92 protein-coding genes and 7 pseudogenes (2 of these 99 only partly in view) are annotated in these 115,343 nt (G+C 38.8%); 44 read left to right on the top strand and 55 right to left on the bottom strand.

Features of this window, described 5'->3' with window-relative positions; all coding sequences use genetic code 11:
- From AOR04_RS20080 to AOR04_RS20045, 8 genes are all read right to left on the bottom strand, one after another.
- On the bottom strand, positions 1 to 326 hold the beginning of the coding sequence (locus AOR04_RS20080) for an FAD-binding oxidoreductase (RefSeq protein ID WP_096794472.1). Its footprint begins 1,387 nt before the window's first position; 326 of the gene's 1,713 nt are visible here — the first part of the coding sequence; the start codon lies at positions 324 to 326; the stop codon falls past the left edge of the window.
- A complete protein-coding gene (locus AOR04_RS20075) occupies positions 323 to 2,080 on the bottom strand; it encodes a thiamine pyrophosphate-binding protein (protein ID WP_096794471.1) in 1,758 nt (585 codons plus the stop codon). Before AOR04_RS20075 ends, AOR04_RS20080 begins: the two co-directional genes overlap by 4 nt.
- Positions 2,067 to 3,860, bottom strand: coding sequence for a flavin monoamine oxidase family protein (locus AOR04_RS20070; RefSeq protein ID WP_096794470.1), 1,794 nt, complete (start codon positions 3,858 to 3,860; stop codon positions 2,067 to 2,069). Before AOR04_RS20070 ends, AOR04_RS20075 begins: the two co-directional genes overlap by 14 nt.
- Before the next feature lie 241 nt (positions 3,861 to 4,101).
- Positions 4,102 to 4,524 (bottom strand): thiol-disulfide oxidoreductase DCC family protein, encoded by a 423-nt coding sequence (locus AOR04_RS20065; protein ID WP_096794469.1) that lies wholly within the window; start codon positions 4,522 to 4,524, stop codon positions 4,102 to 4,104.
- Between the two features lie 27 nt (positions 4,525 to 4,551).
- A complete protein-coding gene (locus AOR04_RS20060; protein WP_096794468.1) occupies positions 4,552 to 5,079 on the bottom strand; it encodes a response regulator transcription factor in 528 nt (175 codons plus the stop codon).
- The gene (locus tag AOR04_RS20055) at positions 5,076 to 6,317 is read right to left on the bottom strand and encodes a sensor histidine kinase (RefSeq protein WP_198403042.1); all 1,242 of its coding nucleotides are present in this window, start codon (positions 6,315 to 6,317) and stop codon (positions 5,076 to 5,078) included. The genes AOR04_RS20060 and AOR04_RS20055 overlap by 4 nt, the downstream gene beginning before the upstream one ends.
- Before the next feature lie 61 nt (positions 6,318 to 6,378).
- Positions 6,379 to 6,783, bottom strand: a complete 405-nt coding sequence (locus tag AOR04_RS20050; RefSeq protein ID WP_024595765.1) for a nuclear transport factor 2 family protein — start codon at positions 6,781 to 6,783, stop codon at positions 6,379 to 6,381.
- A gap of 8 nt (positions 6,784 to 6,791) precedes the next feature.
- Positions 6,792 to 8,099, bottom strand: coding sequence for a metal-dependent hydrolase family protein (locus tag AOR04_RS20045; protein WP_096794466.1), 1,308 nt, complete (start codon positions 8,097 to 8,099; stop codon positions 6,792 to 6,794).
- Positions 8,100 to 8,252: 153 nt separating this feature from the next.
- Between AOR04_RS20045 and AOR04_RS20040 the strand changes: the two genes are divergently transcribed.
- Positions 8,253 to 9,332: a ketoacyl-ACP synthase III gene (locus AOR04_RS20040; protein WP_096794465.1), complete on the top strand. Its 1,080-nt coding sequence runs from the start codon at positions 8,253 to 8,255 to the stop codon at positions 9,330 to 9,332.
- Positions 9,333 to 9,402: 70 nt separating this feature from the next.
- A complete protein-coding gene (gene gloA2, locus AOR04_RS20035; RefSeq protein WP_096794464.1) occupies positions 9,403 to 9,789 on the top strand; it encodes an SMU1112c/YaeR family gloxylase I-like metalloprotein in 387 nt (128 codons plus the stop codon).
- 38 nt (positions 9,790 to 9,827) lie between these two features.
- Here gloA2 and AOR04_RS20030 read toward each other — a convergent pair whose 3' ends face one another.
- Positions 9,828 to 11,192: a leucyl aminopeptidase family protein gene (locus tag AOR04_RS20030; protein ID WP_096794463.1), complete on the bottom strand. Its 1,365-nt coding sequence runs from the start codon at positions 11,190 to 11,192 to the stop codon at positions 9,828 to 9,830.
- Between the two features lie 88 nt (positions 11,193 to 11,280).
- Entirely contained in the window at positions 11,281 to 11,703 is a 423-nt protein-coding gene (locus tag AOR04_RS20025; protein WP_033023082.1) for a hypothetical protein, read from the bottom strand.
- A gap of 105 nt (positions 11,704 to 11,808) precedes the next feature.
- On the opposite strand from AOR04_RS20025, the gene AOR04_RS20020 reads away from it, so the two are divergent.
- From AOR04_RS20020 to AOR04_RS20010, 3 genes are all read left to right on the top strand, one after another.
- The gene (locus AOR04_RS20020; RefSeq protein WP_096794462.1) at positions 11,809 to 11,967 is read left to right on the top strand and encodes an oxidoreductase-like domain-containing protein; all 159 of its coding nucleotides are present in this window, start codon (positions 11,809 to 11,811) and stop codon (positions 11,965 to 11,967) included.
- Positions 11,968 to 12,303: 336 nt separating this feature from the next.
- Positions 12,304 to 14,961 carry a TonB-dependent receptor plug domain-containing protein gene (locus AOR04_RS20015; RefSeq protein ID WP_008133838.1) on the top strand — a complete coding sequence of 886 codons (2,658 nt, stop codon included), beginning with the start codon at positions 12,304 to 12,306 and terminating at the stop codon, positions 14,959 to 14,961.
- A gap of 86 nt (positions 14,962 to 15,047) precedes the next feature.
- Positions 15,048 to 16,481 (top strand): tetratricopeptide repeat-containing sulfotransferase family protein, encoded by a 1,434-nt coding sequence (locus AOR04_RS20010; RefSeq protein ID WP_096794461.1) that lies wholly within the window; start codon positions 15,048 to 15,050, stop codon positions 16,479 to 16,481.
- Here AOR04_RS20010 and AOR04_RS20005 read toward each other — a convergent pair.
- Positions 16,478 to 17,386, bottom strand: a complete 909-nt coding sequence (locus tag AOR04_RS20005) for an alpha/beta fold hydrolase (RefSeq protein ID WP_096794460.1) — start codon at positions 17,384 to 17,386, stop codon at positions 16,478 to 16,480. The two genes, AOR04_RS20010 and AOR04_RS20005, sit on opposite strands and share 4 nt — an antisense overlap.
- 128 nt (positions 17,387 to 17,514) lie before the next feature.
- Here AOR04_RS20005 and rlmF point away from each other — a divergent pair, with 128 nt between their 5' ends.
- Positions 17,515 to 18,447 (top strand): 23S rRNA (adenine(1618)-N(6))-methyltransferase RlmF, encoded by a 933-nt coding sequence (gene rlmF, locus AOR04_RS20000; RefSeq protein WP_096794459.1) that lies wholly within the window; start codon positions 17,515 to 17,517, stop codon positions 18,445 to 18,447.
- 22 nt (positions 18,448 to 18,469) lie between these two features.
- Positions 18,470 to 19,474 (top strand): low-specificity L-threonine aldolase, encoded by a 1,005-nt coding sequence (ltaE, locus tag AOR04_RS19995; RefSeq protein WP_096794458.1) that lies wholly within the window; start codon positions 18,470 to 18,472, stop codon positions 19,472 to 19,474.
- On the opposite strand, the gene AOR04_RS19990 is transcribed toward ltaE, so the two are convergent.
- The 7 genes from AOR04_RS19990 to AOR04_RS19960 form a co-directional block, all read right to left on the bottom strand.
- The gene (locus tag AOR04_RS19990; RefSeq protein ID WP_008133830.1) at positions 19,448 to 20,041 is read right to left on the bottom strand and encodes a thymidine kinase; all 594 of its coding nucleotides are present in this window, start codon (positions 20,039 to 20,041) and stop codon (positions 19,448 to 19,450) included. The two genes, ltaE and AOR04_RS19990, sit on opposite strands and share 27 nt — an antisense overlap.
- A gap of 59 nt (positions 20,042 to 20,100) precedes the next feature.
- Entirely contained in the window at positions 20,101 to 20,571 is a 471-nt protein-coding gene (locus AOR04_RS19985) for a methylated-DNA--[protein]-cysteine S-methyltransferase (protein ID WP_096794457.1), read from the bottom strand.
- A complete protein-coding gene (locus AOR04_RS19980; RefSeq protein WP_096794456.1) occupies positions 20,571 to 21,923 on the bottom strand; it encodes a DNA-3-methyladenine glycosylase 2 family protein in 1,353 nt (450 codons plus the stop codon). The genes AOR04_RS19985 and AOR04_RS19980 overlap by 1 nt, the downstream gene beginning before the upstream one ends.
- Before the next feature lie 74 nt (positions 21,924 to 21,997).
- Positions 21,998 to 22,609 carry a superoxide dismutase gene (locus AOR04_RS19975; protein ID WP_096794455.1) on the bottom strand — a complete coding sequence of 204 codons (612 nt, stop codon included), beginning with the start codon at positions 22,607 to 22,609 and terminating at the stop codon, positions 21,998 to 22,000.
- 22 nt (positions 22,610 to 22,631) lie between these two features.
- On the bottom strand, positions 22,632 to 23,138 hold the full coding sequence (locus AOR04_RS19970; RefSeq protein ID WP_007375592.1) for a hypothetical protein: 507 nt from the start codon (positions 23,136 to 23,138) through the stop codon (positions 22,632 to 22,634).
- Positions 23,139 to 23,214: 76 nt separating this feature from the next.
- Complete coding sequence (locus AOR04_RS19965) at positions 23,215 to 23,697, bottom strand: GNAT family N-acetyltransferase (protein WP_096794454.1); 483 nt, start codon at positions 23,695 to 23,697, stop codon at positions 23,215 to 23,217.
- 12 nt (positions 23,698 to 23,709) lie between these two features.
- Positions 23,710 to 28,473 carry a PAS domain-containing protein gene (locus AOR04_RS19960; protein ID WP_096794453.1) on the bottom strand — a complete coding sequence of 1,588 codons (4,764 nt, stop codon included), beginning with the start codon at positions 28,471 to 28,473 and terminating at the stop codon, positions 23,710 to 23,712.
- Positions 28,474 to 28,717: 244 nt separating this feature from the next.
- Between AOR04_RS19960 and AOR04_RS19955 the strand changes: the two genes are divergently transcribed.
- The 5 genes from AOR04_RS19955 (at position 28,718) to bfr (AOR04_RS19935) (ending at position 34,201) form a co-directional block, all read left to right on the top strand.
- Positions 28,718 to 29,596 (top strand): cation diffusion facilitator family transporter, encoded by an 879-nt coding sequence (locus AOR04_RS19955; RefSeq protein WP_096794452.1) that lies wholly within the window; start codon positions 28,718 to 28,720, stop codon positions 29,594 to 29,596.
- Between the two features lie 101 nt (positions 29,597 to 29,697).
- The gene (locus AOR04_RS19950; protein WP_096794451.1) at positions 29,698 to 30,768 is read left to right on the top strand and encodes a PepSY-associated TM helix domain-containing protein; all 1,071 of its coding nucleotides are present in this window, start codon (positions 29,698 to 29,700) and stop codon (positions 30,766 to 30,768) included.
- 74 nt (positions 30,769 to 30,842) lie between these two features.
- Positions 30,843 to 32,978, top strand: coding sequence for a TonB-dependent receptor (locus tag AOR04_RS19945; RefSeq protein WP_096794450.1), 2,136 nt, complete (start codon positions 30,843 to 30,845; stop codon positions 32,976 to 32,978).
- Positions 32,979 to 33,253: 275 nt separating this feature from the next.
- Positions 33,254 to 33,724, top strand: coding sequence for a bacterioferritin (gene bfr / locus AOR04_RS19940; RefSeq protein ID WP_007375598.1), 471 nt, complete (start codon positions 33,254 to 33,256; stop codon positions 33,722 to 33,724).
- Between the two features lie 12 nt (positions 33,725 to 33,736).
- Positions 33,737 to 34,201 (top strand): bacterioferritin, encoded by a 465-nt coding sequence (gene bfr / locus AOR04_RS19935; protein WP_096794449.1) that lies wholly within the window; start codon positions 33,737 to 33,739, stop codon positions 34,199 to 34,201.
- Between the two features lie 67 nt (positions 34,202 to 34,268).
- On the opposite strand, the gene AOR04_RS19930 is transcribed toward bfr (AOR04_RS19935), so the two are convergent.
- The 3 genes and pseudogenes from AOR04_RS19930 to AOR04_RS21965 all read right to left on the bottom strand — a co-directional run.
- Complete coding sequence (locus tag AOR04_RS19930) at positions 34,269 to 34,463, bottom strand: (2Fe-2S)-binding protein (protein WP_002960627.1); 195 nt, start codon at positions 34,461 to 34,463, stop codon at positions 34,269 to 34,271.
- A gap of 362 nt (positions 34,464 to 34,825) precedes the next feature.
- On the bottom strand, positions 34,826 to 35,197 hold the full coding sequence (locus AOR04_RS19925; RefSeq protein WP_096794448.1) for a hypothetical protein: 372 nt from the start codon (positions 35,195 to 35,197) through the stop codon (positions 34,826 to 34,828).
- 367 nt (positions 35,198 to 35,564) lie between these two features.
- Positions 35,565 to 35,687: pseudogene (locus AOR04_RS21965) on the bottom strand (transposase); the annotation flags it as partial.
- Between the two features lie 284 nt (positions 35,688 to 35,971).
- On the opposite strand from AOR04_RS21965, the gene AOR04_RS19915 reads away from it, so the two are divergent.
- Entirely contained in the window at positions 35,972 to 37,006 is a 1,035-nt protein-coding gene (locus AOR04_RS19915) for an IS110 family transposase (protein ID WP_096794447.1), read from the top strand.
- 483 nt (positions 37,007 to 37,489) lie between these two features.
- Here the strand turns inward: AOR04_RS19915 and AOR04_RS19910 are convergent, their stop codons facing one another.
- Both AOR04_RS19910 and AOR04_RS19905 read right to left on the bottom strand, forming a co-directional pair.
- Positions 37,490 to 38,155 (bottom strand): hypothetical protein, encoded by a 666-nt coding sequence (locus AOR04_RS19910; protein WP_096794446.1) that lies wholly within the window; start codon positions 38,153 to 38,155, stop codon positions 37,490 to 37,492.
- 129 nt (positions 38,156 to 38,284) lie between these two features.
- Entirely contained in the window at positions 38,285 to 38,941 is a 657-nt protein-coding gene (locus tag AOR04_RS19905; protein WP_096794445.1) for an AbiU2 domain-containing protein, read from the bottom strand.
- 606 nt (positions 38,942 to 39,547) lie between these two features.
- On the opposite strand from AOR04_RS19905, the gene AOR04_RS19900 reads away from it, so the two are divergent.
- Positions 39,548 to 39,886 (top strand): hypothetical protein, encoded by a 339-nt coding sequence (locus tag AOR04_RS19900; RefSeq protein ID WP_008134410.1) that lies wholly within the window; start codon positions 39,548 to 39,550, stop codon positions 39,884 to 39,886.
- Between the two features lie 395 nt (positions 39,887 to 40,281).
- Here the strand turns inward: AOR04_RS19900 and AOR04_RS19895 are convergent, their stop codons facing one another.
- Both AOR04_RS19895 and AOR04_RS19890 read right to left on the bottom strand, forming a co-directional pair.
- A complete protein-coding gene (locus AOR04_RS19895; RefSeq protein ID WP_096792504.1) occupies positions 40,282 to 41,247 on the bottom strand; it encodes an IS30 family transposase in 966 nt (321 codons plus the stop codon).
- A gap of 367 nt (positions 41,248 to 41,614) precedes the next feature.
- The gene (locus AOR04_RS19890; RefSeq protein ID WP_096794444.1) at positions 41,615 to 42,526 is read right to left on the bottom strand and encodes a LysR family transcriptional regulator; all 912 of its coding nucleotides are present in this window, start codon (positions 42,524 to 42,526) and stop codon (positions 41,615 to 41,617) included.
- Between the two features lie 190 nt (positions 42,527 to 42,716).
- On the opposite strand from AOR04_RS19890, the gene AOR04_RS19885 reads away from it, so the two are divergent.
- The 3 genes from AOR04_RS19885 to AOR04_RS19875 all read left to right on the top strand — a co-directional run bounded on the left by AOR04_RS19885 (position 42,717) and on the right by AOR04_RS19875 (position 45,569).
- Complete coding sequence (locus tag AOR04_RS19885) at positions 42,717 to 43,394, top strand: glutathione S-transferase family protein (protein ID WP_096794443.1); 678 nt, start codon at positions 42,717 to 42,719, stop codon at positions 43,392 to 43,394.
- Positions 43,395 to 43,480: 86 nt separating this feature from the next.
- On the top strand, positions 43,481 to 44,608 hold the full coding sequence (locus AOR04_RS19880) for a zinc-binding dehydrogenase (RefSeq protein WP_007375606.1): 1,128 nt from the start codon (positions 43,481 to 43,483) through the stop codon (positions 44,606 to 44,608).
- A 403-nt stretch (positions 44,609 to 45,011) separates the two neighbouring features.
- A complete protein-coding gene (locus AOR04_RS19875; RefSeq protein WP_096794442.1) occupies positions 45,012 to 45,569 on the top strand; it encodes a TMEM165/GDT1 family protein in 558 nt (185 codons plus the stop codon).
- A gap of 121 nt (positions 45,570 to 45,690) precedes the next feature.
- On the opposite strand, the gene AOR04_RS19870 is transcribed toward AOR04_RS19875, so the two are convergent.
- The 4 genes from AOR04_RS19870 to AOR04_RS19855 all read right to left on the bottom strand — a co-directional run bounded on the left by AOR04_RS19870 (position 45,691) and on the right by AOR04_RS19855 (position 50,600).
- On the bottom strand, positions 45,691 to 47,844 hold the full coding sequence (locus tag AOR04_RS19870) for a TonB-dependent siderophore receptor (RefSeq protein ID WP_096794441.1): 2,154 nt from the start codon (positions 47,842 to 47,844) through the stop codon (positions 45,691 to 45,693).
- Between the two features lie 87 nt (positions 47,845 to 47,931).
- Positions 47,932 to 48,459, bottom strand: a complete 528-nt coding sequence (locus tag AOR04_RS19865) for a DUF6436 domain-containing protein (RefSeq protein ID WP_007375609.1) — start codon at positions 48,457 to 48,459, stop codon at positions 47,932 to 47,934.
- Positions 48,443 to 49,909 carry a methyl-accepting chemotaxis protein gene (locus AOR04_RS19860; protein WP_007375610.1) on the bottom strand — a complete coding sequence of 489 codons (1,467 nt, stop codon included), beginning with the start codon at positions 49,907 to 49,909 and terminating at the stop codon, positions 48,443 to 48,445. Before AOR04_RS19860 ends, AOR04_RS19865 begins: the two co-directional genes overlap by 17 nt.
- A 136-nt stretch (positions 49,910 to 50,045) precedes the next feature.
- Complete coding sequence (locus tag AOR04_RS19855) at positions 50,046 to 50,600, bottom strand: isochorismatase family protein (RefSeq protein ID WP_096794440.1); 555 nt, start codon at positions 50,598 to 50,600, stop codon at positions 50,046 to 50,048.
- Between the two features lie 152 nt (positions 50,601 to 50,752).
- Between AOR04_RS19855 and AOR04_RS19850 the strand changes: the two genes are divergently transcribed.
- The gene (locus tag AOR04_RS19850; protein ID WP_096794439.1) at positions 50,753 to 55,264 is read left to right on the top strand and encodes an EAL domain-containing protein; all 4,512 of its coding nucleotides are present in this window, start codon (positions 50,753 to 50,755) and stop codon (positions 55,262 to 55,264) included.
- 48 nt (positions 55,265 to 55,312) lie between these two features.
- On the opposite strand, the gene AOR04_RS19845 is transcribed toward AOR04_RS19850, so the two are convergent.
- Positions 55,313 to 56,209: a cation diffusion facilitator family transporter gene (locus AOR04_RS19845; protein WP_096794438.1), complete on the bottom strand. Its 897-nt coding sequence runs from the start codon at positions 56,207 to 56,209 to the stop codon at positions 55,313 to 55,315.
- Between the two features lie 447 nt (positions 56,210 to 56,656).
- Between AOR04_RS19845 and AOR04_RS19840 the strand changes: the two genes are divergently transcribed.
- Positions 56,657 to 57,610 carry a slipin family protein gene (locus AOR04_RS19840; RefSeq protein ID WP_007375614.1) on the top strand — a complete coding sequence of 318 codons (954 nt, stop codon included), beginning with the start codon at positions 56,657 to 56,659 and terminating at the stop codon, positions 57,608 to 57,610.
- Between the two features lie 21 nt (positions 57,611 to 57,631).
- The gene (locus AOR04_RS19835) at positions 57,632 to 58,087 is read left to right on the top strand and encodes an NfeD family protein (RefSeq protein ID WP_008134418.1); all 456 of its coding nucleotides are present in this window, start codon (positions 57,632 to 57,634) and stop codon (positions 58,085 to 58,087) included.
- Between the two features lie 34 nt (positions 58,088 to 58,121).
- Here the strand turns inward: AOR04_RS19835 and AOR04_RS19830 are convergent, their stop codons facing one another.
- On the bottom strand, positions 58,122 to 58,994 hold the full coding sequence (locus AOR04_RS19830) for an SMP-30/gluconolactonase/LRE family protein (protein WP_096794437.1): 873 nt from the start codon (positions 58,992 to 58,994) through the stop codon (positions 58,122 to 58,124).
- A gap of 154 nt (positions 58,995 to 59,148) precedes the next feature.
- Here AOR04_RS19830 and AOR04_RS19825 point away from each other — a divergent pair, with 154 nt between their 5' ends.
- Positions 59,149 to 59,985, top strand: coding sequence for a patatin-like phospholipase family protein (locus AOR04_RS19825; RefSeq protein WP_096794436.1), 837 nt, complete (start codon positions 59,149 to 59,151; stop codon positions 59,983 to 59,985).
- Positions 59,986 to 59,994: 9 nt separating this feature from the next.
- On the opposite strand, the gene AOR04_RS19820 is transcribed toward AOR04_RS19825, so the two are convergent.
- From AOR04_RS19820 to AOR04_RS19810, 3 genes are read right to left on the bottom strand one after another with little or no spacing between them, the layout of a single operon-like run.
- Positions 59,995 to 60,240, bottom strand: coding sequence for a hypothetical protein (locus AOR04_RS19820; protein WP_008134420.1), 246 nt, complete (start codon positions 60,238 to 60,240; stop codon positions 59,995 to 59,997).
- Complete coding sequence (locus AOR04_RS19815; protein ID WP_198403031.1) at positions 60,237 to 61,832, bottom strand: PepSY-associated TM helix domain-containing protein; 1,596 nt, start codon at positions 61,830 to 61,832, stop codon at positions 60,237 to 60,239. The genes AOR04_RS19820 and AOR04_RS19815 overlap by 4 nt, the downstream gene beginning before the upstream one ends.
- Positions 61,829 to 62,116 (bottom strand): hypothetical protein, encoded by a 288-nt coding sequence (locus AOR04_RS19810; protein ID WP_007375620.1) that lies wholly within the window; start codon positions 62,114 to 62,116, stop codon positions 61,829 to 61,831. Before AOR04_RS19810 ends, AOR04_RS19815 begins: the two co-directional genes overlap by 4 nt.
- 642 nt (positions 62,117 to 62,758) lie before the next feature.
- On the opposite strand from AOR04_RS19810, the gene AOR04_RS19800 reads away from it, so the two are divergent.
- The 3 genes from AOR04_RS19800 to AOR04_RS19790 all read left to right on the top strand — a co-directional run bounded on the left by AOR04_RS19800 (position 62,759) and on the right by AOR04_RS19790 (position 65,457).
- Entirely contained in the window at positions 62,759 to 62,980 is a 222-nt protein-coding gene (locus AOR04_RS19800; protein ID WP_007375621.1) for a hypothetical protein, read from the top strand.
- A 180-nt stretch (positions 62,981 to 63,160) separates the two neighbouring features.
- The gene (locus AOR04_RS19795) at positions 63,161 to 65,185 is read left to right on the top strand and encodes a hybrid sensor histidine kinase/response regulator (protein ID WP_096794434.1); all 2,025 of its coding nucleotides are present in this window, start codon (positions 63,161 to 63,163) and stop codon (positions 65,183 to 65,185) included.
- Positions 65,186 to 65,217: 32 nt separating this feature from the next.
- Positions 65,218 to 65,457 (top strand): hypothetical protein, encoded by a 240-nt coding sequence (locus tag AOR04_RS19790; RefSeq protein WP_096794433.1) that lies wholly within the window; start codon positions 65,218 to 65,220, stop codon positions 65,455 to 65,457.
- Positions 65,458 to 65,566: 109 nt separating this feature from the next.
- Here AOR04_RS19790 and ahpF read toward each other — a convergent pair whose 3' ends face one another.
- Both ahpF and ahpC read right to left on the bottom strand, forming a co-directional pair.
- Positions 65,567 to 67,147 carry an alkyl hydroperoxide reductase subunit F gene (gene ahpF, locus AOR04_RS19785; protein WP_096794432.1) on the bottom strand — a complete coding sequence of 527 codons (1,581 nt, stop codon included), beginning with the start codon at positions 67,145 to 67,147 and terminating at the stop codon, positions 65,567 to 65,569.
- Positions 67,148 to 67,302: 155 nt separating this feature from the next.
- Entirely contained in the window at positions 67,303 to 67,872 is a 570-nt protein-coding gene (ahpC, locus tag AOR04_RS19780; RefSeq protein ID WP_007375625.1) for an alkyl hydroperoxide reductase subunit C, read from the bottom strand.
- Between the two features lie 257 nt (positions 67,873 to 68,129).
- On the opposite strand from ahpC, the gene AOR04_RS19775 reads away from it, so the two are divergent.
- The 3 genes from AOR04_RS19775 (at position 68,130) to AOR04_RS19765 (ending at position 69,852) form a co-directional block, all read left to right on the top strand.
- Complete coding sequence (locus AOR04_RS19775; RefSeq protein ID WP_033030720.1) at positions 68,130 to 68,549, top strand: DUF3429 domain-containing protein; 420 nt, start codon at positions 68,130 to 68,132, stop codon at positions 68,547 to 68,549.
- 67 nt (positions 68,550 to 68,616) lie between these two features.
- Positions 68,617 to 69,018 carry a hypothetical protein gene (locus AOR04_RS19770; RefSeq protein ID WP_008134428.1) on the top strand — a complete coding sequence of 134 codons (402 nt, stop codon included), beginning with the start codon at positions 68,617 to 68,619 and terminating at the stop codon, positions 69,016 to 69,018.
- A 3-nt stretch (positions 69,019 to 69,021) separates the two neighbouring features.
- Positions 69,022 to 69,852, top strand: a complete 831-nt coding sequence (locus tag AOR04_RS19765) for a class I SAM-dependent methyltransferase (protein ID WP_096794431.1) — start codon at positions 69,022 to 69,024, stop codon at positions 69,850 to 69,852.
- Here AOR04_RS19765 and AOR04_RS19760 read toward each other — a convergent pair.
- Entirely contained in the window at positions 69,838 to 71,445 is a 1,608-nt protein-coding gene (locus AOR04_RS19760) for a GMC family oxidoreductase (protein WP_096794430.1), read from the bottom strand. The genes AOR04_RS19765 and AOR04_RS19760 overlap by 15 nt on opposite strands.
- A 101-nt stretch (positions 71,446 to 71,546) precedes the next feature.
- On the opposite strand from AOR04_RS19760, the gene AOR04_RS19755 reads away from it, so the two are divergent.
- The 4 genes from AOR04_RS19755 to AOR04_RS19740 all read left to right on the top strand — a co-directional run bounded on the left by AOR04_RS19755 (position 71,547) and on the right by AOR04_RS19740 (position 75,909).
- Positions 71,547 to 72,554 (top strand): AraC family transcriptional regulator, encoded by a 1,008-nt coding sequence (locus AOR04_RS19755; protein ID WP_033030711.1) that lies wholly within the window; start codon positions 71,547 to 71,549, stop codon positions 72,552 to 72,554.
- Between the two features lie 28 nt (positions 72,555 to 72,582).
- Positions 72,583 to 73,578 carry a Gfo/Idh/MocA family protein gene (locus tag AOR04_RS19750; protein WP_096794429.1) on the top strand — a complete coding sequence of 332 codons (996 nt, stop codon included), beginning with the start codon at positions 72,583 to 72,585 and terminating at the stop codon, positions 73,576 to 73,578.
- Positions 73,579 to 74,020: 442 nt separating this feature from the next.
- Entirely contained in the window at positions 74,021 to 74,761 is a 741-nt protein-coding gene (locus AOR04_RS19745) for a FadR/GntR family transcriptional regulator (protein ID WP_007375632.1), read from the top strand.
- A gap of 284 nt (positions 74,762 to 75,045) precedes the next feature.
- On the top strand, positions 75,046 to 75,909 hold the full coding sequence (locus tag AOR04_RS19740) for an EamA family transporter (protein ID WP_096794428.1): 864 nt from the start codon (positions 75,046 to 75,048) through the stop codon (positions 75,907 to 75,909).
- Between the two features lie 81 nt (positions 75,910 to 75,990).
- Here AOR04_RS19740 and AOR04_RS19735 read toward each other — a convergent pair whose 3' ends face one another.
- Both AOR04_RS19735 and AOR04_RS19730 read right to left on the bottom strand, forming a co-directional pair.
- Positions 75,991 to 77,187, bottom strand: a complete 1,197-nt coding sequence (locus tag AOR04_RS19735; RefSeq protein WP_096794427.1) for an MFS transporter — start codon at positions 77,185 to 77,187, stop codon at positions 75,991 to 75,993.
- Between the two features lie 73 nt (positions 77,188 to 77,260).
- Positions 77,261 to 78,355 (bottom strand): NADH:flavin oxidoreductase/NADH oxidase, encoded by a 1,095-nt coding sequence (locus AOR04_RS19730; protein WP_096794426.1) that lies wholly within the window; start codon positions 78,353 to 78,355, stop codon positions 77,261 to 77,263.
- A 478-nt stretch (positions 78,356 to 78,833) separates the two neighbouring features.
- Here AOR04_RS19730 and AOR04_RS19725 point away from each other — a divergent pair, with 478 nt between their 5' ends.
- Together AOR04_RS19725 and AOR04_RS19720 are read left to right on the top strand one after the other, a co-directional pair.
- Positions 78,834 to 81,251: a TonB-dependent receptor gene (locus AOR04_RS19725; RefSeq protein ID WP_096794425.1), complete on the top strand. Its 2,418-nt coding sequence runs from the start codon at positions 78,834 to 78,836 to the stop codon at positions 81,249 to 81,251.
- A gap of 88 nt (positions 81,252 to 81,339) precedes the next feature.
- On the top strand, positions 81,340 to 82,920 hold the full coding sequence (locus tag AOR04_RS19720) for a tetratricopeptide repeat-containing sulfotransferase family protein (RefSeq protein ID WP_096794424.1): 1,581 nt from the start codon (positions 81,340 to 81,342) through the stop codon (positions 82,918 to 82,920).
- A gap of 87 nt (positions 82,921 to 83,007) precedes the next feature.
- Here AOR04_RS19720 and AOR04_RS19715 read toward each other — a convergent pair whose 3' ends face one another.
- Both AOR04_RS19715 and AOR04_RS19710 read right to left on the bottom strand, forming a co-directional pair.
- The gene (locus AOR04_RS19715; RefSeq protein ID WP_096794423.1) at positions 83,008 to 83,496 is read right to left on the bottom strand and encodes a GNAT family N-acetyltransferase; all 489 of its coding nucleotides are present in this window, start codon (positions 83,494 to 83,496) and stop codon (positions 83,008 to 83,010) included.
- Between the two features lie 219 nt (positions 83,497 to 83,715).
- Positions 83,716 to 84,327, bottom strand: a pseudogene (locus AOR04_RS19710) (IS30 family transposase); the annotation flags it as partial.
- A gap of 78 nt (positions 84,328 to 84,405) precedes the next feature.
- On the opposite strand from AOR04_RS19710, the gene AOR04_RS19705 reads away from it, so the two are divergent.
- Positions 84,406 to 85,509: an ISAs1 family transposase gene (locus tag AOR04_RS19705; protein WP_096793603.1), complete on the top strand. Its 1,104-nt coding sequence runs from the start codon at positions 84,406 to 84,408 to the stop codon at positions 85,507 to 85,509.
- A 26-nt stretch (positions 85,510 to 85,535) separates the two neighbouring features.
- Here AOR04_RS19705 and AOR04_RS19700 read toward each other — a convergent pair.
- Positions 85,536 to 85,898: pseudogene (locus AOR04_RS19700) on the bottom strand (transposase); the annotation flags it as partial.
- 354 nt (positions 85,899 to 86,252) lie between these two features.
- Positions 86,253 to 87,228 (bottom strand): annotated as a pseudogene (locus tag AOR04_RS19695) (transposase).
- A gap of 156 nt (positions 87,229 to 87,384) precedes the next feature.
- Here AOR04_RS19695 and AOR04_RS19690 point away from each other — a divergent pair.
- Complete coding sequence (locus tag AOR04_RS19690; protein ID WP_096794422.1) at positions 87,385 to 88,419, top strand: IS110 family transposase; 1,035 nt, start codon at positions 87,385 to 87,387, stop codon at positions 88,417 to 88,419.
- A gap of 1,037 nt (positions 88,420 to 89,456) precedes the next feature.
- Here AOR04_RS19690 and AOR04_RS19680 read toward each other — a convergent pair.
- The 4 genes and pseudogenes from AOR04_RS19680 to AOR04_RS19665 form a co-directional block, all read right to left on the bottom strand.
- On the bottom strand, positions 89,457 to 89,873 hold the full coding sequence (locus tag AOR04_RS19680) for a GFA family protein (RefSeq protein ID WP_096794420.1): 417 nt from the start codon (positions 89,871 to 89,873) through the stop codon (positions 89,457 to 89,459).
- Positions 89,874 to 90,100: 227 nt separating this feature from the next.
- Positions 90,101 to 90,298, bottom strand: a pseudogene (locus AOR04_RS19675) (transposase); the annotation flags it as partial.
- A gap of 37 nt (positions 90,299 to 90,335) precedes the next feature.
- Positions 90,336 to 91,301 (bottom strand): IS30 family transposase, encoded by a 966-nt coding sequence (locus AOR04_RS19670; protein WP_096794419.1) that lies wholly within the window; start codon positions 91,299 to 91,301, stop codon positions 90,336 to 90,338.
- A gap of 256 nt (positions 91,302 to 91,557) precedes the next feature.
- Positions 91,558 to 92,457: a LysR family transcriptional regulator gene (locus AOR04_RS19665; protein WP_096794418.1), complete on the bottom strand. Its 900-nt coding sequence runs from the start codon at positions 92,455 to 92,457 to the stop codon at positions 91,558 to 91,560.
- Positions 92,458 to 92,928: 471 nt separating this feature from the next.
- Between AOR04_RS19665 and AOR04_RS19660 the strand changes: the two genes are divergently transcribed.
- The 4 genes from AOR04_RS19660 to AOR04_RS19645 are packed head-to-tail and all read left to right on the top strand — an operon-like array spanning position 92,929 to position 98,270.
- A complete protein-coding gene (locus AOR04_RS19660) occupies positions 92,929 to 93,339 on the top strand; it encodes a DoxX family protein (RefSeq protein WP_096794417.1) in 411 nt (136 codons plus the stop codon).
- A complete protein-coding gene (locus AOR04_RS19655) occupies positions 93,336 to 94,430 on the top strand; it encodes an efflux RND transporter periplasmic adaptor subunit (RefSeq protein ID WP_096794416.1) in 1,095 nt (364 codons plus the stop codon). The genes AOR04_RS19660 and AOR04_RS19655 overlap by 4 nt, the downstream gene beginning before the upstream one ends.
- A 16-nt stretch (positions 94,431 to 94,446) precedes the next feature.
- Positions 94,447 to 97,551 carry an efflux RND transporter permease subunit gene (locus tag AOR04_RS19650; protein WP_096794415.1) on the top strand — a complete coding sequence of 1,035 codons (3,105 nt, stop codon included), beginning with the start codon at positions 94,447 to 94,449 and terminating at the stop codon, positions 97,549 to 97,551.
- Positions 97,548 to 98,270: a TolC family protein gene (locus AOR04_RS19645; RefSeq protein ID WP_096794414.1), complete on the top strand. Its 723-nt coding sequence runs from the start codon at positions 97,548 to 97,550 to the stop codon at positions 98,268 to 98,270. Before AOR04_RS19650 ends, AOR04_RS19645 begins: the two co-directional genes overlap by 4 nt.
- Here the strand turns inward: AOR04_RS19645 and AOR04_RS22050 are convergent.
- From AOR04_RS22050 to ltrA (AOR04_RS19635), 3 genes and pseudogenes are all read right to left on the bottom strand, one after another.
- Positions 98,260 to 98,793: pseudogene (locus tag AOR04_RS22050) on the bottom strand (transposase); the annotation flags it as partial. The gene AOR04_RS19645 and the pseudogene AOR04_RS22050 sit on opposite strands and share 11 nt — an antisense overlap.
- A gap of 229 nt (positions 98,794 to 99,022) precedes the next feature.
- On the bottom strand, positions 99,023 to 99,292 hold the full coding sequence (locus AOR04_RS21955; RefSeq protein WP_257790464.1) for a group II intron maturase-specific domain-containing protein: 270 nt from the start codon (positions 99,290 to 99,292) through the stop codon (positions 99,023 to 99,025).
- Between the two features lie 48 nt (positions 99,293 to 99,340).
- Positions 99,341 to 100,312 carry a group II intron reverse transcriptase/maturase gene (ltrA, locus tag AOR04_RS19635; RefSeq protein ID WP_232525541.1) on the bottom strand — a complete coding sequence of 324 codons (972 nt, stop codon included), beginning with the start codon at positions 100,310 to 100,312 and terminating at the stop codon, positions 99,341 to 99,343.
- Between the two features lie 1,236 nt (positions 100,313 to 101,548).
- Here ltrA (AOR04_RS19635) and ltrA (AOR04_RS19630) point away from each other — a divergent pair.
- Positions 101,549 to 102,904 carry a group II intron reverse transcriptase/maturase gene (ltrA, locus tag AOR04_RS19630; RefSeq protein ID WP_232525540.1) on the top strand — a complete coding sequence of 452 codons (1,356 nt, stop codon included), beginning with the start codon at positions 101,549 to 101,551 and terminating at the stop codon, positions 102,902 to 102,904.
- 74 nt (positions 102,905 to 102,978) lie between these two features.
- Here the strand turns inward: ltrA (AOR04_RS19630) and AOR04_RS19625 are convergent, their stop codons facing one another.
- The 3 genes from AOR04_RS19625 to AOR04_RS19615 all read right to left on the bottom strand — a co-directional run bounded on the left by AOR04_RS19625 (position 102,979) and on the right by AOR04_RS19615 (position 105,276).
- A complete protein-coding gene (locus AOR04_RS19625) occupies positions 102,979 to 103,458 on the bottom strand; it encodes a Panacea domain-containing protein (protein WP_096794413.1) in 480 nt (159 codons plus the stop codon).
- Positions 103,458 to 104,339, bottom strand: a complete 882-nt coding sequence (locus AOR04_RS19620; protein WP_096794412.1) for a hypothetical protein — start codon at positions 104,337 to 104,339, stop codon at positions 103,458 to 103,460. Before AOR04_RS19620 ends, AOR04_RS19625 begins: the two co-directional genes overlap by 1 nt.
- Before the next feature lie 532 nt (positions 104,340 to 104,871).
- Positions 104,872 to 105,276, bottom strand: a complete 405-nt coding sequence (locus AOR04_RS19615) for a hypothetical protein (RefSeq protein WP_007375644.1) — start codon at positions 105,274 to 105,276, stop codon at positions 104,872 to 104,874.
- A 256-nt stretch (positions 105,277 to 105,532) separates the two neighbouring features.
- On the opposite strand from AOR04_RS19615, the pseudogene AOR04_RS19610 reads away from it, so the two are divergent.
- A pseudogene (locus AOR04_RS19610) lies at positions 105,533 to 108,062 on the top strand (excinuclease ABC subunit A).
- 52 nt (positions 108,063 to 108,114) lie between these two features.
- Here the strand turns inward: AOR04_RS19610 and AOR04_RS19605 are convergent.
- Both AOR04_RS19605 and AOR04_RS19600 read right to left on the bottom strand, forming a co-directional pair.
- Positions 108,115 to 108,606, bottom strand: coding sequence for a DUF2798 domain-containing protein (locus tag AOR04_RS19605; protein ID WP_096794411.1), 492 nt, complete (start codon positions 108,604 to 108,606; stop codon positions 108,115 to 108,117).
- Between the two features lie 64 nt (positions 108,607 to 108,670).
- Positions 108,671 to 109,441 carry a rhamnogalacturonan acetylesterase gene (locus AOR04_RS19600; RefSeq protein WP_096794410.1) on the bottom strand — a complete coding sequence of 257 codons (771 nt, stop codon included), beginning with the start codon at positions 109,439 to 109,441 and terminating at the stop codon, positions 108,671 to 108,673.
- 831 nt (positions 109,442 to 110,272) lie between these two features.
- On the opposite strand from AOR04_RS19600, the gene AOR04_RS19595 reads away from it, so the two are divergent.
- The 3 genes from AOR04_RS19595 to eda form a co-directional block, all read left to right on the top strand.
- Positions 110,273 to 113,302 (top strand): TonB-dependent receptor, encoded by a 3,030-nt coding sequence (locus tag AOR04_RS19595; protein WP_096794409.1) that lies wholly within the window; start codon positions 110,273 to 110,275, stop codon positions 113,300 to 113,302.
- 218 nt (positions 113,303 to 113,520) lie between these two features.
- The gene (locus tag AOR04_RS19590) at positions 113,521 to 114,990 is read left to right on the top strand and encodes a glycoside hydrolase family 28 protein (RefSeq protein ID WP_096794408.1); all 1,470 of its coding nucleotides are present in this window, start codon (positions 113,521 to 113,523) and stop codon (positions 114,988 to 114,990) included.
- Between the two features lie 14 nt (positions 114,991 to 115,004).
- Positions 115,005 to 115,343, top strand: partial view of a bifunctional 4-hydroxy-2-oxoglutarate aldolase/2-dehydro-3-deoxy-phosphogluconate aldolase gene (gene eda / locus AOR04_RS19585; protein WP_007377238.1) — the 5' portion only. 291 nt of this gene lie beyond the right edge of the window; only the first 339 of its 630 coding nucleotides appear in the window; the start codon lies at positions 115,005 to 115,007; the stop codon falls past the right edge of the window.

Below are 115,343 nucleotides of genomic sequence, written 5' to 3'. Positions count from 1 at the left end.
ACGCGGATCGGTAAGTTTAAGCTAATTGCTTGCTTGTAAGCCTGTGCTACATTTTCTGTTGATTCACACATTACAATAACTGCAGGATTGAATCGCAAACGAGTATTAAATATAAGGGTTTGCGCTTGATACCCTGTTAAACCTGGAGTTTCAGACACCGAGGGTGATGCTTGAGTTAGCAGCTGATCATCCTTAAAACCCGAAGATTTAAGTGCTTGAACAAATTTAAGCGTATTGTTCCAATAGTTTAACATCAGGCTCTGTGCGCTTTTAAGTTGCTCGTGCGGCAGCTGCGAAACTTCATGAACTGTATTTGGGTTATTCATCGTATATTCCCTTTATTATCCTTGTGACATATACACTCGTCACGTTTTTGACCTGTTACTGATTCTGCAAGCGTTTGGATTGCTGGCGCTAAATCATCACGTGCAATATCAACTTTAATGAGGTAAGGCGTTGACGTATCTTCATATAAGATATTAAGTGCATTTTGCAGATCCGCCACCGAATTGACATTTAAATATTTAACACCGTAAGCTTGAGCTAATGCTTCGTAGTTCCAAGAAGGTAATTCATCAAAAGGAGCAAATTTCCCCTCAGGTCTAAATGCGCAAATATCTACAAATGATTGCTCAATGGCATACACCTCGTTACTCATTACAAATACAGCGGTATTACAGTGATTACGACTCAGTGTTGAGAGTGTCTGACACATCATCATAAAACCACCATCACCTGCAATAACTATACTGCGATTATCATTAGCAAGTGACACACCCAAAGAGCATCCGGTTTCATGGCCCAATGATCCCCACGCGGCATCACTAACAAAGTGGCTTTTTTCTATGCCAATCAATCTTGCAGCCATATAAAGTGATGAACTTTCACCTAAAATAAGGTTGTAACCTTTTAAGCTACGAGATCCGTTTAACTCTTGTTGATAAAGAGTAAAGAAGCTTTCGTAGCTTATTTGGCTGTGAAAATCAGCAAGCTCAGTGTTTAATGGTGTATTTAACTTAAAAGAGACTGAGTTCAAAGACGAAGTTGATCGCTCAAAATATGCCGTCAATTCGCTAATAAATACAGTTAAGCTGGTATGGATGAAGTGATCACTATTGCCAACAAGCGCACCATCCATATTAACTCTTATTAGATCAGAGCCTTGCTTAGTTAGCATAGTGAGGTAATCATCAGTAAAAATAGCGCCAAGCGCTAAAATTGCATCGCACTGCGACACATAATCGAACGTTTCAGGTAATGAGGCTTCACCTGCATAGGTGCCTACAAATAAATCGTGACCGACTCCACTTCGCTCGCTGATCACCGATTTAGCTAACGTGGTAGTGGTATATGCAATATTAAGCGAAGTTAAAAGCTTCTCTACTTTATCTTGTAAACCTAATCTCGCTATTTCTATGCCAAGCATAATTACTGGCTGTTGTGCAGTTTCTAGCTTGTGTGTAGCCGCGTGTAGTAATGCATTTTGCATATTTAAATCAACGGACGTATCGGTAATAACAAGCGGGTACGCTGGAGTCGAACATTCTGCTCCCCACACATTCTGCCAAGCTTCTAAGTAAATTGGCCTTTTTTCTTTTATTGCACACGCCAACGCTGCATCGATAATTTGAGGAGCCGTTTCAGAATCTGACAGTATTTCGCTTGCCACGGTGACACTTTCAAATATAGTTTGGTTTGATTTATAGTTACCCGTTGAATGATGAAATAATGCGCCGGTATCTGCGATAATTTTTCGATCATCAATTGATGGGCTGGCCGTTATCACCACCACAGGATTTCTTTCAACATAGGCCCCTGCAATTGCGTTTATAACACTTAATGTACCGACTCCATATTGTACAGACACTGCGCCAATCCCTTTGTAACGAGCATAACCTTCGGCCGCATAACCTGCACCTAACTCCGTTATGTCGCCAACCGCATCAATACCATCAAACTTATCAAGTGCGCTCATAAACTCCTGTACATAGTCACCCGGTACTTGGAATATTTTATCTAGGCCTTGCTCTTTTAAGCGCGTTAATAAATAGTCAGCAACTGTAAATTTATTGGTACTCATGGTTAATCCCTTCGTATGCAAATTTTGTTACTTCGTCTAGCGTTTTACTGCATGCATTAGGCTGTTTTTTTTCAATTTTATCGTTACAGGCTTTATTACAATCAACGGGTAAATAGTTATGTTGTTGCTTTAGCCAGCATGGTGTGGGTAAATCAAAAAATTCCTCGAGTGTTGACTCTGCTGTATTTAAAGCACCTTCAACCCAACCTTGCTCGTATGAGTACGCCTCACCAATAATATAAATCTTTTCTTTCTCAACAGGGTGGCGCATACGACACATAATTTCATCTAAACGGTAATTTGCTTTCCATTCATGCCATCCTCCGCCATATGGGGCGTCTCCCCAATCTTGGTAAATGGCAGAATACGGCATCGCCAATTCTTTTTGCTCATGAAGCGCTTCAATTTGTCTATGCGCGGCTTCCACCATACCTGTGGTTATTTGGCATTGGCTTTTAGGGACTATTTCTTTTGGGGTATAGCCTTCACATCCATAGCTGGGTGTGTAACCAGAATATAACTCACCCGATTCTAAGCCTTTCCAATAGGGGATAGAGCCTATGTCATTATATGACGCCATCAATAACGAGTTTGTATTTGGTAAACCGCCTGCTTGGTCGCACTCTGTTCCCATATAATATGTTTGCCTAATTGGTAAGTCGGTCACTGAACGACCTGCAACTAGGCCTAAGCTTCGCCACCAAGGCTGCTCGTAAGCCATAAACATTTTTAGCGCTTTTTGTATAAGTACTGAAGGGATATTTTCTTTTAACCACGGATCAGCAAAAAACTCCGACTCGATAAGCTCTAATGAACGTCGTGGCATTGCCAAAATTAGTTGTTTCGCTTTTACAATTTCCTGCTCAGTGACGGTTACGTCATCAATTGTTTTGCCGTATTGATCTGTACACGTTGATTGAAATATTAATTCATATCGATAATCAGGATCATTCAGGTAGTTAATTTTTACTAGCCGTTTATTCATTTGTACTTTTTCGTTTTCGGCTAAACAACTTTTTAACGCTTTAAACTGCGCGCACAGCGTTAATGGCAGTGCCTGAAATCCATCTGTGAGAGTGAGAAACTCAGTGTCATCACTGTATTCTGTTGCTGGCAGCTGAGTAACCGCACTTGCATTAGCAACATTAGCATCGTACCCGCCCGCCTCTTTCATGAATAAATAAGCTTCGTTACTTAGTACTCGCTCAAGTAAATTCCAAAAACCATACTTCCAGATCTCTTTGCCAAATACTTTAACTTTCATTTGCTCGCACAAGCTCATGTCAGCAAAACCAGGACAAATTAAGTTCATCACCTTAACTTGTAAATCCTCGGGTCCATAGCCGCGTTCAGATGCGTTTAACTTATAAGGTATTTTGTCAGGGCACTGCGCAAAATCTCGGTAACGAAAATACTGACCGCGCAAATAAAAGAGATTATTTTCACTGCCCGCTTTTATATCTTTCACAGCGGGATCTTTTGAATCAGGGTACATGGGTAAGGAAGAGCCCATTGGGAAGTTTTGCGTTTTCAGGTTCAAATCATTAACTAATGCATTAACCATAACGTGATCTGAAGGAATAAAGCGCATTCCCCCCAACTCGGCAACTACATTTGGTAACCCTGGTAACTTTTTACTATATAAACGCCCGCCTATGCGGTCACTGTATTCAAATAGCGCAATACGCTTTTCTTTGCCTTCATGCTGTTGTAGCCTCCACGCGCTGTAAACACCAGACACACCGCCACCAACAATTGCTATATCAAGTTCGTTTTTCATAGTCGTCTTTTCCTTAGCTAGATTAAGCTAAAGTTACCCATAAAGACTACAAAGTTCTATTACGCTTTATTACACTCTATGACAAATATCTGTCCAACCACATCTAGCAACGACGGTTCTTGTATTAGAAAATGAGATAAGCTGTGAAATAAACTAGACACTCGCTGTAATTTATCTGACAAAAGTTAAGATAAATATCAACGTTATTCTATTCTTAGCGGCAGCGCCAATAACAACCAAGTTACAAATAATGCGCAGCGTCGCTTGGTGCGGGAATTCTACAATACTGATATTTTCCAAATAAGGTATAGCGGTTTAAAGCAACCCTATCGTATAACCAATTATTAAGTCTATTTGGCAAAACACTCAATACGTTTGCTAATTTGTAAGGGTAACCTAGCTGCTTAACAACGTTAAAAAAAGCATGGCTTTGCGTATACGCTTTACCGTTTTCTAGGTAAACCATTGAGGCATATTCAGTGGTTGAAAAACCAAAGTGTGTTAACAACAGCTCTCCTTTTGGAGATTGCACACTGCATAATTTAAAAATAGTATTAGTATCGTGAGTAATAATAAAATTACACCACGCGCTGCACAGCTTACATTGCGCATCAAATAAAATAATTTTTTGGTTTTGCATTAATATAGCTGCATCATCGCTCATAACACTTTCCTTAAATTAAGTACTAAATTACTGCTGCACCGGTTTTTTTTGTAACTTGCGCTGCAAAGTACGTCTATGCATATTAAGCTGCCGCGCGGTAACCGACACATTACCATTATTACTGTGCAGCACTTGTTGAATATGCTCCCACTCTAAGCGCTCTGGCGACATAACCGCATCATCAATAGCACTCGATGCAGATGCCACAGGCTCGGTGTTAAGCGCTTTTAATAATGTTGCCATATCAACCGGTTTAGTAAGGTAGTCGTTTGCGCCTAAACGCATTGCCTCTACTGCGGTTGCTATACTTGCAAACCCAGTTAGTAAAACAATATGAGTTTGGGGGAGCAAACTACGCAGCGGCTTTATGAGTGCAAGTCCGTTATCGTCGCCTAGTTTCATGTCTAATAAAATAAAGTTAGGTAATAGTTTGCGCGCGGTAAGTAACGCATCACTTTGGTTATGCGCCACTTCACAGGTAAAGCCTTGTTTAGCTAAGCGCCTTGCCAGTGTGCTGGCTAAATTAATGTCGTCTTCAATAATAAGTAGCTTCATGAAGCTGTTTTCTCGGTGTTTACAATAGCGAGTTTAACTTTGGCAACAGCGCCGCCATCTGCATGGTTAAACAAGGTAAGTGAGCCATTTAAACGCTCAAAAGTAACATTTGATAAAAGCACAGCAAGCCCCATTCCTTGATCGCTTGGCATAAGTTGCCCGCCCAACTCTGCCAACTGAGATGACGAAAAGCCACCGCCAAAATCACGAATTAACAAGTAAACGCATTCGCTATGTAAGTTATCTTGCTGCCAACTCAATTCTAGCTGCGTTTGGCTTTGCTTTTGATTGGCCAGCGCGGCGTTTTGCAATAAATTTAAAATAGCAGGTAATAACATGGCATCACTCAACAGTGTTGCGGCAATAGGTGGTGTAATCCATTTAATTTGCTGATCTGGGTATTGCAGTAAAAGTGTGTCTGTAATTTGTGCTTGCAGTTGCCTTACCGTTGTATGCTCTTGCGAATTTTTAAGGCGTAACTGCTCTGAGAGTTTTCTAAAGTCGTTAAGTTGTGTACTGCACTGAGTAAGCGGCACTTGCATGTGCTTAACAATAGGATTGTTTGGTTGCTCTTCTAATAACTCTTCAAACAGTAACTGTAAGTTTGCAATTGGAGTCGCTAGTTGATGGGTTATTTGTGCAGCAGCCCCATCAAGGGTAACAAGCTGCTCATTACGCAATTGCTTTTCTCGCACATTTGCAATAATACGCTCTCGCTCTTTAAGTGCCCTGCTCATTGCGCCAATCACTAATGCGATTACGCTAGCACTTAAAACAAAATTAACCCACATGCCAATAAAATGACCACTCATATTCATTTGATGCATACTGTGATCGGGCATCTTTATAAGTAAAAAACTGTATGCGGCAATGGCTAATACCGCAATATAAGCTAATCCTTTTTCTCGCAACGTAACAGCTGCTATCATTATCGGGAGCAATAACAGTGATACAAATGCATTAGTTGCACCGCCACTTAGTGAGAGTAAAACCGTTAAAAATAATACATCAGCGGTTAACTGCATCAACATACCCAAAGGTTTAGCGCGGCTCACATTACGATAGGCAAACAGGCTAATAAGCTGAAACACAGCCTCAACGGCAATAACAATCAGTAATGGCAGTAATGCAATTTGATGTTCTAATAAAAAATAAACGCTAAGCACCGCAATTAATTGCACGGCAATAGCGCCGCTTCGCAGCATTAATAGTCGACTAATGGTGGGGTCGGTACGCATTAACAAGAGGTAATTGCCCAATCAAATGTTTAATAAGGTTATTTTAACGGTTATGTGATTTTTAATCATCATCCATCGAAATTGAAAACGGTGCACAAGGCGTTCCTTGATGAAACACCATTTTCCATTGTTCATTACTTTTACGCCAAAGCGACATACGCAATGAATAATTAAACTCAGCGCGAGCAGAGCGCCTAAAAGCAGCTTGGTAACTAAGTTGCACTACATCATCGCTTAGCATTCGGCCCTTAAAATGCTGATTATAAAACTGTGGCACAACCTCGGTAGGTAAACGAGTTAGTACTTGGTATTTATTAAAGGTAGTGCCATTGGCAGCAATTTCGATAAATTCATCATCGAGTAAAGCATCTAATGCGCGCTCAGATTGGCGAACTTCTGGGTCTAGTAACTGGCGCTCAGCGTCAATCAAATGATTAAACAACGACACTTTTATTTTGCTGCTCATAACCTTCCCTATTGTTTATAAACTTGCCCGGCTTTCATAACAAATTGTACGTTTTTAAGTTCGTCAATATTTTTAAGCGGTGAGCCATCCACACTGATAATATCTGCTTGTTTACCAACACTCAAGTCGCCAATGAGTGCGCTTTGCCCCAGCAGTTTAGCTGCATGTATGGTTGCTGATTTAATAGCTTGGGCTTCGCTCATACCATTGTTTACCATTAAACTAAATTCGTTAGCATTAAGCCCATGACGCGACACCCCAGAGTCTGTTCCAAAGGCTATATTAACCTTATTTTTCAGTGCAAGTTTAAACGAAGCCTGCATTTTTGGAGTTACTTCACGCACTTTATCGGCTATTGCCGGTGGCATATTTGGATTTGTAAGCACCTCTTCACTGACCGTTGCACCCGCTAAAAGCGTCGGTACTAAATAAGCTCCCGTTTTTTTAAATAACTTTATTGCCTCTTTATCTAAGTAAGAGCCATGCTCAATGGAATCCACACCGGCTTTTAAGGCCGCTTTTATACCTTGTGTACCGTGTGCATGGGCTGTAACTTTACGCCCTAAGTGGTGAGCCGTATCAACAATTGCAATCAGCTCTGCATCTGTAAGTTGTTGGTTAACACCAGCAGCGGTATTACTTAGTACCCCACCCGTGGCAGTAATTTTAATTACATCAGCGCCACTTTTTATTACCTCGCGTACCGCACGGCTACAATCATCCGCGCCATTACAAATACCAATCCCGCCTGTAACCGCATCTGTAATATCTTTTCGATAACCGTGCATATCTGCGTGTCCACCGGTAGGCGATATTGTATTACCCGCTGCAAAAATGCGAGGGCCGTTAATATCATTTCGCTCAATAGCACGTTTTAGCGGAAATATAACTTTGTGATCGCTACCTAAATCTCGCACTGATGTAAAACCCGCATCGAGCGTACGTTGTAAATATTTAATTGAGCGCAAAGCATAATCGGCATCATATTCTGTTGCCCAGCGGTGAGGATTTGCTTTAGCATCTCGCTCAAACGTAACGTGAACATGCATATCAATAAGACCAGGCATTACAAATTGATTTTTAAGATTGATAATATCGGCATCAGGTAGGTTGAGTTCTGCTTTTGTGAGGTAGCCGTTTTTAATGGCTGTTATTGTATTATCTGTGATGACTAATGTTTGCTCTGTTTTTACTTTTTGATCCTCGGATGCAAGTAAACTGCCTGCATAAATAATTTTATGCTGTTGAGCAAAAGCCCCATTTGCTATTAATGCCAGCGTTATTGCAGTGAATGTTGTTATTAGTGTTGTTTTCATACTTGCTCCTTTTTTATACTAGCATTACCTTAAATAACCTGTAATTGCGAATATTTACGACACAAAGCATGCTATAAACTAGTCTTGAAAGCCGTTTTTTGGTATAACTCCTCCATTAGTAACACATGTCAGACCACCTTAAGAGAACATACTATGCCTTACGCACATATCACTGGTTGGGGTAAATGCATTCCACCAGCAAGCATTAGCAACGATGAAATTAGTGAAATAGTTGATACCACCGACGAGTGGATAACCACGCGTACTGGCATTAAATCTCGCCGAGTGAGTCATGTAAGTACCGCTGAGCTGGCAACCGTTGCTGCTAAGCATGCTATTGCGTGCGCAGGCATTGATCCTAAAGATATTGATTTAGTGATATTAGCAACCTGTACACCTTCTACTGTTGTGGCAAATACCGCCTCACAAGTGCAAAAAAATATTGGTGCAACAGGCGCTGCCGCAATGGATACAAACGCGGCATGTTCGGGCTTTTTATATGCGTTGCAAGCTGCTACAGCACAAATTCAAGCGGGTATGATCAAAAAAGCAGTCGTCATTGCCGCTGAACGTATGACCTGGTATGTAAACTGGGCACGTCGCGACAGCGCTGTTTTATTTGGCGATGGCGCAGGTGCAGTAATACTTGAAGCTGCCGATACGCCAGCGGGTTTACTTGGTTCCAAAACCGGTTGTGACAGCGAAGACCGCGATATTTTACACATCACCAACTTTGGTAGCGATTTAAATAAGTATGAACCAATTGGCCCATCTGATTTATTATTTGAAGGTCGTGAAATTTTTAAACGTGCTGTTAAAGGCATGAGCGAAGCGTGCGACGATGTACTTAAACAAGCCGATTTGAGCCTTGATGACATTAATGTACTCGTTCCACACCAAGCTAACTTACGTATTATTCAAGCTATTCAGCATCGTTTAAAAGTACCTGACGAAAAAGTAATGGTTAACATTGGTGAGTATGGTAATACCTCTGCTGCGACTATTGCTATTGCGTTATGTGAAGCCGTTGAGCAAGGGTTAATTAAACCGCATTCAAATATTATGTCTGCTGCATTTGGTGCAGGCCTTACGTGGGCTGCAAGTTACATAAAGTGGGGCGAACGCGTAACGCCTATTAGTGTAAGTGATGCTGCTTTACCGCCGTGTGATAAAACCGGTTTAGAACTTGTAGCACCGGCCGTTAGAGCATGTAAAGAAGCGCAGCAAAGCTAACACAACATGTAGTAAGCAACATATAAAACGCACTTATTTAAGTGCGTTTTTGCTTTTTAAGGAATTAAATTTGAAACTTTTCGGTATTCACCACGCTGCGATTATTTGTAGTGACTATGCACGTTCTAAACACTTTTATAGCAATTTACTTAAACTTAACGTTATTAATGAGCACTTTAGAGCTGATCGTAATTCATATAAATTAGATTTAGCCATGCCCGATGGTAGCCAAATAGAGCTATTTTCGTTTGATGGATCGCCCGCAAGACCCAGCTATCCCGAAGCACAAGGCTTAAGACATTTAGCTTTTAAGGTCGCGGATGTACAGATTGCAAAAACGTATTTAGAGTCGTGCGATGTAAACGTTGAGGATATTAGAGTGGATGAAATAACCGGCAAAAAGTTTACCTTTTTTGCCGATCCAGATAACTTGCCACTTGAGCTTTATGAGGTTTAAAACTCATAAGCTCAAGTTCTTACTATTGAATCAAAAACTTATTTATTAAAACGATTTTGTAAGTAGTTAAATACAGCACGAATACCTAATGCTTCACCACCCGTTGGACGACCTGGTAATGCACGTAAGTTCCACGCCATTACATCAAAATGTACCCACGGTGTTGTTGGTTCAACAAATTCTTTTAAGTAAAGCGCTGCGGTAATAGCACCACCAAACGGTGTACTTGCACAGTTTGCCATATCGGCTACATCACTTTTTAGTAAGTTTTTGTATTGCTCAAACAGCGGAAGTTGCCAAACAGGATCATGGACACTTAAACCTGCATCAATAATACCGTTTGCTACATCGCGCTCTGTTGAGAAAAAGCCCGGAAGCTCCGTGCCTAACGCAACACGACATGCACCCGTGAGGGTAGCAAAATCAATAATTAGCTCAGGATTATCGTTTTGTGCTTCGCTTAATGCATCACACAATACTAAGCGCCCTTCTGCGTCGGTATTATCAATTTCGACCATAATGCCTTTGCGTGTTTTAACAACATCGCCAGGGCGAAATGCATTTCGCGATACCGCATTTTCAACAGCGGGTACAAGTACACGTAATCTAATTGGTAAGTTAGCTGCCATAATAAGCTGCGCTAGTGCAATTACATGCGCGGCGCCGCCCATGTCTTTTTTCATGTTACGCATGCCAGAGCTTGGTTTTAAATCAAGTCCGCCTGAGTCAAAACATACGCCCTTACCGACTAGTGTAATTAATGGAGCATCTGTTGCACCCCATTTTAAATCAAGTAAACGCGGTTTATTTTCGCTTGCACGACCCACCATATGAATAGTCGGGTAGTTTTGCTCTAGTAACTCATCGCCAACCCACTGTGAAAATTCGCCATTGTAAGTTGCAGCTAAATCTTCCATTACTTGCGATAAATGTTGCGGCATCATATCTACCGCTGGAGTATTTACTAAATCACGTGCAAGTGTAATGGCATCAGCTTGTTGGCTAATGCGTTCATATAACGCTTTATCGCTAATGGCTAATTGCGCTTTTGCTGTTGGTTTTTCTTTATATTCACTAAATTCGTAACCACCAAGTACAAACCCTAAAGCAACCTGCTCTACAAAAGCGCTGTCGCCTTGAATTTGATAAGTACCTGTAGGAAGTGTATTTGCTAAATTACCCGCAGCCCAAAAATCATCGCTGCTTTGCATTAAACAAAATACCTGGCTTAACTCGCCAGTGTTAGCATCGGGAATAAGGGCTAGCCCTTGCTTTTCAAAGCCCGTGTTATTTAACCAGTTTTGTATAAATGCAGGTTGCTGAGTTTGCCAGTCAGATAATTCGTTTTTTAAAATAAAAGATAAAGGAATACCAGAAGATGTATGACGTAGTAATGCACTCATTAAATAGCTCGTATAATATAAAAATGGTACTTAAGAGCATATCAATAAGCGCACCTAAAAGGTATCGCTAATTTAACGGTTTGTAAGATTACTTTTTAGTCTGTTTTTTTTGAGTTTCTTTTTGATTTTCTTGATTAATTTCTGCGTCGAGCTCTTTAATTGATTTGTTCATGTTAAAGGAGCTAGGTAGTACATCCACCCCAACTAAACTTCCTAATTTAACCACTAAGGGAATAGTGATAGGCGCAAATGGTAATACAGCAAATACACCCAAGCCAAGGCCCTTTAAAATATCGACAAATTGTTCGTTGGCACGCTTTAACTCAGCTTGATTTGTTTGTCCTTGCGTATAGCGCCTATAGATAGAAAGCATTTCTTTTGTTTCTTGTTTTTCTTGGGCGAGTGCGATTTTAAGCGCCACCATAGCACGGCGAAAACGCAGCTGTTGGCGTTTTTTACTAATTTTAACTACCCGCCAAGGTGCACGGTGAATAACTTTATATAATCGCATAACATGCATTTTCACACAGGCATCCATGTTCACAAAGAATAATTTACTTGATTCGCCTCATCTACTATTATTTGCACCAAACTAGTGCCGAATAAATTTATTTCCATGTTCAAAGAAAATACTAAAAATATTTTAAAACCTGAAAAACCAAAATCTGATGAATGTTGTGGCGGAGGCTCTTGCTGCCCGTGTGTATGGGATACATACAAAGAAAAGCTTAAAAAATGGCAGCTAACACAACTCAAAATAGATACAGTTAATTAACAAAGCCGACAGTTCAACAACCTAAAAAATGCATTAACTTCCCTTAAAAACACCATATTGCACTTAATTAGTCCACTTTACTCCTTATAACGCACCACTCTAGCTGCTTTTAGTTAATTTAAACTTTTGTTATTTAATAGTTAATTAATAATTGCTCTCGTTGTTTTTTATGTATAGTCTGTAATTAGGACTTCACTAGATGTGAGCTAAAACTCTAAGGGGTCAAGTAATTAAACTTCCTCCTAACATCCACTGTATTCCAGTCCAAAAATATAAAATAAGTAATACTTACAAAGTCTTACTAAACAAAAATTATTCTAACTGGGGAAAATTAGAATGAAATTAAAAAACAACGTACTAAATCAGGCAATTAAGTTTGCGCTAGCAACCACTACCGCTGGTTTATTCATCTCAAGCTCTGCTATTGCTGCAGATGAAGAACAAGCAAAGGCTAAAGTTAATAAAAATGTTGAAAAAATTGCTGTAGTAGGTACGCGTTCAGCTCCACGTTCAATTGGTGATTCACCGGTTCCTATCGATATTATTGGTGGTGAAGAGCTTGAAAAGTCAGGGAATACTGACATGCTTGAGCTTTTAAAAGGTGCAGTGCCATCTTTCAATGTTCACCAAAACCCTATTAGTGATGCAGCATCACTTGTTCGCCCAGCAAACTTACGTGGCTTACCATCAGACAGCACATTGGTTCTTTTAAACGGCAAACGTCGTCACCGTGCTTCTGTAATCGCATTTTTAGGTGGTGGTATTAATGATGGTGCACAAGGTGCTGATATCTCAGTTATCCCTAGTATTGCAATCAAGCAAGTAGAAGTACTTCGTGATGGTGCTGCAGCTCAGTATGGTTCTGATGCAATTGCAGGTGTAATGAACTTCCAACTTAAAGACGCGTCAGAAGGCGGTAAATTAGAAGTTCGCCACGGCCAGTTCTACGAAGGTGATGGCGATACAACTCAAGTATCGGGTAACATTGGTTTACCGTTTACCGACAACGGTTTTGCTAACTTAAGCTTTCAATACAAAACAGCTGATGCAACTAGTCGCTCTGTACAGCGTCCTGATGCTGCTGGACTTGCAGCAGCTGGTGTTCAAGACGTATCGCCTTTAGCTCAAGTTTGGGGCGCACCAGAAGTCGATGATGATATTTCAATTTTTGGTAATGTTGGATTAGAGCTAACAAACGATTCTGAATTTTACATGTTTGGTAACTACTCTGAGCGCGATGTACGAGGTGGCTTCTATTATCGTAACCCTACATCTCGCCCAGGTGTATATGGTGGTAACATTCGCGATGTTAATGGTGTAAATATGCGCCGCCCTGGTGATGACAACCCAGTTGGACAAACTGCTTGGGATGCTGCTACACCTACTGTTTTAGTTGGATCTTTAGACGGTTATGACGCTCAATTAGATTGTCCAGTAGTAGAAATTCAAGCTAACGGTGCACCAGATCAATCTGCAATAGATTCACTAACTTCTGCTAACTGTTTTGCATTTAATGAAACACTGCCTGGCGGTTTTACACCTAACTTTGGTGGTAACATTACCGATACTTCTTTAACAATTGGTACTAAAGGCATGTTCACTGGTGGCTTCTTAAAAGATGCATTTTATGACATTAGTGGTACGGTTGGCTTTAATGAATCTCGCTACTTTATTTATGATACAGTTAATGCGTCATTAGGCTTAGACTCACCACGCGACTTTAGTCCAGGTAAATACTCGCAACTAGAGAAAAACTTCAATTTAGATATTTCTAAAGGATTTGATTTTGATTTAGCATACGATGTAAATATTGCCGGTGGTTTAGAGTGGCATGAAGAAACATTTACAGTAACATCTGGTGATGTAGCGTCATTTACTGCAGGTGAGTTTACTGAGCAAGGTTTTGGTATAGGTTCTAATGGTTTCCCTGGTTTTAAACCATCTGACGCGGGTGAATACACTCGCCGTAACTACGCTGCATTTGTTGATATTGAAGCCCCATTTACTGAAGATTTTTTAATGGGCTTAGCTTTACGTTTTGAAGATTACGACAGCTTTGGCACAACAACAAACTATAAAGTTATGGCGCAGTACCATGTAACGGAAGATTTAAACGTGCGCGGCTCTATTAGTACAGGCTTTCGTGCACCAACGGTTGGTCAAGCTAATGTAAGTAACGTACAAACAAGCTTAGACAATGGTGTATTACAAGATTCAGCACTACTTCCACCAACAAACCCAATTGCGGTACAATTAGGTGGTACAGAGCTTGAGCCAGAAGAATCTCAAAGCTACACGTTTGGCGCTGTATACACTATTGGTGATTTATTTTTAACACTTGATTACTACAATATCCAAGTAGAAGATCGTATTAGCCAATCAGATAAGATTAATTTAAGCCAAAGCGATAAAGATACACTTGAAGCAGCTGGCGTACCTAATGTACAGAGTCTTGCACAAGTAAGCTTTTTCACGAATGACTTTGATACAACAACACAAGGTATCGATTTAGTTGCAAACTATACAGCTGAATTAATGGGTGGTAGCTCTACATTTAGCCTTGCTTACAACTGGAATGATACTGAAGTAACTCAATTTAGTGATATTACCGGTGCATTTAAAGTTAAGCGTTTAGAAGAAGACTTACCTAATCACCGTGCTACTTTCACATTGTCTCAACAGTGGGAATCTATCTCTGCATTTGCTCGTGCAAATTACTACGGCGAATACCAAGGCGTTCACGTAGATTACGATGCAACAGCAAAAACTGCTGACGCAGCTGTAACTATTGATGCTGAAATTACTTACTTCATGAATGAGTCAATTAGCTTCTCGGTTGGTGCTCAAAACTTATTTGATCAGGATGCTGAAAAACTTGATTTTGCTGAAGCAGCTGGCGCGCCAAATAACAACTGGGGTGGTAAGTATTACGAAACATCTCCGTTCGGTATTAATGGTGGCTTTTACTACGCTAAAGCAACATACACGTTCTAATACTTTTACATAAAGAATTGGGGGCGAAATGTTAAGACATTTCGCCTTTTTTATTTTATAGTAAATAAAAAATAATATGCCCCGCTATGCTACTCAAAAAAGCTAATCAGTTACTACAACAAAACATGCTCAAAGAAGCTGAGTTTCACTATAAGACACTATTAAAAAGCAACCCTGAAAATGGTGAAGCTTTATTTGGTTTAGGCAAAATCGCATTGAGGTTAGAGCGATTTGATGCTGCTGTGTACTTACTCCAAAAAGCGTGTGAACGCATGCCTCGTATGCTTGAGCCACTGCATGCACTAGCCGATGCGTTTAATGGTGTCAACTCACCAAAAGATGCACTTACTGTGCTTGAATATGCAAAAAGTCTAGCAAATAATAACCCTGAACCTCATTACTACTTAGCTCAGCACTATTTAACACATGGCGATTTAAATAAAGCACATACCACATTTGCACACGCATTGAGTATGGGGGTTTACCCCGTAACTGCTTATATTTTATTTGAGTTAGTTCAATTAGGCCGCTTTGACAAAGAACACAACTACATAAGTAATCTGCATCATTTATTAATGCAAACAGATAATTTACGACTCAAAATGGTGTGTTATTACGCACTCGCTAAAAGTTACGATAAACTTGAAGACATTGAACAAGCATTTAATTACTTTGTACTAGCAAATAAACTACAACGAAAATTAAGTAACTTTAATACTCAAGAGCTTGAACCTTTTTACGGCGAAATAATTAAACACAATACCAATGCCTTTATGCAAAAACGTGATAAAAATTTTACAACTAATATCGCGCCTGTCTTTATTATTGGCATGCCTCGAAGTGGCTCTACCCTTGTGGAGCAAATGTTGGCAAGCCATAGTCAGTTTTCGAGCCTAGGAGAGAGTACGAGTATTAGTAATAACGCAGTTGCTTTTATCGAACAAAAAACGGGAGTTACTTACCCGCAATGTTTAGCGTATTTAACGCCGGATTTAATCAAAAAAGCCCGCGAAATGTATATCACAACATTAAAAACAGCATCGCCCATCAGCCCTTTTATAATAAATAAACTGCCAAGTAACTACCTATCTCTTGGACTTATTTATGTCCTTTTCCCAAATGCCAAATTTATAAACTTAACGCGTGACTTTAATGCAACTGCTTTTTCAGTGTTTAGTAATTACTTTGCTGAAAACGAGCCTTATTTTTGCTCTCTCGTGGAGTTTAAGCAATACCATACTTTATATGAGAAATTAATGGGTCATTGGCAGTCTCTTGAAAATATGCCAATTTACAACATGAATTACGAAGCATTAATAAACAACCCAAAAGGTCAGCTAACTGCATTACTTAACTTTTTAGGTTGTCAATATGAAGATGGTTGTTTAGCATTTCATAAGCGTACATCAGCTGTTACTACGCTTAGTAAGCATGCTATTCGAAAGCCTGTTAATAATTCAGCACTTACAAAATGGGAACGCTATAGAGCGCCTTTGCTTAAATTGCTTGATGAGAATTAGTTAACCGAATGTACTTTAAACCAATTAAGTAAATCTTTAAATTGATCATCGCGGGCACTCGGATGGGTAAGCATATTAATATGGTCGTAATCAAAATTATGCCCATGTTTACGACCGTAAATTCGCATTTGTTGAATGCCTGGCCCCGATTCGTCCATAAATTTTTGAATATCGATTGGCTGCGCTAATGCTTTATCTTTTACCGCAGCAATATGAAGTGTTGGCGGTAAATGCAGGCTGTTTAGCGCTTTTGCATAATCAAAATTATCATCAGAATCTATCCATGGCTTCTTTTTAGCCCATTGCATACTTTGATAATGCGACTTTTGAGTTTCATTATCGCTTCCCCACTTATAACCTTTAGCATTTAAATAGCCATGCTTTTTAGCAAGTAAAGGTGCCATAAAATACCAAATCAAATTGGCTTGTAATAATTTTTGAGGATGATTATTAAATAAAGAACGCTTAGAGCCAAAATACACACACGCTTTTACATCATTAATATATTCTGGAAAGCGTGCAAATACACTGTTCATCAATACCCCGCCCCAAGAGTGAGCAACCCAGTAGTCAGGCTTTTTACCTTCAATCAACTCTATTTGCTTAATAAAGGCTGGGATATCTTCTAAAATGGCCTCAGTTTGCCCGTATTTAGCGTCACTTGAAATAACCGGTTTACTATCACCTCGGCCACGTAAATCAGCCACATAACATCTATACCCATGCTCAGCCAAAAAAGGGGCAAGTCCTTTATTGGAGTGCGTGTAAAAAATTTTACCGTTTTCTACAGCTCCATGCATAAAAAATACGACAGGCCCTTGCTGATTTTCATCACTGATACGGCGTAAATGAAGTGTTTGTTGATCAGCTAAATTGATAATTATTGATTGCTGAGAAATTGCCACAGTTATTCCTTTTTATTATTTTCAACTCATCCTACCAGTAATATTAAATATACCAAAGGAAATGTCTGCACTTTACTCATCAGCATTTGTTACACTTACGTCATTATATCTGTTGTTAAAATGAAGCCATGAAAGAAAATAAAACACGTTCAAAATTACACCCTCGCAACCTACATAAAAATGGGTACGACTTCGATTTATTAACAACAGAGCACCCTGCTCTACTGCCATTTGTTATAACCACACCTACAGGTACTAAAAGCATTGATTTTAGTGATAACAAGGCTGTTAAAACACTTAATCAAGCTCTTTTAAAAGCGCATTATAATATTGATTTTTGGGATATACCCGAGCATAACTTATGCCCGCCTATACCTGGGCGTGTTGACTATATTCACTACTTGGCCGACCTATTAAGTGATGATAATCAACAACAAATACCTCTAGGTAGGCAAATTAAAGTGCTTGATATTGGCACTGGCGCTAACTTGGTTTATCCACTTACGGGTACAAGTGAATATAAGTGGCATTTTACAGGGACTGATATTGACGCAGCCTCAGTAAAAATAGCAAAGCAAATTGCGCAGTTTAATGGTTTAAAAATAACCCTAAAACAACAAAAAAACGCATCACATATTTTTAAAGGCGTTATTAATCAAAAAGATCTATACCATTTAACGCTCTGTAACCCGCCGTTTCATGCAAGTGAAGAAGAGGCAAGTAAAGGCAGTGAACGTAAATGGAAAAACTTAGGAAAAACACCCAGTAGCACGCTTAATTTTGGTGGTCATAATAATGAATTGTGGTGTGAAGGCGGTGAAGTACAGTTTATCTCTAATATGATTAAAGAAAGCGAAGACTTTGCAGAACAAGTACTGTGGTTTACGTCGTTAGTCTCTAAAAAAGATAATATTGCAGCGCTTGAAGAAGTGTTAAAAGCTCACCCAATAGCCGAGTATAAAATAGTTGATATGGCACAGGGTCAAAAAATTAGCCGCTTTATTGCATGGAGCTATTTTGATAAAGAAACTCGTGAACAAATATGTAGCGAGCTTGATTAAGCTATAAAAGGAAAAGCAAACCATGATAGATTTTCGCTCTGATACGGTTACAAAACCAACAAAAAAAATGCGCGATATTATGTACAACGCACCGGTTGGTGACGATGTATATGGTGATGATGAAAGCGTTAACCAACTAGAAGCCTATGCGTGTAAACGTTTTAATTTTGAAGCCGCACTTTATTGTAGCTCTGGCACACAAGCCAACTTACTTGCGTTAATGGCGCACTGTGAGCGAGGTGACGAATACATTTGTGGCCAAAATGCTCACAATTATAAGTTTGAGGGTGGCGGCGCAGCTGTATTAGGATCTGTTCAGCCACAGCCTATTGAAAACGAAGCTGATGGCAGCATCCCTTTTAGTAAAATAGCGGCGGCTATAAAACCAAACGATTGCCATTTTGCAAAAACGCGATTGCTCAGCTTAGAAAATACCATTGGCGGAAAAGTACTCCCGCTTGAGTACTTAGCCCAAGCACGTGACTTTGTTAATACGCATAGTTTAGCGCTGCACTTAGACGGCGCACGTGCTTTTAATGCCGCTGTTGAGCTAAAAGTTGATATTACTGAAATCACAAAGCACTTTGACTCAGTTTCTATTTGTTTATCTAAAGGTTTGGGGGCCCCCGTAGGCTCTTTATTATTAGGCTCACTAGCACTTATTAATAAAGCAAGACGATGGAGAAAAGTACTTGGTGGCGGTATGCGCCAAGCCGGAATGCTTGCAGCCGCTGGGCAGTTTGCACTTGAGCACAATATAGAGCGCTTAAAAGACGATCATGAAAATGCACGTTATTTAGCTCAACAATTAAGTGAAATCAGTGGTTTTACTGTCGATATGACTAACACCACTAATATGGTTTACGCAACTTACGCTGGTAATATAAGCATTGAAGAGGTTGCTAAAGCCCTTAAACAACAAGGTATATTATTTAGCCCAAGCAAGCAGCTTAGGCTAGTAACGCATTTAGATATTACGCGCGAAGATATTGATACATTCCTAAATGCTTTGTCGGCCCATATTTAACGCAGCTTTATAATGTTTGCGGCATACCGAAACATATCGGTCATTGCCGCCAATTTCGACTTGGTTACCATCGGCTATTGCTTCACCATTTTCATCGGTACGCAGTACATGGTTTGCTTTACGTCCGCAGTGGCATACAGTTTTAAGCTCAATTAACTTATCAGCCCACGCTAGCAAATATTGCGAGCCTATAAATAACTCGCCTCTAAAGTCGTTACGCAAGCCATAACACAATACCGGTATACCTAATTCATCAACTACATCGGTTAATTGCATTACTTGTTCTTTTGATAAAAATTGGCATTCATCAACCAATACACAATGGCGTTTTTTATCATTATTGAGTGATTGAATAAGATCAAAAACATCTTTACTAGCATCAAAAACATGCGCATCTGCTTGTAAGCCAATACGAGATGATACTTTACCCACACCTAGCCTATCATCAATGGCTGCGGTGAGGATCACAGGTTCCATACCACGCTCTTTATAGTTAAATGCCGATTGTAATAACGTGGTTGATTTACCTGCATTCATTGCAGAGTAGTAGAAATATAATTGAGCCATTGCTGTGCCATTTTATAAAAAGTGCGCTTATGCTACCTTAATATTAAATTAATACCAATTCACATTAGCCCTTCATGTTTTAATAACCACCGTTTTCTATCCAAGCCTCCCGCATAACCCGTTAACTTTGCGTTAGCACCAATGATCCGATGACACGGAACAATAATACTAATCGGGTTTTTACCATTCGCAGCGCCTACCGCTCTCACTGCTTTGGGGTTGTTGAGTTGATTTGCAATATAACCATATGTTTGCGACTCCCCAAAAGGAACTGTTAATAACGCCTGCCATACACTTTGTTGAAATACTGTACCGTTTGTATCAAGTGGTACCTCAAAAGTAGTGCGTTTTTTTGCAAAATACTCGTTCAATTGCGCAGCGCAAATAAGCACCGCTTTGTTAGTAACTTGCTCAAATGGCGTATGAGAGTGCTCAACTGGTGGATAAAACCCAACATAACTCACACCTTTATCGGTTGCTTGAATAATAATGTCGTCTATTGGGCTTGGTATTTTTGTTTGAATTATCATTACAATTGCTGCCAAAGTTGAAACGTTAAATAAGAGCGAAAAGGAGCGCAATGAGCAGGCTCAAAAGGGTTTGCTGCCGCTTGTGCTTTTTTAATCCCTAAGTCGCCATCAAGTAGTATATCGGGTTGGCTTTGTCCTCGCAGCTTTGCATAGTTTACCGTCCAAGGGCCAATTCCTTTTAAACTAAGCCATTCGTCTAAATCATCATTTTGAGGGTTTAACGCACAAAATTGCGCTAAGTTATGCAGCGCATTTTTACGCGCCTGTGGCATTTTAAAAAATGTAAAATCACTATTAGCAACAATTTTAGCCGTAGGAAAATAAATGGCATCGCCCTTTTTTTCGCCTAATTCATCAACTAACTTTGTTACTAAATTATGCGCCGCAGTAACACTTACTTGTTGCCCAAGTACCGCCCTTATACCGGCTTCAAAGCTTGACCAAATTCCTGGAAGCCTGAGTCCCTCGCACACTGTAAATGCATTGTTTGTATTAGCGCTTAAATGCGTTTCAATTAAATTAATATCGGCATCCAAATCAAGTACACGACGTATATTATTTATTACTGGTTGCAGATGACGCGTATTATCTATGTCAATAAACACCCTAAAGTGGTTTCTACTCGCTATAAATTCAGCGGTAAAGCTTCCTTTATATTCCTCACTTGCAAAAGTACGCCCGTAACTCGTTTGCGTTATCCACTCCATTGGTTTTATCAAACGCCTTTGTAAAAAACACTGCAAAGCAGGCCAATTATAAGGCGGCCTAAATGGTAAAGTTAATGTGAGTGTTGACGTTGGTTTTTTATCGCCACTGCGCAGCTTCGAGGGGGCTATATTTAACTGCTGTAAAAATGCATCATTAAAGCGCCTAATGCTTTTAAAGCCAGCGGAAAAAGCTATTTCTGTCATTGGTAGGTTTGTTTCTTGAATCAGTTTTTTAGCAAAATGGCATTGATTGAATAACCTGTATTGTGTAATAGACACACCAAAATATTGTTTAAATAAACGTCTTAAATAGCGACTACTAATACCTAGACGACCTGCTAATTTTTCGCAGTCATGTTCATCATTTTGATCTATTAATTGTTTTGCTCTCAACGCGGTAGTTTTTGTCCCCTGCCACGCTGCACTACCAGGTGCACTATCAGGTCTACATCGAATACATGGCCTAAAACCATCTTGCGCTGCATTGTGCGCAAACTGATAATAAGCCACATTCTTTTCATGAGCCGTTGGTGCCGGACAAATTGGTCGGCAATATATTCCAGTGCTTTTAACCGCTACATAAAAAAGACCATCAAAACGAGGGTCTCGACTTTGACGTGCTTTTTGCCAATGTAAAAATTTCATAAACGGCTCTACAAACTAATTTAATAGAGCCTAGCTTATAGAAAATAAACTGTATTACTAGCCATATTCGGCACTTAACCAATAGCAACTAAATAGCGATTTTGTACTTCAGCCCAATTAACCACATTATAAAAAGCAGCAATATATTCAGGGCGCCTATTTTGATATTTTAAATAATACGCATGCTCCCACACATCAAGGCCTAATATAGGTGTATTACCTTCCATTAATGGACTATCTTGATTAGTACTGCTTTGTATAACTAATGACCCATCAGGTGCTACACATAGCCATGCCCAACCACTGCCAAATTGACTCACAGCCGCTGCAGTAAACTTTTCCTTAAATTGATTAAAACCACCAAGCTGCTCATTAATTGCTTGTGCCATAATATCACTTGGCTCTCCTCCTCCGTGGGGACTCATGACTGACCAGAATAAGCTATGATTTAAATGCCCACCAACATGCTCCTGCACTGCTTTTTTTAAATCATTTGGTAAGCCATTAATCTCTCTCAATAACTTTTCGGCATCTAAATCAGCAAACGGTGTATTCGCTAAAGCAGCATTAGCTTTATTGATATAGGTTTGATGATGTAAAGTATGATGAATATGCATTGTTTTACCATCAATATGAGGCTCAAGCGCATCGTACTCATAGTTAAGTGCAGGCAAAGTAAAAGCCATAAATACTCCTTTTTCTTTTAAATTAGTGCAGTTGATTGTTTGTAGTACTCTCTGAGCATAAGCAAAAATTTACTTGCTCAATAAGTTCGGGTAAAGAGGGGTAACGACGTGCAAATGACACAAGCTCAGCTGATGTTTTAAGATAATGATGCTTACTTACCTTTTGTACATCGTAATGAGTGTGCTTAATAAGTGGAGATAATGATAAGTGAACTTCACATAACCATTTACATGCATTTTCAGGTTGCTGCATTGCAATATAGGTATCAGCTAAATTATGGGAGGCAACAACAAGTGCAGGAATACAATGTTCAATAGCATAAATGACATTAGTATTAATTTGCGCACATAAGAATTGTTGTAATAGATGGCCAGCGAGTGTTTTAGCTAATAAGTACTTGTCACGCGCTTCAAGTAGTGCACCTTGCTCAAAGGCATAATTGCCTTGCATGATGTTTGACTGCCAAGGGCTCAATGCTTGCTCAAGATAAAGTAAATCAGGTTGCTGCTGTTTTTGTCCTAAGATCATAAAATCATCTATGCGTTTATTTAATATGCTATTAACTTACACACCATAAAACGCAAATGCAAATGATTTTCATTATCTACTTTGCAAAATTAATTAATTCATCTCCTGCTAATCGGTAAATAATCCATTCATTTTGCGCTTTAGCACCCATGCTGTCGTAAAAATCAATGGCCGGTTTATTCCAATCTAAAACCACCCATTCAAACCGACCACAGTTATTGTTAATCGCTTTGTTAGCTAAGTGTTTCATAATTACTTTTCCTGCGCCTTTCCCACGGCTATCTGGACTTACGTATAAATCCTCGAGATATAAGCCATTCTTACCTAACCATGTAGAGTAGTTATAAAAATAAACAGCAAAGCCTATTGGCTCATCGCCATCCAAACAAATAATACTATGTGCTGTCGCCCCTTCACTAAATAATGTATCTAATATGGCTTGTTCATTTGTTTTTACTGCGTCTGGTTCTTTTTCATAGATGGCTAACTCGTTTATAAAATGTAAAATCGTTTTTGAATCACTTGGTCGCGCATCACGAATTTTAATTATTTCACTCATATACTTTATACCTCAAATATATTGTTCTAATTTATCTTTTAAAAAATCCAATTGTATTGGCTTGCTTAAATAATCATCCATTCCGGCAGCAAAACACCTTTGCTTATCTGCATCCATCGCATTTGCCGTTAATGCTATTATTTTAATATCTTTGTGTTTGTCGCCCGCTAAGCCATTTCTAATAGCTTTTGTGGCATCAAAGCCGTCCATCACTGGCATTTGGCAATCCATTAACACCGCTTTAAAATAACCTTGCCCATGAGTATTTAAAATATCAATAGCGAGCTGTCCATTTTCAGCAAGCGTAATATTACAATTAAGTTTTTTAAGCATTAATGTGGATACTTGCTGATTAATTGGATTATCTTCTACAAGTAATATTTGAATAGGTTCACCTAATTTTTCTTTTTTCAAAGATGAGATATAACCGGATGTAACCAACGGTAATGCTTCATCATGCTCATTATTTGTAATTACCGACAACGCTGAAATCAGATCCGCCGTTGTAACAGGTTTAGGGAAATAAGCTTGAAATCCAATGCTTGAATAACGCTGAGCACCTTCCATACCAGCAATACTCGTCATCATAACAAGGGGCATGTTTTTAAAGTCATCGTTTGCTTTTAAAGCCTTGCAAAGTCCAATCCCGTCCATGCCAGGCATTTGCATATCAAGCACTGCAATATCATACATTTTTAGATTACTACTGATCCGGCTTTCACACATTGCAAGTGCATCATATGCATCGCATGCAAGCGCTACATGGGCGCCCCAATGCTCTAGCTGCTGGGATATAACAATTCTATTAGTTTCATTATCATCAACAACTAAGACAGATAAACCTTTTATATTTAGCTTTTGTATATAACGTTCTTTTTGCTCACTTTGGGTGACTTGTATAGTCACAGTAAATTCACTCCCTTGGCCTGCTTCACTTTTAAGTGAAATTTCCCCACCCATCAGCTCACACAGCTGTTTACAAATAGCTAAACCGAGTCCAGTGCCACCATATTCTCGCGTTGTTGAAGCATCTACCTGAGAAAAAGGTGAAAATAATTGATGCTGTTTTTGCTCATTAATACCAATACCTGAATCTTTTACTTTTATTTGTAGCACTAAGCCTTGTTCTACTTTATCTATTTGAGCACTAACGACAACTTCACCTTTACTGGTGAATTTGACCGCATTACTCAATAAATTAGTAAGAATTTGACGGATACGACCTGGATCGCCACACAATTGTGAAGGCTCTAAAGCGACTAAATCTAAGATAATTTCAATGCCTTTATCTTGAGCTGTAAAAGCTTGCGCAGCTGCAACTTCACCAATTAAATCACCCGCATTAAAATTAATACTTTCGAGCTCTATTTTACCCGCTTCAGCTTTAGAGAAGTCTAAAATATCATTAATAACCCCCAGCAATGAGTGAGCACTTGTTTTAGCAATCCCTACTTTTGTTTCAATTGGTTTCGATAAGTTTTCAAGCTCAATAAGCTCTAGCATGCCAAGTACACCATTCATCGGCGTTCTAATTTCATGGCTCATCGTCGCTAAAAATTGACTTTTAGCAACCGCAGCATCTTCAGCCTTAACGAGGGCAACACTAAGCTCTTCTGCTATTTTTTTACGGCGTTGCGATATAAGCGTACTTCCGACTAAGGTTGCTAATGAACGTAAATAAGTTTCTTCGTTTTGAGTCCAATAATGGTGTTCATCCACTTTTTCAGCACTCAAAATCCCCAAATTCCCATCGCCCGAAGAAATTACAACATCAATTAACGATTTAATATTTAGCGGCCTGGTGTAGTCATCAATAAACTCAGCTGTTGCAGGGTGCATATTTACATTATCAACCGCAATTAAGTTATGCTTGTAAATAGCAGAAAAATACGCAGGAAAGTCTTTAACTTTTAGCTCATCTTCCGTGCGAACCAGTCCCTCGCCTTTAGTATGTAAACTATGACGCACCATAGCATCACCGGCCTCATTAAAAATCCATAACGAAGCACGCTCTACATTCAATACCTCACACATTGATTTAACAACTAGTTTGTTCACTTCGCTTACATCACTACTTTGTACTTCAGGCGCGATGGTTAATTGGGCAAGATTTTTGTTATATCGGTTTGCTTTTTCACTTTCGATCTCTAAACGTTTATGAGCATCAATACTTTGAAATGAGCCAAATATACGTATGCATTCACCATTTTTAAATTCAGCTTGACCCATAGACTTAACCCACCTTTCTTTACCTTGATGGGTTAAAATTATCAGCTCAACACTCCAGCTTTCACCTAAAGTAACTGCATTTTCAAATAGCTTAGAGATTTTATCGCGATGTTCTCCAAGCTTGTAAAAATCTATTGCGGTCGCTAAATCGGGTTCATATTCATCAGGTACACCATGAATAACTTTAACTTCATCTGACCAATAAAGAGTATGGGCTTTTAAATCTATTTCCCACGCGCCAATTTGTCCCTGCTTACTCATTGATTCAAGTAAACTTTGCTGACGTTTTATTTTTAACTGTATATTGTAGCGCTCAGTAATATCCAATATAAAGCCATCAAGGTACAGAACAGTACCGTCAGAGTCATAGATTGCCTTACCCTTTTCATTAACCCATCGAACATAACCATTTTTTGCTATAATTCGGTATTCAATTGACCACGTACTATGCTCTTTAATAGATTGGTTAATTGATTTTTTTATATGATCAATATCTTCTTCATGAAGAAGATCAAAGAAACGCTTATTTTTATTATTAATAAAATCATCTGCGGCATAACCAGTGATATCTTTAGTTTGATCACTTAAATAAAGCATCGTCCATATTTCATCTGACTCGCAGCGATAAATAATACCGGGAATATTTTCAACAAGAGACGCAAACTGATCACGGCTGCTTTGTAGTTCAGACTCCGTTGTTTTTCTTTGAGTAATATCTACATGCGTCCCAATCATTCGTTTAGGTGAGCCGTCGCTATTCCATTCAACTACTTTAGCTGTATCAAGTACCCAGACCCAATGCCCTAACTTATGCTTCATCCGAGCTTCGCTAACATAAAAATCACTGCCGCCAGCTAAGTAGGTTTTTAATTTTAATTCTGATTCAACTAAATCTTCTGGGTGTGCATATTTATACCAAGTATCTATGCTGCAAGGTTCTATTTCACTAAGTGTATAACCAATGATTTCAGCCCAACGTTTATTAAACGTAACTTTGCTTGTATCTACATACCAATCCCAAATACCAACAGCGGTACTATTGATAACAAGTTCAAGTTGTGTTTTATGCTGTTCTAATTCAAATTCCTGTAACTTAAGTGGAGTAATATCAGTGCGAATTGCTATATAGCTTTGTGGTTTACCCTCATCATCTAAAAATGGCGCTATAGTGGTGTCCATCCAATATAAGCTACCGTCCTTTGATCTGTTACAAATTTGCCCATTCCAAACTTCACCACGCTTAAGCGTTGCATACATTTCTTCAAAAAAAGCATGTGAATGCGTGCCTGAATTTAATAACCGGTGATTTTGACCTATAAGCTCATATTCTTCATAACCACTTATTGCACAAAATTTTCCGTTCACAAAAACTATTGTTCCGTGTAAGTCAGTAACAGCAACAATTGCATGCTTATCAAGCGCTGATTTTTGCTCTGCTAATTGCTTAAGTGCAATTTGCAATGCAGCTCGTTGCTCTTGCAAAGTACTTTGCTGTTCTTGATTTACTTTTACAAGCTCAAGCAAATCTTTTGAAAGCTGATTAAACTCAATACTGTCGTTTAAAATAGGGATTTTTACATGTTTCCCTCTGGTTATACTTTCAACAATATTAGTTAAACGAATTAACGGGCGAGATAATCTACGACCAAACCACCAAGACGAACATAAAATAAGCAGCAAAGAACCTGCATTAGTTAAAATAGCAAGCCGCTTATAATAGAGACTGCCTTGTAATGCTGCTTCAGCTGGTTTGGAAACTAATAATTGCCAACCTTGCTGGCCTAAAAAATCAAGTTCATTAATGTATGCATAAAATATTTTTTCATTGTTATTAGCATAACTAAACACTTGTTTTGGTGCGGAGCTGTTTTGATTTAAAAGCGGTGGAGTAGTAACGGAAGCCCTTGTTTGCTTTTCGATTTTGTTATTGTGCAGTATAAAGAATGCAACACTCGTATTTTTTGCCTGTATTTTGCTTAAGTTGTTTAGCAGTCCCTGTAAGTTCACATCGGCTAGTAATACACTTTTTAGTTTATTTTGATCGTCAAATATAGGTAACGACACTATATGATGCGCATATCCTTCAACCACCATAGAGTGAAATAATGCTTTATCTGTTTTATTTTGTGCTATGAATAATTTAGTGAGTTCTGATTCTTGAATTTGATTAAATAAGGAAAGTTCTATTTTTGCTTTGTTAGACAACACGTCAATGATTTCAATATGATTTATAAAATCATATTGTCTGACAAAATCATTTATTAAAGCGTGTTCCTTGGTTGGACTTATACTTAATTGCGACTTTAATAAATACAGATCATTAACTTGGTCTAAAAACCAAATTTCAGCAAATTCCTTTCCAATATTGCTGAGTTCATTTAGTTCGCTATGCGCACTTTGCTTAAGCGTATTATTTACGTGCTGAAAACTAAACCACGTTAGCAAGCATAACGGCCCTAATGCTATAATTATAAAGGTAATAATTAATTTACTTCGAACAGATTGTCCTTTACCTGTTAACACTCCAAAGTTTAAACCCTTATCCATGCTTATTGCCTAATAGCTTATAGTCATTTTATAGTGACTATATTAATGCATTAAATATATAAAGACGCAAGTTTTGAGCTATAAACGCCTTAAAAAATCTGTATTTAGCGTTATAACGTCAAATTAGCATTACAATAAAAAACATGCCAATAGGATTAATTTTTTGACTCCTTTGTCACTCTTGTAGCTGTTTTAAACTCCCCATGATATAAGCATTATTCAATAAAAGTGTTTTGAGAGCATTATGGCGCACGATCACTCACATAGTCATGTAGACGAAAACCAAAGCGATAAACAGCTCGCCGTTGCTGTTATCATTAACGTATTACTAACCGTAACCCAAGTTATTGGCGGGATATTTTCGGGTAGCTTATCGCTTATAGCCGACGCACTTCACAATTTAAGCGATGCTGGGGCAATATTTATAGCGCTCATTGCACGTAAAATCGGTAATAAACCAGCTGACGTAACTCATCATTTTGGCTATAAGCGCGCTGAAATCCTCGCTACTCTTTTTAATAGCACTACATTAATTATAATTGGCCTATATTTAATTTTTGAAGCCATTTCTAGCTATTTAAATCCACAGCCTATTAATGGTTGGATAGTTGTGTGGGTGGCAGCAATAGCATTAGTTATTGATTTAGCAACAGCGTATTTAACCTACCGAGCTGGTGCAAATCACAGCATAAACATAAAAGCGGCTTTTATTCACAACATCTCAGATGCAATGGCCTCTATTGTTGTTATTATTGCTGGCACTTTAATTATTTTATACCAGTGGTATATCGTTGATTTAATTGCCACAGTGCTTATTTCTGTGTATGTAATTTATCATGGTATTTTATTATTAAAGCAAAGCGGCAAAATTTTAATGCAAGCAGCCCCTAATAACATTGATACACACGCAATATCACATGCTATTAGTAATGAATTTAATATCGAATCGGTAGTCAGCATTAAGCTTTGGCAACTAGATGATAAAGAAAATCATTGTGAGCTTGTTATTAGCACTCAACAAACAATTGATTTACCCGCAGTAAAAGGCTTCTTACACGACAATTTTAACATCGAAAATTGCATAATAGAAACCAGACCTATTGCAAATAAAAGCGCAGAATAATAGCGTTAATAATAAGCTAAACAAATACATAACTATTTAATTGAAAACATCTCGTATTATCATTTACAATATTGCTACTAACTTATAATGAGATACTGTTTTTGAAACTTTGGTTACGTAGAATTCATTTAGGCCTTGCCCTCATTAGCGGACTATTTTTATTAATAGTGAGCTTAACCGGTGCTGTTATGATTTATGCAAAAGACATACAGCACTTCATTCAGCCAGATAAATGGCAAGTTATTCCGCAGCCTCGTACATTAAACAATCAAAAATTGATAGAAAGCGTGCAAACGCAAACACAACAAAAAATTGTTTTTTTTATGCCCGAGCAAAATAAAGCATTAGCTTGGCAATTTAGATTGGCTAACAAGCACTACGTGAGTGTCAATCCTTATTCTGGAAAAATAATTCATAGCTATCAAACAACAGACACAATTTATGGCTTTGCTTTAGGCTTACATCGCTGGTTATTATTTGAAGATAGTGATGGTAAAAAACCATTTAAAAATTGGATGTCAGTGTGTGCATTATTACTTTTAATCAATGTACTAATCGGCTTTTACCTATGGATAAAACCAAAAAACAGAATTAAGCGTTTAGCTATTAAGCCTAAAGCCAAATTTAGAGTGCTAATGTATCAATTACATACCGTACTTGGTGTTTACTTTTTTATACCGCTTGTACTTATTGCCTTTACTGGTATGGCATTTAATTGGAAAACACAAACTCAATCAGTATTAGAATTTGTAACGTTTAATAAAGTAGAGCAGAGGCCCAAAGCGCCAAAAATAATAGCGCCTTCTCAAGCTGATATAAACTATAACGAAGCAATTAGAAATGCTGGGGATGTATTCCCTGATGGTCGATTATTTAGAATTTACTTACCTAAAAAAGCAGACGATGCCATTGCGCTCAGAATTCAAAACCTTGGTGAAAGCCATGCTTATAGTTGGGTATGGGTAAATCCATTTACAGGCAAAGTATTAAACTCATTTGACGCAAGTAAAGCCAACTTTACGACGCAAGCATGGAACTTTAAGTATAAATTTCACATTGGGGATTTTGCAGGCCCCATAGTGCAATTTATATGGTTATTGATTGCCCTTTCACTCGCATTTTTTATTGTAAGCGGTGTGTATTTTTGGTTAAAACGCCACAAACGAAAATAAATCTCATTAACACTTGCGTGATTAGTTGATAATAATTACCATTGCGAAAATTATTATCAACTAAGAGCTCTCCCATGTTAAAAACTTCGTTTTGCCTTATTGCTGTTGCAGTAAGTACTAACACGCTAGCAGATGAAAATAATAAAAATGAATACGCTTCTGAACAATTAGAACATGTCATTGTATCTGGCAGTCGTATCTCAGAAAGTATTGACGAAGTACCTGCCTCTATTACCGTTATTAATCAACAACAAATACAGCAGCATTTAAAAGTAAGCTCAGAACTGGGGAGTTTACTTGCACAAATGGTTCCAGGACTTGCCCCAGATACAGGCAGCTCAAGTAATTCAGGACAAACGCTACGTGGCCGTGCACCTTTAATAATGATTGATGGTGTACCGCAATCAACCCCTCTTCGTAACGGCTCTTTAGGCATAAAAACACTTGATGCAAGTGCCATAGCGCGCATTGAAGTTATAAAAGGCGCGACTTCTATTTATGGTAATGGTGCTTCAGGTGGCATTATTAACTACATAACAAAACAGGCTCGCAGTGATGGTAAGCCTGAAGGTGAAATAAGTATTTCAAGCCGCTTTAGCGCTGTTAAATTAGCAGAAAGTGGCGGCGGTAGAATATCAGCAGCAGTAAACGGCAAGATCGATAAATTAAGCTACCTGTTAACGGCAAACTATGAAGAAAACGGCGTGCAACGCGATGCACAGGGCGATATTTTAGGCTTACAATACGGTTTATCAGACTCTGAAACTCAAAATTACTTTACTAAACTAAGTTACGATTTTGACGACGAAAAGCAATTGCAGTTTAGCTATAACTTTTACAGCTCACAGCAAAAAACTGACTTAGGTGATATTACTGGCGATGGCAATATAGGGGAAAAAACATACGCTATTCACGTACCTACAGAACTACAAAAGCAAGGTAAGCCGCAAGGACCCGATGGCAACGTTAATATTACTCTAAAATATGTTGACTACGCGTTGTTTGAAAACACACAAATGACCCTCGATCTTTATAAACAAGATATAGAAAACGTATTCTTTTTCTCCACTAACCTAGCTAACCTCGATGAAGGCTATACCGGTGGTCAGTCCGTTATTAAATCAGAAAAGCAAGGTGCAAGGGCTACATTTAATAGCCAGTTTGATTTTGAAAACGTAGCAGCCACCCTAATCTACGGCATTGATGCCTTAAACGATAAAACATCACAACCTTTGGTGGATGGCCGTGTGTGGGTGCCAGAAATGGACATGGAAAGTGTTGCTGGTTTTTTACAAACAAAATGGGTAATAAACGACGATATTATTGTAAAAGCAGGTGTAAGAAACGAAAGTATTGATTTGAGCGTAAGTGATTACCAAACATTAAAACTGTGTAGAACCCCTTCGCAATGCTCAGTCCCATTAAATGTGCGTGGTGATACCATAAACTATGACGCTACAACGTATAATGCAGGCATAAAATACAATTTAACAGATGTATTCAGCCCATTTTTTAGTTATTCACAGGGATCTGATATTTCTGATATTGGGCGCTTACTTCGCGCTGCAACCGTTGACGATATTGCACTTATTCAGACACAAGCATCTATAATTGACAACTACGAAGTTGGTTTTACTTCACAGTTTGAAAACGTTCGTTTTGAATTTGCACTGTACAGAAGTACTTCAGAGCTTGGCACCAGTAATGAATTTAACGAAGTAACGGGTGTTTACGAACCCGTACGCGCACCGCAAGAAATATGGGGTTACGAAGGTTTAGTTAATTTTACTATTAATCAAGATCTTAAATTAAGTGCTACATACAGCTACGTAGAAGGAAAAAATACTGAAGCGGATGAATATTTAGGGGCAAAACAAATCAGCCCACCTAAAGCCACTGCTAATTTAACATGGCAAACTAACGAAAAGTTATCACTTGCAATGAGTTTTTTATATGTAGGTGACAGAAAGCGCTTTGATAAAAATGCACAAGGTCAATACTCCGGAGATCAGGGCCCTGTGAGTAGCTACAACACATTTAACTTAAGTGGCCAGTACAACGTTAACGCCAGGTGGAGTGGCTATTTTGGTATCGAAAACCTGTTCAATAGCGATTACTACCCTGCCCGCGCACAATCTTACACTTACGGCGGCTATAACATCAAAGGATTAGGCACAACGGCTACCCTCGGTGCTAAATACCGGTTTTAATTAGCAATAGACTCAATAAATAGGCATCATCAGCATGCCTATTTATTTAAAAAAATAACATAAAAAGCAGTATCTCAACTTATTATCTATAAATACCTCTAGTAATCATTCTCAGATACTAATACAAATAAAAAACTGTCCATAAACCAAGCAATAACGCAAACTTAAATAAGAATCAAAACCAATAGTAACACAATGATTTTTATAGAGAAAACTTGCAATTCATTCAATTTATACTACACTGCTTACAATTGAAATAGTTAAGGCGATTTATCATGAAAGGTAATCAAAAAGTAATCGATGCGTTTAATACATTGTTAGCTAACGAATTAGCAGCAATCGATCAGTATTTTATACACTCGCGCATGTATGACGACTGGGGTTTAAACAAGCTATACGAACGCCTTAACCATGAAATGGAAGAAGAAAAAGATCACGCAGATTGGCTTATTAAGCGCATCTTGTTTTTAGAAGGTGTACCAAATATGACTAAGCGCCGTGACTTACTTATCGGTAGCGATGTAAAAAGTATGATGCAAAACGATTTAACACTAGAGCTTGAAGTAGTAGCGTGTGTTAAAGACGTAATCGCAATATGTGAAGAACAGCAAGATTACCAATCACGTAGCATTTTAGAAAAGCTGTTATTTGATACCGAAGAAGATCATGTTTACTGGTTAGAGCAACAACTTGGTCTAATTGATAAAATTGGTTCTGAAAATTATCATCAAGCACAAATGGCTTAGTAGGAGCATATTATGAAAGGCGATAAAGACGTTATTGCGGCGCTAAATAAAGTACTCGCTAATGAGCTTGTTGGTATTAACCAATATTTTTTACATGCACGCATGTTTAAAGACTTTGGCTTCACTCAACTAGACAAAGCAGATTACAAAGTATCTATCCAAAAAATGAAAAACGCCGATCGATTAATTGAACGTATTTTGTTTTTAGAAGGCTTACCAAACCTTCAAGACTTAGGCCGATTACGTATTGGTGAAAACAGCGAAGAAATGATTGCTGCTAACATGAGCTTTGAACTTTATACTATTGATGAGTTACGAAGCGCAGTTAAACTGGCTGAAAGTAAAAAAGATTATATTACCCGTGAAGCCCTTGATCACATTTTAAATGAACAAGAAGAGCAAATTGATTGGTTAGAAACCCAACAGTTACTTATTAAAAATACGGGCATTAAAAACTATTTACAGTCTCAACTGTAAACAATAATTCAGCCATAAAAAAAGCAGCTAAAAAGCTGCTTTTTTTATATCTAAATTTTATATGTAATTAAGCAACTTGATCCGTTACATCCGCAATCTGAATAAGTCTGCGATTAAGGATCTTTTTAGTACAACCACAACACTTACCGCATTGGCTGCCCACTTTAAGCTCTTTAGTTAATTCACGCATGGTTGTTGCACCATCGTCAATTGTTTGCTCAATTTTTTTATCAGTCACACCGTGACATAGACAAATATACATGAATACAAACCACTCTCAATTACATTTAGTATGTGTATATTAATCTAAACGAAAATAGTTATCAATTATTTTATTGGCTAATATGTATCTTTTTTCAGCTTATGGCCAGCGCCACTTAAGTTGAGAATTCACGGCAGCTTGAGAATAGTTTGAATTTTAAGCAAGGTCTGGCGCACAGATTGTGATTTATTAGAGTCGACCTTAAATTTAAGTAAGGTTAGGTTTAGGTAAATATTTGAATGGTTGAAAATTAATGACATTAAGGCTTCAGAAGCCTTAATGTATAAGTACGGAATTTATGGGAAGGTGATTTCCGGTTTGTACCATGAGCAGACATTGGTAACACTCATATAAGCGGCGATTTACTGCTCTTGTGAATTGTTCGTCTTAATGTTTTTGTTATGTGCGTATATATCAAGCGCCGCTTCACTTGCTGAGGTTATAGCTGCCACGCCACGCAAGGTGATGCCTACATCTAATTCTATGTACGAACCTAAATTAGTCGTAAACGCTGCGAAGCTGTCCTTTAACTCAAAGAGATAAATCTTTTGAAACGCTTTGCAACTCGAAATATTTTTCATTTTTGAAGATATGCATTCTTTGCTTAACTCAACCGCCGACTCATATTTTACTACCATTTTTTCTAATTGCGCTTTGTCGTCAATATTTTCAGCGAACGAGTAAAAACTAGCGAAATAAAAAACTATAATTACTAACTTTAAAATTCTAAACATAATATTCCTTTTCGAACATAACGAGACTGTAGAATAACTCCAACAACCAAATTAATTTAAAAACGAGCGCCTAAAATCAACGCTAAGCGTTTTTAAAGCATTAGGTAATGCATTTGGAACCCATAAAACAGGCTGTTTTTCTTAAAAATGAGTAATTCTACAGCCTCAACGAGCCTGTAGATTAACTCGTTTTTAAATTTGTTTTTATTGATAAACAAACCATAGCTGAGTTCCTATTTTGGTTCAATTGATTACTGTATTTTTACGCAGAATATAAAGAAGTATTTGATATTGTTTTAATTGGCGTTTTGGACGGGATTGCGGGGGCTTTAGTGGCTTTATTTTAGGTTAAAAGGACTTACCCTTCTTAATGTATCGTATTCTGCAGCTTTTCTATATTATGAACAAGGCAATACAGTTGCCACTGCGCATTCACTTTCGCTTGACTCCGTAAGGTAAATTTATTCATGCCTTTATTCACTGTAATATTCCGCTTTTTATTTAAAGGAAAGCAAGTTCAATACAGCCGAATCGTTTGCCATACTTTAATAAACAGCTGTCGCCGTCCGATTGTGCTCTCTATTTTTACTTTCACCTTATTAACATAGTTCAGCTTTTTGCGTGATTCATTATTTATAATAATGCACTCTTCATGCTGTTTTTGTTGGCTTTTTTCGTAATAATTAGGATGGGTGATGAGATGGACGCTCCCCAAAACGGCGTCAATGCGCCAAACTGGTTATAACTCACATTCAGTTAAAGGGAACGTCCACCATGAAAATTAGCACATTATCAATTGATTTGGCAAAAAATGTATTCCAAGTCGCTGGCTTTAATTCTAACCATAAAAGGGAGTGCAATAAACGCTTAAACAGACCTAAACTCAACGCCTTCATTGCAAATACACCACCGTGCCGCGTCGTGATGGAAGCCTGTTATTCTTCTCACTATTGGGGAAGAGTATTTACGTCTTACGGTCATACCGTTGACCTTATTCCTGCACAACACGTTACTCCTTTTGTTCGCGGTAATAAAAACGATAGTAACGATGCCCTTGCTATCTACGAAGCAAGCTTACGCCCTAATATTAAATTCGTTCCTATTAAAACCGAAGCTCAGCAAGAAATACTCACGCTTCATAAAATACGCGAGCGGCTTCTGCAAAACAGGATTGCTGCAACCAACCAGTTACGCGGTTTATTGGTCGATTTTGGGTATGTATTTCCTGTCGGTATGAAGGTATTTGAGCAAGGCCTCATTGCGTTAGAAAGTGATTCTGAGCTTCGCCCAATACTGCGCACAATGGTGAGTGATATTTACACTGAGTACAAAACCCTTGTTAAACGCATTAAAGCCATTGAAGCGATGCTTACTGCACACGTTGAACGGGATACAAACGCTAAAATACTTCACTCCATTCCTGGCGTGGGTGTACTCAATGCCTCAGCCTATGCGGCATCAATCGGGAACGGTCAGGCATTTAAGAATGCAAAAGAACTCGGGGTGTGGCTAGGATTAACACCTAAACAATACGCGTCAGGCGATAAAAGTAAAATGTCTGGTATTACTAAACGCGGCAACAGTTACTTACGAAAACAACTTATTCACGGTGCTCGCGCCATTATCGCCAGAAGTCACCATAAGACAGATGCGCTAAGCCAATGGATAAATCAATTACGCGAGAAAAAACACTTTAATTGTGTGGTGGTTGCCACCGCGCACAGATTGGCGCGGCTGATGTGGGTATTGCTGACCAAGCAAACCCTCTATTCACCTCAGTATGTGCAAAATACACGCAAGGATGCTTAATTATGCGTATTTTACACGCCAATCACACCCGAGTTTACGACTTAAGACAGCCTGGTTATGACATAGGTTTTAAAACCTGAGTGGGTGTTTGGGCACTTAAGTCGTAACATACGCTTATCCTGTATGTACTTCACTTATAATGAAATAAAAAGCGCACGCTAACCAAGGTTAACCAGATAAAAACACGAGATTCAATCTCGTTTGGGTGAATATTTTTTAGGTCCCTTGGTACGAAGCTCATTAGGAGCATGGCGCATGATAATCATGACACCATAGCTCGAATATATGTCAGTACCTTTGCTTTTTAGCAAGCTTGTGACGCATCATTACTGCGAAATGGAATACATGATAATGAATAAAAGCACCAACTTAGATGTTTATACATCGGCTCGTCTTGACTTCAAGGGAGCGTCCATATATGTCATCCTAATTGTCGTTACTTTTCATGTATACTCCGATCTATTTGTGATTTATAACGCCTTGCTAAGTTTTGCACTCATAATATTGTTTGTTTTTTACCTGTTTACCACACCATTTTTTGAAATTAATGATGAAAGAAGTATCATTCAAATTCCTTCTAATCGCGATATTGGCTTTATCTGCGTTCACTTCATTTGGAAATGGCCCAATAACCGTCGCAAACCAACGACCTCTTTTATAAATACTTGCAGAATAGTTATGCTTTTTCGCTTTTTCGACTTCATGATTGGCGGCTGTTAATTCACTATCGGAACTTATAACAATCCCCCATTCTCCTGTATCAATATTTATCTCGCTGGCTCGCTGAATTGTGTCAGAAAACTTATTAGCACTATCCTGATTTAACGCACTACCAACTCGACGTAATATTTCCTCAGCATCATTTGGATATAAGACAAATAACAAGGCAAGAACTTCATCTTTTTCCTTACCATTACCACTTACTATTTTAGGAACAATACTGGTAATAAGCTTCTCTTTCATTTGTTTTTGAGTAGCTTCAAATTTTTTAATTTCAAGCATGAGCTCCTCATGTTTGATTTTTTTATCCAAGTTTTCGACTTCTGTTTGAAGGTTAACAGACATATACCCAATGAAGGCAACCCCCAAAGCAGATAGAAGAGATAGAACTGCAATAAAACCTTGAACAGAAAATTTACTATCCTTCATAAAAGGAGCTCCTACAATAAGTTACAATTAAAAACTTAACGCTGTTTTAAGCGGGAAATTTCAGTTGGCTAAAATAAGTGAGGCACGAACAAAAAGCCAACTGTAATTTTTACGACTTGAAAACCCTTGTTATGCTTCATTTTCCAATGATTGTTTAAGCTTGTTAATAAAGGCTTTTCCATTTTGATCAAATGGAAGAGTAACCTTTATATCCGTATGAACTGTTGGATCTGATATATCATTAAAGATTTCTTGAATTAACTCCAAAATGTATTCAACATCGTCATGTTCGAATTTTAAATCAAGTGTTTTACGACCCATTAATGTTCCCAAATCATTATGAGCTAATAATTTTTGTCGCCACTTTTTAATACCAGTAGAAACATACAATTCTTGGAGTTTCTTCTGCTTTTCATCTAACCCTGGGCATTCACATTGTTTAATTATCCTAGCTAAAGATAGGTTTTTATTTTTACCTGTTTCAGCTGGATCTAACAAACAAGCAATACTTAAACATAACTTTTCTATATAAGCTTTTTGAATTCGACTGAACACTAATGGATTGAATTTATTTAACACGCTGATTGAGTGCTCTTCAGTGAATAATTCACTATATAGAGTTAAATCTACACATAGATTTGAAAAGTAGTTATTGATTACATCTAACTCAGATTTATTGACCTTTGCTCTGTCAAATTCAACTCTATGGGGCTTTGGTAATCCATGCGTTTCACAAAAGTCGTCGTAAGTTGCGTGAATAGTGACTTTTGATTTATCGTAACTCATTGAAACTCCGTTGAAGCATAACGAGCCTGTAGATTAACTCGTTTTTTATTTGTTTTTCTTGATGTATTAACCATAGCCGAGTTCCTATTTTGATTCAATTAGTTACTTCGATTTTACGTAAAATATAAAAAGAGGATTTGCTGTTATTTTAACTGGTTTTACAAGGAATTACGGGGGTTTTAGAAGTTTATTTTAGGGGATCAAACTAAAGCCGACAGTCACTCTAATTGAACAAGTAAATGCACGGTTATTCTCATTTAATCCATTAAATAAGTCATTAGCCCTATTAAACCTAAATTACACACATGAAATGGCTGCATGATTCAGTTTTAACTTTTTATTGAGTAGTTTAAGTTTTATGCGAGTAGTTTTTCGCAGTTACTGATATTCGCTCGCCGTTTTCGGTTAAAAATTTTACAGTAACTTGCTTATTATGACAGCCTGTCTACTACATCATGAAATACTCGCGAAAGTTTAGGATGGGCGTCTTTGTTACTTCCACTTATGTCATTAAATGTTAATTTTTTTGTCACCAATCTTAAGTAAATTACTATGTATTATCATTTTACTAACAATTAGATTGGTAAATAATATAGGATTACAGTGATGAAAAATTTATTTTTAAAAGTAGTTTTAAGTCTTATTTTGGCGATATCATTTTCAAGTCAAGCCAAAGTATTTACTTGCAGTGGTATTATTACAGACGTATTTTCAACGTTTGATACTTTTGAAGTTCGTTATGAACGAGCTTCTGGATTTGAGCTTGAACCTGTTATTGTATACCCAGAACAGGCATATCTATTAGCACCGGTATTAGTGGCAATAGCTGAAGGAAAAAATGGCAGTGAATACACTTTAATTATAGAGAATAGAGACGGTAATGATAGCCGTTGCCATGATGGTGAAAGTGAGAATGCATTAATTGGTTTATCAAAGATTAACTAATAAGACGTTGTAGCCTTTTAGTCATATTGTTACGACTGAGTGACTTAATAGATTATATCCTGACCTACTAAAATTCAATTTCAGAACTAAGCTAAGAAACTAAGACGTTGAATATAATTTATTTTCTGCTTAATGAGATACATATTTTATGTGGGTTGGGTGTACTACCTTTATGTCAGTTCTGGTCCATGGCTTAATTTTTAAGCGGCATAAAGATAAGTAGTAATACCAATCCGCAATAATACTTAATCAATTTTAGGGATTAAATTTAACGCTAACTGCGTTAAAAATTTCTGATATAGAACAACTAAATAACGAAATTTTTGCCTTGTTATCGACACGATTTTCTAACAGAATCCCGAATTCAGGTTCCAAGTGCACCAAACCTTAAATCACTAATTAATAAAGACTTCTTCAGCTGTCTGATAATTTAGTATTTTCCTTGGGCGAGTATTAATTTTCATTACAACCTCTTGGAGTTGTTCATTAGTTATAGTTGAAAAATCAGTTTTCTTTGGGAAATAACGCCTGATCAGACCGTTTGTATGTTCATTTGTTCCTCGTTGCCACGAACAATAAGGATCAGCAAAGTAAATAATAAAATCTAGTTCTTCTTCCAAAGCTTTAAATTTCGAAAATTCTTTTCCATTATCCAAGGTCAGAGTTAACTGTTTATGCTCTGGAATCTCTTTAAACATCTCTACTGTAGCCGTATTGAATGACTCAGCTTGCTTAGTCTCTATTTTTTGCGCGATTAAATATCGAGAGCTACGGTCAACATGGGTTACAAAAAAACCAGAGCCCTTTTTGCCTTCAATTAAATCACCTTCCCAGTCACCTATTCGGCTTCTGTCTTCGACTATTTTTGGTCGTTCGCTAATACTTACTCTATTCTTAATTTGCCCACGTAAATCGCCATATTTACGTTGTTTACGTCTTTTTTTATGCCTCTTAGCTAAGTCTTTGTATAGCTCTCCACCTGCTTTAAAATCCTTAATCACCCATTGATAGATTGTTTCATGGCTGACATGCATTAATTCATCTGACGGGTTATCCTTCTTAAGCCGACCTGCTATAGCATCTGGAGACCATCCCATTGCTATCTTACTCAACACAAGCTCGTACAGTGCCTTATTGTTTCTTTTTCTTGCATGCCTGGAGACCTTCCTTCTTTCCATCGCTTTTTCGTGCGCTGCCTCATCGAAATAATCATAGTAGGGTGGCTTATTTCGCTTAACTTCACGCATGATAGTTGTATGGTGTCGATTTAATAGTTTACCAATGGATCGGCAGCTTTCGCCACTGTTGAATCGATAGTAGATAGCTTTTCGTTCGAAACTGTTAAGATGTTCATAAGACATTCTGAATTCCCTCGATAATGAGTTTGGTCGCACTTACTACATTAGCAAATACTTCAGAATGTCATATTTTTTGGTGGGTTATGGTCAGTGGTGCACTTGCATAATGAATTCGGGAATAAACTAGAGAATAAACTAGACAGCCACTCTAATTACGCAAACAAAACGGTGGCAATTTAATTTAATTTTTAAGTTAATAATTTACCTTTTATTGCGGGTTATTTTCATTCCATCCATTAGATAATAGTGAACGAATAGGTCGCTGGTTAAAAACAATCGATTCAAAATAATAGGATTTTCTCCTAAAAAGGGTAATTACACAGTTTAAGTACCTAAAAATAAATATAGCGCCCTGAGATTACTCACTTTATTAACTTTCATTTGTTACTTTTATTTTTTGTACTAAAAAATCCACAGCCGCTTTTACCTTTGGTACTAAGTAGCGTTGTTTTTGATATAACAAGTACACGGCCATTTCGGCGCTTTGCGTTATGGTAAGTTCATGTTCAAACGTAAGCTCTTGCAACTTTCCTGACTCTAGATATGAAGCTAACGCCCATCGGGTAGACATTAAAATACCTTCACCGTTGCACGCCTTTTTTGCAAGCCAAGGTCCATTGTTTGAAATAGCGACAGCAGGACCTGAAACATCATGCCATTGACCATTCATATTGCACAACCAAGGCGTTGGCCCTAATGGAGCTTTAAAATAAAGACCTTTATGATGCTGCAACTCCATCGCGTTCATCGGCACACCGTATTTTTCTAAATAACGGGGTGAAGCGACGGGAATGAATCCATTGTCCATAAGCCTTATTGCAAGTACTCGCTCATTTGGGGCGTAACCGCCACGAATAGCAATATCAACATCATCACGTCCAAGTGTTGATAACTCATCACTTAAACTAACATCTAATATAATTTCTGGGTACAGCTGGCTGAACTCATCAAGTAAAGGAAGTAGGATTTTTTCGCCAAAACCCACCATCGAACTGATACGTAGACGTCCCATTGGGGTAGTTTGGTAACTACGAACAGTTTCATTGCTTTGCTCTAACTGATTTAGTATTTGCTGCATGTCGTTATAATAAATCTGGCCTACTTCAGTCAGCTTTACAATACGGGTCGATCGCTTTAAAAGCGTTGCACCTAAACTTTTTTCTAAATCTGCAACTCGCCTTGATAAAGAAGATGGCGGTACATTAAAAACTTTTGCCGCTTTAGTAAAACTTCCTGTTTCTACTACTTTATTAAAATATCGTATTGCCCGAAGTTGATCCAACTCTTCTCTCCATTAAGTAAATTTGCGAACACCTTTATTATTGTCTTAAAGGCAAAAGTGATTCGCATTTTCTCTTATATATAACCAAATTAAAACAAGTAATAATGTATTTAGCTTAACAAATGAGGTTTTAATTTGCATTTTTGATGCAATTAAAAAGTACCTTCACATTAATAATGGGAACTGATTTATGATTACTTTGCACGGTTTCGCCGCGAGTAACTATTACAACTTAGTAAAACATGTACTTTTGTATAAAGAACTCTCATTTAAAGAACACCTAATTTATAGTGGTAACAATGACTTATTGGCCATCAGTCCGGTCGGTAAAGTCCCGGCTATTACTACATCTGAAGGACTTAATATTTCAGAGTCGAGTGTTATTTGTGACTTTATTGAAGAAACTTATCCTGAAAATGCGTTATACCCAGAAAATGCCGGAGAACGCGCTGTTGTTCGCCAAATAATGAAAGTAGCTGAACTTTATTTTGAATTGCCAAGTAGACGATTAATACCTTATGTATTTTCAGGCACTGAAGCCCCTGAATCACTAAAAGTTGAAGTACGCCAAGTATTAAGCCGTGGCGTTATTGCCTTAAGTCGATTATGTAAATTTTCTCCTTGTATTGCGGGTGAGCAATTTACAATGGCTGATATTTACGTTTATTACGTTAACACCATTGTCAGTGCTTTTGGCTCTAGCCAACTTGACTGGGATGTACTTGCACAAGTACCTAAAATGAAAGAGTGGAACGATTCGATGAGTCAATCTGCTATTGCCCAAAAAGTAGAAGCGGATCGACAGGCAAATATACCTGAGTTTATGCAAAAGATTAAAACTCAAATTCAAGCAGTGAATCCAAAGTAATATTTTACGCTAAGTGTAATCAAAAAATAACCAATACAATAAAGCGATTGGTTCAACGAACTTAATTATTGACAGGAGTGACCCAAATGACTGATACAAATATTCAACTTACTTCAACTATTAGTGAAAATGGTAAACTAACACTTGCTTTAAAAAACATCGAAATGCCGCAACCTGGCCCCGATGAGGTTGTTGTTCGTCTTGAAGCTGCTCCACTAAACCCTTCAGACTTAGGCGTTTTATTCAGCGCAGCTGATATGTCTACAGCGGTGCAATCAGGTACTGTGCAAAACCCTGTTATTACAGCTGATGTTCCGGCTCAATTTATGCCCTCACTTAAAACGCGAGTTGATAAAGCAACGCCAGTTGGAAATGAAGGTGCTGGGACTGTTGTTGCAGCTGGCTCATCGCCAGCAGCACAAGCATTAATAGGTAAAACCGTAGCTGTAATTGGTGGAGGAACTTATCGTCAATTTATATGTGCCAATGTGCAGAGCTGTTTAGAATTAAAAGAAGGGACTACAGCTAAAGAAGGTGCGTCATCTTTTGTTAACCCGCTTACCGCACTAGCAATGGTAGAAACCATGCGCGCGGAGGGTCATAAAGCCATTATTCATGCCGCTGCAGCTTCTAACCTAGGCCAAATGTTAAACCGTATTTGTATTGCCGATGGTATTGATTTAATAAATATTGTGCGTAAAGCAGAACAGGAAACACTATTACGTAACATGGGTGCAAAATATATTGTTAACTCAAGTAGCGACTCTTTTCTTTCAGACTTAACGGCGGCAATTATTGAAACGGGTGCAACGATTGCGTTTGACCCCATTGGCGGTGGTCAATTAACAAGTGATATTCTTAATTGTATGGAAATTGCTGCAGCTCGTGATATGAAAGAGCACACTATTTATGGCTCTGACACATTCAAGCAAGTTTATATTTATGGTGCATTAGATCGAGGCCCAATTACGCTAAACCGTAACTTTGGTTTTGCTTGGGCTGTAAATGGATTTTTATTATTTAATGCATTAGGTAAATTAGGAACTAATACAGTAATGGCGATGCGCGAACGTGTTGCAAATGAAATTACTACCACATTTGCAAGTCACTACACACATGAAGTGTCATTAGCTGAAGTATTGCATTTAAAATCAATTGCGGCTTACTCTAAACAAGCAACCGGTGAAAAATACTTAATTAAACCTCAGGCTTAAGTGAATTTTAAAGCTCACTATGGTTTAACTAATTGATTTTAAATATGTAAAAGCAGATGCTATTTATAGCGTCTGCTTTTTATTCATTTTTTAAAATAAAAGCAAACGCCATACTCTTCTTAATATTTACCGAATAAAAAATTTATGGAATAATGCAATTTCTCTTGGGGGAGTAGCCTACTCAGTACTGTCAATTACAATAAACAACTAGTTAGTGAACTAGAGCACTTATATTTTAATTAATTGATAGACGAGTAAACTTATCAACATAATTGCACCTCACGTGCATGGTAGGTTTGTAATGTTGTAGCAGCATTATCGGCGAGACCTAGGTAGGCACTATCCTCATGGCGGGAGATAGTTGTTTGCCTTGGTTTAATATTCCCGCCTGTAAGTAATATTTATGGAAGTTTTTTTCACATCAACCGTCACAGTAGCCTTAGCTGAAATAGGCGATAAAACACAGCTTTTATCGTTAGTACTTGCCGTACGTTTTCACAATAAAATAGCACTTATTTTAGGTGTATTAGCCGCAACTATTATTAACCATGGCCTCAGTGCTTGGTTTGGAAATTGGCTGAGCAATAACTTTGCAACTCAGTACATGCCATGGATTGTTAATGCTAGTTTTATTGGCGTTGGCCTTTGGCTGCTTATTCCTGATAAGGATGAAGAAATTAGCCATAAGCACGATAAATATGGTGCTTTTTTTGTCGCGTGTATATTGTTTTTTATTGCCGAAGTTGGTGATAAAACACAAATAGCAACCATTCTATTAGGCGCGCAATACCAATCAATTTTGTGGGTTACTCTTGGCACTACACTGGGCATGTTAATAGCAAATGTACCTGTTATTTTTGCAGGTAATGCGCTTTTAAGCCAAGTGCCATTAAATACAGTGCGTGCAGTTTCGGCCAGTGTATTTGTTTTACTAGGGTTATACGGCTTTGCTACTATTTAACCTAAACTCCGGAGAATAAACCTATCTCAAGCAGCTATTTCCAACCTTAACTACATTTAATTTAAAACGAAAGCTCAATATTATTGAGCTTTCGTACTTTTATCTTAGAGGTACTTTGGTATTAAAACTGATATTTTGCAGATAAATATACGCGTCTTGGCTCACCAGGAAAATGCCCAGTACGGTCAATAAAGCCACTCGATGCATATTCTTTATCAAAGACGTTTTTAACTGATATTTGCCATGTCCAGTTTTCTACTTGCGTTTTCCAGGCCATGTTATAAATTGTATATGGTTTAACGTGTGCGCCATCAAGGCTTACTTGTTCGTCAACATAGTCAAGCCCTGCAGCTATTGATGAGTTGATGTTTGGTAAATCGTAGCGCGTCCATAAGCCAGCTGTATTTTGTGGGGCATTTGCAAATTTATCAGTGCCTTCTGCTTGCGCAGAAAAATCTTCACTTTGCTCATTAATACGCGTGTCGTTATACGCATAACTTGCGGTTACAACCCACTTGTCAGTTATATCACCCACTATCTCAAGCTCAAAACCATCACTTTGTACTTCACCTAGGGATTCAAGTTGATCAATTCCCGTGTCGTTTTGCAATAAGCTGGTTTGTAATATATTTTTACGAATAATCTGATACGTCGCAATATTAATGGCTAACGAGTCATCAAGTAACTTAGTACGTAAACCTAGCTCTGTAATATGGCTGTTTTCAGGCTCAAATGGTCCACCAACTTCTTGCGACTGGCTTGCTGCATCTTGCGGTAAAAAACCGGTGCCATATAAAGCATAAGGAAAAAAAGTATCGCTAATATTGTAGCTAGTACCTACCCTAAAAGTAACATCGCTATCAGAGAACTCAACGTTAGATACTTTATCCGTGTCTTCAAAATGATCGTAGCGCAAGCCTGCGGTTATATTCCATTTTTCAGTGATATCTACTTGGTCTTGGATATAAATACCTAACCTTTTTGAGTCTGTGCTTATAATTCGCGGTGTTATATTTTCTAAGTCGTAATTAGCCGCCGATGTTAAACCATATTGTGGATCAATCAGCGAGAGTCCAGGTACAGGGCCGCCTTTACTTTGTTGAGTCGCAGTGCGGTACACGGCATCAAATTTTGATGAGTACCAATCAGAGCCCACTAAAAATATATGTTCCATATTGGCTATGGTTGTTTCAGCAATTAAATTAGCGGTAATACTTAGCCCTTCATTCTCGCGCTTTTGATCTCTAAATTCGCGTTCACTCCAATCAACAACACCATCATTATCGGTATCAGACAAGCCACGTGGCTCATGATAGTTTTGTTGCTCTTCATTGGTAAAATAACGAGTCGTAACATCTAAGCTAAACACATCACTTAATTCGTTTTTATACGTTGCTTGGTATACGTCCGCAGACATTTTTTGATAGTCAGTTGCTTCATTATGATTCCAATCTCTACTTGCAATAAAATCACCATTTTCGTCAACAGGCACACCACGTAAACGTGCTCCTCCTAAATCTTGATCTATATTAGTATATTGCAGCACAAGATTAGACTCATCATTAAAATCAAAGCGATAGCCTAAATCTATAATGGTATTATCTTCTGACGTGTTATATCTAAACGGGTTTTGACTATCTTTGTAAATACCAATTCTGTAAGCTTGCGTTTGCTCATCATTCACGCTACCCGTTGATTCGAATGCGCCACTTATAAAGTCATCATTCCCGATTTCTAATTCAATGGCAGTATTAGCGTCATATTGTGGCTTTTTAGTCATATAGTTAATAATCCCACCAGGATTACCACTTCCATAAACTGCCCCACTGGGACCTTTTAACACAGCAACTTGCTCAATGTTAAATAACTGCGGAACAGCAAAGCCATTAAACGGATCACCTTTTACGCCATCATATAAAATTTCGTCTTGGCGAAATCCTCTAAAAGTGACACCCGAATAGCTAAAACCATTTACACCTGCGATATTACTGTATAAATCGGTAATTTGACGTGCAGCTTGGTCACTTATTAAAGCTTGTGGCAATATTTGAATTGATTGTGGTATTTTTTCTAGTGGAGTATTGGTGCGTGTGCCAAATGCTGACTCTGTTGGTCGATATAATGAAAAAGCGCGACCCGTTACTTCAATAGTCTCAATAGCGTTTTCAGCTTTGTTTAATGAATTAGGTGATGTTTGTTCTACTTCACTAGCGATTACGTTTGCAGAACTAAAAATAATAGATGTGATTGCAAGAGATAAAAGAGAAAATTTCATTAGAATTAAATAGGCAAAAATACGGTGCGGGCATGATAATGAAAATAAATCTCACTTGCAATAACGTAATTACTTAACGAGGCGTGTTTATGATTCGTTATTTGTGCAATAACAGCCCTTTGTGTCAGTAATTAATAACTCAGAATTAAACCCTGAAGCCAAATTAGTAATGACTGTTTCAACAAAGCCACTCCCCTGTGAACACGCTAATCCTTCAGACAATGGCCCTGCATAAACAAATTGCCCGTGCTTATCTATAATGACAGCAGCAGGCGTAGCAGGTACAACTCGCTTCAATTGCTGTGTTAGTTGAACCTGCACAACACCAAGTCCTTTGCTTTTGGCAAAAGTAGTGAGTGAATTTATATGCGGCTTAGCCTGCGTAAAACAGCCACAACTTTCCTCAGTAACGAGTAGCAGCGACGCTGTATCTTTATTGTCCCACACAATCTGTTGTTTAAAATCATTAAACCAACTTTTTTGCATAAATACTTTAGCGCTATCAAAAGTTTTTAACTGCCCTAATTGAAAATACACCAGCCCAGTTATAACAACGCTAAACCACACAATGATAAGTATGGCATTCCAATAATTAACCTTATTTAAATTTGGCAATACTTTGCTCTAGCACGTCAATACTGACATGTATTAATTGTACTTTAGAGGTCAGTTGTTGAACTATTTTAGTGTCTTCATATTGATTTTTTCGCATATGATCAGTGCTCGTAGCTATTTGCGAGGTGTTTACTGCTTGTTCTGCAACAACCTGTGATACCGAATTTGTACTTGTAGATACCGCAGCAATTTGCTCGCTCATTGCAGAAATATTCTCTTTCATTGCAGTACTTATATGTGTTAAATCAACAACAAAATCAACACATTGGCTCATAGACTGAGTTGATGTTTTACTGTTATTAACTAAATCTTTTAATGTAAGGCTAATTTTGTCTGTCGTCGCTTTACTGTTATTCGCAAGTGATCTAACCTCATCAGCAACCACAGCAAAGCCACGACCGTGCTCACCCGCTCTCGCAGCCTCAATTGCCGCATTTAATGCTAATAAATTAGTCTGTTCAGCAATACCTGATATTTCATTAAGAAGACTTGAAATAACATCCCCAGCGGCAACTAAATGATTAATTTGCTCTTCAGTATGATTTAAAAGAGTTAGTAGTTCTCTACTCTTACTGTCAGTTTGTAGCACTTCATGCAAGGCATCACTTGCTGCTTGGGTAATGTTATCTACTTGATGTTTTAAAATCTCACTTTCTTGCTCTACAAGTTTAAAGCCATGCGCAACTTGGGCACCCGAGCTGGCAATATCATCAGTTTGTTGTGTTCGTTGCTGTGCCCCGTCAGCTAATTGAGCCTGTACTTGAATCAACTCTTGAGAGTTACCTTGTAAAGAGTCAGATTGTGTTTGCACTTCTTTAATTACATCAGATAAATAGTCGAGCAACGTATTAAAACCTAAAACAGCTTCACTTTCAGTAGCGTCAGCCCGTAAAGAAAGCTTAATGTGAGCAGGGTCTTGCATTATTTGCTCTGTTGCATAGCTTAGCGATAAACCAGCTCTACGCTCTCGTCGTAATGTTATTGCGATATACCCAGCTACGATTACTTCAACTATTGCATAGCCGGCATGGATAAGTACCGTTGTAAAAGCAAGTCTGTCAGGGTCGAATACATACACACCTGTATTTTGAGTTTGTAAGTAATAAAAAGAAAAGTGATGGACAGCGACAAATAAAATTGCAGTTATAAATACACGCCATTGTACAAATACGATTAGCATGGGCATTAAAATAAATATTTCAAAATGCACTTCAATCAGACCAAACGTTTGTTGTATATGCAAAAAAGAAAACATCATAGTTGCTGCTGCAACAATATGTGGTGTTATTTGACTATTTACATTTGTGTTGAGTAACCAAATAGGTAACAAACAAAGTGGCAAACCTACAACAAAAGCTTGCATCAACGTATCAAAATATAAGCCTAAAACTATTGATTCAATAAATAGCAGACTAAATATAATTGTAAATAACCTAGAAACATTAGACATAAAAACCTTACTATTTTTGATTTATAAGTTAAGCCCGATACATACGTAGTTAAACGCCAATAAGTTCATTGGAATCAGGAAAATTTGGTGAATTTATTTATCCGCTTTATTTTTAATTTAAAGCGGGGTCTATTCATTATTTTATTATAGACAAAACTTCTTTAAATGTTGTCGTTGCTGAATTTTTTACCCATTGAAAAATAACAGTTTCAGCACACGAAATTATAGCACCCGCTTGTTGTAATTGATCAATAGCAATTTGCTTATGCTTTTCATTTCTAGAACCAACGGCATCTGCAATCACAATTACGTCAAAACCGCTTTGTAAAAGATCTAAACATGTTTGCAATACACAAACATGTGCTTCAGTACCAACAACAATTATCTGAGGCCGAGCAAACTGCTTCATACTCGCCAGAAAATCAGGTTCGGCACAGGCACTAAAATGTGTTTTATCGAAATACGTTGCTTTTGGCAAAAGCGCTTTTATTTCATCTTGTGTGCCACCTAAGCCTTTTTTATACTGCTCTGTAATTAAAACGGGTATACCATATATAAGGCTCGTTTGAGCCAGCTGTAAAGTACAGCTCAAGATTGTAGGAAAACACTCTATCGCAGGTGCCAACTTGCTTTGCAAATCAATCACTAAAAGCACACTTTGTGAAGCATCAATATTAAATACCCTACTCATATTTACCTCATGGGTTTATAACACCAGTATTTAAAAGTTAACTTAATTCAATCACCAAAAAATGTTTGACTCATGTATCTTTCATACGAGTCAAAATTTAAATTTATGCTATATTACAATACTATCCTACTTATTATGGGGCGAGTTTATAAGTGTATTGGAGTAAGTTTTTTTTCCTCACCATCGCTGTTTGTTTTCTTGGCATAGGAAGTGTATCAGCTTCGCAAAATTATGCTCAACAGCTACAACGCATCTCAACTGATGAAGGCTTATCACAAAGTTATGCACTGCAATCGATTCAAGATGATATTGGTTACATCTGGATTGCCACGGCACAAGGGCTAAACAGATATGATGGTTATCAAATAAAAACCTTTGATGGGGGTTTCGACCTAGATCAAGACTACATTAATAAACTGTTTAAAACCCAAGACGGTCAAATAATTGTTTCTACCGATGTATCTGGCGCATACATGATTAACCCGCTGACCCTAAAAACAGAAAAAATTTATTCGGGTCAACTAGATAAAAAACAAACAGATTTCTCTCCTATATCTAGTATCACACAATTAGAAAATACATTTTATTTTGCGATAAACGAAAAAATATTTAGCTTTAATAATGATCAAAAAAAATTAGACTTAAAAATTGCTCTAAAAAATAAAAATTATTACATCAGAGCTCTCAAAATTTACGACAATACACTCTATATAGGTACAGATAATGGACTTTTTACGTATAATTTAAAAACACAAAGTCTGGCGCCGCTGACAATTCACCAACCTAAAAAAACAACAGTCGACAACAATGACATCAAGTTTTTAACAATTGATGATGACTTAGGGCTGTTAATTGGCACTGTGGAAGGAATGTATCGCATTGCATTTAACACCACTAAACAGATTGATCCTACCCAGATTACCACTCTTATTGCTGATTATAATATTTGGGATTATGCGAACACTGTATATGGTGAGTTTATTGCAACTGAAAGTGGTTTGTTTCAATATCATAGAGACACAACCCAATTAGAATTCATTTTAAGCTTTGATAAAAGCAAATTTAACATCACCGAAAATACAATAAACAATTTAATGCTTGATAGATCAGGTGTACTTTGGCTCGCGTCTCGAACACAAGGCGTACTTACATGGGCAACTCAGACTCGTAGATTTAAGCAGATTACCTTACCTAAAAACAATACCATAAATAAAATTTATCAAGATAAAAATCACATTCTTTGGTTAGGCACCAACGATGGTCTAACTCGCTACAACTTAACAACAAAAGACAGTAAAACATATTTGCAATCAACTGACTCTAAAGCGGTTTATGGTGAATATTCCGTATACGACATTTTTCCTTCTCAGCTTGATGATAAGTACCTCTGGTTAGTGCGGTTTAATGGACTGGATCTATTTGACAAAAGCACCGGCAAAATTATCGGAAAAAGAAACCAGAAAAAAAGTGGCGTGAATGGTGAGAATTTATATGGGTTTTCCCCTTTCAGCTCCGATGTTTTTACCTATATGTCTAGTGAAAACTTTTATATCTATAGTGGAAAAACAGGAGAAAGCAGAGTAATCAATGGATTGAAAGACAAAGTCAACCCTCTAAAGGCTTATACATTTCACCAACCATTGAAATCGCATCCTAAAGAGCTGCTATTGAGCACTGCAAAAAGACTATATCGCTATAATGAGAAAACGCAAAAGCTCACCACTATTTTTCAATCGAACAGCACTAAAGATAATGTTTTTCATACAGTAGAAAATATTTACCTTGATGAAGCTCGTGATACTTTGTGGCTAGCTACCACTCAGGAAGGGCTAATTGGTGTAAACCCAAGTACGTATCAAAGAAAACATTATATAGGCTTAAAAAACACACTGAGAACTGATTCTATCTATTCGTTGCTTGCAGATGATCACAACGGATTTTTATGGGTTAGTAGTAATAATGGTTTATATCAACTCAATTTAGATACGCTTAATACTAATACTTACACAATAGAAGATGGTTTAAGTACAAATGAATTTGAGCCAATTTCAGCCGTTAGACTGCAAGATAATCAGCTCGCATTTGGCAGTAACTCTGGACTACAGGTATTTGATCCATCTGATTTTATCACTACCAGTTCAAAGAGTAGCCTTGAAATTACTGATATAGACCTATTTTCAAAAAGCCTAAGTTATTATCCAAATGAATACACTAACAAGCCATTAATGCTTAGCCATAAAGATATGGGCCTGATGATTAGCTTTTCTATCTTTGATTATCAAAACAAAGACAAAGTACGTTATAAAGTCACTTTATCAGGACCAACCTTGCTTACCTATGATGATTTAAAAGTAAATAAAGTCTTTTTTACTAAATTACAACCCGGCGATTACTCTCTCACTGTATCGGCATACACCAGAGATGGAGTTAATATAAGCATACCAAAAACATTCAACTTTAATGTAGCGTATGCCCCTTGGCAATCACCTATTGCCTATACTGCCTACTTATTCGGTATTATCATCATTTTGTCTTTACTTTTTTGGCAGTATCGCAGTCGCCAAATTGTGATTGGAAAAGCTCACAGAGCGACGATCGATTCGCAAAAGCAAACTGAGCTTGCGCTTAAAAATAATAAAAGCGGTGTATGGAACTATTACTTTAAGGATAACTCTGTAAACACACAACGCGGAAAAGAGCTAGGTTATTTAGACTTACCTAAACGTATTCAACTAGATGATTTTTTAGCCTTGATACATCCAGATGATCGCCGACAAATTGAGGGGCAATTACTTTCATATGCTCAGCAAAACGATACGGTAAGCTTGCAAAATAATTGGCAAGCTACATATAGATTACGCCATAAAACAGGTCATTGGTTATGGTATCAAGACCTTGGCCAAATTGTGTATAAACCACAATCCTCTGAGCCTTTGTATATTTCAGGTATTTATACAAACATTACAGAGCAGCGAGCCAATGAACAACAAGCGGCTATTCTTGGTCAGGTTTTTAGTCAAATAACCGATTGGCTATTGATCCTTGATGATCAACTTATGCCTTTTTCAGCCAATAATAGCTTTATTAATACATTTTCAAACAAAAAATCTATTGCCGAATTAAACCCTAAACTTTTCATTAAAGCGATAGGTAAAGCCAAGTGTAAAGAATATTCAGCAATATTAAAGGCGTTAAAGCCAACACAAAATTGGCGTACAGATGCCTATATCAACACAGCAATAAACAATGAACATCCTATACATATAAGCGTTACAGCAGTAGCAAAAGACACCAATGACGTAAGCTACTACGTTGTCGTTATTTCTGATTTAACCGAACAGAAAAACGCAGAAAACGAGCTTCGCTATCTAGCAAACTTTGATCCCCTAACACGCTTACCAAACCGTAGTTTAATGCATCAAAAAATAGAAAAAGCGATTAATCATGCAGACAAAAGTAATAAGCAATGTGCACTACTATTTATCGACCTTGATAAATTTAAACCCGTTAATGACTCATTTGGGCATGCCGTAGGCGATAAGCTACTTTGTAATATTACACAACGCGTAACAAATATACTGAGTAACAAAGCAACACTTGGCCGCCAAAGTGGTGATGAATTTTTAGTACTGATAAAGCATGTAGATTCACTAAAGTCGCTTACTGAGACAGTAAAAAAAATTAGCCGCGAATTGGCAAGCAAAGTCATTATTGAGGATTTCTCTATCAATATATCTGCCAGTATTGGTGTTGCCCTTTATCCATTCGATGCTATAAATGCAGATCTACTGATCCGAAATGCTGATGTTGCAATGATGCATGCAAAGCAAGCTGGCAGAAATGGATTTAAATTTTTTAGTGAAGAAATGAATGAAGAAATAAAACAAAAGCTTATTCTTGAAAATGATTTAAAAGATGCCGTAAAAGACAATCGGTTTTTTAATCATTACCAACCTATAGTTAATATAAAAACAAAAACTATTAATGGCGTAGAGCTACTGATGCGCTGGGATAATAAAGGTCAATTAGTGTCACCTGCTTTATTTATCCCTATCGCAGAAGAAACAGGATTAATAGAAAAACTTACAGAGCAAGCAATGAAACGAGCACTTATTGAGCTTGCTCCAATTCTGAGCAATAACCCATTGTTTTATATTTCTTTGAATTTATCACCTAAACATATTTTAAAAGCGAATATAACTGAGCGGCTACTCTATATATTAGAAAAATCACAAATATCACCAAGGCAGATCAGACTTGAAATTACAGAAAGTATTTTACTTGAAGACAAATTTAAAGCAGCTAAACAATTACAAAACTTAAAAGCAGCTGGTTTTAAATTACTGCTAGATGACTTCGGCACGGGTTACTCGTCATTAACGTACTTAAGTCAGTTCCCTATAGATGTAATTAAGATTGATCAAAGTTTTGTTAATAGTATTGGTATTGATAAAGACGATGAATCTATTATTAAAACCATATATTCGTTAGCTGAAAACTTAGAGCTTTATTGCATTGCTGAAGGTGTTGAAACACAAGAGCAAATGATATTTTTAGCAAATATAGGTTGCCATGTACTACAAGGGTATTACTTTGCAAAGCCAATGAGCGCCAAAGAGTTACGCAAAAATAGTTGTTTTGAAGAAATTTTGGGGTTAATTTAATTTTACTAATTCGCATGCGAATAAAATCACGCCCAGCATGTTCATAAATTAATGAACATGCGTATGCTCAGCATGGCTCTCTATTTGCAACACACTACTTTTAACATTGAATTTGTCTGATAGCACTTGCTCTACTTTTAAGCGACACGCTTCGTCGTGTTTTTCAATAGTGCAGTGCTGTTTAAGTACAACATGGGCACCAACTACGATCCCTCTGTACTTACGAGTAACAGTGACATTATGCACATCATGCACGTGCTCCATATGCGTAATTTCGTTTTCAATATCAATTGCTTTTGGTAACTGCGCTTTATTTAAACGTAAACCTTTAATACAACTAATAATTACTTTAATACCAGTAAATAAAACAAACGACGCAATCAACATGCTCGATAGAATGTCAATTACATCCCAGCCAGTAAAATAAATAAGCACACCAGCAACAAAAGTCGATACAGTAGAAATTAAATCAAAAAATGAGTGTAAGAATACGGCATAGATATTAATACTTGCTTTGCGTCCTTTGTATAAAACCCAAGCAGCTGCGCCATGAAACAAAAACCCGATCCCCGCAATTACCGACATTAAATAACTATTAATAGCAAGCTCATGCCCCTCACTGTGATGCATGAACCGTTCACCGCCTTCATACAAAATAATTAAGCTAATAGCTAAATACAAAACACCATTTACAAGTCCACCTAATAACTCAGCCCGTTGATGTCCATCATTATAGGTTTTAGCAAAATGAATCGCTAAGCTAGACGCAATTAAAGCAATAAAAAGTGAGCTATTATGGACAAATAAATGACCCGCATCAGCAAGTACCGCAAGTGAATTTGAATAATAAGCCCCGATGACTTGAATAACCATAAATGAGCAAGTGATAGCCAGGGCAATCAGTAGCCTACGGCGTGAAGCTTGGTGTGTAGTGATCTCTGTCATGAAGTGCTTGAATTACCTATACTTAAAATGCAAGTAAGCCATTAAAAGGCTCAACTGGAAGGAGTAATGATATACAGTATCAATTGTAATACTTTACGCACTTAAACGCACTAAAAAGTTAAGTAAATAGATATAATAATTTTGTCTCGTTATGGGGTGGTTTTCTCATTGTTAAATAGCCCTATATTTAAGTAAATTAATATACACTTATTGAGTTACATCCAATATAAAACTGAGAATAGAATATTTTTGTGGAAGTAAACTTTTCGGTTCGTGCAGTAAAAATTGATAAAATTAAAATGCCAGCACTTTCAAAAAATGCTATATCACCCCACTTCTCTAGTGCCTATTTTTGTGGTTAAAACGCCTTAGTAGTGATAATCTACACACGCTGAAATTATAAACAATACAACTGCTCAGCGTTTAATTATTATAAGGAATGTTTAAATGGATCCAGTCACACAAATTCTCGATATGGTTTTTACTGTTGAGGCTTTTTTACTTGTTTTTGTTATCGTGCTTTTAAAAAGTAGCGTTAAATTTGTACCACAAAATCGCGCTTGGTTAATCGAACGTTTTGGTAAGTACCAATCAACTAAAGAAGCTGGCCTTAACTTTATTATTCCATTTATTGATAGAATATCGGCTGATCGTAGCTTAAAAGAACAAGCTCAAGATGTACCATCGCAGTCAGCTATCACTAAAGATAACATCTCACTTATAGTTGATGGCGTACTGTACTTTAGAGTACTAGACCCGTACAAAGCAACGTATGGCGTTGACGACTATACGTTTGCGGTTGTACAACTTTCGCAAACAACCATGCGTTCAGAATTAGGTAAAATGGAGCTTGATAAAACATTTGAAGAGCGTGATTTACTTAATACAAACATTGTTGCAGCTATAAATCAGGCATCTGAGCCTTGGGGTATTCAAGTACTTCGCTACGAAATTAAAGATATTGTGCCGCCTAACTCTATTATGGAAGCGATGGAAGCACAAATGAAAGCTGAGCGTGTTAAACGAGCTCAAATTTTAGAGTCAGAAGGTGATCGCCAAGCAAATATCAACGTTGCTGAAGGTAAAAAACAAGCACAAGTACTTGCTGCTGAAGCCGACAAAGCCGAGCAAATTTTACGCGCTGAAGGTGAAGCAACAGCTATTACTACGGTTGCAGAAGCACAAGCAAATGCACTTATTAAAATAGGTGAAGCCGCAGATACAGAGCAAGGCCAAAAAGCAATTCAGTTAGACTTAGCAACTAAAGCAATCGCTGCTAAAGAAGCCATTGCTCGTGAGTCATCAATTGTATTACTGCCAGACAACGCGACAGATGCAAGTTCAATGGTTGCCCAAGGTATGGCAATCATTAATAGCTTAAATAAAAAGCATCAGGGTTAATAACTAAATAAAGAGGTTTGTATGGATTTTATTACGCAAAATTTACCGCAAACACTTATGGTACTTGGTATTGTTGCTTTAATAATAGAAGTAGCAGTACTTGGCCTTTCTACATTTATTTTATTGTTTTTTGGATTATCGTTATTCCTTACCGGATTATTAATGAGTTTTGGTATTTTACCTGACTCATTAACCATAGCCCTTTGGAGTAACGCAGTTGTAACCGCAGGCTTGGCGGTTGTACTTTGGAAACCATTAAAACAAATGCAAAATCGCGTAGATAAAAAACAGGTAAATAGTGATTTTGCTGAACTTACTTTTGTACTTGCTAGCGATGTAACAGAACAAGGTTTAACTACACATCAATACTCAGGTATTAGCTGGAAACTCAAAAGTGAGCAACCAATTAGCGCCGGTACTGAGGTCTTAGTAACCAAAAAAGAAGTGGGTGTTATGTGGGTTAAGCCTAAAAGCTAATCATCACTTTAAAACAAGCACTGTGTATAATAAATTACAGTAAAACGGGCGGCTCAAACTGCCCGTTTTTTATGCCTGAGATTTGAAATACAGCGCCTTGTTCACTAACAGTATTATTAATCGCCTCATCAAACGCCGATGTCACAAGTAACAACTCAGCATTTTTACCACCGAATGCAGCGCATGTCGGTTTTAATGCACAAAGCTTTATCGTTTTAATTAACGCACCGTCTGGGGATAAACAAATAACACATCCCATTCCCCAAACAGCTAGCCACAAATTACCTAATTTATCGGTTACGCAGCCATCGGGGTCAACATCAGTATTATTAAATTGATAAAAAACACGTGGCTCAGCGCAAGGTTCGCCAGTTTGCTCATCCAAATCTAATACATAAATACAGCTCGTTAAAGAGTCGCAATAATAACCGCGTAAACGTGGCTTATCAAAACACAATCCATTTGGGATACTCAAACCACTTACAACGGCTTTAAGCTGGCGTTTATAATAACGGTATATTTTACCATCCCCTTTTTTAGCATTTACATCCATTGTACTTAACCAAAAGCCACCCCATGGATCAGCACGGCCGTCGTTTGAACGCCTATTTAGCTGTGTATTTTCAATATTAAGAATAAGATGGCGAGTAGTTGAATTAATATGATATTTATATAAGCCAGTACTTGTACAGAGCAGCAAGTGCTGCTCATCAATCCAAGCGATTGCACTGAGCGTATCGGGCATATTAACTGTTTTTAGTTGGCTTTCACTGTGTATGTTTTTGCTTAAAAGTAATTTTTTATTTATGTCGACCCAAAAAAAAGTATTCAGCACAGGATGCCAAAGTGGACTTTCTGCAAGCTGATACTGTGTGCTTTCAAAAATGGTTACGCTAGGATCAAACATAAGTAATTATTCTTTATTATTAACAAAGCCTTGTAATATTAAACCTTACCAGAAAACAGTGAATTTCGCGATGTGTACTCAGCTTTAATTTATCAACACCATTAGTAATTTTTAGACTGAGTTGATAACATAAAATTTCATAAAAGGATTGACCATGAACAACAATAATAAAAATACACTCGTCGTTGAAGGCGGTGCAATGCGCGGTATATTTGCCGCAGGTGTACTTGATGAGTTTTTAAAACAACAATACCAACCGTTTGAACGCTATTTTGGTGTATCAGCTGGCGCAACGAATATAGCCGCATTTTTATGTAAGCAACCAATGCGAAATTATAAAGTGATTACCGACTACTCGTGCCGACCTGAATTTATCAATTTAGCGCGTTTTATTAAAGGTGGTCATTTATTTGATTTAGACTGGCTCTGGCAAGAAACAATTCGCGAAATACGCCTTCATACAGAGGTATTCGAACAAACTCCACACGAGTTTTATATTGTATCTACGGCAATCGAATCAGGCAAAGCACACTATTTAAAAGCCACCAGCGCCGAAATGGTGCATCAATTAAAAGCATCATGCGCTATACCCATTGCATATCGTGACTACCCTATTATTAATGACATAGCGATGACCGATGGAGGTGTTGCTGATTCAATTCCGGTTATAAAAGCTTACGAAATGGGTGCACACGAAATCACCGTTATTTTGTCTCAATGTTTGGGCTATCGTAAAAAACCAAGTAAGGCACCTTGGCTTACTAAAAAAATGTATAAAAACTATCCAGCATTAATTCAAACGACCTTAAACAGGGCTAATTTTTATAATAAGTCTATCGATTTTATTATGAATCCACCTAATGACTGCAAAATCAATATCATTGCACCACCGGCTAATTTTAAAGTTGGGCGTACCACTAAAAAGTTTGAAATACTTAATAGTGGTTACAACATGGGAATTGATGCTGCTAAGGCCTTTTTAGCTAAATAACTGCATTTTTTAACCTAATAATTGCGGTGCTTTACCCGCAATAACTGCAGTTAGTAAACCAGCTAACATAGCTCCCACAACGGTGCATATTGCACCGCCTAAAATACCGTAAATACTCATAAAACATATCAGCGCTAAACCAAATAACAGTGTACTTAAAAATGTTTTAGTCACTATTGTTAGTGTATTTTTTCGTATGTTGAGCATCATTAGTAGCAAACTCACCATTGCAATTGTAATTAGTAGCTCGTTCATGCGGGTTGTACCTCTGCTTGTAATTTTTGTGTGTTTTTTATTTTTAAGGCACCAAAAATACACGCGATACCCACCACCATAAAGCTTATATCTACTACCGCAACAAACGTACTATTAAGGTTAATAACATTGCTCACGCCAAATATAATATTGAGCGGCAGCACGAACGCAAGCGAAGCGCCGCATAGCAAAAGAGTCAGCTTAAAATAGTTTTTATAACCTACAGGCAATACACTTAAGAGTAACCATGCCAACCACGTATAAAAAAACACGGGTCCAAAAAAGCTATTTTGCGCCACACCAATAACGGTATAATTAAGTACAACTTGTAAAGGAAATAACACAAAGCTTGCTAATACCAAACCTCCACAACTGCCAATAATAAAACGATTCCATCGTGCATATGCCTGCATACTCAGCGACGGGCTACTGCCACGTGTACGCTTTGCCAGCCACATCATCATCCCTGAAATAGGTAAAAGCGCGGTACTTAAGCCAAGCAATACCCAAAGTAATTTTACAAACACCCCTGCAAAGTTCCCAAAGTGCAGCGGAAACATCAACTCAATTACTTGTATTGATACACCCGAAATATCACCAAAACTACTCATCGACTGCACAAACTCACCATTGCCTTGATAATGCAGTAACTGAGAAGCAACAGCCTCGCCACCTAACAAACGCAAATACACCTGCGCATTCGCATCGTTATGCGCCATTATTGTGACATCCCTAATTACTGCTTCAGGGTAACGGCTATGGGCATTCTCTAAAATAGTGTCTATTTTTGTAGGTTGCTTAATGTGGCTAACTACCGGCTCAGGAATGGCGGTAAACGTTTCTATTAACTTATCTTGATCGCCACCAAAGCTCACAAACGCAGCTGCTGGTAGTAAAATAATGGTCGCGAGCCCTAAAAATGATCCTGTAAAGCCAATCACAATATTAAATACGCTGCCCCAAATACCTATAACTTTGTGAGCATCACTGACTGCAATATCTAACCCTTTATTTCGTCTAAACGTAAAAAGCTCTTTTATCAATTTACGATGAATAAACAAGCCTGTAACCGCACTTACTAAAAGCGTTAGGCCTAAAAACCCAGTGAGTATTAACCCAATTGGTCGCCCTAAATGCAAGTCTGCATGAAACTCGCCTATATAAGTTGGCGCATCCGTTTTTTTATTAGCGTAAAATTCTTTACTAGGCCCATAGTAAGTATTTTCCAGCGCCAATGTATTGGGATGAAATTGAAATACTCTGGCCACCTCTTGGTCGTAATTTTCATCACCATGGTGAGATTCAAATACCAACGTTAATAAATGAAAGTTATGCCCACTTGGCAAAAACACATGAATGTTTTCGCCAAATTCACTAGGTACTTGTTTATGGTATTTATTTACTAGTCGATTAATTTGCGCGCTGGCAACGTGTTGGCTAGATTGTAGCTCTGGATTTGCCCATATTTTTAACTCAGGTCGCGACAGCACTGCTAATGCCCCACTAAATGCAACAATAAATAGCAGTACCGCAGTAATAATTCCTACCCAGCTATGTAATAAAAATAGCTTTTTTAAAGTGATCGACTTCATCCCTGCCCCTGCGTTAACGCCCAAAAACTCAATAAACCATGTGATACACACAGTACAATCATCACAACAAAAGGTTGCCATACCTTTTGCGCCAAATACGCATAAATAAACAACGCAGTCCAAATAACAGGAAAAAGTAAAATAGGCAGTAATATTTGTTCATTCATTTGAAACGGTAAGTAGGTTGTCATACCCGGAATTATTATTACCGCAGTAATTAGTGCTAATACACACGCAATTAAGTGTCTTCGCCGTGTGGCTGTAAACGTTTTTTTATTATCCATTCTTCGCTCATTAAATTTGCCTAAACATATACAAAACCGCACATGCAAATAATAACAATTGCCATTATATTGTGCATTTATTACTTAATGCAATTTATTAAACAAATTAAGCCGCTTTTATACTAAAAACACGGTTGGTTTTTCTTATTAGCTTTTATGCTATGCAGTGCAATTTAGGTACGCAGTAATGCCCCTTTTCAGTGAAGCCGAGTTTGATTTTTTCGTTTTCTCTTGGCTTACCTGTATTAGCTACTCCCTCAGGCTACGAGTTGCTTAAACATTAGATGGCGTAACAGCCCTTTTAAAGCCTTTTATAGTCACTTATTTTTCTATTAAACTATTCATACGGTTTCTAGAAAATTTCACTTTTGTTAGTTTTGGTCTTTACCGAATCGTATTTGGTGGTATTTTATTAACTAACCTGAATTCTGGTTAAGAGATTTAAAAACACTATAAATAATAACGATATTTAAGTCTGTTTCTCTCTAGCTAGAAATTTTTGGTGAAAACAAGGCGAATTTACGCGTCAATAGCTGGTCTATTGCAAGGAAATTCAACGCAATTAGCGCTAAAAACAGCTGCTTGAGATAGATTTATTATCCAGAACTCAGGTTAGCTATAACCTACACATAAGAGAACATTATGAGCGAAAAAATAAACGAAGAAGCACTCCACGCACTTAAAATAGCCTTTACTTACATGCCTAAAGCGATTGAAGTGACAAAGTATGAATATGGCGAGCGCTACCAAAGTGTGCTTGATCACATTGAAGCTGTACGCGAAACATTGCTTATTAACGATGTTGATCCTGAAGAAGTAGGCGGCGATATCAACCCTGAGTACACACCCAATTCAACTTATTAATATAATGATTTGATAATTAAAAGATTTATAAATAATCTTTTGTGCTCAAATTCAGTAAAAAATATTGAACAAGTACTACAAATAAAAGCTGAATAACGCTATCTTTAGTTAAGCTGCTTTACTAGCTAGTTCCATATCAAGATATTAATTAGATTCTAAAAAATTAAGGGATGTTTTCTATTGAATTTTCTTAGACGTTTTCACGATATAGTATCGGATCAAGACCTTAATTTTGACGATAAAACCCACCAGCTTCTAGAGTTCGGACTCGAGGTTTTTAACCTCGATTTAGCAATCATTAGCCGTGTTGAAAATAACTGTTATTCAGTGTTACATGCCATAACCCCTAATAACGAATTAAAAATAGGCACTCAATTTGATCTGGATGGCACCTACTGCGTACACACACTTGAGGCAGGTTCCGCACTTGCATTTCATAAAGTATCACAGAGCATAATTGCAGATCACCCATGCTATATTAATTTTCAGTTAGAATCGTACATTGGTGCACCTATAAAAGTAGGTAACAATGTATACGGTACTGTTAACTTCTCTTCTGCAACTGAATCACCAGTATTTTCAGACGACGCCTACGACTACATTGAGTTGTTTGCACAATGGTTAGGGGCTGAATTTGCTCGCAGCATCACAAGAGAAGAACTCACTAAAAACAGTAATAGTTTATTGAAACTAGAAAGTGTAGCTAATATAGGCACGTGGGAAGTAGACTTAACTAATAATAATATTTATTGGAGTCAACAAACTAAACGCATCCATCAAGTTGACGAAAATTATCAACCAAAAATAGACTCTGCGCTTGAATTTTATAAAGAAGGTCAAAGCAGAGATAGTATAACAAAAGCAGTCGAACTCGCCATACAATCAGGTGAAAAGTGGCATTTAGAACTGGAGATAATCACAGCTAAAAAGCAACATATTTGGGTGTCAACTTTTGGCGAAGCTGAGTTTGATGACGGTATTTGCGTAAGACTTTTTGGCACATTTCAAGATGTGACAGAGTCAGTTACCCTCAGAGAAGAACTTAAAAATAAAAAGGCCGAAGCGGAACGATTACTTGACGATAGAAGCATGTTACTTGCAAAAATAAGTCATGAACTAAGAACACCGCTCAACGGTATAACAGGCATGCTAACCACATTAATAGATGAACAAAACGAAGAAAAACGGTCTGAAAAAATAAAAGTTGCATTACGCAGTGCCGATATTCTTCTGAGCATAATCAATGAAGTACTCGATTTTTCTAAAATCAATCATGGTGAATTGAAACTCGAACCAACCGATTTCTTACTTAAAACAATTTTTACTGATCTTACTTCCTTGTACTCCCCATTGTTTACAAATACTAATGTGGACTTAAAAGTTAGCAATAATATACCCGACCATTGCTGGGCTTATTCAGACAATACAAGATTAAGTCAAATAGTCTCTAACCTATTAAGTAATGCTTTGAAATTCACCGAGCAAGGGTCGGTAAAATTGCAAACATCAATAACTAAAGCGAGTAATCAATTCACTTTAAATATTGAAGTGCATGACACAGGCAGAGGCATGACAAGTGGGTTTTTAAAGTCATTATTTTCGCCTTTCACTCAAGAAGTCGACGCCAAAAACAGCAAAGGTGGAACAGGACTTGGCTTAGCAATAGTTAAAGAACTTGTAGAATATATGGGCGGTACAATAAAAGTAGAGAGTGAGATAAATAAAGGCACACATTTTTTACTGAGTATTCCAATTAAACCGGGCAAAGAACAAATACATCACTCAAGTAACATATCGCAAGTTAATCTTTATGCTTGCAAGCTTTCTGTTTTAGTTGTCGATGATAACGATATAAATAGATTAGTACTTGATGCATCATTAAATAAGTTTAATGTGAGACCCGACTTTGCAGTTGATGGGCAAGACGCCATATTAAAGTGTCAGCAAAAACACTACGATCTTATTTTTATGGATTGTATTATGCCTATACTCGATGGCTTTGAGGCAACAAAACAACTGCGTTCAAAAAACATTTGCAGGCATGACTCAACTTATATTGTTGCCTTAACAGCTAATACATCAGCGCAAGATAAGCTAACATGCAAACAAGCTGGTATGGATATGTTTATCTCAAAACCATTTAAAATGCACTCATTAGAAATTGCGATTGCATCGGCTGCTGAGCGGCTGAAACTCAAACATTAATAAGAAAATATAATTGTATAAAGAATTCAACAATGAAAAATATATTTAGAACCGTACTGTTCGCTATATTAGCTGTAGTGCTATTTAAAGGTTTTTCAACTCAACAATGGCAGGCATTAATTATTGTCATTGTGGGGATCAGTATTTTACTACTCTCAACTTTTGTTACAAAGGCTAAATCTACTACAGGCTCGTCAATTTATGTAAGCGGTGGCACGTCTCATACGGATAGCAATTGCGGCGGTGGTGATTCTGGTGGTGGCTGCGATTAAATCGCATGTTAATTTTTAAGTATAAAAAAGCCGCCTTTGGAGAAGGGCGGCTTGGGTGAACAAACAGCTAAGGGTGAACGCTGTTATATCAAGAGAGATTTCTGGTTAACTAAGCAGCGCTTTGATCTTGCTCGGTTTCATCGCTGTGGCGAATTAAATAGTCAAATGCGCCTAAGCTTGCCGTTGCGCCACTGCCCATTGCAATAATAATTTGTTTAAACGGAGTATTGGTTGCATCCCCCGCGCCGTAAATGCCAGGTAATGACGTTGCGCCTTTAGCATCAATCAGTATTTCACCAAATTTACTTAATTCAAGGTCGCTGTCTTTTAACCACTCGGTATTTGGTATTAAGCCTATTTGTACAAATATACCGGCAAGTTCAAGCTCTTTGCTCTCCCCAGTCACTCTATCTGTGTACATTAAGCCTGTTACTTTTTTACCATCACCAAGTACTTCGGTTGTTTGTGCACTTTTGATAATAGTAATATTAGCCATACTTTTAGCTTTACGAATAAGCACTTCATCAGCTCGTAATGTGTCTGCAAATTCAAGTACCGTAACGCTTTGCACAATATTGGCTAAATCGATTGCCGCTTCTATACCTGAATTACCACCGCCAATTACAGCAACAGGTTTGCCTTTAAACAAAGGGCCGTCGCAATGTGGGCAATATGCCACACCGTGGCCGCGATATTCTTGCTCACCTGGAACGTTCATTTCGCGCCAGCGTGCACCAGTGGCAAGTACGAGCGATTTAGCTTTAAGTACTGCGCCATTTTCTAGTGTAATTTCGTAACCATTGTTATAACCAAGTGCCGCTGCACGCTGATTATGCATTACATCTACATCGTATTCTTTAACGTGCTCTTCAAGCTGAGCAACTAACTTTGGCCCTTCAGTCGCCTTTATTGAAATAAAGTTCTCTATTGCTAATGTATCGGCAACTTGCCCACCAAATCTGTCGGCAACAATGCCTGTATTTAACCCTTTTCGCGCTGAGTAAATAGCAGCCGATGCGCCCGCAGGCCCACCACCGATGACAAGTACATCAAATTTATCTTTTTTACTTAGCGATTCAGCTTGTCGCTGTGCCCCTTTGCTATCTACTTTATTGAGTATGTCGGTAAGGCTTAGTGCACCTTGGCTAAATGGTTCGCCATTTAAATATACAGCCGGTACAGCTAAAATATTTCGCTCTTCTACTTCATCTTGAAATAATGCGCCATCAATCATGGTGGCTTTAATATTACTGTTTGTCGCAGCCATAGTGTTAAGTGCTTGCACGACTTGCGGGCACGTTTGGCAACTTAGACTTATGTATACTTCAAAGTTTAGCTCTTGAGTAAGCGATTGTATTTGCTCAATGTCTTCGCTTTTAGCTTTACTTGCGTGTCCGCCAGTATGCAAAAGTGCTAACACTAAACTTGTGAATTCGTGACCCATAGGTACGCCTGCAAACGTAATATGAGTGTTTGTAATAGGTGAATGTACAACCATTGATGGGCGACGCGCGCTTTTATCAGGATTGTTTATTACCGTAAATTTATCGCTTAGTGAGGCTAAATCGTTTGCTAAGCTTTCTACCTCTGCTGATTTTTTGCTGTCATCCAAGGCAATAAGCAGCTCAACAGGTTGAGTAAGCGATTCGAAATGGCTTTTTAATTGATTTTTTATGTTGTTATCTAACATGGCTTAACCCTTTTAGGAAAATTTAAACAGCAAGCCTCCCAAGCCAAATAATGCATGTGCTTAAACAAATATATTGGTATAGGAGGCATCAACAAGCGTACGTTTGTTGATTTAAGGGCAGTTACCTGCCCTTACTTGATTGGAAAATCAGGTAGTTAGATTTTACCAACTAGGTCTAGTGAAGGTGCAAGTGTGTCTTCACCTGGCTGCCAAGATGCAGGACAAACTTCACCGTCGTGAGTTGCAATGTATTGTGCAGCTTGTACTTTACGAACAAGTTCTTTAGCGCTACGGCCAATTCCTAAATCGTGAGTTTCGATAATTTTAATTTCGCCCTCTGGGTTCATTACAAATGTACCGCGAAGTGCTAAGCCTTCTTCTTCAATCATTACACCAAAGCTGCGTGTAATACGTCCTGTTGGGTCGCCAATCATTGGGTAAGTAATTTTACCAATTGTGTCTGACGTGTCGTGCCATGCTTTATGAGTAAAATGAGTGTCAGTAGATACTGAGTAAACCTCTACGCCCATTTCTTGAAGTTGTGAGTAATGATCTGCCACATCGCCAAGTTCAGTAGGACATACAAATGTAAAATCAGCTGGGTAAAAGAAGAAGATTGACCATTTACCTAGAACATCTTTTTCAGACAATTCTACAAAGTCACCGTTGTGGTAAGCGGTTGCATTGAATGGTTGTAATTTTGTGTTGATTAATGAAGTGCTCATGGTATTCCTCATTTATATTTAAGTAGAATTAAAGTTACTCAACGCAGCCGTAGTATGTGGCCTCTTGCGTTGGCTTGATTAGTACAATAAGGCCAATTGATAATTAAATAAAATTGATTGTTTAGATTAAACTAATCGATTTTTAAGATTGAACTAGATTGTGTCTTTTCCCGTAAAAATAGCCGGCTCTAATTTTTGGACCAAAATACTGTTACAATACCCGCGCTTTTAATTATATAAACACAGGGCATACTGTTATGGAAAAATTTATCAATCACATTCAATTAGGCTACTTAGGCTTAATACCATTTTTAGGCTGCGTGGGTTGGCCGCTTGTGTTTGGTAGTAACAGTATTAACTTAGAATTTTTCACTTTTTATAGCATTGCTATATTAGCATTTATGACAGGTAACCTATGGCGAGCGGGTGAGCAAAGTTATAGCGATGCAGTAAAAGCCGTACTACCGGTTATTCCTGTGCCATTTTTAGCCTTTGTACCTGTTGAGTGGGCATTGGGTTGGTTAGCTATAAGTTTTTGGCTTGTGCTACTTTTTGAAAAAGCGACTGCGCAATGGCAAACCTACCACAAGGATTACCAAAAAATGCGTGTTGTACTTACCTCTGTTGTGTTTGTTTGTCACATTCTGACTATTGGTATGAGTATTTATCCTAAATAGCAGCTGTAAACTTAAATATTGTTCGGTAATAAGGTAATATCCGCACACTGCTATTTGAGGACACACCATGATTGACCAACTACGCCAACAACTCGACGAACTTGGCGAAAACTACGTAGAAAAAAACGCTGCATTTAAAATCAAAGTGATCCCATTTTTTTGTGCTATTCGCATTAAAAAAGATCATAAAAGTGAAGGTCGTTTAAGCTTTTATTCAAGTCAATTACTCGAAATATTTTTAGTCGTCTTATTTTTGTTATTCGGTTTAACACTTTACGATACAGATGCAGGATTTACTCATGGCCCTATTCATATTGCCTTTGCTGTTTTAATTACTTTTAATCTTATTATTAAACAAATCGCAATCGAAGGGTTAAAAACCAGACTTGCGTTTCATCGTTTACTAGCAAAAGACTCACAAACAAATAGCGATATAAATAATACTGCTACAAACATAAACGCTAAATAAAATATGTACTTAAATCCTCAATGGCGAATACTCACTGTAGGCGATGGCGATTTATCGTTTTCGAATGCTATTTACACTCACCTATCGCCAAAAGCTTTAGTTGCATCTACTTTCGATGACCAGACCACAATTGAGCAAAAGTACCAGCACAATGCACTTAGCAATTTAAAAGCGCACAACGTTGAAGTACTCAATGGCTTTGACGTAACAAACCCTGCGTGTTGGCAAGCTCTAAGTGAAAGCAAGCACAGCTTTGATGTGGTTATTTTTCAGTTTCCACTCATACCTGCGTTTGTTGGCCGTGAAGCGTTTGAAAACAACACGCGCCAAACCAGCATGAATGTACTTAACCGCGCTTTACTGCACCAGTTTATTAAATACGCTAACGAATACGCGCTTGATAAAAATGGTCCAATGCTGTGCTACATCACCTCAAAGGATGTAAAACCCTATCGCGAATGGAATATAGAAGGCAGTTTAAATACTCATCTAAACATTGAGTATTGTGGGCAAATGCCTTTTGATATTAGCCGCTTTGAAGGTTATAAAATTCGTAATGTTGACCGCGATAAACACGTTAAAGACACCAGCGGTATAACTTACGTTTTCAGCCCAAAAAGTATCGATAAACATACTAGCGAATTAAGCTCACGTCTTACAAAGCCTACATACTTAACACCAAACCATTGCCCGCTTTGTCGCGTTGGCCCCTATATGGCAAATGAAGATGAAACTAAGCATATAAATGCTAAAAAACATAAGCAAATGCTGCACCTTGAAAGCGATTGGCAACAATGGCTAAATGATTTTTATAGCTCGTTAATCTCTAAGTGATAATTTAATTAAATCAGCCGCTTTTTCTGCAATAGCAATAACGGGTGCATTAGTATTACCAGTAATAATGCTAGGCATAATAGACGCATCAACCACGCGTAAATTACTCATCCCATGAACCCTTAAGTTTGTATCTACCACAGCCATTGAGTCTTGTCCCATTTTACATGTACCAACTGGGTGATATTCGGTATCTGCTGTTTGACGAATGAATGCAATAAGTTGCTCATCGTTATTTATATCAAGCGGATACACCATTTTTCCGCGTATGCTATCAAAGGCTTTGCTTTGCATAATCATCAACGTTTTTTTAAGACCTAATAACATTGCTGCTAAGTCATCTGGATGGCTTAAATAATTAGGGTCGATAAGCGGTGCACTACGCGGGTTGTTATCAGCTAACGTAATCGTGCCTCGGCTTTTAGGACGCATAATACTGCTGTGTATACTGTAACCATGCCCAGTGTGTAATTTGCGACTATGATCGTCCACCAGCCCAATAACAAATTCTAATTGAACATCTGGCGCTGGCGAGTCTTCAAATAATTTAATAAACGCATGCGACTCTGCAAAATTACTGGTTAAACGCCCTTGTCGTTTACTGAACCAATCTACACAACCTTTTAAAATATGCCCTATACCTAACGGGCTCATCCCAAACGTGCCTTTATTGTATTTGGCTTTAAATAATGGCACCACGGTTAAATGATCTTGTAAATTATTACCGACTCCCTCAAGCGGCACAGCAACGTCAATATTATGCGCTTTTAAGTGATTTTTTGGCCCAATGCCTGAAAGCATCAATATTTGCGGAGAGTTAATAGCACCTGCGCTTAATATTACTTCTTTACGTGCGAGCAAATTAATAACCTGATTATTGCGCTCTATTTGCACGCCTTTCGCTGTGTTATTTTTTATATTTATTTTATTAACATGGCTATTGGTTAATACAGTTAAATTTGGGCGGTTTAAATACGGTGTTAAATATGCCTTTGCTGCACTACACCGCTCGCCATTATGCTGCGTTACTTGCGATAAACGTGCACCACTTTGTTCTTCGCCATTTATATCGGTACTTAAATTAACGCCCTGCTCAGCACAGGCATTTAAAAAGTATTGATTGACATGGCTTGGGCTATTTAGCTCTTGTATATGCAGTGGGCCTTTTGTACCGTGAAGATCATTATTTATAAACGTTTTATTGTTTTCAGCTTTAATAAAATATGGAAGTAAACTCTCAAAATCCCAACCAGTATTGCCACTAGCCGCCCATTGGTCGTAATCGTATTTATTACCTCGAATATAAACCATTGCATTAGTCGAGCTTGACCCACCCAATACTTTGCCTCTAGGTACAAACCCGCAACGATTATTCAGCGCTTTTTGCACTACTGTATTGTAATGCCAACTATTAATACCATAAGGCACACTCGCCGCAATTCCCGCTGGCATTTGAACAAATGCGCTGTTATCACTTTTTCCTGCTTCAATTAAGCAAACGCTTACATTTTTATCCTCTGACAAGCGCGATGCAATAACGCAACCGCCACTGCCAGCTCCAATAACAATGTAGTCAAATGCGGTGTTGTTCATGGTGTACCTTAATTAGAATTTAAACGGCTTTAATGGCAATAGTGCATAGAAAAACTCAGCAAAACTTGATATTTTTAGACACCGTTTATTTGAGGTTAACTATGAGCAGCCTAATTAGAGCTACGTCACTACAAGGTATAGATACCCTAATTAGAGAGTTTGGCGGCGACCCGTATATGATCATGCGAAGTAATAATATTAATATTGACTTTGAATGCCTGGAAAACCAATATCTGCCTTATCGTGCCTACGCCGAGGTATTAGAGTACTGCGCGTGTAAATTTAATTGCCTCAGCTTTGGCCTTCAGCTTGCAAGCAGGCAAAATTTTGATATTTTAGGACACGTTGCAATAGCAGCCAAAAGCGGCACTAACTTAGGTGATGCGCTCAATTGGGTTGTTAAATACTTGCATTTACATAGCCCTGCACTGAGTTTAACGTCGCACCCTTTAGAGGATGAAAAAAGCTTATTTCTCTCATTCGAAATTAACCTTAAACCCTTACCTAACATTAGCCAAGCAATTGAGCTTACCATTGGTTTAGCACTCGCTATTATAAAAAAGCTGAGCAATAACCGCTGTAAACCAATGAATGTATTTTTGCCACAAAGATTAAGTGCTAACGCTCGCGCTTATAACGCTTATTTTGGCTGTGACGTTATAGAGCACCGTAATAGCGCCGGCATTGTAATAGTGAAAAGCGACTTGGCACTTAAGCTTGAACAATCAGAGCTAAATAAGGTACAAGCTGCGCTGAGTTTTTTAGCCAAAAATGCAGAGCACACGCAATCATTACCCAACCAAGTCAGTGCGTTAATAAGGCCAATGTTGCCTATTTATCAATGCAGTAACCAAACTATTTCTGCTGCGCTGGGTATGCACCCTCGCACCCTACACCGAGAACTTGCAAAACATAATACGAGCTTTGTAAAACTAAAAGATGCCACTCGCCGCGCTTTAGCTGCTCATTACTTAGCGCAGAACCAATATACAATATCAACTATATCTGAGCTTTTAGGGTATCAGGAGCAAGCAACATTATGTGCTAATGTTAAACGCTGGTTTGGGTGTTCTCCTCGTACATACAGGGCTAAAAAAGTGATAGACTAAGCGCTCTTATATTTTCTAAGGAGCGGGTATGAACTTTGTTATTGTTGGCACCAATTTTATTAGCGACACATTGTTAGCCGCTGCAAATACGTTAAACGATTTTAATTTGTACGCAGTGTGCTCGCGTGCAGTATCAAGCGGCGAAGCGTTTTTAGCCAAACACCCACAAAATGCACAAGCTAAAATTTTCACCTCAATCGAGCAAGTTTGCCAAGATCACAATGTCGATGCTGTCTACATAGCCGCCCCTAACAGCTTACACAAACAATATGCCGTTATGTGCCTAGAAGCGGGTAAACATGTCCTTGGCGAAAAACCATCAGCAGCCAATTCTAAAGAGCTTGCAAGCATTATAGCTACAGCAAAAAAGCATCAGCGCCTTTACATGGAAGCCATGATGACCACTCACTTGCCTAACTTTGCACGGCTGCAACAGGCAATGGTAAAAATTGGCACACCACGTAAATACATTGGGCAATATAGTCAATATTCATCTCGCTACGATAAGTACAAAAATGGCGAACGGCCAAATACATTTTTACCTGAGTTTGCTAATGGTGCACTGGTTGACTTAGGTATCTATCCGCTTTATTTACTCATTGCACTTTGGGGCGCACCAAAAAGCGTGAGTGCCAGTGGCGTATTGCTTGATACAGGTGTAGATGGTGCGGGCGATGTATTACTAAATTACGCAGATAAACAAGCTGTTATTAGTTACTCCAAAATATCGCAAGGCGACAACATAACCGAAATACAAGGCGAACTTGGCCGTATTCGTATCGAAGCCGTATCACAACTTAAAAAAATAGAGTTTATTGCTAACAATGGAGAGCGTGAGTTAGTGTCTATCGCATTTGACGAGCACTTTATGAAATTTGAAGTTGAGCATTTTATGCAAATGGTTAGTCAAAAAAAGTTACAATCGGACATTAACACACATCAATTAGCACGTAATGTGATGGCAGTACTTGACGAGGCCCGTAAACAATTAGGGGTTATTTACCCAAACGACACGGTATCCTAAAGATCTAAAAATAAATGTAGGCGTTAACCAACGACAATTAACGCCCACAGTAATTTATTTTATAATATGACTTAGCTACCAATATTACCTAAGCCAGAGCGACCCCCTTCCATGGGCAATCAATTTGGCTTAAATTACTTTTTACAATTGCTGCTAATGGCACATGCACTTTCAATATGTAAATTATTTGTTTCAAAAAAGTACGATGCAAAACTATCACAGCAAAACCTACCAATCAAGATTACCAATTATTTATTCTAAATTAAATTGGTAATACATGTAAAAATTACCAATAATGTACTATGATTTTAGTTATAATATGACTTTGCAATTTTGACATAGTGGTTAACTTTACGGTAACCTTTGGTCTTAACATTTGGTCTACGCTTTAAGTTTTACAAGATCTAGCGCGTACAGTCCTTAAGGTATATAAAGGTAAAATATGGGAAATCGTCGCTTATTTTGGCGCATCGTTGATAAGGTTGAGTCTTTAATAAACCAAGGTGAATTTTCTGCTGGCATGCGTTTACCGCCAGAAAGAGAACTAGCAGAGATGTTCGACGTTAGCCGCCCTACAATTAGAGAAGCTATTATCGCATTAGAAGTGCGCGGTCGTGTTGAAGTAAAAACGGGTTCCGGTGTTTACGTAGTAGAAAGCCTCGACGCACCAATTAAATCCCAAGAAATCAGTGCTTTTGAACTAACTCAAGCCCGTGCACTCATCGAAGGTGAAATTGCAGCTTTAGCAGCGTTAAGTATTACAGAACAAGAACTTGAAAAACTAAACAAGACGCTTGAAGCCATGCAAGAAGGCTTATATGTTGAGCAAGCAGACAGAGAATTTCATGAAATAATAGCACGTGCAACGCGTAACAAAGCGCTTGAATTTGCCGTCGCTAATTTATGGGATTTACGCTTAACTAATGCACAAATTGTAACTGATTACAGTAGCGTATGTGCTAATAACAACGAATGCGTAATGGACGAACATACTGCTATTTATAATGCATTAAAGCAACATGATGCAAATGCTGCTCGTGCAGCAATGCATCAACATTTTAATCGACTCATTAACGCGTTATTTGATGCCGTTGAGTCACGCGCTTTAGAAGAAGTGAAACGTAAAAATAGCGAAAAACGAGGCCTCTACTCTTTAGATGGCCTAGTAAAAAGCGCTCATTAATACAATGAAAAGCTAGCACTCGTCCTGATTGCTAGCTTTTTCTCCTCTTTAGCAATAAAAATACCACTTAAATTTAGAATAACCCTCCTTACTTTTGAACATAAAACCTTACGTATAAATATAAAAAAAGATACTATGCCTGCCATTCAACTGGTTGTAATAGCAATCTGCTTGTATTGGATCTATTTGACGATAAGAAAATCACGCTAGAACTAGGCAAAAATTTTTGTATCTAGTTGTTCTAAATGAAAGATTTATGCAGATTGGTATAATTAAGGAGTATTATGCAAGCATCTTCAAAAAGTTATTTACTGGCTATCGTGTGTGTACTGCTTGCCATGATGACCATTCAAACGGGCGCGTCGTTTGCAAAACAGCTTTTTCCAATTGTTGGCCCTGAGGGTACAACTGCCCTTAGACTTGGTTTTTCTGCCTTTATACTTTGCTTAGTGTTTAAGCCTTGGAAACACTTACCCTCGTCGGGTAATCGTATTCCTATAATTGTGTATGGTTTAAGTTTAGGCGGCATGAACATTTTGTTTTATTACGCTATTGAACGCATTCCACTAGGCATTGGTGTAGCACTTGAATTTACAGGCCCGCTTGCTGTTGCCTTATTTTCATCACGCCGCAAACGTGATTTATTTTGGGTTGCCTGTGCTATTGCTGGTATTTTGCTTCTGCTTCCTGATATGAGCGGGCAAGATAGCCTTGATCCATTAGGTGTAGCGCTTGCGCTTGGTGCTGGCGCGTGTTGGGCAGGTTATATATTATTTGGTAAAAAGACCGGCACACAAAGTTCTGGTGGAGCCACTGTCGCATTGGGCATGACTGTTGCCGCTATAGTGCTAGTGCCTTACGGCGGCATTATGCAAAGCCCCGCGTTTACATGGGAAATTATCCCACTGGGTATTGGTATTGCTATTTTATCAAGCGCACTGCCTTACACACTTGAAATGGTTGCACTGCGTAACATGCCTTCACAAGGGTTTAGCGTAATGATGAGTTTAGAGCCTGCAATAGCTTCGCTCGCAGGGTTTATTATACTGGGTGAATTGCTTACTTTATGGCAGTGGCTCGCTATTTTGCTTGTAATTATTGCATCTGTTGGTAGCTCGTTTTCAAACGCAAAAAAACAGGCTACTTAGTTAACTACCAAACTAACCTAAACAACACAATAAAGTCACCATACAACATGGTGACTTTATTGTGTTGTATCCGGTAATTTTTTAACTCACAGCCTTACTTTGCTTTTTAGTTGTAACCAAATAACCAATCAACGAAATAAGCGGCATACCCGTAGCCACCAGTGCAATACCAGTCCAACCACCCACTTCATATAATGGGCTGGCAATAAGCGAGCCTACTGCGCCACCTACAAATATGCTAGTCATATAAATAGCGTTTAAACGCGCACGGCTTTGTGGCTCTAGTGCGTACACTGCACGTTGACCCAATACCATATTGGCCTGCACAGAAAAATCAATAAACACACCGGTTAATGCCAATACTATAATGCCGTAAGGTAACTCAAATAAGCTTGGTAAAAAGCACAGTGCTGCAATGAGTTTGGCCAGTAACGATAACTGATGCGTATAGCCCTTATCAGCCAAACGCCCAACAATGGGAGCTGCTACAGCACCTGCGGCGCCCACTAGTGCAAACAATGCTATTTCTGATTGGGATAAACCATACTCACGGGCAAGCACAACCGGTACGCTCGTCCAAAATAAGCTGAACGATGCAAACATTAACGCTTGAAAAAGTGAACGTTGGCGCAGCACTGGCTGGCTTATCATTAATTGTTTCAGCGATTTTAATAACTTAAAATACGTTGTTTTATGGGTTGGTTGCCTGCTTGGAATAGCAAAATAAATTACGCCTACAATAAACACCATACACCCTGCTGCAAAGTAAAATACAGCGCGCCAACCAAAGTGATCGGCTATTAAGCTCGATATAGGTCTTGCCAGCAAAATACCTAGCAACAAACCCGCCATAATATTGCCAAGAACTTGTCCGCGTTTTTCGTCAGACGATAAATGCGCAGCAAGTGGAATAAGCACCTGAACAGAAACCGAACTTATACCTATCATCAAACATAAAATAAGCATTACATTAGGTGAATCAGCAAGTGCCGTACCCACTAAACTCAAAAACGACACAGCTAGAGTAATAAGCATTAAACGCTTATTTTCAATTAAGTCAGCTAATGGCACTAAAAAAAACAACCCCAAAGCGTAGCCTATTTGTGTAAGCGATACGATAAGGCTAGCACTGCGTGAACTTAATCCAACTTCTGGGGCAAGCAACTCAATAATAGGTTGAGCGTAATAAATATTGGCAACAATAAGACCGCAACACAAAGCAATAATAGTAACGAGTGTATTGCTAAGTGGTTGCGCTGAAACGCCTGTTTGGGTCATGTGTGTCTCTACTTTACAAAAATAATAAAACCCAACCAGCAAACGCGGGTTGGGTTATAACCTCGTAATTTACTTATTTTATTGGTGATGGCTGCCCATGTGGGCTTGAACGTAAATATTGTTTAGGTGCAGTTACTGTAGCGCCAAGCTTTGCAGCTGCATGCCACGGCCAGTGCGGGTTATATAAAATGCCACGCGCTAGTGCTACGCCATCGGCTTGATGCTCACTAATAATATCTTCTGCTTGTTGCGCCTGTGTAATTAAACCCACCGCTATAACAGGCATTTTAACCGCTTCTTTTATGGCTGTTGCAAACGGTACCTGGAAATTAGGTTTAACTGGTATTTGTTGCTCTGGGCTTAGGCCCGCCGTACTTACATGAATAAAGTCACAACCGAGTTCATCAAGCGCTTTACTAAGCACTATCGATTGCTCTAAATCCCAGCCACCTTCAACCCAATCAGTTGCCGAAATACGCACACCAACTGCTTTATTACTGGGGAATACCGCTCTTACCGCTTTAAAAACATCAAGCAATAAGCGCATTCTGTTTTCTAGGCTACCACCGTAGTTGTCGTCGCGCTTGTTTGAAAGTGGCGACAAAAACTGGTGTAACAGGTAACCGTGCGCACCATGCAGCTCGATTAAATCAAGGCCGAGTTCATCAGCGCGTTTAGCTGCACTGACAAAGTCTTTAATTAGTGAATCTATGTCAGATTGGCTCATTGCTTTTGGTACTGGGCTTTTATCGTCGTACCCAATTGCCGAAGGGCCGAGCGTTTGCCAGCCATTAACGTCATCAGGTGCAATGGCATCGCCACCGTCCCATGGTTTTTTAGTTGAAGCTTTACGCCCAGCATGCGCTAACTGAATACCAATAGGCATAGGGCTGTATTGCCTTACTGCTTTTAGGCTTTTGCCTAGTGCTTGCTGGGTTTCATTATTCCAAAGCCCTAAATCACCATAGCTAATACGCCCCTCTGGGTTTACTGCTGTTGCCTCTAAAATAAGTAATCCTGCACCACTTAAACTCAATTGGCCTAAATGAATAGTATGCCAATCGCTAGCAGCGCCATTATTGGCTGAATACTGGCACATAGGGGCAATAATAATACGGTTATCTAGTGTTACTTGCCCAAGTGATAAAGGCGAAAATAGTTGGCTCATTGTTAATCCTTAAAAACACGCACAAAAAAGTGCGGACAAAATAAAAAAGAGAATACGAAGCGGCAATCAAACACGCTCACTCAATAACTTAAACTGTCACTAGTAATGGCGACTTAACATTCTTAATGGGGATCAAAATACACTTTAATAGTGCTAATAAAAGTATAAGTAATGACATTATGAAATATTAATTTTAATGTAATAATTTGTTTAACGAGCACGTCATAACACCATCTTAAAAATATGAATGACTATTTACCTTTAAACAAGGGTGTGATTTTTAACCTAACTGTACCTAATAGCACTAAGCTATTGCTTATATTGCCTATTAACTAAATAAAAACCCCACACATAAACCATATTTATTCTATAAAAGTGAATTAAAATTCAATTTAAATATTCCAAGCTACTTCACTCCCTGATAAACTGCTTAACTTAATTTACTAATGTAAAACATTTGAACTGGGGATCACTTTTTATGTTTAAACCAAGCTTGTTAACCTTGGCTATTTCGAGCGCTGTTTCTAGCGTATTTTTATTGCCTAATGCCGCACTTGCTCAAGAAGAAGTTGCAGCTAAAAACAAATCACTCGAAGTAATCGAAGTTACAGCAACAAGGCGCAGCGGCTCTGTGCAAAATGCACCGTTAAATATTACAGCCCTTGATGCAGATATTATGAAAGATCAAAATATCAATGAGCTTGCGGATGTAGCGCGCTGGGTACCTGGTTTAACAATTACCGATCAAGGTGGCCGCTCTGGCTCGCCTATTATTGTTCGTGGTTTAAATACTAATTCATCTGGTCCATCGTCAGATGGCGGCACCGTATCTACTTACATTAACGAAATTCCGGTTTCGGTAGATATGCGCCTAGTAGATATTGAGCGTGTTGAAGTATTAATTGGGCCACAAGGCACGCTTTATGGTGCAGGCACATTAGGCGGCGCAATTCGCTACATGCTTAAACAGCCTGAGCTTGATTTTACATCGCTTGAAGTTTACGGCGACCTGTTTCAAACAAAAGAAAGTGACTCTTTAGGTGGCGAAGGCGGTTTTATATTTAACCTTCCTATTATTGAAGATAAATTAGCAGTTCGCGCCAGCTTAAACGTATATGAAGACCCTGGTTTTATCGATTACGGCTACGTAGTACGTGAGCCTGGCGTATCGTTGCCAGATCCAGATTGGAGCGATAGCTCAGCAGTTAATAACAACCTTAAAAATGTAAAAGACGCCAACGGCGAAACCACCACTACTGGTCGTATTTCTGTTCGCTTTAAACCAAATGAATCGTTTGAAGGTACGCTTAACTACTTTTACCAAAACCAAGACAGCGAAGGCCGCTCGATTGTTCATTACAACAGCCTTAATGCAAACAACGGTTTAAGCGACGTAATAGGTAAATACGAATCAGCTTATCGCTTTGAAGAGCCTCGCGAGAAAAAAGATCAATTACTAAGCCTTGAGCTAAAAGCCGATTTAGGTTTTGCAGAGCTAGTATCGGCAACCGGTATTTCGAGCTTTGATGCCGACGGTCAACGCGATCAAACAGACTTACTTATTCGTCTTGATTATGGCTATGAAGAATTCCCTTCGTTTTCAACGTTTACCCGTGAAATTGACGAAGAAGATACCTTCACTCAAGAAATTCGCTTAGTGTCGCAAGGCGACAGCGACTTTAACTGGATTGTGGGTGGCTTTTACAACAAAACAGAAACCGAAGCGTCAAGCCGAGAGTTTACCCCTGGGTTTGACCAATTCGCTATTGATAACTTTGGTGGCGAGCAGCTAAGACCTGACTCATTAGAATACTTAGAGCTTACAAAAAGTACCGTCACTGAGTCTGCACTATTTGGTGAAGTTGGCTACCAAGTTACCGACAAATTAGATGTGACCATTGGTGCCCGTTTTTACAAATACGATATAGAGTCGCAAGCGGCTTTTGACTTCCCGCTAGCCAATACATTGTATGGTGGAGTAGATCCTGACAAAATCACCGTTGCATACGAAAAAGACGAAGCAGGCGATAACGGTAACTTATTTAAATTCAATGCTAAATACCAGTTCACTGATTCAGTAATGGGTTATGTAACAGTAAGTGAAGGCTTTAGAATTGGCGGTTCCAACCTTCTAGCTGTTTGCCCTGATCCTATCCCTAAAAACCAGCAAACAGGGTGTGGTAACGCTGACGAAAGGCTTTTTGATGCAGATACCACAACAAACTACGAGCTAGGCTTTAAAAGTACATGGTTTAGAAGCCAACTTCACTTTAACGTCGCGCTATTTAACGTAGATTGGGATGATGCACAAATTACAGGCGCTACAGATATAGGTCAATTAACGTACCTTTCAAACGCAGGCAGCGCTAATGCAAAAGGGATTGAAATTTCAACCCGTGCAATTTTATCTGACTCGTTCTCGGTTTATGCAACTTATGCTTATACAAAAGCAGAACTAACATCAGACGCACCATTTTTGTTTAATGCTGATGGTACCGATGGCGCGGAAGACGGGGACCGTTTACCTGGCTCGCCTGAAAACCAATTTTCGATGGGTGTTAACTATCAAACAGACGTATTTAACGACAAAACGCTTGATATAAACTACGGTTTAACCGCGCAAAGCGACGTGTTTTCAATAGTAGGGCTTCGTGACAACGGCGAAACACTACCAGGTTACAGCTTAAGTAATATATCAGCTAAATTAACAGCTGATGCATGGTCAACTACCCTATATGTTGATAACCTATTCAACAAATACGCGGTTACATCCGTTCGTCGTTCAGATGCCGATATAACATCAGCAAATGGTGCCGACATACAACGTAACTACGGCCATTACATTAATCGCCCGCTTACGGTAGGTGTTAAATTTAACTACAAATTTGAAATATAATTTATAGTAATTTTTAAACAATGTTGTAAGGCTCAAATTTATTTGAGCCTTTTTATTTTCTTTTACAAAATAATAATTACCAAAAACCATGCAGCCAAATTTAAAGCAACTTCATCAAAGCGCAATACACTCCCTAAACCAAGGTAAAATAGAGCAAGCACACAAAGCCCTAGTGGAGTTAGTTACACTCAAACCAGACTTTGCTGATGGGTATTTTTTGTTAGCAATGGTTAATTTAACTGTTGGGCAAATACACAAAGCAATAAAGCTCATCGAAAAAGCTCTTACCCTTGGCCAAAGTATTGAATACACCGCGCAACTTGCTAAATGTTACGCACTTACTGGCGAATTACAAAAAGCCAAAAACACCGCACTATCGGTGCCATTAAAACAAATAACTAAAGCCCTTGATGCCGACACACTCGGCGTTGCACTTACTCAAGCTGGCATTCACGAGCAAGCACTTAACTACTTTGAGCATGCTATTACACTGGCTACAGCGGCTAACAAAGCTCAACCCCCGTTTTATTATAACTACGGTGTAAGCGCTAAGTTTTTAGGACTATTTGATAAAGCCCAACACGCTTTTGAAAATGCCATAGCGCTTAACCCGCTGCACCACCAAAGTCATTTTGCATTAAGTGATTTAACTAAAGTAAGTAAGCAAAACAATCATATTGAGCGCTTAAAAAACGTGTTTGAGCAAGTAACACACCCTGATGCAAAATTGCATATAGGCCATGCTTTAGCAAAAGAGTATCAAGATCTTGGTGAATTTTCAGAGGCTTTTAACGTGTTAGAGCAAGGTAAAGTAGCAAAACGTGCTGTGCAGCCGTTTGATCATAAAAGCTCAACTGCTTTATTTGAACATATTAAACGCTTAAGTGAGCAGCATAAACAAGCGCTAACACAAGGTAACCCAACGGCCGAACCTATTTTTGTATTAGGCATGCCCCGCTCTGGCACCACATTGGTTGAGCGTATTTTATCGAGCCACAGCGACGTGCAATCAGCCGGTGAATTACAAGACTTTGGCCTAAGTGTAAAAAAGCTAAGCCAAACACAAACACCTCATGTACTCGACACTCAAACACTCAGTAAAGCCTACGAGCTTGATTTTAATCAGCTTGGGTCAACCTATTTAAATGCAACACGCGTAATAACAGGCAGCCATAAACACTTTATAGATAAACTCCCGTTTAACTTTTTTTATATCGACTTAATAACCAAAGCACTGCCAAACGCCAAAATAATTTGCATGCTGCGCGATCCAATGGACACCTGTATTGGTAACTACCGCCAATTATTTACCATTAATAACCCCTACTACGCGTACTCGCTCGATTTACTCGACACAGCAAAATTTTACAGCCGTTTTTACAAACTTATGCAGCACTTCAGCGCCCTGCACAGCAATATAAAATTAGTAAAATACGAAGAATTAGTCGCACAGCCTGAGCAACAAATAAAAGAGTTAGTCAGCTTTTGTAACCTAGAGTGGCAGGAGCAATGTATAGATTTTCACTTAAACACCGCACCGGTCTCTACCGCCAGTAAAGTACAAGTACGCAAACCATTAAATAGCAAAGCAATTGGGCGTTGGAAGGCGTTTAAGCCCCATACTGATAAAGCAGTGGAGTACTTTTTAAAACAAGGTATTAGCGCTTAGTAAGCGTGTTTTATTATGGTTAGTGAAAGCAGCGAAGCTGGTCGCTTTATTCCAATTACTAGCAGAGATAAATCATAATGTGCGAAGTTACACACCTACAACTTTACTTCGCCTTTCAATTAGTACAACGTCACGCCAAACATTATTCATTTGACCAAGTTTTTCACGAATACCTAGTTGGCGGAAGTTATTATTTTTATGAAGTTTGAGGCTACCTTTATTTTCAGGAAAAATAGCAGCTTGAAGCATCCATATGTTATTTCTCTCAGAATCTGAAATTAGATTTGAAAGTAATTTTTGCCCAATTCCTTTTCCTTGAGCATCCAGTGCAACATACACACTAACTTCTGCTACGCCAGAATATACTTCTCGAGTTGATATGGCTGAAAGTGCAGCCCAGCCTAGAATATTATTATTGTCCACTGCCACAATCCGAGAGTGACTAAGCATTGAATTATTCCACTCATCCCAACTTTTAGTTACCTGCTGGAAGGTGGCGTTTCCGGTATCAATACCTTGCTTATATATACTTTGCACTGAAGGATAATCAGCCTTATCAAACGCACGAATAATCACAAATCCCTCCGAGGCAACTAACGAGCCTTTAGATTAACTCGTTTTTAATTTATTTTTATTGATGGTTTAACCATAGCTGAGTTCCTATTTTGGTTCAATCGATTACAGTGTTTTATGCAGAATATAAAGTGGGCGTTTGGTGTTGTTTTAATTAGTGTTTTGAAAGGGGTTACCGATATTTCCCGAATTCAGGTTCCAAGTGCACCAAACCTTAAATCACTAATTAATAAAGACTTCTTCAGCTGTCTGATAATTTAGTATTTTCCTTGGGCGAGTATTAATTTTCATTACAACCTCTTGGAGTTGTTCATTAGTTATAGTTGAAAAATCAGTTTTCTTTGGGAAATAACGCCTGATCAGACCGTTTGTATGTTCATTTGTTCCTCGTTGCCACGAACAATAAGGATCAGCAAAGTAAATAATAAAATCTAGTTCTTCTTCCAAAGCTTTAAATTTCGAAAATTCTTTTCCATTATCCAAGGTCAGAGTTAACTGTTTATGCTCTGGAATCTCTTTAAACATCTCTACTGTAGCCGTATTGAATGACTCAGCTTGCTTAGTCTCTATTTTTTGCGCGATTAAATATCGAGAGCTACGGTCAACATGGGTTACAAAAAAACCAGAGCCCTTTTTGCCTTCAATTAAATCACCTTCCCAGTCACCTATTCGGCTTCTGTCTTCGACTATTTTTGGTCGTTCGCTAATACTTACTCTATTCTTAATTTGCCCACGTAAATCGCCATATTTACGTTGTTTACGTCTTTTTTTATGCCTCTTAGCTAAGTCTTTGTATAGCTCTCCACCTGCTTTAAAATCCTTAATCACCCATTGATCAGGGCAAGATCATACTTAACTTGATTATTACTTCGAATCTGTGATCAAATCGCCTTTTTCTCAAAGGCGATTAACATGTCATTCATCAACCATTTCAACGACATTCAAGATACTCGTTCACACATCAACAAAAAACATGAATTGCTGGATGTTATATTCCTTACAGTCACTGCGATTATTTCAGGTGCTGAAGGGTGGAAGGATATTAAGCAATTCGGTGACAGTAAACTGACTTGGTTACGTAAGTTTCGTTCATTTGAAAATGGTATTCCTGTCGATGATACGATTGCTCGTATCATTAGCTCACTGGCCCCTGAAGCTTTATTAGCTTGTTTTGTTTCTTGGGTTAATGAGCTTAGAGATGCGAATAATCAAAGCGTCATTGCCTTTGACGGTAAAACACTTCGCCATTCTTATGATGGTGATAAAAAAACAGCTATTCACAGTGTTTCAGCTTATGCAGTTGAACAGGGCCTAGTACTAGCACAATGCAAATCAAAAAGTAAGAAGAATGAAGTATCAACAGTGATGGCACTTATTGAATTACTTGAGCTTAAAGGCAATATCATCACAGCAGACGCGATGCATTGTTTAAAGAAAGTGACGAAAGCCGTCAGCAAGAAAGACGGAGACTATTTGCTGCAAGTGAAGAATAACCAAGGAAAATTGAACAAAGAAATTCAAGCCTACTATCACAAAGTCAGACGAGAGCAGCCATCACTCATCCAGCAAAATAGCCATGAAACAGTAAATGATGGGCATGGTCGAATAGAGCAGCGCACGTACACTCAACTGTTGGTGACAGATTGGCTTGAGCAGCGCCACGGTTGGGTCAATTTCAACTCCATAGTCGAGGTAGTACGACAGCGTTATGTTGGCGATAGTCATACAATGGAAACGAGTTATTACATCAGCTCGCTAGGGATAAACCCAGAGCAAGTAGCCAAGTCTATTCGCCAGCATTGGGGAATAGAAAACTCAGCACACTGGGTATTAGATATGACATTTAAAGAAGACGATTCACGTATTCGTCGAGGTGATGCCCCCGAGAATATGGCGACCTTCAGACGATTTGCGATGAACTTAGCGAAATTAAGCGCGATAAAAGACAGTATGAAAGGTAAGTTGAAACAGGCTGCTTGGTCAGATGAGGTAAGAGAGCAGCTTATTTTAGGATAAATAACGCTCAAGTATGATTTTGCCCTGACCCATTGATAGATTGTTTCATGGCTGACATGCATTAATTCATCTGACGGGTTATCCTTCTTAAGCCGACCTGCTATAGCATCTGGAGACCATCCCATTGCTATCTTACTCAACACAAGCTCGTACAGTGCCTTATTGTTTCTTTTTCTTGCATGCCTAGAGACCTTCCTTCTTGCCATCGCTTTTTCGTGCGCTGCCTCATCGAAATAATCATAGTAGGGTGGCTTATTTCGCTTAACTTCACGCATGATAGTTGTATGGTGTCGATTTAATAGTTTACCAATGGATCGGCAGCTTTCGCCACTGTTGAATCGATAGTAGATAGCTTTTCGTTCGAAACTGTTAAGATGTTCATAAGACATTCTGAATTCCCTCGATAATGAGTTTGGTCGCACTTACTACATTAGCAAATACTTCAGAATGTCATATTTTTTGGTGGGTTATGGTCAGTGGTGCACTTGCATAATGAATTCGGGTTTGAGAAACGGCGAAACTAGACGAAACGGCGAAACTAGACAGCCACTTTAATTATACAAGCCAAACTGTGTCATAAAATTTATCTTTTAGGTTAAAAATTTACCTTTCCTACTGGATTACTTTCATTTCACCTATTAAATAAGTCATTAACTCTATTAAACCTAAATCACACGCATAAAAATGGCTGCATGGTGCAGTTGTGATTTATTACTGAATAGTTTTACTGAGTAGCTTAAGCTTTATGCAAGTAGCTTTTCGCAGTTACTGATATTCGCCCGTCGCTTTCTATTTAAATTTTCACAGTAACTTGCTTGTGAACTTGGCCTGCCTACTGCACCATGAAATACACGCGTAAATTGTGTGGTGAGTTTTAACCAGTTTTCGGGGGATATATTCACTCTTTCGAGTAAGGGTAGGTGCGAACTTTCAATATAACCTCGTTTGTCTTCTCGTATACAACGTCCAGTTAACTCAACAAGTTCAAGGTACAATTTAAGCTCAAACGGCAGCCCTTTTGCCATAACCTGACGTGACATGCCTGCAAAGCGCAGTAGTTGTTTTGGTTGCTTGCCATCCTTTGCATACGTTAAACGCTGTTTGATGCTGGTATGGTATGACTCCTCTGGGGTGTTAGCCATTTTCGCTCTAATAGGGTTTAAATCGACATACGCCATACAAGCAGCAAGTGCCGCTTCATCCAGAAGTGCTTGGGACGTAAAACGTCCCTCCCAAAACCTACCTGTGCAGTTATCTTCTTTGTTCGCTCTGCGGGCAATATCTTCATTTAGTAATCGCATAAACCAGCTAATACTGGATAGGCGCTCGCGGTAGTCGTTTACTGTTTGATTGAAAAAGATAAGTTCGGCTTTACTTAGCTTTTCACCTTGTACATATTTTTTGCGTAAGTACAGTGCCTTTACAGAGCTTATGCCAGCGAATGATAATCGCTTTATCGTTTAATCGATTCGCTTTTTTATCATCAACATACAGTACTAAGTGGGTGTGATTACTCATAACAGCGTAAGCACATACATCAATACAAAATACCTTCGCTAATTCAAGCAGCTTATCTTCAACCCACCCTCTGCGGTGCTCGTAAGATTTGCCTGTAAAACAGTCTTCGCCACATAAAAATGCACGACGAACACAGCGTGAAATACAATGGTAGTATTTTGTATCAACCAAACTTATTTGTCGTTTTCTTGCAATTGCCATAAGACACCCAGCTTGTTTTTTGTACTAATTAAAGGCTAGCCTTTAATTTTGAAAAGTGCAAAATTTAGGATGGGTGATGAGATGGACGCTCCCCAAAACGGCGTCAATGCGCCAAACTGGTAATTGAACTCACTCAGTTAAAAGGGAACGTCCGTCATGAAAATTAGCACATTATCAATTGATTTGGCAAAAAATGTATTCCAAGTCGCTGGCTTTAATTCCAACCATAAAAGAGAATGCAATAAACGCTTAAACAGAGCTAAACTCAACGCATTCTTGGCAAATACCCCACCGTGCCGCGTCGTTATGGAAGCCTGTTATTCTTCCCACTACTGGGGAAGAGTATTTTCGTCTTACGGTCATACCGTTGACCTTATTCCTGCACAACACGTTACCCCCTTTGTTCGCGGTAATAAAAACGACAGTAACGATGCACTTGCTATCTATGAAGCAAGCTTACGCCCTCATATTAAATTCGTTCCTATTAAAACCGAAGCTCAGCAAGAAATACTCATGTTCCATAAGATACGTGAGCGACTTCTGCAAAACAGGATTGCTGCAACCAACCAGTTACGCGGTTTATTGGTCGATTTTGGGTATGTATTTCCTGTCGGTATTAAGGCGTTTGAGCAAGGGATAATTGCCTTAGAAAGTGATTCTGAGCTTCGCCCTCAGCTGCGCATAATGGTGAGTGATATTTACACCGAATACAAAACCCTTGTTAAACGCATTAAAGCTATTGAAGCGATGCTTACTGCACACGTTGAACGGGATACAAACGCTAAAATACTTCACTCTATCCCTGGCGTGGGTGTACTCAATGCCTCAGCCTATGCAGCATCAATCGGGAACGGTCAGGCATTTAAGAGCGCAAAAGAACTCGGTGTGTGGCTAGGATTAACACCTAAACAATACGCATCAGGCGATAAAAGTAAAATGTCTGGTATTACTAAACGCGGCAACAGTTACCTACGAAAACAACTTATTCACGGTGCTCGCGCCCTTATCGCCAGAAGCCACCATAAAACAGATGCGCTAAGCCAGTGGATAAACCAGTTGCGCGAGAAAAAACACTTTAATTGTTTGGTGGTCGCCACCGCACACAGATTGGCGCGGCTGATGTGGGTATTGCTGACCAAGCAAGCCCTCTATTCACCTCAGTATGTGCAAAATACACGCAAGGATGCTTAATTATGCGTATTTTACACGCCAATCACACCCGAGTTTACGACTTAAGACAGCCTGGTTATGACATAGGTTTTAAAACCTGAGTGGGTGTTTGGGCACTTAAGTCGTAACATACGCTTATCCTGTATGTACTTCACTTATAATGAAACAAAAAGCGCACGCTAACCAAGGTTAACCAGATAAAGACACGAGATTAAATCTCGTTTGGGTGAATATTTTTTAGGTCCCTTGGTACGAAGCTCATTAGGAGCATGGCGCATGATAATCATGACACCATAGCTCGAATATATGTCAGTACCTTTGCTTTTCAGCAAGCTTGTGACGCATCATGACTGTGAAATGGGATACATGATAATAAAATAAAGGCATCAATTTTGATGTTTATACATTAGCTCGTCTTGACTTCAAGGGAGCGTCCATATATGTCTAGTTTGTTTCCTTGGCGTAAACCGCAAGACAAGTAACGAAAAAGCCGTCAGACTGATTTGCCTTGTTAGCGGTCATTTTGGCTCAAGTTAGCAATGACCTTTTTTGCTGCAGTGGAAAGCAGAAGCTTAGAATACAGCCGATGAAAACCGCCAAACATGTGAAACACTATACCGAACTTGCCATCTGCTCTCGTCGAAATTACTGCAGAACCAAAATACAGTGTAGTAGACGGTGTTGTGCCATCTTGCGGCTTTACGCAAAGCCAGGACCTCGTTTGCCATGCAGCAAGTAGAATTTCGTTACTTGATCGGCTCTCGACCTGCCATGCTGAGAGCTCGGTTGAATTTGACTGCGCAAGTAGCGACACCTCTTCGTCCGAAGATGGAATACAAAGCGCCTTAGCGAGCAACCAACGCTCAAATTTAAATAGACGTGTTGTGTAGAAGGCCTCAATGAACTGAGACAACGTCACCGATTTAGAGATCGAAGTACAATAGCAATCAGTGAACGCCCGCTTATTGTAAGCACTAAGCAATGAGGTATTGGGCGCAGGTACTAGTGATGGCATTTGTATCATGTCTCTTTTGAGCTAATGTTTGTCCACTGCTGCTTTATGGCTGTCTATCAAAAACTTTGACTCCATCAGGAATCTGATACCAATCTTGTTTCTCGCTTACCCAAACATGAATAGTAGGGTTAATAATACTGGTGTCTGATAAATTACTAGGCTTAAGTTTTAGCTTACCAGGCTCATTGGGATCAAAGTGGTAGATTCTATTCCCACATGTAGGGCAAAACATCGCACCACTGGTATTACCACTATCCGCAACCCGACTCCAACTCTTCATTTCGCCTTGAAACTTGACGCTATCCGCATTAATCATAGCAGTTATACTAAAAGCACTAGTGGATAATTTTTGACACTCTTTACAGTGACATGCAGCAACGAACAAAGGCGGCTCCAATAACTCATACTGAACTCCGCCACATTGGCATGAACCTTTAATTGAATATCCTGTATTACTCAAATTTTTCTCCTTACTATGGCGGGCAGCTAACGAGCCTGTAGATTAACTCGTTTTTTATTTATTTTTATTGATAAACAAATCATAGCTGAGTTCCTATTTTGGTTCAATCGATTACTGTATTTTATGCAGAATATAAAGTGGGAGTTTGGTGTTGTTTTAATTGGCGTTTTGGACGGGATTACGGGTACTTGAGTGGCTTTTATTTAGGGTAAAAGCGCTTACCCTTCTTAATGCATCGTGTTTTGCAGCTTTTCTATATTATGAACAAGACAATACAGTTGCCATTGCGCATTCACTTTCGTTTGACCCCGTAAGGTCAATTTATTCATGCCTTTATTCACTGTAATGTTCCCGAACACTGGCTCAATACACCCGAGTCGTTTGCTATATTGTCGTCGACCTATGGGGCTGTCTATTTTTACTTCCCGAATTCATTATGCAAGTGCACCAAACCTTAAATCACTAATTAATAAAGACTTCTTCAGCTGTCTGATAATTTAGTATTTTCCTTGGGCGAGTATTAATTTTCATTACAACCTCTTGGAGTTGTTCATTAGTTATAGTTGAAAAATCAGTTTTCTTTGGGAAATAACGCCTGATCAGACCGTTTGTATGTTCATTTGTTCCTCGTTGCCACGAACAATAAGGATCAGCAAAGTAAATAATAAAATCTAGTTCTTCTTCCAAAGCTTTAAATTTCGAAAATTCTTTTCCATTATCCAAGGTCAGAGTTAACTGTTTATGCTCTGGAATCTCTTTAAACATCTCTACTGTAGCCGTATTGAATGACTCAGCTTGCTTAGTCTCTATTTTTTGCGCGATTAAATATCGAGAGCTACGGTCAACATGGGTTACAAAAAAACCAGAGCCCTTTTTGCCTTCAATTAAATCACCTTCCCAGTCACCTATTCGGCTTCTGTCTTCGACTATTTTTGGTCGTTCGCTAATACTTACTCTATTCTTAATTTGCCCACGTAAATCGCCATATTTACGTTGTTTACGTCTTTTTTTATGCCTCTTAGCTAAGTCTTTGTATAGCTCTCCACCTGCTTTAAAATCCTTAATCACCCATTGATAGATTGTTTCATGGCTGACATGCATTAATTCATCTGACGGGTTATCCTTCTTAAACCGACCTGCTATAGCATCTGGAGACCATCCCATTGCTATCTTACTCAACACAAGCTCGTACAGTGCCTTATTGTTTCTTTTTCTTGCATGCCTGGAGACCTTCCTTCTTTCCATCGCTTTTTCGTGCGCTGCCTCATCGAAATAATCATAGTAGGGTGGCTTATTTCGCTTAACTTCACGCATGATAGTTGTATGGTGTCGATTTAATAGTTTACCAATGGATCGGCAGCTTTCGCCACTGTTGAATCGATAGTAGATAGCTTTTCGTTCGAAACTGTTAAGATGTTCATAAGACATTCTGAATTCCCTCGATAATGAGTTTGGTCGCACTTACTACATTAGCAAATACTTCAGAATGTCATATTTTTTGGTGGGTTATGGTCAGTGGTGCACTTGCATAATGAATTCGGGTAGTTTATTTCTGTACCAGAACTTGTCTGGTAACGGACAGTTTAAAAGATCAGAACTTTGGTTATGATTCAGTTTCTGCAGCCTTAGCAATAAATTAAGAAATTATAGTCTCCGGCATGCTTTTTCTTTTTTGCTAACGCAACTAACTCATTTTACCTAATCGTAAAATTAACAAGTCGAGAAAGTGCCTAACCGCTGGCACTGAAGTTCGGTGAGGCGGAAGCACAGCGAAGAATTCGACCTTTTTTCCTTTCCACTGTGGCAATATTCTTAGTAGTTTTTCATCGCCGTTTCTTGGACAGGCAATAGGCTTAGGCAGAAAAGTTATGCCAAAGCCAGCCTTTACCATTTCATATGCTGTGCCGGGCTCTCCAACAAGTGCCGCTGCTGGCTCGTCTAAGGAAATTTGCTCACCGGAGCTGTTGTGAAAAAGCCGCCAATCTGCTGGTATCATTACGCTATCGGTCACTACTCTTGGGACTGCTCTAATCGCTTCTGGATCATTAATATCAAGGCCCGACATAGCAGGCGCACTGCTCCAAAGCTCCATTTGATAATCAAATAATTTTCGAGCAACTAAATAGGGCTGCGAAGGTCTGCCTATTCTGATAAAAATATCACAATCCTCTACGATAGGGTCAATTTCAGCATGATTAATCTTTAATGTAGGCTTAACTTCTGGCCAATGCTTTAAAAACTCGGACATTGCAGGCGCGACAATGTTACGTGTAGTTAATGTAGAAGCGGCAATACGCAGGGGGCCTGCCGGATATTCAGCAGCTTGCCTGAGTGTCTGTTCAGCATCGCGTTTAACGCGCTCGGCCATTTGTGCAATGGCAAGAAGTTGGTCTCCAGCAATGGTAAGACGGATCCCTCTTGGTAGCCTATCGAATAAAGGCACGCCTGCTTTGTTTTCTAAACGTTCAAGCGCACGGGAAAGGTTTGATTTTGGAATGCCGGTTTCGCGCTCGGTTGCACTTAAGCTGGCATGTTGAGCAAGTAGTGAAAAAGTACATAGGTCGTCTAAGTGTGAGCTGCTCATCGTTATGTCCTGTTTGTCTGTTTAACTGTAGCTGATATATAAAATAGTAGCACAAATAGTCGTTTCATATTTGAATCGTAATGTTACATAATTTAATAAATATCGGGACGAATGTAAAAAATTTACTCAATGCTCGCTGGTGTCAAATTTAAGCAACTTGCGGCAGATGGAGCAAGCGCAATTTTGTGTGAGAAGTCGAAATATTTATTTGTTTAACAGCTCTATAATGAATGCTTCAACTGAATACCATGCAGCGAACCTAAGCCCTTGATAACGTAATTCGCGCTTAAAATAAGGACACTATTCATTTTTGAAAAAGAAGCTTTAATTTCGGAATGTATTCGTGCGTTTCATTTTCAGAACTCAGCGTTCCTTTCATGCACATTCTTTAAAACGAGCACTTCAATTACACTGTGCTTGTTAATTCCATACTCATCAGTAAAACAACATTTATAAAAGTGGAGAAAAGTTGTGAACATTCAAAGCGTCAACGCTCATCAACACAATGAACCACAGACTAAAAACCCTAGAAGAGACGACACAAAAAGTCCAATGGACTGGGTCGGTTTGTTCATATGCTGTGCCTTAGCGCTCATATTTGAAGGCGCTAGGGGCGCAAAGCTGGTTGGAAGTGAGAGCATAATCACTTTATTTCAGCAAATCGGCTATGGCGAATGGTTTTGGTATTTCACCGGTTTTGTTGAAATCATTTCAGCACTAATATTGCTCTTTGCCGTCACACGAAAGCTAGCGGCATCCTTACATACCTGCACCGTGATTGGCGCGATATTCACGCATGTTTTTCTTGTTGGCGGAAGCACTCTGCCAGAGTTCATCTTATGTCTGTTAGCCATTTTTGTCTTATGGTGGAGTAAACAATGAAATCAAAAGTCCTAATATCGCTTTGTGGATTACTGATGATAAGTGCATGTAGCCAAGAAATTCCGCAAAACAAAGCAAAACCTGTGGATTGGATAAAAGTTGGCAAGTCGCAGCAAAACTATGTTCGCGTATTCCCGGGAGTCGTCGAGTCGATTGAACGCGTTACTGTTGGCTTTGATATTGGCGGGCGAATTGTCGAAATCAACGTTGATACCGGCGACCGCTTTAGTAAAGGAGACGTATTAGCAAAGTTAGATGACGAAAGTCAGCGCCTCTTAATTGATGAGCTAGACGCCAATATTATGAGTGCCAAAGCCGCGTTTAAAGAAGCCAACGCCAAACTAATAAGAGCTACTAGCTTGGCAGAGCAACAGGCTATTTCCCAAGCGGAGTATGACGCTGCGGTGAGAGCGCAAGTAAGCTCGGGTGCCGATATCAAACGCCTTGACGCCCAGAAAAAAAGTGCAGAAAAAACGTTAAAAGACACCCATATTTTTGCCCCCTATAACGGGCAAGTAATTAATAAAACTGCAAATTTGGCGCAAACGGTTAATGCAAATCAAGAAATCTTGGAAATTCAAACCGATAGCGAATTACGAGAAGTGACCATTTCTGTACCTGAGAGCTTAATTAACTTGTTTAGCCAAGGCATGAGCGCACAAATTGAGTTCAGTGCGTTATCTTCAACAGCAGTGTCAGGCAAGGTTGTTCGCATTGGTAAACAAGCATTGGGCATGGCTGCCTTTCCAGTCACTATTTTATTGTCAGACGTGCCCGAAGCACTTGTAAATGGCATGACGGCATCAGTTTCAATTGATTTTAGAATAACCAATAACGCGCTAACACTTACTATCCCGCGCTCATCCTTAGTACCTGACAACAACAATGAATATTATGTGTTTGTGGTTGATGAGGAGGCAAATCACGTCCGTAAACGAAGCGTTAACCTAGAAAAGTTGAGTAATGAATTCGCTCTTGTAAATAGTGGCGTAAGCGCGGGGGAGATAATTATTGCAAAAGGCGCCATATTTTTATCCGAAGGCCAATCGATATCACTGTTGAGTCAAGACATTCGTAATTTTCCTGAATAGCTGGAGTAGTCAATAAATGAGTTTTGGTCAGCGTGTATTTGAAAACCGTTCTGTCGTCTTTTTAAGCGTCGTCTTATTAATGGCATTTGGTCTTTATAGCTATTTTAATTTGCCAGCTAGAGAGGACCCGGCCATCACAATCAGAGTGGCTAATGTAACTGCACTTAATCCCAGCATGTCGGCTGAGCACATGGAGCTTTTAGTTACAAAAACACTAGAAGAAGCGATTCGCCAGCAAGGAGAAGTGGAAAAAATCTCATCTATTACACAGCCAGGCCGCTCAATAATTAAAGTAGAGATAAAATCGAAATATTTTGAGCTTGAGCAAATCTGGGATGATATTCGAGACCGACTCGCCGCAGTGCAAAGCGATTTACCTGCGGGCACATTACCACCATTATTAAATGATGATTTTGGCAATGTTGCCGCCGCAACCATTGCGCTACAGTCAACAGACTACAACATGGCTGAGCAATTTGATATGGCACAGTATCTTCGCGACCAGTTGTTCGGCATTCCCAATACCAAACGCATCGACATTTTAGGCGCGCAAGCTGAGCGAGTATACGTTGAAATTTCGAACACGAAATTGGCGGAACTAGGTATCCTGCCCGATGAAATAATCGCGACCTTAGCACAGCAAAATATCATTCAAGCGGCAGGGGGAATTGATACAGGGGTAAGCAACTATATTGTAGAGCCCACTGGCACCTTCAATACCCTTGAAGATATCGAAAACACGCTCATTCGCCTACCCAATACGACAACTATTTTAGCACTCAAAGATATTGCCAATATTCGCAAAGCCTACATCGACCCGCCAAGTCGCAAAACCTATTTTAATGGGGCCCCCGCGATAATGCTCACGCTCACCATGGTCGAAGGCAACAGTGTGCTTGACTATGGCGAGGCGGCGCGCGCAAAAATTGATTATTTAAAAACGACGCTGCCGGCTGGATATACGCTAAGCATAGCGACATTTCAGGCCGACCAAGTGGCAGATGCGGTGTTTGGCGTGACGAGTAATGTCATTCAAACATTGTTTATCGTATTAGCCGTTGTTATTTTCTTTTTAGGCATGCGCACTGGCTTAATTGTAGGCGCAATTGTGCCTAGCGTGATGCTTATCACTATTGCCATCATGGGTTTTTATGAAATTAACCTGCAGCGAATGAGCTTAGCGACCTTGGTTATCTCTCTAGGTCTCTTAGTAGACAACGGTATCGTAATTGCAGAAGATTTTAAGCGCCGCTTAGACAATGGCGAGGACAGAACCGACGCGCTTGGCTTAACCGTGAAAGAGCTCGCCTTTCCCTTATTGTCATCAACCTTAACTACCATTTTAGTTTTTTTACCGCTAATGCTTGCTGAGCATGAGTCTGGGGAATATACGCGAACCATTTCACAAGTGGTCATGATTTCTCTAACCACGTCTTGGATTTTAGCCATGACACTTACGCCCATTTTATGCACGCTGTTTATTAAAACGCCTAACAAAAACTCGGGCCCGTCGGGCATACGGGAAATAGGCACAAAAGCATTTGATAAGCTAAATTCTCTTTATTCACGTGCACTCTATCGAATACTCAAAATGAGAGCATTATTTTTAATCACCATGGTGATACTTTTTGTTGCTGCAGTAGCTGGGATCCGTCAGGTACCTCAAAACTTTTTCCCAAGCTCTGACCGTTCGCAGTTGCTTATTTATTTTGATTTGCCCGCCGGGGTAACTGAGCGTCAAACCGACCAAGAACTTCAACAAATATTTGCTTTTCTAGACGACGAAGATAAATGGCCCGAAATATTAAGCACCGCTGGGTACACAGGCTTTGGTGGACCCCGATTTGTGCTGTCTCTTGCACCGATTGACCCTGCCCCTAACCGCGGCTTTGCGGTCTTGAACATAGACGAGTTTGATAACGTGAAAAAGGTTAAATTTCGATTAAGAGATGCTCTTACCACTCAATTTCCGCAAGTAAAAGCGCAAGTAACAAATATGTTTCTGGGCCCCTCTGACCCCACCATTTTTGAAGTAGAAGTGTCAGGCCCTGACGCATGGACGGTGTATGACACCAGTAATGCCCTACAAACACTCATAGCTGAACAAGACGGAGCGGTCGATATTCGTAACGATTGGGAGAATCGCACCATTAAATTAGTGGTGAAAGTCAACCAAGCCAAGGCGAGGCTTGCAGACGTTACTAGCGCTGATATTAATCGTTCATTAAATCGATATTACAACGGTGAGCGCATGAGTGACTTCTACGACGGCGATGAAATTTATCCCATCGTGTTGCGAGCGCCGAATGCTGAGCGAAGAAACCTCGATAGCCTACAAAACATTCAAGTTTACTCTAGCATGACGGGCCAGAGTGTAGGTTTAACACAAGTTGCGCAAATCCAGCCTGAAAATGAATTTGCCCGTGTAGGGCGCGAGGATTTAAGCAGAACGGCTACTGTCTCTGCCCGAAACGACTTTATTACTGCACAAGACTGGGCTCCCATTTTAGATGAAAAGTTTAATGTGATTCGAGCAGCCTTGCCACCTGGTCATAGTATTGACTTAGCAGGCATTGTAGTAACGTCCCAACAAGGTCGCGCCGCACTAGCTGCAAATATGCCGCTTTGTTTGGCTTTAGTGCTGATTTTATTGGTGCTGCAATTTAATGGCTTTAAACGCCCAGCACTGATTTTTATGACTCTACCGCTACTGCTCATCGGCGCAGTCATTGGACTTTTTGTCATGCGCGTAGACTTTGGTTTTATGGTGATATTAGGTTTGTATGCCTTGTTGGGTATCATTATTAATAATGCAATTGTGTTGGTTGACAGAATAGATTTAGAACGAAAGGAGGATGATTCTGTTGATGCGATAATACGCGCATCAGTGATGCGTTTACGACCGATTTTGATGACCACAATCACCACTATTTTAGGCCTTATGCCGCTTATTTTAGCCGTTGACCCGCTGTTTTACGGTTTAGCCGTGGTAGTCGCCTTTGGCTTGGCTGTCGGCACGATTTTAACCTTGGGTGTTGTACCAGTCCTATATAGTTTGATGTTTGGCATCAAGCCACATGCCGACGACAATTCTCCATCAATTGAGGAGCTACGCGCATGAAAGTAAATAGTCTCGTTATAGTTATGGGTTCAATGTTGATAGCAGGGTGCACAACTTTAGGCCCCGACTATCAAGCACCAGAACTATTACAAACTCAAATGCAGTGGACTGAGGCAACGCAAAAATATGCGATAGCAAATAATATGCAAAGTTTGCAATGGTGGCAAAGTTTTGAAGATGAGCAGTTAAGTGAACTCCTCATAAAAGGAAGCACTGGAAATCTTGATGTGCGCGAGGCATTCCTGCGTACTCAAGAGGCCAAAGCCTTGTACCGAGTTGAGGAGTCGCGAGGCCAAGCAGAATTCTCACTTGATGCGCTTGGTAATCGCTCCCTAACAAGCGAGAACGGACAAATACCACTTGGGCAAATTCCGGGTGCGCAAACTGAGGGTTATTTTTTCAACATGGGCATGGCAGCTACGTGGGAATTAGATGTGTTTGGACGTGTCAAACGCGCGATTGAAGCTGCTGATGCAAAAGTAGAAATTGCCCAAAGTAGCTACGAAGGATTGTTGTTAACCATTCAAGCAGACATCGCCAGCACTTATTTTGAGATACAGCAGCAAAATTTACAAGTTGAGTATCTGCAACAACGCATCGAATTGCGGCAGAAATCATTACAGATGACAGCAAAACGGGCATTAGCAGGAGCCGAATCGTTCTTTCAAGTCGCCCTAGAACGTTCAGCTTTTGAAGAACTGAAGTCAGGCGTTCAATAATACGTTTGCTTGCGCGTTCTAGTTTTGCTTTTTTACGCCCTAGCTCATCGAATGTGCCGCTCCACTCCTTACTCGCATTGGACTTTAATTTACACCCATCAATGGCAAACATGTTACGACCTATCAAGCCCTCTTCATCACATATCATCAGCACTTGCGTAAAAAGCGGTTCAATCTGTTCATGCATTTTAGCCACAAAACCCGCTATAGAGGTGTAATGCGGCTGGATATCACCCGACACACTCATAAATAAAATGTTCGTCTCACACGCTTTAGCAATTCGGCGGCTACTAATTAAACCATGTGCATAGCCCAGTAAAATAATCTTTAGCATTACCGAAGGTGGATACGCCGCCGCGCCCGTTTTGTCATTGTTGTACCACGCGTCAAATCCCGATAAATCGAGTTTATTTTCGACAATATAACAAAGGGCATACTCAAAAGTGCCAGGCAGAATTTGCTCAGCGAAATTGATAGGAATGAATTTATTTTGACAGGATAAGTCAGGCTTGTAGTTAGCCATAACAGTTTACCGTGGGTGAATAATATCTATTAGATCACAGCGAACAGATGGATTCAAGGTTAAAAAGCAACCAACTAAGAATAGTTGGATACGTTCCTAAAAAGAGTAATTCTACAACCTATCGTGGTAGAGCGACCTATTGCTAGGCCGACCCCACACAGATCCGGACGTGCGGAACTACCGCATCCGGCTCTTCAGTTATATATTCACTCGTGTAAAACACACTACCCTAGTACCAATCAACAAAGATATTTCGCTTGCTGACTTTGATACTCTCAATGTTAAAATACCCTATCATCTTCTTGAAATTACTCCAGTTATAACTTCGTCGACCACTGCGTCTGTTCAACCATTTATATAAACTATGTAGCACATAGTCATATATTGTGGATAAGCTTCGGCTGTTGTCTGGTAAACCAAAGTAATTTCTAAATCCTATCAGTTTTCGTCTCAATTGAGGTAGCCAGCTTTTCAATTTTAATGAATACCTTGCTTTGATCCATCGATAATATTCACTCAGCGTCGCCTTTTGCTTCTTCGCAGCCGTTCATCGCCTAAGTCGTGGCTTACCATTTGAATCTGTGCCCCAATAGAACTCAAACCCTAGAAATACAAAGTGACGTTTTCGACCAACATGAAATCTACTAAATCGCATTAGCGAGGTTTTGTCTTGCGCAACGTCTAAATTAAATTTCTTTAATCGCTTGGGTAACACTTTATAAAAGCGCTCTGCGTCATTTGCAAATTGAAATGCGCAAACAAAATCGTCTGCATAGCGGATCATCATTGCACTTCCACGCATCCTCGGCTTTACTTTCTTTTCAAACCAGAGATCTAAAGCATAATGCAGATATATATTAGCCAACACTGGGCTGATAATTCCACCTTGAGGGCTTCCACTTGATGGTTTAGTGAATACGCCATCGGGTGATTTTATCCGCGCTTTTAACCACTGGTTGATTAAATTAAGCATTGCCTTATCATCAATGCGTAACGCTAACATTTTCATCAGCCATTCATGCTCAAGGTTGTCGAAGAAGCCTTTAATGTCAGCTTCAACGATATAACCATATCCTTTAAATTGAAGATTCATTGTTAGGCTATGTACTGCTTGATGTGCACTTTTATTCGGCCTATACCCATAGCTATTGCGCATAAAGTCTTTCTCCCAGATACTTTGCAGGATCTGACTAACACTTTGTTGCACAAGTTTGTCATCAACTGTTGGAAGCCCTAGCGGTCGTTCTTTACCATTGGGTTTTGGGATGTAGATGCGTTTAATATCATTAACTCGATAACTTTTCTGTTTGAGTTGCTGACTTAAACGTTCGATATTTTCAATTAACGTCGACTTGTATTTTGGCATCGTAATGCCATCAATACCCGGACTGGCTAATTTATTGAGTTGACCCCAGCTTTCATACAGGCTTGCGGCATCTAGCAATCCATATAGATTCTGAAACCTGTGCTTAGGGTGAGTATGTGCTTTAAATGCAAGGGTATTAAGTGTTGTTGTCATAATATTTCCAGCCCTACTTTGTCCGGTCTATGTGTCGACTTAGTACCCGATATAACTGTCAGCTCCTTCGCCATGTACAGGGCTTTCCCCTGCCCAGACTACTATGGGCTGATCTGACTTCCAAAAGGTCATCGTTAGCTTTGCTTTTCGTTAAGCTTTCCTACCACCATCCTTGTGGAACACCTTTGGATCTCTCAAGTTCTCAAACCATCTCTTTATACATGCCACGGCTTTGAAACTCCGCTGACTCGCCACAACCTTACTAACACGGCTGTTTTGCATGGACTTCGGTGGCGTTGCAAACCTCGTCAGTCAGATCTAATATTTATCGGAGCGATATCAGCACTTCAGGATCACGATAACCCCTATGGCCTACATAATTCTCTGTGTACGCTTCGCCAATCTTGTTCGTGTGATGCTATCCTCATAACTGAAAAGCAATTGCTAATCCCACACTCCGCCAAAGGCGCAACACTCGATACAGGAGGTTAGTTAGACCTTGCCCGACAGGGACTTGCACCCTGCAAGATGGATCAAGCTTAGCTTGACGCACCAACGCTTTGCTAAGCGGCAATAAAATAGTTGGCTAAAATCAGCGAGGAACGAGCAAAAGCCAACTGTTTTTTGTCCGTTTAAGCAACTTGTGTACGCCCGACATGGGCATTGACTTATGAGGTGAAAGTCCTCTGTAGGAAGATCACCGTTTAAATAACATACTGTTATTAAACGATAGACACTCGCAAATGGCAAGGGCTAAATCGTGAGAGATAGTCTAGAGGAAGCCGCTAGCAAATCTGCGAGCTGATGAACAAAAACATCATATGAGGCGTAGGCTGGAGACGAGCTAGCACAAGATAGCGAAGTCATGTGATCTAACGGCCACCGTAAATGATGCAGTTGTGCAGAGAAAGTCGATGCACCTTATTCGGGGAGATCTGATAAACACGCATCCGCGCTAACGCTTGGACATTACCAGTTAGGGACTGGTTTTTCAACCCTTGGCGCTTTGGTTGCTGCGACCTACAGCGAGCGAAATAGCAGTAAACAAGCGTTAGTTTAGACGCGCTTTATCGAGTAATCGCTAGAGTGATTTATCAGAAGTCAGCAGACGGCATACGACTGCATGGATGCAGGAGGTAGAGCAACGCAGGAGCAGTTGCCGAGTAGCCCAACACTTATCGTAATGGATAAGACATGGTGAAGGCCTGAACATCTTAACCAGAGGAGATACTACAATTGAACTTGAATTCACATAGATCACCGTGTTGTGATAGTGATGAACAGCGTTCTATGGTGAATAATACCTCAAATGAATATAACCAAACAAATCATGACCTGATGGCAAGTGTACTGAGCAACCACAATATTGGCACGGCATGGCAACATGTTAAGCGAAATAAAGGGGCTGCGGGTATTGATAATATGAGTATTGAAGAATTTAATCACTTCGCTAAGTTACATTGGCTGGGTATTAAACACCAATTACTTAACGGCACTTATCAACCCTTGCCAGCCAAACGCGTGATAATACCCAAACCCGATGGCGGTGAGCGAATGCTTGGGATCCCCTCTGTTATCGACAGAGTGATCCAACAAGCTATTGCTCAAGTGATTAGCCCTTACTTTGAGCCTCTATTTTCACCACATAGTTATGGTTATCGCCCTCATAAAAGAGCCAGCCAAGCAGTAAATCATGTTCAATCTTGTGTTAAACAAGGTTATAAAACAGCAGTTGATATTGACTTGTCTAAGTTCTTTGATGAAGTAAACCATGACATGCTGATGAATCGTGTTGCTCGTAAAATCAAAGACAAAGCACTCATGCGCCTACTCGGTAAATACCTCCGAGCAGGGGTAGCAGAACGCGAAACAGGTCTGTGGTTTGAGTCAACCAAAGGAGTCCCTCAAGGTGGGCCATTATCCCCTTTGCTTTCCAACATTTTACTCGATGAATTAGATAAGAAGCTAACCTACAAACACCTTAAGTTTGCACGTTATGCTGATGACATAATCATTTTAGTAAAAACGAAAAGTGAAGGGCTCATAATCCAACGGGACATTACTGCGTTTATCACTAACCGATTAAAACTCAAAGTGAATGAATCGAAAAGTCGAGTCGGTCCCGTATCAGGCTCGAAATTTCTTGGGTTTACCTTCCGTTACGCTCAAGTGCAGATCCACGAACAGGCGCTAAAGAAATTTAAAGCAAATGTAAGAGAGCTCACTAACCGCAACTGGGGGATCTCAATGACCCTACAAATTCATAAACTCACGCAGTATTTACGTGGCTGGGGACACTATTACCTAATAGCCAACGCTTATCAGCTAACGGTGGATTTAGATCATTGGATCCGCCGTAGGATAAGAATGTGCTACTGGCGGCAGTGGCGAAAACCTCGTACCAAAGTACGCAGTTTAATGAAATTAGGTGTTAGCGAACGACTCGCCATAGCCTGTGGTATCACCAGTAAAGGCCCTTGTCGAAGCTCAAAAACAAAAGGAATTAACATTGCGCTAGGCAATGATTACTTAGCGTCACAAGGTTTAGTGTCATTGAGAGATATTTGGATCAATATTCATTACGGGAGATGAACCGCCCATTGCGGACCCGCATGATGGGTGGTGTGGGGGCTGGAGGTTAGAGACCTCCGGCTACCCGATTAGCATTACCTTGCATTTAACTGACTTTTGTATTCTCTAGCTTTAGAAACTAGATCAAGGTTACTATATTTACTACTTGAAATGACAGGGTACGTAGAATAGACAAGCTTAATAAAATCATCATAGTTTTTATCTTTCGTAGCGTTTATTACGAAATCTACAATTACTTTCAATTCATCAGATAAAACTATTTTACCAGAATTTTTATCTGACAATTTAAATAATTGCTTATTACCACCAAACATAGTTTTAGTATTGACAACATTGATATCTTTATCTTTACGAGCCATATCAACAAAGTCATCGACATATGGACCATAATGATTAAAGTGCCATACAGTTTGACTTAACTGAGTATCGTGCTCTATAGCATTTTTCCAATCAGTTAAATATAGCATTTTGGTTAATCTTGATGCTGAAAGCTCGTCCTTATAAGGATAAGCAGATAAAATATACTTAATGACATTTAGAATTACGCTTTCCATTAGAAACCCTCCATAGACGCTGTCTGTAAGCTTGGCATATGACTATCCAAAGACTCTAAAAGATGACAAATATTTTGTAATTCTCTTTGAGTCATTGCGGTATTTATTTTTGAGAATTTTAACCCGCTAGCTTGGGTTGATTCAAAAATTAATACCGCAATAGTTTGCTTTTGCGAATTTTGAATCCTAAATCCAAGAAAAGCTCTGCTTCTCATTTTCATGTTGTTTAGTACTGAGTCTTCAAATCGGTAGTTTTCAATATTGTACTTTTTCCACTTATCAAATTCAGTTTCTGAATCAAAAGGAATAACGTGTTCTACTTTACCTGTTTTCCAAACTGTTTCAATACACCCTACATTTCGTGGGTATAATCTATTAGGTTTTTGTCTGTATAGTTCGTTTTCTGAATACCGCCCTACACATAAAAACAAATCCATATCTAATTTATATAAACTTAACCTTTCATTAGAGGTTAAACCAAATTTTGCGAAATAATTGTTGTAAATATAATGGCTAAACAATTCATAACAATTGATAGCTGTACTACTATTTTTCTCTTTTAGCTGCTCATTTTCTTCTTTTACTCTTCGATAAATTTTATTTAGAAAAGAGGATGTTAACTGACTTCCAATCCCGCCCCAAATAGCGCCAATGAATGCAGTGATAAACAAAGCAGTAAACCACTGTTCTAAATCCCAAAAGTTTAATGCCCACGTTCGCCATTCAATAGGTAATTGATGTCTAACCATCTCTTGAATATTAGTGGGAATCCCAATGTAACCAAGAGCAAGTACACTATAGATACCAGGGTATAGTCCTTTATTAAAAAATTTGAACGGCCACCTTTTATAGCGAGGGAGTTCACTTATTGCCAATTCCAATTTAATTTTCCTTTATAAACGTTCGATAATTTAACCGTTACTACGACAGACTCTAAGTAATGCTAACATCTTTATCAAAGGACACTTTCCCTATTTTAGCGCGAAAACGTCCTTATTTTGTGAACTTATATTAATAGCAAATAGTGTAAGTTATTACCAGCTATAAATATTATGCTTGCTGTAGGTTATTTCGCTATGTAAAAAAAGGGAAAGTTTCCTCTTATTCTTACTAAGTTAATAACGACTCACCTGAATGACCGCTTATAGCTCTAAGCCGACTAATGGATACATGCAATTTGCAGATACTCAATACTTTAAAAACCTTCGCTATATTACCAAGCTGAAAAGTAACTCCAACAGCACACTATTTTGCCATTATAGGAGCTTGTTATTCTGTTTTTAAGACCATACTTTTCGATTGGGTAAGTATTACTAGCACAAATAGTATCTCAGTGATCCCGCCAATTACAAAATTGGCATTTAATACAATACGCAACAATACTCTAAGGCAGCATAATTGCACTAATATTAGTTACAAATCGTTACTCGAATACACACTTAAAATAGGGAATTTATAATCGGCAAACGATACAGTTACCGATTGTGTTTCGTTGCCTTTAAAACCGAGTTTAAATTCCATTGGCATGAATCGGCTGCCGTCAGCAAAAAGTGCAAGTAAGTGCTCCTCGCCTAGTTCGCGATTGCCCGACGATAAGTTAGTTAGCGTTATAACAGCCCAGCGTTCGCCCTCTTCATTGCTCATTAATACATAATTAACGATTTTAAAATCCCCTTTTTTAGGGGTTATGTTGCTATCGTTTGCAAACGATAAGTGCATGCTATTTGGTACTGCACGGTCAACATTTAGCGCTTTGATAGAGTCGGCTTGGGTTGCCCACGAAAGCACCAATAAAATGATCACTAAGGCTTTATTCACTGTTAGTTCCTTTTTATTACCAAGTAACATACCTAGTAAATTACATAACAATAACTGTTTAAATTATATTCGCATTCCATACCTATTATGTAAACAAACAATCATCGTAATTTTATCCAGCGCTTTGGCTGCGCCACTACAGACTAAGCGCTCATTCAGTGTGCTTGCGCTACTTTGGGGTAATAACGAGTGATAAGAGTAAATAATTCAAAGCTAACTTAAAGTAAAAAGCGCGATTAAACAGGAGTATAAACGTATGGCAAGCACACATAAAAACTCAACTATGGATTTATCTGATCCCAGTAACAGCATTCAAGTAAGAGGGGCACGCGTTCACAACTTGAAAAATGTAGACGTTGATTTACCTCGTAACGCATTGGTTGTTTTTACAGGAATATCGGGCTCTGGAAAATCGTCGCTTGCGTTTGGAACGCTGTTTGCTGAGTCGCAGCACCGCTATCTTGATTCAGTATCGCCTTACGCCCGTAGGTTAATAGATCAAGTTGATGAGCCCGATGTTGATTCTATTGAAGGACTACCGCCTGCCGTTGCTTTGCAGCAGCAACGCGGCGCACCCTCGGTTCGCTCATCCGTTGGCAGCATAACAACTATTTCTAACGCGCTACGCATGCTTTACTCTCGTGCTGGCGATTACCCAGCTGGGCAGAGTATTTTATATGCCGATGCGTTTTCGCCGAATACGCCACAAGGTGCGTGCCCAGAATGCTCAGGAATAGGCCGAGTGTTTGAAGTAACCGAAAAGCTACTTGTGCCAGACGATACAAAAACTATTCGCCAGCGCGCCATTGAAGCGTGGCCACCAGCATGGCAAGGTAAAAACCTAAGCCGTATTCTTACTTCCCTTGGTTATGACATAGACACACCTTGGAACAAACTTTCTAAAAAAGCACGGGATTGGATTTTATTTACCGACGAAACACCTAGTGTGCCGGTATACCCAGATTACACCTATGAGCAAACACAAAATGCGATAAAAAATAACGAAGATCCAAGCTACATGGGAACTTTTTCAAGCGCTAAACGCTTTGTTTTACAGTCTTTTGCTACTACCCAAAGCCCGCGTACTAAAAAGCGCGTATCACAGTTTATGCAAATATCGCAGTGCCCTACTTGCCAAGGTAAAAAATTAAAACAAGCATCGTTAAGTGTTAAATTTGCAGGGCTTGATATTGGCGAGCTATCTCAACTTACATTAAACGAGCTTGCTAAAAAACTAAGTAACGCCGCCAATACCAAAGTAAATAAAAATACAAAAAATCCAGAGCAAGCCATTGTTACGCAGCGCATTGCCAGCGATATACTCACCCGTATTGAAGCACTAACCATGCTTGGTTTAGGATACTTGTCGCTTGAGCGTACAACGGTTGCGACTTGCCACACAAATTCGCTCTAAATTATTTGGGGTAGTTTACGTGTTAGATGAACCTTCAGCGGGTTTACACCCTGCCGATACTCAAGCATTGCTAAAAGCGCTCGACGAGTTAATAGCGGCTGGCAATTCTGTATTTGTTGTTGAGCACGATATCAGCGTTGTTAAACACGCCGATTGGATTGTTGATGTAGGCCCTGATGCAGGTGTCCATGGTGGCGACATTATTTACAGCGGCCCTGTTGAAGGGTTAAGAAAAATAAAAAATTCGCACACCGGTCGTCACCTTTTTGCTAAAAACGCCAGTCAAGAGTCTACTCAAAACAGCGCGCAAAAAAAGGAGCAAAGACAGCCAAAAGCGTGGTTAAAATTGGCTAATATTGAGCGTAACAATCTTAAAAAACTCAATGCAGAATTTCCACTGGGTGTTATGACAACCGTTACTGGGGTTTCGGGCTCGGGTAAATCAAGCCTAGTAAGCCAAGCGTTAGTAGAACTTGTTTACGAAGCACTTGGGCAAAAAGTAATACCGGAAGCCCCCACCGACGAAGCCGACTTACTCGAACAAGAGCTGCAAACACACACCAGCGGAAAAATCATTGAAGGTATAAATAATATAAGCCGCCTAATTACCGTAAATCAAAAAGCGATTGGCCGTACACCTCGTTCAAACTTAGCTACCTATACGGGTTTATTTGATCATGTGCGTAAACTATTTGCTTCTACCCAAAAAGCGAAAGAGCGCCGTTACGATGCCGGTCGCTTTTCGTTTAATGTTGCTAAAGGTCGCTGTAAAAACTGTGAGGGCGTTGGCTTTGTAAGTATGGAACTACTGTTTTTACCTAGCGTTTACTCACCTTGCCAAGTATGTCATGGCAAACGTTATAACGAGCAAACACTTGAGGTTACATATCGTGATAAAAACATCAGCGATATTCTCAATTTAACGGTTGAATCGGCGCATACCTTTTTTGAAAACGAACCTGCAATACTGCGAGCACTCGATGCACTTATGCAAGTAGGTCTTGGGTATTTACGTTTAGGGCAACCTGCAACTGAGCTTTCGGGCGGTGAAGCGCAGCGTATTAAATTAGCAACTGAGCTGCAACGTGCGCAGCGCGGTAACACCCTTTATATTCTTGATGAGCCAACTACAGGCCTGCATCCATCGGATGTATCAATGTTAATGGCGCAGTTAAATAAATTAGTAGATGCTGGCAATACCGTTATTATGGTTGAACACGATATGCAAGTAGCTCGCAATAGTGACTGGGTAATTGATGTAGGACCCGGTGCTGGTGAAGAAGGCGGCTTAATTGTAGCCCAAGGTAAACCTACAGAGGTAGCTCAATCTAAAATAAGCCGAACAGCACCTTTTTTGAATGGCGCAATTTAAAGAGCAGGTAAACACTAAATAACAAAAAAGAGCCAATGGCTCTTTTTTGTTATTAGCTTTTTAAAAAGCGTTCTATTTTAGGTTTTACCGTAACCGACATTATCAGCATTATAGTTAAACCTATTGGTAATGCAGCTAATAATCCTTCAGCCCATCCAGTTACAAATACACGCATATCTGCATAGCCAATATTATTAGTAGCGGTAACAAACGCCATCACCGACTCCATGATCAGCGCCATAAAAACACTAATCACTAAATTACGTTTTAGCTCGCTACTACTAGGCAATAACTTATTAACTAGCTTATGCATTAAGGTCATCATTACAAAACCAACAGGCGCCATTACAAGTACTGCACTTATAAATGAGGTAAACCAATCTGCATAAAAATGCTCTGTAACACCCACATTCACATAAGTCATAATGCCAGTTAAAGTACCGCCAATTAAGGTAATAATACTTACCATAACAAGTATTTTATAAATTACAGGTGTTTTTTTAAGCTCAACCATTACTGGATTTGCTGATACGGATGTACTCATTTTTGGGCATGCCTTAAGCGTTAAATAGATGACAAAATCAACTATAGCAAATTAATTGATAATATCAACCTTTTAGTTTTAAATGCTTTGGATCGGGAGTACGTAGCTTTTTTACCAATGGGTGGTTCAATATTTTTAGTTGAGTTAATACCAATTGTGCGACTTCGCGTGCACCAAGCTGATTTAAATGCGTATCATCTGTTACCCCAAATGGGTAGTTAGGGTGTAAATTTGCACCAATGTGCATAAAACGAAGTGCAGAACCTTTATCACCCAAAGATTGAAAATATGCCGTGGTTACCTTTTCCATATCTATAAAATCAACACCTGTTTCTTGTGCAACCTGACGGACTTTATCAGCGTATATAGGGTGTGTCTCTTTTAAAGTACCCATTTTGTTAAAGTAACGACGCGTAATTGGAGTGAGCAAAATAGCATGTGCTTTTTTAGCATTAATATCATTAATGAAATGAGTAAGATTATCTGCAAACTGTTCAGGTGAGGTATACCTATCTATTTTTTTCTTGGATTCATCATTGTGGCCAAACTGAATAAACACGTAGTCACCAACTTGAATATTATCTATTATTTTTTTCCATAGCCCTTCGGTTTTGAATGTACGCGTGCTACGACCATTTTTAGCTAAGTTGACCACAGAAACTGATTCATTAAAAAAAATGCTGAATGGCATACCCCACCCTGTTTCAGGATAGTCTTTAACATCTTTAATAGACATGGTTGAATCCCCAGCCATATATATATGTGTTGTACCTTGTTTACTCATTGCAAAAAAACTACTCAATATTAGTATTGAGCCTACTATTTTTTTTATCATTATTATCTCCTGCTTACGAAATAAGCTATAACGCTTGGCTAATTGACTGATTTAATTCAAAGGCTTTTATTAAAAATAACACAATTGCCACCGGTGGCAAACAAAATAATATATAGTCCATATATTATTCAGTTGTGCTTAAAGAGTGTTGAACTTTTTGGATTGATATTTGTTCAATTTAGGGGGCGATTAAATCGCTTTGCTCGGTTTTTTGCCTAGTGGGCTAAGTAAAAACCGAGCAAAGTTTCCGCATCCGCCTTGTCTAAACGGCTGTAAATTTAACCTCGAAAGATAAGCAAACCCAAGGGCGTGTTGATCTTTGTGGATTGAAATTTGTTCAATCTAGGGGCGATTTAATCGCGGCGCTAGGTTTGTAACCTAGTGGGCTAATTAAAAACCGAGCAACAAAGAGTTAATCGTCCCTAGAAAGAACCTAAAGGGCAGCGCATGTTTGGCATTTATGCTGCGTTATCGCCTATTTATGGGGAATAACCACACTACATAGGCTCTGCCTTGCCTAAAAACCAAACAGCCTGCTGCAAATTCAACCACGAAAGGTCAACACGCCCTAGTCTATTTCAGATAATTAAATGTTAAATTATGTGAACTAAGTATTAATTTTATTGTTTTTATTATTTGACAGTCGCTATTTTTAGGTATAGTTTTCATCGCGTGCCACCGGTAGCAATTTATATCGTTCATTCATTGGCATTTTAAATTAAATTACTTAAACATATATTTTTCAGTCATTTATGTTAAATATAGCAAACACATGGCAAAACACCGACACGGCCATGTAATTTATAACAATAAAACACAACTGGGATCGCAATGGCAGCAATTACACACAACTTTAAACTAAACACACTCATGACCTATCTTATTTTAGGTGGCGTAATTACTAGCAATGCTTTTGCAGCTGAGCAATCACAGCAAAAGGCCAGTGACGACAGCGATGACATAGAAATCATTCAAGTAAAAGGTTATCGCGGTAGCATTAACGCAGCTCTTATGGCAAAACGTGAAGCTGTTGGCACACGCGAAACCATTATTGCAGAAGACATTGGTAAATTCCCCGATTTAAATGTAGCAGACTCTCTTGCTCGTGTACCCGGAATTTCAATTGAAGAAGATGCCGGCGAAGGTCGTCAAATCACGATTCGTGGTTTAGGTTCTCGCTTTGTTAAAACAACTATTAACGGTATGGAATCAGCATCTGCTGGTGCTGCAACAGATGCTGCTGGCGGTTCAAATACTTCTCGTGCATTTGATTATAATGTATTTGCATCTGAGCTTTTTACTCAAATTGATGTCGATAAAACAGTTTCTGCCGAAATGGAAGATGGCGGTATTTCAGGTAATGTTAATTTACAAACGGCGCGTCCATTTCAGTATGATGGTTTTAAAGGTTCTTACAACGTAAACGCCCGCTACAACGACATTTCTGAAGATGTATCCCCTCGCATTTCATTTATGCTGAGCAATAACTGGGATAACAAATTTGGAGTGTTAGCATCGGTTGCTTACAGCGATGGAACAGTACAAAGCGAAGGATCATCAAGTGTGCGCTGGACCGTCAATAACCCAAAATACCAAGATGATGGTTTACCTGTAACGCAAGGCGGCACTAACTATTTAACGGCTTCGCCTAAAACACTATTACAAGAAAATGGTAACTATACTGATGATAATTTAGATGGCTTATATTTACCGCGTATCCCTCGCTATTCTATTTTTTCTAAGCAGCAAAAACGTTTAGGTGCAACGGTTGCTTTTCAATACGCTCCCACCGACAACCTGTCTATGAATTTAGACATATTACATGCAGCCCTTGATACAACAATGGATGAATATCAATACTCTGTATTATTACGTGACCAAAAAGACATTGTTCCAGAAAACATACATATAGATGATAACAATACAATTGTAGCGGGAGCCTATTCTAATGCAATTATTCGCTCTGAAGCTCGTCAAGATAAGGCTGAGTCTGACTTTGACCAAATAAGTTTTTCTGGTGATTGGTATATTAACGATCGCCTTCAAATGAACTTTTTAGTTGGTATGGGTAAATCTGATTTAGACGTTCCTTACTCTAGAACATTTGCACTCGACAGCGCAGGTTCGACTGTTGCTTATAGTTACGATAGTAATATTGACCCTTTGGAGTTAATAAATAATCCAGGTGGAGTAGCAATAGGCAGTGGTGAGTTAAATTCGACCATGCCTTCATTTGCATTTGCTGCTGGCCAAGCCCCTGGCGCCACATTTACACGTGCCGATTTAGAAAATTCAATGGTAGATGGTAACAACTACGCCGCAGCTCTAACACGTAACCGCGCTCAAACAATTGAGAGTGAAAATAGTACAGTTAAAATCGATTTTAGCTACGAGATAAATGACCAATACACAGTTAAATTTGGTGTAGGTCAACGTTCGTTTGAAACAGAGCAGCATGATTATCGATCTTCGTGGAAAGACCTTAATATTGAAACAAATAAAACCAGTGGAAAAAGTGCTGAAACACGCGTTATGGATTTAGATAATTCACAAATAAATGGCTTATTATTTTCAACTACGTTAGATAAACAAGGTGTCAAATTTGGTAATGATGCTTCAGTACCTGCCACATCAACACTAAACGATGGCACATGGTTAACGCCTGATTACAATGCAATGATGGCTGCATTTTCAGGTCGTGATTTTTTCGAAGCTAAAGAAGAATATAAACGCACATATTATATTAAAGAAGAAGTAACAACAGCGTATGCTCAACTTAACTTTAGGCACGACATTTTTGATAATGAACTGCGCGGTAATATAGGTTTACGTTATGTTGATAATAAAAATACCAGTCGCATCGTTAATTTAGATCACATCTATAAAGATGGTTACACAGCAGGTCGCGGCGACGGTGCAAATTTTGATAACGGCTACAGTTGGCGCGAATCAGTAAGTAAAGGTGACGAATGGTTGCCATCGTTAAATATTGCTTACGATATCACTGAAGATCTAGTTGGTCGCTTTAGTTATTCACATGCGATAACTCGCCCTAAATTGTCTGATTTACGCTCATCGATTAGTGTTAATGTCCCTGATGAAAACGATCCTACAGCATCAATTAAACGTGGCGCGGGGCCCTCTTTACAACCCTACAAATCGAAACAATATGATGTAGGCCTAGAATGGTATTTTGCAGAAGAGTCGCTTATTGCAACTTCATTATTTTATAAAGATATTACTGGCTTAACTAAGGACAGTAGTGATGAGGTATTAACGCAAGATGAGTTGGATCGACTCGGGATTGATATTGGTGATATGGATCCAAGTACTATAACTTGGCAAGTATCTCAACTCGTTAATACGGATGCCGAGGGTATGTGGGGGGCTGAATTTATCTATCAGCAACCTTTTACATTTTTACCTGCACCATTTAATAATTTAGGTCTGCAATCAAACTATACCTACATTGATTATTCTCGCGATGTTGAAGACCCTTTTTATGGTACTGAGCTAAATTTGGTAGAAGAAGAAACGTCCAAAAATTCGTACAACATTACACTTTATTATGAAGAAGAAAGCTGGTCGGCACGTTTTTCTTATAACTACCGCAGTGGGTATAACAAACAGTACCTCAATGAATATAAGGATGAATCTACTTTTGTACGTGGTTATGATGCAAAAGCTAAACTTAACTTTTCTGCTCGCTATGAGTTGAGCGAATCGATGAGTGTGTCGTTTGAAGCAGTTAATTTAACGGACGAAAAACAAGAACAATGGAATGATATTTATACCCAGCGTCCTTATGAGAGCTTATCCTCTGGTCGTCAATTTTTAGTAGGCTTGCGCGGATCATTCTAACAATGATCTTACCTAAAATAGCCGGTAACTTTGTTACCGGTTATTTTATATCAAAAAGCTATAGTGATTTTAATTATCACAAAAACAAATTGCCACCGGTGGCAATGGCTGATAAAGTTAATTTATAATAACTAACTCAATAATATTTAATCGTGTTAGTTAAGCGTACCAACAGCACTACTAATAATAAATAAGGTGCCACACTGTAGGATACATACATGGATAATACACGTAGATTTTTTATAAAGGCAGTTGCATCTAGTACATTACTTGGAGGAGCGTTAGTTGGATGTAAATCAGTCCCCCTTGTCGATATGCTAAGCAGCCCTGTAAAAGGTGATGACTGGAAAATGGCAGATGCGATTAAATCATCCATTAAAGTCCCCTCGTTCCCAGATAAAACATTTAATATTATTGATTTTGGCGCTAACGGCGATAATAAAACTAACAATACTGTCGCAATTAATAATGCAATCAAATCCTGTAACGCCCAAGGAGGGGGACAGGTAATTATTCCTCAAGGTCAATTTATAACAGGCGCAATTCACCTACTGTCTAATGTTAATTTACATCTAGAGGAAGGCGCTATACTCAGTTTTAGTACAAGCCCTGAGGACTATCTTCCAGCTGTATTTACCCGCTGGGAAGGCCTGGAAATGATGGGTTACTCACCGCTTATTTATGCTTTCGAGCAAGAAAATATTGCTATAACAGGCAAAGGGATTCTTGAAGGTAATGCAAATAATGCCACCTGGTGGCCATGGAAAGGTAAGCACAAAGAGGCTCACTGGGAGCTTTTAACTGACAATAATGGCCAGATAATTGAGCAAAAAACAGCTCGAGATAAGTTAATGCGAGATGCTGAGCAACATATCCCCGTTGAGCAGCGCATTTATGCTGATGGCGCTTATTTACGCCCTCCTTTTATACAACCTTATCGCTGTAATAATGTACTTATTGAAGGTATCACAATTAAAAACTCGCCATTTTGGCTAGTAAACCCTGTACTTTGTAATAGTGTTACGGTTTGCGATGTCACTTTTTCAAGCCATGGACCTAATTCTGATGGCTGCGACCCTGAAAGCTGTAATCACGTCCATATCAAAAATTGTGTATTTGATACCGGAGATGACTGCATTGCAATTAAATCAGGAAGAAACGCTGATGGACGCAGAGTAAATACAGCCTCACAAAATATTGTCATTGAAAACTGCCATATGAAAGAAGGTCATGGCGGCGTCGTAATAGGCAGTGAAATTTCTGGCGGTGTGAATAATGTTTTTGTACAAAATTGTACTATGGATAGCCCCCATTTAGAGCGTGCTATTAGAATAAAGACCAACTCAGTTCGAGGTGGTTTAATTGAACACATCCGTATTCGTAATATTGAAGTTGGTACCGTTAAAAATGCGATTGTAATTAACTTTTACTATGAAGAAGGCGATGCGGGACAATTTGATCCCATTGTCCGCGATATAAAAATAGACAACTTACATTGTAAAAATGTACTCAGTAAAGCCCTTTATCTTAATGGCTTTGCCCGTGATCCAATTAAAGATATTACGCTAACAAACAGCCACTTTGACCAAGTCGGTGATGAATCAATCGTTAACCATGTGACTAATTTTACCATTGATAATGTCACACTAAACAAACAACCAATGTCATTAGCTAAAATAACCCAGTAAAAGGTAGTAAATGAATGAGCAATAAACCGTTTTCCGCATTAATGGCATCACAACCTATTTTACCAATCATTCAAGCTAATGATGAACAACAAGGTATTGATATAGCAAACGCAATGTACGAATCAGGGATTCATCTTGTTGAAGTTGTATTAAGAACAGAGCAATCGATTAATGCTTTAAAAGCTATAAAACACGCAATACCAAACCTTATTGTTGGTGCAGGAACGGTGACGAGTACACATATTTTGGATAAGGCACTTAACGCAGGTGCTGATTATATTGTTACTCCTGCCGTCTCTTCTAAATTACTGGATGCGCTTTCTAGCTGTGAAGTTCCATGCTTACCTGGTGTA

Origin of the sequence: Pseudoalteromonas sp. 1_2015MBL_MicDiv (assembly GCF_002407505.1) — a bacterium.
GTDB classification, from domain to species: Bacteria; Pseudomonadota; Gammaproteobacteria; order Enterobacterales; family Alteromonadaceae; genus Pseudoalteromonas; species Pseudoalteromonas fuliginea.
Note: the sequence above shows the minus strand (reverse complement) of the source record. Positions and strands in the feature narration are given on the sequence as shown.

Bases quoted from the DNA above. Each gene is read 5' to 3' on its own strand.
- AOR04_RS20075 (WP_096794471.1), bottom strand. From the start codon at position 2,080: ATGAGTACCAATAAATTTACAGTTGCTGACTATTTATTAACGCGCTTA.
- AOR04_RS20070 (WP_096794470.1), bottom strand. From the start codon at position 3,860: ATGAAAAACGAACTTGATATAGCAATTGTTGGTGGCGGTGTGTCTGGT.
- AOR04_RS20065 (WP_096794469.1), bottom strand. From the start codon at position 4,524: ATGAGCGATGATGCAGCTATATTAATGCAAAACCAAAAAATTATTTTA.
- AOR04_RS20060 (WP_096794468.1), bottom strand. From the start codon at position 5,079: ATGAAGCTACTTATTATTGAAGACGACATTAATTTAGCCAGCACACTG.
- AOR04_RS20055 (WP_198403042.1), bottom strand. From the start codon at position 6,317: ATGCGTACCGACCCCACCATTAGTCGACTATTAATGCTGCGAAGCGGC.
- AOR04_RS20050 (WP_024595765.1), bottom strand. From the start codon at position 6,783: ATGAGCAGCAAAATAAAAGTGTCGTTGTTTAATCATTTGATTGACGCT.
- AOR04_RS20045 (WP_096794466.1), bottom strand. From the start codon at position 8,099: ATGAAAACAACACTAATAACAACATTCACTGCAATAACGCTGGCATTA.
- AOR04_RS20040 (WP_096794465.1), top strand. From the start codon at position 8,253: ATGCCTTACGCACATATCACTGGTTGGGGTAAATGCATTCCACCAGCA.
- AOR04_RS20030 (WP_096794463.1), bottom strand. From the start codon at position 11,192: ATGAGTGCATTACTACGTCATACATCTTCTGGTATTCCTTTATCTTTT.
- AOR04_RS20025 (WP_033023082.1), bottom strand. From the start codon at position 11,703: ATGCGATTATATAAAGTTATTCACCGTGCACCTTGGCGGGTAGTTAAA.
- AOR04_RS20020 (WP_096794462.1), top strand. From the start codon at position 11,809: ATGTTCAAAGAAAATACTAAAAATATTTTAAAACCTGAAAAACCAAAA.
- AOR04_RS20015 (WP_008133838.1), top strand. From the start codon at position 12,304: ATGAAATTAAAAAACAACGTACTAAATCAGGCAATTAAGTTTGCGCTA.
- AOR04_RS20010 (WP_096794461.1), top strand. From the start codon at position 15,048: ATGCTACTCAAAAAAGCTAATCAGTTACTACAACAAAACATGCTCAAA.
- rlmF (WP_096794459.1), top strand. From the start codon at position 17,515: ATGAAAGAAAATAAAACACGTTCAAAATTACACCCTCGCAACCTACAT.
- ltaE (WP_096794458.1), top strand. From the start codon at position 18,470: ATGATAGATTTTCGCTCTGATACGGTTACAAAACCAACAAAAAAAATG.
- AOR04_RS19990 (WP_008133830.1), bottom strand. From the start codon at position 20,041: ATGGCTCAATTATATTTCTACTACTCTGCAATGAATGCAGGTAAATCA.
- AOR04_RS19985 (WP_096794457.1), bottom strand. From the start codon at position 20,571: ATGATAATTCAAACAAAAATACCAAGCCCAATAGACGACATTATTATT.
- AOR04_RS19980 (WP_096794456.1), bottom strand. From the start codon at position 21,923: ATGAAATTTTTACATTGGCAAAAAGCACGTCAAAGTCGAGACCCTCGT.
- AOR04_RS19975 (WP_096794455.1), bottom strand. From the start codon at position 22,609: ATGGCTTTTACTTTGCCTGCACTTAACTATGAGTACGATGCGCTTGAG.
- AOR04_RS19970 (WP_007375592.1), bottom strand. From the start codon at position 23,138: ATGATCTTAGGACAAAAACAGCAGCAACCTGATTTACTTTATCTTGAG.
- AOR04_RS19965 (WP_096794454.1), bottom strand. From the start codon at position 23,697: ATGAGTGAAATAATTAAAATTCGTGATGCGCGACCAAGTGATTCAAAA.
- AOR04_RS19960 (WP_096794453.1), bottom strand. From the start codon at position 28,473: ATGGATAAGGGTTTAAACTTTGGAGTGTTAACAGGTAAAGGACAATCT.
- AOR04_RS19955 (WP_096794452.1), top strand. From the start codon at position 28,718: ATGGCGCACGATCACTCACATAGTCATGTAGACGAAAACCAAAGCGAT.
- AOR04_RS19945 (WP_096794450.1), top strand. From the start codon at position 30,843: ATGTTAAAAACTTCGTTTTGCCTTATTGCTGTTGCAGTAAGTACTAAC.
- bfr (WP_007375598.1), top strand. From the start codon at position 33,254: ATGAAAGGTAATCAAAAAGTAATCGATGCGTTTAATACATTGTTAGCT.
- bfr (WP_096794449.1), top strand. From the start codon at position 33,737: ATGAAAGGCGATAAAGACGTTATTGCGGCGCTAAATAAAGTACTCGCT.
- AOR04_RS19930 (WP_002960627.1), bottom strand. From the start codon at position 34,463: ATGTATATTTGTCTATGTCACGGTGTGACTGATAAAAAAATTGAGCAA.
- AOR04_RS19925 (WP_096794448.1), bottom strand. From the start codon at position 35,197: ATGTTTAGAATTTTAAAGTTAGTAATTATAGTTTTTTATTTCGCTAGT.
- AOR04_RS19915 (WP_096794447.1), top strand. From the start codon at position 35,972: ATGAAAATTAGCACATTATCAATTGATTTGGCAAAAAATGTATTCCAA.
- AOR04_RS19910 (WP_096794446.1), bottom strand. From the start codon at position 38,155: ATGAAGGATAGTAAATTTTCTGTTCAAGGTTTTATTGCAGTTCTATCT.
- AOR04_RS19905 (WP_096794445.1), bottom strand. From the start codon at position 38,941: ATGAGTTACGATAAATCAAAAGTCACTATTCACGCAACTTACGACGAC.
- AOR04_RS19900 (WP_008134410.1), top strand. From the start codon at position 39,548: ATGAAAAATTTATTTTTAAAAGTAGTTTTAAGTCTTATTTTGGCGATA.
- AOR04_RS19895 (WP_096792504.1), bottom strand. From the start codon at position 41,247: ATGTCTTATGAACATCTTAACAGTTTCGAACGAAAAGCTATCTACTAT.
- AOR04_RS19885 (WP_096794443.1), top strand. From the start codon at position 42,717: ATGATTACTTTGCACGGTTTCGCCGCGAGTAACTATTACAACTTAGTA.
- AOR04_RS19880 (WP_007375606.1), top strand. From the start codon at position 43,481: ATGACTGATACAAATATTCAACTTACTTCAACTATTAGTGAAAATGGT.
- AOR04_RS19875 (WP_096794442.1), top strand. From the start codon at position 45,012: ATGGAAGTTTTTTTCACATCAACCGTCACAGTAGCCTTAGCTGAAATA.
- AOR04_RS19870 (WP_096794441.1), bottom strand. From the start codon at position 47,844: ATGAAATTTTCTCTTTTATCTCTTGCAATCACATCTATTATTTTTAGT.
- AOR04_RS19860 (WP_007375610.1), bottom strand. From the start codon at position 49,909: ATGTCTAATGTTTCTAGGTTATTTACAATTATATTTAGTCTGCTATTT.
- AOR04_RS19855 (WP_096794440.1), bottom strand. From the start codon at position 50,600: ATGAGTAGGGTATTTAATATTGATGCTTCACAAAGTGTGCTTTTAGTG.
- AOR04_RS19845 (WP_096794438.1), bottom strand. From the start codon at position 56,209: ATGACAGAGATCACTACACACCAAGCTTCACGCCGTAGGCTACTGATT.
- AOR04_RS19840 (WP_007375614.1), top strand. From the start codon at position 56,657: ATGGATCCAGTCACACAAATTCTCGATATGGTTTTTACTGTTGAGGCT.
- AOR04_RS19835 (WP_008134418.1), top strand. From the start codon at position 57,632: ATGGATTTTATTACGCAAAATTTACCGCAAACACTTATGGTACTTGGT.
- AOR04_RS19830 (WP_096794437.1), bottom strand. From the start codon at position 58,994: ATGTTTGATCCTAGCGTAACCATTTTTGAAAGCACACAGTATCAGCTT.
- AOR04_RS19825 (WP_096794436.1), top strand. From the start codon at position 59,149: ATGAACAACAATAATAAAAATACACTCGTCGTTGAAGGCGGTGCAATG.
- AOR04_RS19820 (WP_008134420.1), bottom strand. From the start codon at position 60,240: ATGAACGAGCTACTAATTACAATTGCAATGGTGAGTTTGCTACTAATG.
- AOR04_RS19815 (WP_198403031.1), bottom strand. From the start codon at position 61,832: ATGAAGTCGATCACTTTAAAAAAGCTATTTTTATTACATAGCTGGGTA.
- AOR04_RS19810 (WP_007375620.1), bottom strand. From the start codon at position 62,116: ATGGATAATAAAAAAACGTTTACAGCCACACGGCGAAGACACTTAATT.
- AOR04_RS19800 (WP_007375621.1), top strand. From the start codon at position 62,759: ATGAGCGAAAAAATAAACGAAGAAGCACTCCACGCACTTAAAATAGCC.
- AOR04_RS19790 (WP_096794433.1), top strand. From the start codon at position 65,218: ATGAAAAATATATTTAGAACCGTACTGTTCGCTATATTAGCTGTAGTG.
- ahpF (WP_096794432.1), bottom strand. From the start codon at position 67,147: ATGTTAGATAACAACATAAAAAATCAATTAAAAAGCCATTTCGAATCG.
- ahpC (WP_007375625.1), bottom strand. From the start codon at position 67,872: ATGAGCACTTCATTAATCAACACAAAATTACAACCATTCAATGCAACC.
- AOR04_RS19775 (WP_033030720.1), top strand. From the start codon at position 68,130: ATGGAAAAATTTATCAATCACATTCAATTAGGCTACTTAGGCTTAATA.
- AOR04_RS19770 (WP_008134428.1), top strand. From the start codon at position 68,617: ATGATTGACCAACTACGCCAACAACTCGACGAACTTGGCGAAAACTAC.
- AOR04_RS19765 (WP_096794431.1), top strand. From the start codon at position 69,022: ATGTACTTAAATCCTCAATGGCGAATACTCACTGTAGGCGATGGCGAT.
- AOR04_RS19760 (WP_096794430.1), bottom strand. From the start codon at position 71,445: ATGAACAACACCGCATTTGACTACATTGTTATTGGAGCTGGCAGTGGC.
- AOR04_RS19755 (WP_033030711.1), top strand. From the start codon at position 71,547: ATGAGCAGCCTAATTAGAGCTACGTCACTACAAGGTATAGATACCCTA.
- AOR04_RS19750 (WP_096794429.1), top strand. From the start codon at position 72,583: ATGAACTTTGTTATTGTTGGCACCAATTTTATTAGCGACACATTGTTA.
- AOR04_RS19745 (WP_007375632.1), top strand. From the start codon at position 74,021: ATGGGAAATCGTCGCTTATTTTGGCGCATCGTTGATAAGGTTGAGTCT.
- AOR04_RS19740 (WP_096794428.1), top strand. From the start codon at position 75,046: ATGCAAGCATCTTCAAAAAGTTATTTACTGGCTATCGTGTGTGTACTG.
- AOR04_RS19735 (WP_096794427.1), bottom strand. From the start codon at position 77,187: ATGACCCAAACAGGCGTTTCAGCGCAACCACTTAGCAATACACTCGTT.
- AOR04_RS19730 (WP_096794426.1), bottom strand. From the start codon at position 78,355: ATGAGCCAACTATTTTCGCCTTTATCACTTGGGCAAGTAACACTAGAT.
- AOR04_RS19725 (WP_096794425.1), top strand. From the start codon at position 78,834: ATGTTTAAACCAAGCTTGTTAACCTTGGCTATTTCGAGCGCTGTTTCT.
- AOR04_RS19720 (WP_096794424.1), top strand. From the start codon at position 81,340: ATGCAGCCAAATTTAAAGCAACTTCATCAAAGCGCAATACACTCCCTA.
- AOR04_RS19705 (WP_096793603.1), top strand. From the start codon at position 84,406: ATGTCATTCATCAACCATTTCAACGACATTCAAGATACTCGTTCACAC.
- AOR04_RS19690 (WP_096794422.1), top strand. From the start codon at position 87,385: ATGAAAATTAGCACATTATCAATTGATTTGGCAAAAAATGTATTCCAA.
- AOR04_RS19670 (WP_096794419.1), bottom strand. From the start codon at position 91,301: ATGTCTTATGAACATCTTAACAGTTTCGAACGAAAAGCTATCTACTAT.
- AOR04_RS19665 (WP_096794418.1), bottom strand. From the start codon at position 92,457: ATGAGCAGCTCACACTTAGACGACCTATGTACTTTTTCACTACTTGCT.
- AOR04_RS19655 (WP_096794416.1), top strand. From the start codon at position 93,336: ATGAAATCAAAAGTCCTAATATCGCTTTGTGGATTACTGATGATAAGT.
- AOR04_RS19650 (WP_096794415.1), top strand. From the start codon at position 94,447: ATGAGTTTTGGTCAGCGTGTATTTGAAAACCGTTCTGTCGTCTTTTTA.
- AOR04_RS19645 (WP_096794414.1), top strand. From the start codon at position 97,548: ATGAAAGTAAATAGTCTCGTTATAGTTATGGGTTCAATGTTGATAGCA.
- ltrA (WP_232525541.1), bottom strand. From the start codon at position 100,312: ATGACAACAACACTTAATACCCTTGCATTTAAAGCACATACTCACCCT.
- AOR04_RS19625 (WP_096794413.1), bottom strand. From the start codon at position 103,458: ATGGAAAGCGTAATTCTAAATGTCATTAAGTATATTTTATCTGCTTAT.
- AOR04_RS19605 (WP_096794411.1), bottom strand. From the start codon at position 108,606: ATGAGTACATCCGTATCAGCAAATCCAGTAATGGTTGAGCTTAAAAAA.
- AOR04_RS19600 (WP_096794410.1), bottom strand. From the start codon at position 109,441: ATGATAAAAAAAATAGTAGGCTCAATACTAATATTGAGTAGTTTTTTT.
- AOR04_RS19595 (WP_096794409.1), top strand. From the start codon at position 110,273: ATGGCAGCAATTACACACAACTTTAAACTAAACACACTCATGACCTAT.
- AOR04_RS19590 (WP_096794408.1), top strand. From the start codon at position 113,521: ATGGATAATACACGTAGATTTTTTATAAAGGCAGTTGCATCTAGTACA.